This window comes from Arcobacter sp. LA11, from assembly GCF_001895145.1.
In the GTDB taxonomy this organism is placed as follows: domain Bacteria; phylum Campylobacterota; class Campylobacteria; order Campylobacterales; family Arcobacteraceae; genus Halarcobacter.
The window spans coordinates 288,358-403,700 of record NZ_BDIR01000005.1 but is presented as its reverse complement, the minus strand read 5'-3'; the positions used below and the strand labels follow the sequence as shown (position 1 = coordinate 403,700).

116 protein-coding genes (2 of these 116 only partly in view) are annotated in these 115,343 nt (G+C 27.6%); 54 read left to right on the top strand and 62 right to left on the bottom strand.

Translation table 11 applies throughout. From position 1 onward, the window contains the following. The 4 genes in view from BT997_RS07975 to BT997_RS07960 are tightly spaced (at most 52 nt apart) and all read right to left on the bottom strand, a layout consistent with a single transcriptional unit that may run on beyond the window. Positions 1 to 27 carry the start of an MBL fold metallo-hydrolase gene (locus BT997_RS07975; RefSeq protein ID WP_083568576.1) on the bottom strand. 879 nt of this gene lie to the left of the window's left edge, so the window shows 27 of its 906 coding nt (coding positions 1-27); the start codon lies at positions 25 to 27; its stop codon lies off the left edge, out of view. A gap of 52 nt (positions 28 to 79) precedes the next feature. Continuing rightward, the gene (locus BT997_RS07970; RefSeq protein ID WP_072680935.1) at positions 80 to 3,118 is read right to left on the bottom strand and encodes an efflux RND transporter permease subunit; all 3,039 of its coding nucleotides are present in this window, start codon (positions 3,116 to 3,118) and stop codon (positions 80 to 82) included. A 3-nt stretch (positions 3,119 to 3,121) separates the two neighbouring features. Beyond that, positions 3,122 to 3,823 (bottom strand): efflux RND transporter periplasmic adaptor subunit, encoded by a 702-nt coding sequence (locus BT997_RS07965; protein WP_072680933.1) that lies wholly within the window; start codon positions 3,821 to 3,823, stop codon positions 3,122 to 3,124. After that, a complete protein-coding gene (locus BT997_RS07960) occupies positions 3,820 to 5,046 on the bottom strand; it encodes a TolC family protein (RefSeq protein WP_072680931.1) in 1,227 nt (408 codons plus the stop codon). The genes BT997_RS07965 and BT997_RS07960 overlap by 4 nt, the downstream gene beginning before the upstream one ends. 126 nt (positions 5,047 to 5,172) lie before the next feature. Between BT997_RS07960 and BT997_RS07955 the strand changes: the two genes are divergently transcribed. Beyond that, positions 5,173 to 5,646 (top strand): MarR family winged helix-turn-helix transcriptional regulator, encoded by a 474-nt coding sequence (locus BT997_RS07955; protein ID WP_174247213.1) that lies wholly within the window; start codon positions 5,173 to 5,175, stop codon positions 5,644 to 5,646. A gap of 70 nt (positions 5,647 to 5,716) precedes the next feature. Here BT997_RS07955 and BT997_RS07950 read toward each other — a convergent pair whose 3' ends face one another. From BT997_RS07950 to BT997_RS07940, 4 genes are all read right to left on the bottom strand, one after another. After that, complete coding sequence (locus BT997_RS07950) at positions 5,717 to 6,142, bottom strand: hypothetical protein (protein WP_072680927.1); 426 nt, start codon at positions 6,140 to 6,142, stop codon at positions 5,717 to 5,719. Further along, positions 6,142 to 6,696 carry a YceI family protein gene (locus BT997_RS07945; RefSeq protein WP_072680925.1) on the bottom strand — a complete coding sequence of 185 codons (555 nt, stop codon included), beginning with the start codon at positions 6,694 to 6,696 and terminating at the stop codon, positions 6,142 to 6,144. The genes BT997_RS07950 and BT997_RS07945 overlap by 1 nt, the downstream gene beginning before the upstream one ends. A 2-nt stretch (positions 6,697 to 6,698) precedes the next feature. Continuing rightward, positions 6,699 to 6,863, bottom strand: coding sequence for a hypothetical protein (locus tag BT997_RS15550; RefSeq protein WP_174247212.1), 165 nt, complete (start codon positions 6,861 to 6,863; stop codon positions 6,699 to 6,701). A 108-nt stretch (positions 6,864 to 6,971) separates the two neighbouring features. Beyond that, positions 6,972 to 7,391 (bottom strand): MarR family winged helix-turn-helix transcriptional regulator, encoded by a 420-nt coding sequence (locus tag BT997_RS07940; RefSeq protein WP_072680923.1) that lies wholly within the window; start codon positions 7,389 to 7,391, stop codon positions 6,972 to 6,974. Positions 7,392 to 7,563: 172 nt separating this feature from the next. Here BT997_RS07940 and BT997_RS07935 point away from each other — a divergent pair, with 172 nt between their 5' ends. The 10 genes from BT997_RS07935 to BT997_RS07890 all read left to right on the top strand — a co-directional run bounded on the left by BT997_RS07935 (position 7,564) and on the right by BT997_RS07890 (position 15,278). Beyond that, positions 7,564 to 8,325: an SDR family oxidoreductase gene (locus tag BT997_RS07935; RefSeq protein WP_072680921.1), complete on the top strand. Its 762-nt coding sequence runs from the start codon at positions 7,564 to 7,566 to the stop codon at positions 8,323 to 8,325. Continuing rightward, the gene (locus BT997_RS07930) at positions 8,322 to 8,741 is read left to right on the top strand and encodes a nuclear transport factor 2 family protein (RefSeq protein WP_072680919.1); all 420 of its coding nucleotides are present in this window, start codon (positions 8,322 to 8,324) and stop codon (positions 8,739 to 8,741) included. The genes BT997_RS07935 and BT997_RS07930 overlap by 4 nt, the downstream gene beginning before the upstream one ends. 2 nt (positions 8,742 to 8,743) lie before the next feature. Then, the gene (locus BT997_RS07925; RefSeq protein ID WP_072680917.1) at positions 8,744 to 10,015 is read left to right on the top strand and encodes an MFS transporter; all 1,272 of its coding nucleotides are present in this window, start codon (positions 8,744 to 8,746) and stop codon (positions 10,013 to 10,015) included. 84 nt (positions 10,016 to 10,099) lie between these two features. After that, a complete protein-coding gene (locus tag BT997_RS07920; RefSeq protein ID WP_072680915.1) occupies positions 10,100 to 10,639 on the top strand; it encodes a lipocalin family protein in 540 nt (179 codons plus the stop codon). Next, positions 10,636 to 11,886 (top strand): NAD(P)/FAD-dependent oxidoreductase, encoded by a 1,251-nt coding sequence (locus tag BT997_RS07915; protein ID WP_258239454.1) that lies wholly within the window; start codon positions 10,636 to 10,638, stop codon positions 11,884 to 11,886. The genes BT997_RS07920 and BT997_RS07915 overlap by 4 nt, the downstream gene beginning before the upstream one ends. Next, positions 11,883 to 12,623 carry a DUF1365 domain-containing protein gene (locus BT997_RS07910; RefSeq protein ID WP_072680913.1) on the top strand — a complete coding sequence of 247 codons (741 nt, stop codon included), beginning with the start codon at positions 11,883 to 11,885 and terminating at the stop codon, positions 12,621 to 12,623. Before BT997_RS07915 ends, BT997_RS07910 begins: the two co-directional genes overlap by 4 nt. A gap of 2 nt (positions 12,624 to 12,625) precedes the next feature. Further along, positions 12,626 to 13,855, top strand: coding sequence for a cyclopropane-fatty-acyl-phospholipid synthase family protein (locus BT997_RS07905; protein WP_072680911.1), 1,230 nt, complete (start codon positions 12,626 to 12,628; stop codon positions 13,853 to 13,855). Next, the gene (locus tag BT997_RS07900; protein WP_072680909.1) at positions 13,852 to 14,382 is read left to right on the top strand and encodes a DUF3833 domain-containing protein; all 531 of its coding nucleotides are present in this window, start codon (positions 13,852 to 13,854) and stop codon (positions 14,380 to 14,382) included. The genes BT997_RS07905 and BT997_RS07900 overlap by 4 nt, the downstream gene beginning before the upstream one ends. Before the next feature lies 1 nt (position 14,383). After that, on the top strand, positions 14,384 to 14,749 hold the full coding sequence (locus tag BT997_RS07895) for a sirohydrochlorin chelatase (RefSeq protein ID WP_072680907.1): 366 nt from the start codon (positions 14,384 to 14,386) through the stop codon (positions 14,747 to 14,749). 16 nt (positions 14,750 to 14,765) lie between these two features. Continuing rightward, positions 14,766 to 15,278 carry a lipocalin family protein gene (locus BT997_RS07890; protein WP_072680905.1) on the top strand — a complete coding sequence of 171 codons (513 nt, stop codon included), beginning with the start codon at positions 14,766 to 14,768 and terminating at the stop codon, positions 15,276 to 15,278. 16 nt (positions 15,279 to 15,294) lie between these two features. Here the strand turns inward: BT997_RS07890 and BT997_RS07885 are convergent, their stop codons facing one another. The 20 genes from BT997_RS07885 to BT997_RS07790 form a co-directional block, all read right to left on the bottom strand. Beyond that, a complete protein-coding gene (locus tag BT997_RS07885) occupies positions 15,295 to 15,738 on the bottom strand; it encodes an SRPBCC family protein (RefSeq protein ID WP_072680903.1) in 444 nt (147 codons plus the stop codon). Positions 15,739 to 15,747: 9 nt separating this feature from the next. Continuing rightward, positions 15,748 to 16,602, bottom strand: coding sequence for a TIGR01777 family oxidoreductase (locus tag BT997_RS07880; protein WP_072680901.1), 855 nt, complete (start codon positions 16,600 to 16,602; stop codon positions 15,748 to 15,750). 87 nt (positions 16,603 to 16,689) lie between these two features. Continuing rightward, a complete protein-coding gene (locus BT997_RS07875; RefSeq protein WP_072680899.1) occupies positions 16,690 to 18,231 on the bottom strand; it encodes an AarF/ABC1/UbiB kinase family protein in 1,542 nt (513 codons plus the stop codon). Positions 18,232 to 18,249: 18 nt separating this feature from the next. Further along, positions 18,250 to 18,516, bottom strand: a complete 267-nt coding sequence (locus BT997_RS07870) for a hypothetical protein (RefSeq protein ID WP_072680898.1) — start codon at positions 18,514 to 18,516, stop codon at positions 18,250 to 18,252. Between the two features lie 97 nt (positions 18,517 to 18,613). Continuing rightward, positions 18,614 to 19,336, bottom strand: a complete 723-nt coding sequence (locus BT997_RS07865) for a LytTR family DNA-binding domain-containing protein (protein WP_072680896.1) — start codon at positions 19,334 to 19,336, stop codon at positions 18,614 to 18,616. A gap of 1 nt (position 19,337) precedes the next feature. Next, positions 19,338 to 20,327: a sensor histidine kinase gene (locus BT997_RS07860; protein ID WP_072680895.1), complete on the bottom strand. Its 990-nt coding sequence runs from the start codon at positions 20,325 to 20,327 to the stop codon at positions 19,338 to 19,340. Beyond that, complete coding sequence (locus BT997_RS07855) at positions 20,320 to 21,735, bottom strand: NAD(P)/FAD-dependent oxidoreductase (RefSeq protein WP_072680893.1); 1,416 nt, start codon at positions 21,733 to 21,735, stop codon at positions 20,320 to 20,322. Before BT997_RS07855 ends, BT997_RS07860 begins: the two co-directional genes overlap by 8 nt. Then, positions 21,722 to 23,068, bottom strand: a complete 1,347-nt coding sequence (locus tag BT997_RS07850; RefSeq protein WP_072680892.1) for a deoxyribodipyrimidine photo-lyase — start codon at positions 23,066 to 23,068, stop codon at positions 21,722 to 21,724. The genes BT997_RS07855 and BT997_RS07850 overlap by 14 nt, the downstream gene beginning before the upstream one ends. After that, entirely contained in the window at positions 23,065 to 24,018 is a 954-nt protein-coding gene (locus tag BT997_RS07845) for a DUF523 and DUF1722 domain-containing protein (RefSeq protein ID WP_083568570.1), read from the bottom strand. The genes BT997_RS07850 and BT997_RS07845 overlap by 4 nt, the downstream gene beginning before the upstream one ends. A 77-nt stretch (positions 24,019 to 24,095) precedes the next feature. Next, on the bottom strand, positions 24,096 to 25,175 hold the full coding sequence (locus tag BT997_RS07840) for a glycoside hydrolase family 3 N-terminal domain-containing protein (RefSeq protein ID WP_072680889.1): 1,080 nt from the start codon (positions 25,173 to 25,175) through the stop codon (positions 24,096 to 24,098). 3 nt (positions 25,176 to 25,178) lie between these two features. Beyond that, on the bottom strand, positions 25,179 to 25,754 hold the full coding sequence (locus BT997_RS07835) for an OmpA family protein (RefSeq protein WP_072680887.1): 576 nt from the start codon (positions 25,752 to 25,754) through the stop codon (positions 25,179 to 25,181). 12 nt (positions 25,755 to 25,766) lie between these two features. Then, positions 25,767 to 26,195, bottom strand: a complete 429-nt coding sequence (locus BT997_RS07830; RefSeq protein ID WP_072680884.1) for a FecR domain-containing protein — start codon at positions 26,193 to 26,195, stop codon at positions 25,767 to 25,769. Positions 26,196 to 26,213: 18 nt separating this feature from the next. Further along, positions 26,214 to 27,473, bottom strand: coding sequence for a GGDEF domain-containing protein (locus BT997_RS07825; RefSeq protein ID WP_083568566.1), 1,260 nt, complete (start codon positions 27,471 to 27,473; stop codon positions 26,214 to 26,216). Between the two features lie 19 nt (positions 27,474 to 27,492). After that, entirely contained in the window at positions 27,493 to 27,936 is a 444-nt protein-coding gene (locus BT997_RS07820) for a GatB/YqeY domain-containing protein (RefSeq protein WP_072680882.1), read from the bottom strand. A gap of 43 nt (positions 27,937 to 27,979) precedes the next feature. Continuing rightward, positions 27,980 to 29,938, bottom strand: coding sequence for a ribosomal protection-like ABC-F family protein (gene abc-f, locus BT997_RS07815; RefSeq protein WP_072680880.1), 1,959 nt, complete (start codon positions 29,936 to 29,938; stop codon positions 27,980 to 27,982). Positions 29,939 to 30,045: 107 nt separating this feature from the next. After that, complete coding sequence (locus BT997_RS07810; protein WP_072680878.1) at positions 30,046 to 32,223, bottom strand: CHASE2 domain-containing protein; 2,178 nt, start codon at positions 32,221 to 32,223, stop codon at positions 30,046 to 30,048. Beyond that, positions 32,223 to 34,571: an HD domain-containing phosphohydrolase gene (locus tag BT997_RS07805; RefSeq protein ID WP_072680876.1), complete on the bottom strand. Its 2,349-nt coding sequence runs from the start codon at positions 34,569 to 34,571 to the stop codon at positions 32,223 to 32,225. Before BT997_RS07805 ends, BT997_RS07810 begins: the two co-directional genes overlap by 1 nt. Positions 34,572 to 34,579: 8 nt before the next feature. Beyond that, positions 34,580 to 35,014 (bottom strand): rhodanese-like domain-containing protein, encoded by a 435-nt coding sequence (locus BT997_RS07800; RefSeq protein ID WP_072680874.1) that lies wholly within the window; start codon positions 35,012 to 35,014, stop codon positions 34,580 to 34,582. After that, entirely contained in the window at positions 34,999 to 35,901 is a 903-nt protein-coding gene (locus BT997_RS07795) for a cation diffusion facilitator family transporter (protein WP_072680872.1), read from the bottom strand. Before BT997_RS07795 ends, BT997_RS07800 begins: the two co-directional genes overlap by 16 nt. 6 nt (positions 35,902 to 35,907) lie before the next feature. Beyond that, a complete protein-coding gene (locus BT997_RS07790; RefSeq protein ID WP_072680870.1) occupies positions 35,908 to 37,080 on the bottom strand; it encodes a pyridoxal phosphate-dependent aminotransferase in 1,173 nt (390 codons plus the stop codon). 63 nt (positions 37,081 to 37,143) lie between these two features. On the opposite strand from BT997_RS07790, the gene BT997_RS07785 reads away from it, so the two are divergent. After that, positions 37,144 to 37,734, top strand: a complete 591-nt coding sequence (locus BT997_RS07785) for a M48 family metallopeptidase (protein WP_072680868.1) — start codon at positions 37,144 to 37,146, stop codon at positions 37,732 to 37,734. Here the strand turns inward: BT997_RS07785 and BT997_RS07780 are convergent. Further along, positions 37,718 to 38,125 (bottom strand): DUF721 domain-containing protein, encoded by a 408-nt coding sequence (locus BT997_RS07780; protein WP_258239453.1) that lies wholly within the window; start codon positions 38,123 to 38,125, stop codon positions 37,718 to 37,720. The two genes, BT997_RS07785 and BT997_RS07780, sit on opposite strands and share 17 nt — an antisense overlap. Here BT997_RS07780 and BT997_RS15695 point away from each other — a divergent pair. The 5 genes from BT997_RS15695 (at position 38,105) to BT997_RS07760 (ending at position 43,916) form a co-directional block, all read left to right on the top strand. Continuing rightward, complete coding sequence (locus BT997_RS15695; RefSeq protein WP_258239452.1) at positions 38,105 to 38,230, top strand: lipoprotein; 126 nt, start codon at positions 38,105 to 38,107, stop codon at positions 38,228 to 38,230. The genes BT997_RS07780 and BT997_RS15695 overlap by 21 nt on opposite strands. Then, positions 38,230 to 39,681, top strand: coding sequence for an L-aspartate oxidase (gene nadB, locus BT997_RS07775; protein ID WP_072680866.1), 1,452 nt, complete (start codon positions 38,230 to 38,232; stop codon positions 39,679 to 39,681). The genes BT997_RS15695 and nadB overlap by 1 nt, the downstream gene beginning before the upstream one ends. Positions 39,682 to 39,830: 149 nt before the next feature. After that, on the top strand, positions 39,831 to 41,219 hold the full coding sequence (gene nhaD, locus BT997_RS07770; RefSeq protein WP_072680865.1) for a sodium:proton antiporter NhaD: 1,389 nt from the start codon (positions 39,831 to 39,833) through the stop codon (positions 41,217 to 41,219). Between the two features lie 250 nt (positions 41,220 to 41,469). Then, complete coding sequence (gene guaA, locus BT997_RS07765; protein WP_072680864.1) at positions 41,470 to 43,005, top strand: glutamine-hydrolyzing GMP synthase; 1,536 nt, start codon at positions 41,470 to 41,472, stop codon at positions 43,003 to 43,005. Positions 43,006 to 43,193: 188 nt separating this feature from the next. After that, positions 43,194 to 43,916, top strand: coding sequence for an abortive infection system antitoxin AbiGi family protein (locus tag BT997_RS07760; RefSeq protein WP_072680863.1), 723 nt, complete (start codon positions 43,194 to 43,196; stop codon positions 43,914 to 43,916). 642 nt (positions 43,917 to 44,558) lie between these two features. On the opposite strand, the gene BT997_RS07755 is transcribed toward BT997_RS07760, so the two are convergent. Continuing rightward, a complete protein-coding gene (locus BT997_RS07755; RefSeq protein ID WP_072680862.1) occupies positions 44,559 to 45,113 on the bottom strand; it encodes a C40 family peptidase in 555 nt (184 codons plus the stop codon). A gap of 218 nt (positions 45,114 to 45,331) precedes the next feature. Between BT997_RS07755 and BT997_RS07750 the strand changes: the two genes are divergently transcribed. Both BT997_RS07750 and BT997_RS07745 read left to right on the top strand, forming a co-directional pair. Next, on the top strand, positions 45,332 to 45,835 hold the full coding sequence (locus tag BT997_RS07750; RefSeq protein ID WP_072680861.1) for a hypothetical protein: 504 nt from the start codon (positions 45,332 to 45,334) through the stop codon (positions 45,833 to 45,835). Positions 45,836 to 46,010: 175 nt separating this feature from the next. After that, positions 46,011 to 46,391, top strand: a complete 381-nt coding sequence (locus BT997_RS07745) for a hypothetical protein (protein WP_072680860.1) — start codon at positions 46,011 to 46,013, stop codon at positions 46,389 to 46,391. A 179-nt stretch (positions 46,392 to 46,570) separates the two neighbouring features. Here BT997_RS07745 and BT997_RS07740 read toward each other — a convergent pair whose 3' ends face one another. Next, on the bottom strand, positions 46,571 to 48,112 hold the full coding sequence (locus BT997_RS07740; protein ID WP_258239451.1) for a phospholipase D family protein: 1,542 nt from the start codon (positions 48,110 to 48,112) through the stop codon (positions 46,571 to 46,573). Between the two features lie 240 nt (positions 48,113 to 48,352). Here BT997_RS07740 and BT997_RS07735 point away from each other — a divergent pair, with 240 nt between their 5' ends. The 9 genes from BT997_RS07735 (at position 48,353) to BT997_RS07695 (ending at position 55,265) form a co-directional block, all read left to right on the top strand. After that, positions 48,353 to 48,895: a hypothetical protein gene (locus BT997_RS07735; protein WP_072680858.1), complete on the top strand. Its 543-nt coding sequence runs from the start codon at positions 48,353 to 48,355 to the stop codon at positions 48,893 to 48,895. A gap of 9 nt (positions 48,896 to 48,904) precedes the next feature. Next, on the top strand, positions 48,905 to 49,798 hold the full coding sequence (locus BT997_RS07730; RefSeq protein ID WP_258239450.1) for a DMT family transporter: 894 nt from the start codon (positions 48,905 to 48,907) through the stop codon (positions 49,796 to 49,798). 9 nt (positions 49,799 to 49,807) lie between these two features. Next, positions 49,808 to 52,324, top strand: coding sequence for an ATP-dependent helicase HrpB (gene hrpB / locus BT997_RS07725; RefSeq protein WP_072680857.1), 2,517 nt, complete (start codon positions 49,808 to 49,810; stop codon positions 52,322 to 52,324). An 11-nt stretch (positions 52,325 to 52,335) separates the two neighbouring features. Continuing rightward, the gene (locus BT997_RS07720; RefSeq protein WP_072680856.1) at positions 52,336 to 52,902 is read left to right on the top strand and encodes a pentapeptide repeat-containing protein; all 567 of its coding nucleotides are present in this window, start codon (positions 52,336 to 52,338) and stop codon (positions 52,900 to 52,902) included. Positions 52,903 to 53,070: 168 nt separating this feature from the next. Further along, on the top strand, positions 53,071 to 53,406 hold the full coding sequence (locus tag BT997_RS07715) for a hypothetical protein (protein ID WP_072680855.1): 336 nt from the start codon (positions 53,071 to 53,073) through the stop codon (positions 53,404 to 53,406). Between the two features lie 405 nt (positions 53,407 to 53,811). Beyond that, positions 53,812 to 54,180 carry a hypothetical protein gene (locus BT997_RS07710; RefSeq protein WP_072680854.1) on the top strand — a complete coding sequence of 123 codons (369 nt, stop codon included), beginning with the start codon at positions 53,812 to 53,814 and terminating at the stop codon, positions 54,178 to 54,180. 22 nt (positions 54,181 to 54,202) lie between these two features. After that, a complete protein-coding gene (locus tag BT997_RS07705) occupies positions 54,203 to 54,556 on the top strand; it encodes a hypothetical protein (RefSeq protein ID WP_072680853.1) in 354 nt (117 codons plus the stop codon). 20 nt (positions 54,557 to 54,576) lie between these two features. Continuing rightward, entirely contained in the window at positions 54,577 to 54,906 is a 330-nt protein-coding gene (locus BT997_RS07700; protein ID WP_072680852.1) for a hypothetical protein, read from the top strand. A 14-nt stretch (positions 54,907 to 54,920) separates the two neighbouring features. Beyond that, positions 54,921 to 55,265 carry a hypothetical protein gene (locus tag BT997_RS07695; protein WP_143145170.1) on the top strand — a complete coding sequence of 115 codons (345 nt, stop codon included), beginning with the start codon at positions 54,921 to 54,923 and terminating at the stop codon, positions 55,263 to 55,265. A 35-nt stretch (positions 55,266 to 55,300) separates the two neighbouring features. Here the strand turns inward: BT997_RS07695 and BT997_RS07690 are convergent, their stop codons facing one another. Both BT997_RS07690 and BT997_RS07685 read right to left on the bottom strand, forming a co-directional pair. Beyond that, positions 55,301 to 55,576, bottom strand: coding sequence for a DUF3144 domain-containing protein (locus tag BT997_RS07690; protein WP_072680850.1), 276 nt, complete (start codon positions 55,574 to 55,576; stop codon positions 55,301 to 55,303). Positions 55,577 to 55,684: 108 nt separating this feature from the next. Beyond that, positions 55,685 to 57,262 (bottom strand): SagB family peptide dehydrogenase, encoded by a 1,578-nt coding sequence (locus BT997_RS07685; protein ID WP_072680849.1) that lies wholly within the window; start codon positions 57,260 to 57,262, stop codon positions 55,685 to 55,687. A gap of 145 nt (positions 57,263 to 57,407) precedes the next feature. Here BT997_RS07685 and BT997_RS07680 point away from each other — a divergent pair, with 145 nt between their 5' ends. Both BT997_RS07680 and BT997_RS07675 read left to right on the top strand, forming a co-directional pair. Then, positions 57,408 to 58,124, top strand: coding sequence for an NYN domain-containing protein (locus tag BT997_RS07680; RefSeq protein WP_072680848.1), 717 nt, complete (start codon positions 57,408 to 57,410; stop codon positions 58,122 to 58,124). 51 nt (positions 58,125 to 58,175) lie between these two features. Next, complete coding sequence (locus BT997_RS07675) at positions 58,176 to 58,871, top strand: alpha/beta fold hydrolase (RefSeq protein WP_072680847.1); 696 nt, start codon at positions 58,176 to 58,178, stop codon at positions 58,869 to 58,871. 27 nt (positions 58,872 to 58,898) lie between these two features. Here the strand turns inward: BT997_RS07675 and BT997_RS07670 are convergent, their stop codons facing one another. Together BT997_RS07670 and BT997_RS07665 are read right to left on the bottom strand one after the other, a co-directional pair. After that, the gene (locus BT997_RS07670) at positions 58,899 to 63,233 is read right to left on the bottom strand and encodes a transporter substrate-binding domain-containing protein (protein WP_072680846.1); all 4,335 of its coding nucleotides are present in this window, start codon (positions 63,231 to 63,233) and stop codon (positions 58,899 to 58,901) included. 8 nt (positions 63,234 to 63,241) lie between these two features. Next, positions 63,242 to 63,940, bottom strand: coding sequence for a response regulator (locus BT997_RS07665; RefSeq protein WP_072680845.1), 699 nt, complete (start codon positions 63,938 to 63,940; stop codon positions 63,242 to 63,244). 152 nt (positions 63,941 to 64,092) lie between these two features. On the opposite strand from BT997_RS07665, the gene BT997_RS07660 reads away from it, so the two are divergent. Both BT997_RS07660 and BT997_RS07655 read left to right on the top strand, forming a co-directional pair. After that, positions 64,093 to 66,099 carry an autotransporter domain-containing protein gene (locus BT997_RS07660; RefSeq protein WP_072680844.1) on the top strand — a complete coding sequence of 669 codons (2,007 nt, stop codon included), beginning with the start codon at positions 64,093 to 64,095 and terminating at the stop codon, positions 66,097 to 66,099. Between the two features lie 48 nt (positions 66,100 to 66,147). Beyond that, complete coding sequence (locus BT997_RS07655; protein WP_072680843.1) at positions 66,148 to 67,059, top strand: diguanylate cyclase; 912 nt, start codon at positions 66,148 to 66,150, stop codon at positions 67,057 to 67,059. A 57-nt stretch (positions 67,060 to 67,116) separates the two neighbouring features. Here BT997_RS07655 and BT997_RS07650 read toward each other — a convergent pair whose 3' ends face one another. The 3 genes from BT997_RS07650 to BT997_RS07640 form a co-directional block, all read right to left on the bottom strand. After that, entirely contained in the window at positions 67,117 to 68,355 is a 1,239-nt protein-coding gene (locus BT997_RS07650) for a dicarboxylate/amino acid:cation symporter (RefSeq protein ID WP_072680842.1), read from the bottom strand. 135 nt (positions 68,356 to 68,490) lie between these two features. Further along, positions 68,491 to 68,868 carry a group III truncated hemoglobin gene (locus BT997_RS07645; protein ID WP_072680841.1) on the bottom strand — a complete coding sequence of 126 codons (378 nt, stop codon included), beginning with the start codon at positions 68,866 to 68,868 and terminating at the stop codon, positions 68,491 to 68,493. A gap of 9 nt (positions 68,869 to 68,877) precedes the next feature. After that, complete coding sequence (locus BT997_RS07640; RefSeq protein ID WP_258239449.1) at positions 68,878 to 69,213, bottom strand: hypothetical protein; 336 nt, start codon at positions 69,211 to 69,213, stop codon at positions 68,878 to 68,880. Between the two features lie 310 nt (positions 69,214 to 69,523). Between BT997_RS07640 and BT997_RS07635 the strand changes: the two genes are divergently transcribed. The 4 genes from BT997_RS07635 (at position 69,524) to BT997_RS07620 (ending at position 74,552) form a co-directional block, all read left to right on the top strand. Then, positions 69,524 to 71,200 (top strand): alkaline phosphatase D family protein, encoded by a 1,677-nt coding sequence (locus BT997_RS07635; RefSeq protein ID WP_072680840.1) that lies wholly within the window; start codon positions 69,524 to 69,526, stop codon positions 71,198 to 71,200. A 12-nt stretch (positions 71,201 to 71,212) separates the two neighbouring features. Then, positions 71,213 to 72,979, top strand: a complete 1,767-nt coding sequence (locus BT997_RS07630; protein ID WP_072680839.1) for a hypothetical protein — start codon at positions 71,213 to 71,215, stop codon at positions 72,977 to 72,979. Between the two features lie 54 nt (positions 72,980 to 73,033). Next, positions 73,034 to 73,792, top strand: a complete 759-nt coding sequence (locus tag BT997_RS07625; protein WP_072680838.1) for an alpha/beta fold hydrolase — start codon at positions 73,034 to 73,036, stop codon at positions 73,790 to 73,792. Between the two features lie 70 nt (positions 73,793 to 73,862). Then, positions 73,863 to 74,552 carry a hypothetical protein gene (locus BT997_RS07620; protein ID WP_072680837.1) on the top strand — a complete coding sequence of 230 codons (690 nt, stop codon included), beginning with the start codon at positions 73,863 to 73,865 and terminating at the stop codon, positions 74,550 to 74,552. Positions 74,553 to 74,554: 2 nt separating this feature from the next. On the opposite strand, the gene BT997_RS07615 is transcribed toward BT997_RS07620, so the two are convergent. Together BT997_RS07615 and BT997_RS07610 are read right to left on the bottom strand one after the other, a co-directional pair. Then, complete coding sequence (locus BT997_RS07615; protein WP_072680836.1) at positions 74,555 to 74,842, bottom strand: peptidylprolyl isomerase; 288 nt, start codon at positions 74,840 to 74,842, stop codon at positions 74,555 to 74,557. A gap of 9 nt (positions 74,843 to 74,851) precedes the next feature. Continuing rightward, the gene (locus BT997_RS07610) at positions 74,852 to 76,225 is read right to left on the bottom strand and encodes an NAD(P)/FAD-dependent oxidoreductase (RefSeq protein ID WP_072680835.1); all 1,374 of its coding nucleotides are present in this window, start codon (positions 76,223 to 76,225) and stop codon (positions 74,852 to 74,854) included. A 494-nt stretch (positions 76,226 to 76,719) separates the two neighbouring features. On the opposite strand from BT997_RS07610, the gene BT997_RS07605 reads away from it, so the two are divergent. After that, complete coding sequence (locus BT997_RS07605) at positions 76,720 to 77,274, top strand: DUF922 domain-containing protein (RefSeq protein WP_072680834.1); 555 nt, start codon at positions 76,720 to 76,722, stop codon at positions 77,272 to 77,274. A 21-nt stretch (positions 77,275 to 77,295) separates the two neighbouring features. Further along, complete coding sequence (locus BT997_RS07600) at positions 77,296 to 78,414, top strand: PQQ-dependent sugar dehydrogenase (protein WP_258239448.1); 1,119 nt, start codon at positions 77,296 to 77,298, stop codon at positions 78,412 to 78,414. Between the two features lies 1 nt (position 78,415). Here the strand turns inward: BT997_RS07600 and BT997_RS07595 are convergent, their stop codons facing one another. Then, positions 78,416 to 78,619: a YgaP-like transmembrane domain gene (locus BT997_RS07595; RefSeq protein WP_072680833.1), complete on the bottom strand. Its 204-nt coding sequence runs from the start codon at positions 78,617 to 78,619 to the stop codon at positions 78,416 to 78,418. Between the two features lie 174 nt (positions 78,620 to 78,793). Between BT997_RS07595 and BT997_RS07590 the strand changes: the two genes are divergently transcribed. Continuing rightward, positions 78,794 to 79,081, top strand: a complete 288-nt coding sequence (locus tag BT997_RS07590; protein WP_072680832.1) for a hypothetical protein — start codon at positions 78,794 to 78,796, stop codon at positions 79,079 to 79,081. Here BT997_RS07590 and sfsA read toward each other — a convergent pair. The 3 genes from sfsA to BT997_RS07575 form a co-directional block, all read right to left on the bottom strand. Then, entirely contained in the window at positions 79,073 to 79,768 is a 696-nt protein-coding gene (sfsA, locus tag BT997_RS07585; protein ID WP_072680831.1) for a DNA/RNA nuclease SfsA, read from the bottom strand. The two genes, BT997_RS07590 and sfsA, sit on opposite strands and share 9 nt — an antisense overlap. A gap of 115 nt (positions 79,769 to 79,883) precedes the next feature. Then, positions 79,884 to 81,044, bottom strand: coding sequence for a multiheme c-type cytochrome (locus BT997_RS07580; protein ID WP_072680830.1), 1,161 nt, complete (start codon positions 81,042 to 81,044; stop codon positions 79,884 to 79,886). 64 nt (positions 81,045 to 81,108) lie between these two features. Beyond that, complete coding sequence (locus BT997_RS07575; protein ID WP_072680829.1) at positions 81,109 to 81,855, bottom strand: 4Fe-4S dicluster domain-containing protein; 747 nt, start codon at positions 81,853 to 81,855, stop codon at positions 81,109 to 81,111. A gap of 214 nt (positions 81,856 to 82,069) precedes the next feature. Here BT997_RS07575 and BT997_RS07570 point away from each other — a divergent pair, with 214 nt between their 5' ends. Together BT997_RS07570 and greA are read left to right on the top strand one after the other, a co-directional pair. After that, positions 82,070 to 83,629 (top strand): FMN-binding glutamate synthase family protein, encoded by a 1,560-nt coding sequence (locus BT997_RS07570; protein WP_072680828.1) that lies wholly within the window; start codon positions 82,070 to 82,072, stop codon positions 83,627 to 83,629. A 4-nt stretch (positions 83,630 to 83,633) separates the two neighbouring features. Further along, on the top strand, positions 83,634 to 84,122 hold the full coding sequence (gene greA, locus BT997_RS07565; RefSeq protein WP_072680827.1) for a transcription elongation factor GreA: 489 nt from the start codon (positions 83,634 to 83,636) through the stop codon (positions 84,120 to 84,122). Here the strand turns inward: greA and BT997_RS07560 are convergent. Next, positions 84,119 to 84,886, bottom strand: coding sequence for a TSUP family transporter (locus BT997_RS07560; protein WP_072680826.1), 768 nt, complete (start codon positions 84,884 to 84,886; stop codon positions 84,119 to 84,121). The two genes, greA and BT997_RS07560, sit on opposite strands and share 4 nt — an antisense overlap. Positions 84,887 to 85,014: 128 nt before the next feature. On the opposite strand from BT997_RS07560, the gene BT997_RS07555 reads away from it, so the two are divergent. Together BT997_RS07555 and BT997_RS07550 are read left to right on the top strand one after the other, a co-directional pair. Then, positions 85,015 to 85,932 (top strand): class I SAM-dependent methyltransferase, encoded by a 918-nt coding sequence (locus BT997_RS07555; RefSeq protein WP_072680825.1) that lies wholly within the window; start codon positions 85,015 to 85,017, stop codon positions 85,930 to 85,932. Further along, entirely contained in the window at positions 85,925 to 86,137 is a 213-nt protein-coding gene (locus BT997_RS07550; RefSeq protein ID WP_072680824.1) for a cysteine-rich CWC family protein, read from the top strand. Before BT997_RS07555 ends, BT997_RS07550 begins: the two co-directional genes overlap by 8 nt. Here the strand turns inward: BT997_RS07550 and BT997_RS07545 are convergent. Then, entirely contained in the window at positions 86,134 to 86,658 is a 525-nt protein-coding gene (locus BT997_RS07545; RefSeq protein WP_072680823.1) for a PAS domain-containing protein, read from the bottom strand. The genes BT997_RS07550 and BT997_RS07545 overlap by 4 nt on opposite strands. A 146-nt stretch (positions 86,659 to 86,804) precedes the next feature. Between BT997_RS07545 and BT997_RS07540 the strand changes: the two genes are divergently transcribed. Further along, positions 86,805 to 88,052 (top strand): OFA family MFS transporter, encoded by a 1,248-nt coding sequence (locus tag BT997_RS07540; RefSeq protein WP_072680822.1) that lies wholly within the window; start codon positions 86,805 to 86,807, stop codon positions 88,050 to 88,052. Between the two features lie 118 nt (positions 88,053 to 88,170). Beyond that, the gene (gene sstT, locus BT997_RS07535; protein ID WP_072680821.1) at positions 88,171 to 89,379 is read left to right on the top strand and encodes a serine/threonine transporter SstT; all 1,209 of its coding nucleotides are present in this window, start codon (positions 88,171 to 88,173) and stop codon (positions 89,377 to 89,379) included. A 20-nt stretch (positions 89,380 to 89,399) separates the two neighbouring features. Here the strand turns inward: sstT and BT997_RS07530 are convergent, their stop codons facing one another. Beyond that, positions 89,400 to 90,089 (bottom strand): SDR family NAD(P)-dependent oxidoreductase, encoded by a 690-nt coding sequence (locus BT997_RS07530; protein ID WP_072680820.1) that lies wholly within the window; start codon positions 90,087 to 90,089, stop codon positions 89,400 to 89,402. Next, a complete protein-coding gene (locus BT997_RS07525) occupies positions 90,090 to 90,611 on the bottom strand; it encodes a hypothetical protein (RefSeq protein ID WP_083568562.1) in 522 nt (173 codons plus the stop codon). Positions 90,612 to 90,747: 136 nt separating this feature from the next. Between BT997_RS07525 and BT997_RS07520 the strand changes: the two genes are divergently transcribed. Beyond that, on the top strand, positions 90,748 to 91,872 hold the full coding sequence (locus BT997_RS07520; RefSeq protein WP_072680819.1) for a hypothetical protein: 1,125 nt from the start codon (positions 90,748 to 90,750) through the stop codon (positions 91,870 to 91,872). Between the two features lie 2 nt (positions 91,873 to 91,874). On the opposite strand, the gene BT997_RS07515 is transcribed toward BT997_RS07520, so the two are convergent. Beyond that, positions 91,875 to 93,773, bottom strand: a complete 1,899-nt coding sequence (locus BT997_RS07515; protein ID WP_072680818.1) for a murein L,D-transpeptidase — start codon at positions 93,771 to 93,773, stop codon at positions 91,875 to 91,877. A 109-nt stretch (positions 93,774 to 93,882) separates the two neighbouring features. Here BT997_RS07515 and BT997_RS07510 point away from each other — a divergent pair, with 109 nt between their 5' ends. Both BT997_RS07510 and BT997_RS07505 read left to right on the top strand, forming a co-directional pair. After that, positions 93,883 to 94,398, top strand: coding sequence for a hypothetical protein (locus tag BT997_RS07510; RefSeq protein WP_072680817.1), 516 nt, complete (start codon positions 93,883 to 93,885; stop codon positions 94,396 to 94,398). An 85-nt stretch (positions 94,399 to 94,483) separates the two neighbouring features. Then, the gene (locus tag BT997_RS07505) at positions 94,484 to 95,128 is read left to right on the top strand and encodes a hypothetical protein (RefSeq protein WP_083568559.1); all 645 of its coding nucleotides are present in this window, start codon (positions 94,484 to 94,486) and stop codon (positions 95,126 to 95,128) included. A gap of 11 nt (positions 95,129 to 95,139) precedes the next feature. Here BT997_RS07505 and BT997_RS07500 read toward each other — a convergent pair whose 3' ends face one another. Then, complete coding sequence (locus BT997_RS07500) at positions 95,140 to 95,766, bottom strand: tRNA-uridine aminocarboxypropyltransferase (RefSeq protein ID WP_258239447.1); 627 nt, start codon at positions 95,764 to 95,766, stop codon at positions 95,140 to 95,142. A gap of 75 nt (positions 95,767 to 95,841) precedes the next feature. On the opposite strand from BT997_RS07500, the gene pdxH reads away from it, so the two are divergent. Continuing rightward, positions 95,842 to 96,483 (top strand): pyridoxamine 5'-phosphate oxidase, encoded by a 642-nt coding sequence (gene pdxH / locus BT997_RS07495; RefSeq protein ID WP_258239446.1) that lies wholly within the window; start codon positions 95,842 to 95,844, stop codon positions 96,481 to 96,483. 17 nt (positions 96,484 to 96,500) lie between these two features. On the opposite strand, the gene BT997_RS07490 is transcribed toward pdxH, so the two are convergent. Next, complete coding sequence (locus tag BT997_RS07490) at positions 96,501 to 98,057, bottom strand: BCCT family transporter (protein WP_072680815.1); 1,557 nt, start codon at positions 98,055 to 98,057, stop codon at positions 96,501 to 96,503. 186 nt (positions 98,058 to 98,243) lie between these two features. On the opposite strand from BT997_RS07490, the gene BT997_RS07485 reads away from it, so the two are divergent. After that, on the top strand, positions 98,244 to 98,582 hold the full coding sequence (locus BT997_RS07485; protein ID WP_072680814.1) for a MerR family transcriptional regulator: 339 nt from the start codon (positions 98,244 to 98,246) through the stop codon (positions 98,580 to 98,582). 9 nt (positions 98,583 to 98,591) lie between these two features. Here BT997_RS07485 and BT997_RS07480 read toward each other — a convergent pair whose 3' ends face one another. The 6 genes from BT997_RS07480 to BT997_RS07455 all read right to left on the bottom strand — a co-directional run bounded on the left by BT997_RS07480 (position 98,592) and on the right by BT997_RS07455 (position 104,078). After that, positions 98,592 to 99,065 carry a HugZ family protein gene (locus BT997_RS07480; RefSeq protein ID WP_072680813.1) on the bottom strand — a complete coding sequence of 158 codons (474 nt, stop codon included), beginning with the start codon at positions 99,063 to 99,065 and terminating at the stop codon, positions 98,592 to 98,594. Further along, the gene (locus tag BT997_RS07475) at positions 99,065 to 101,440 is read right to left on the bottom strand and encodes an ATP-binding protein (RefSeq protein ID WP_072680812.1); all 2,376 of its coding nucleotides are present in this window, start codon (positions 101,438 to 101,440) and stop codon (positions 99,065 to 99,067) included. The genes BT997_RS07480 and BT997_RS07475 overlap by 1 nt, the downstream gene beginning before the upstream one ends. A 103-nt stretch (positions 101,441 to 101,543) precedes the next feature. Continuing rightward, positions 101,544 to 101,867, bottom strand: a complete 324-nt coding sequence (locus BT997_RS07470; RefSeq protein ID WP_072680811.1) for a YegP family protein — start codon at positions 101,865 to 101,867, stop codon at positions 101,544 to 101,546. Positions 101,868 to 101,929: 62 nt separating this feature from the next. Then, positions 101,930 to 102,460: a DUF937 domain-containing protein gene (locus BT997_RS07465; RefSeq protein WP_072680810.1), complete on the bottom strand. Its 531-nt coding sequence runs from the start codon at positions 102,458 to 102,460 to the stop codon at positions 101,930 to 101,932. A gap of 9 nt (positions 102,461 to 102,469) precedes the next feature. Beyond that, positions 102,470 to 102,895 carry a peptidoglycan-binding protein LysM gene (gene lysM, locus BT997_RS07460; protein WP_072680809.1) on the bottom strand — a complete coding sequence of 142 codons (426 nt, stop codon included), beginning with the start codon at positions 102,893 to 102,895 and terminating at the stop codon, positions 102,470 to 102,472. Between the two features lie 133 nt (positions 102,896 to 103,028). Next, complete coding sequence (locus tag BT997_RS07455; RefSeq protein WP_072680808.1) at positions 103,029 to 104,078, bottom strand: CNNM domain-containing protein; 1,050 nt, start codon at positions 104,076 to 104,078, stop codon at positions 103,029 to 103,031. Between the two features lie 178 nt (positions 104,079 to 104,256). Here BT997_RS07455 and BT997_RS07450 point away from each other — a divergent pair, with 178 nt between their 5' ends. Continuing rightward, positions 104,257 to 104,652: a hypothetical protein gene (locus BT997_RS07450; protein WP_072680807.1), complete on the top strand. Its 396-nt coding sequence runs from the start codon at positions 104,257 to 104,259 to the stop codon at positions 104,650 to 104,652. Here the strand turns inward: BT997_RS07450 and BT997_RS07445 are convergent. Genes BT997_RS07445 through uvrA form a run of 3 tightly spaced genes read right to left on the bottom strand, consistent with a single transcriptional unit; the run spans position 104,649 to position 109,236 of the window. Beyond that, a complete protein-coding gene (locus tag BT997_RS07445) occupies positions 104,649 to 106,028 on the bottom strand; it encodes a diguanylate cyclase (protein WP_083568555.1) in 1,380 nt (459 codons plus the stop codon). The two genes, BT997_RS07450 and BT997_RS07445, sit on opposite strands and share 4 nt — an antisense overlap. A gap of 53 nt (positions 106,029 to 106,081) precedes the next feature. Then, positions 106,082 to 106,426: a DUF309 domain-containing protein gene (locus BT997_RS07440; protein WP_072680806.1), complete on the bottom strand. Its 345-nt coding sequence runs from the start codon at positions 106,424 to 106,426 to the stop codon at positions 106,082 to 106,084. After that, positions 106,426 to 109,236: an excinuclease ABC subunit UvrA gene (uvrA, locus tag BT997_RS07435; protein WP_072680805.1), complete on the bottom strand. Its 2,811-nt coding sequence runs from the start codon at positions 109,234 to 109,236 to the stop codon at positions 106,426 to 106,428. Before uvrA ends, BT997_RS07440 begins: the two co-directional genes overlap by 1 nt. A 176-nt stretch (positions 109,237 to 109,412) precedes the next feature. Between uvrA and BT997_RS07430 the strand changes: the two genes are divergently transcribed. From BT997_RS07430 to acnA, 3 genes are all read left to right on the top strand, one after another. Beyond that, complete coding sequence (locus tag BT997_RS07430; RefSeq protein ID WP_072680804.1) at positions 109,413 to 110,840, top strand: catalase; 1,428 nt, start codon at positions 109,413 to 109,415, stop codon at positions 110,838 to 110,840. Positions 110,841 to 110,849: 9 nt separating this feature from the next. Further along, positions 110,850 to 111,323 carry an ankyrin repeat domain-containing protein gene (locus BT997_RS07425; protein WP_072680803.1) on the top strand — a complete coding sequence of 158 codons (474 nt, stop codon included), beginning with the start codon at positions 110,850 to 110,852 and terminating at the stop codon, positions 111,321 to 111,323. Between the two features lie 87 nt (positions 111,324 to 111,410). Then, entirely contained in the window at positions 111,411 to 113,939 is a 2,529-nt protein-coding gene (acnA, locus tag BT997_RS07420) for an aconitate hydratase AcnA (protein ID WP_072680802.1), read from the top strand. Here the strand turns inward: acnA and BT997_RS07415 are convergent. Then, positions 113,936 to 114,673, bottom strand: coding sequence for a sulfite exporter TauE/SafE family protein (locus BT997_RS07415; protein WP_072680801.1), 738 nt, complete (start codon positions 114,671 to 114,673; stop codon positions 113,936 to 113,938). The two genes, acnA and BT997_RS07415, sit on opposite strands and share 4 nt — an antisense overlap. A 7-nt stretch (positions 114,674 to 114,680) precedes the next feature. Further along, a protein-coding gene (gene cysE, locus BT997_RS07410) for a serine O-acetyltransferase (protein ID WP_083568549.1) crosses the window boundary here: on the bottom strand, positions 114,681 to 115,343 show its 3' portion. It continues 120 nt past the right edge of the window; only the last 663 of its 783 coding nucleotides appear in the window; the start codon falls outside the window, past its right edge — the gene reads right to left on this strand; its stop codon occupies positions 114,681 to 114,683.

The following is a 115,343-nucleotide window of genomic DNA, read 5'->3' as shown; positions in this document are numbered from 1 at the left end:
TAGAAAGTAAACTATCATCTTATGCATATCTTCTCCTTTTTTTTTAATATTAAGTATCTAGCTTAATACACCAAATTTTTTATACAATTTGCTCTTTCTCATAAAATTTTCTAAGCCAAGCATCAACTGGATATAAAATTCTATAAATTGCTGGAACAACCAATAATGTAAGTATTGTTGAACTTATAAGTCCACCAATAACAGCTATTGACATTGGGGCATTACTTTCATGTCCTGCTCCAGTTCCTAGTGCTAGAGGAAGCATCGCTCCTATCATTGCAAAAGTTGTCATTAAAATTGGTCTTAGTCTTTTTTCTCCTGCTTCTAAAAGAGCTTCTTCAACTTTTTTACCATCTTTAATTGCTTGATTTGCAAAATCTACAACCAATACCGCATTTTTACCAACCATTCCAAGAAGTAAAATCATTCCAATCATTACGTATAAAGAAAAATTCATTCCTGTTAAACCTAAAGCCATAAGAACACCTACAATAGATAATGGCATTGAAACCATTATAATAATAGGTTGAATAACTGATTCATAAAGTGCAGCTAAAATAAGGTAGATTAAAATTACTGCTAAAGTTATAGCTGCACCAAAGCTTACCATAGTATCTTGCATTCTTTCAATTTCACCTGTATACCTATATGTATATCCAGGAGGTAAAATCTCAGGCAGTTTCTCATCAAGTTTAGCAACTATTGAATCTAAGGCAACATCTTCAGTTTTATATGCTGTTACCATAACTTTTCTTTCTCTATCAAACCTATTTACAGTTGCAACGCCTACTTGTTTTTCAATATTTACTAAACCATCAAGAGATACTAAATCCCCATTTATAGCTCTTACATAAATCTTTTTAATATCATTCAAGTCTCTTCTTGAAGAATCTTCAAGTCTTATTGTTACATCATATTGTTTACCTCTATCTTCAAAGGTACTAATGCTAATATCACTTGAAAAAGCTGCCGATAAAAGGCTTGCAATTTGTTGTGTTGTTACACCTTTTTGTTTTGCGTTCTCTCTTAAAATAGTAATCTTATATTCTGGTTTATTATCATCAAAGTCACTATCTATGTCAACTGTTCCATCAATAGTTTTTAGAAGTGCCTTAATATCTTTAGATGTTTTATTTAATCCTTCTAAAGTATCACCTTTTACTACAACTTGAACATTAGCATTACTTTCTCCTGTTGATATGGCAGGTACTGGTTCAATAGTAATAATCATATCTTTTATAGATGAAAACTCTTTTCTTAGCTTTTTAATAATAGAAGACTGATTAACAGTTCTCTCTTTTAAAGGTTTTATTCTTACATAAATCTTCGCTTTATGAGACTCTTTAGAGTCTGTATAACCAATAGATAATACGCTATCTACTGTATTTTCCTCTTTATTTACCACTTCAACAATTGGAGCTACTTTTCTTTTCATTTCATCTAAAGAAATTCCAATATCACCTTTTATTAATATTTGGTATTCACTCGTATCTTCAATAGGTAAAAAGTCCATACCTACATTTTTTGAAGCCATAATTCCTAGAAAAAGGAATCCAACAACAGATAAAATTGTAAGATACTTAAATTTAACAAGATACCTTAAAATAAAAACATACCCTCTATCTAATTTTTGAAAAATTGGTTCAGTTGCATAAAAGAACTTACTCTCTTTATGACTAAGCATTCTAGAACCAAAAGCAGGTATAAACATAATTGCTACAAAATATGAAATAACAACACCACAAGCAACAGTCATTGCAAAAGAGTTAAAGAACTTTCCAACTAAACCATCCATAAAAGCAATAGGAATAAATACAGCTAAAAGCATTGCAGAAATTCCTAAAACTGAAAAAGCAATCTCTTTTGTACCAACTAATGTGGCTTCAAACCTAGGTAGTCCTTCTTCCATCTTTTTCATAATATTTTCAATAACAACAATTGCATCATCTATAAATATACCAATAGCAAGAGTTAGTCCAATAAGAGATAGTTTATTTAAGTCATATCCTAAGTAATCCATCACAGCAAAAGTACCTATAATAGAAATAGGTACTGCAAAAGCTGAAAGAATAGTTGCTGTTACATTTCGTAAAAATAAAAAGACAATAACTACTGCTAAAAGAGCTCCAAATACAAGGTCAAATTTCACTTGATTTAAACTTACTAATATTTTCTTACTCTCATCTTGAATAAGTTTTAATTTATAATTTTCACCTGCAAGGCTTTCAAGTTCTGGAAAAATGTCTTTAACCCCATCAATAATATCTAAAGCATTTGTTCCAGAAATTTTTTCAACGGTAAGCATTACACCTTTTAAACCATTAAGTTCTGAAAAACTATCTTCATCACTAAGTCCATCAAAAACTGTTGCAATATCACTAAGCTTTACACCTTCTTTAATATTTATATTTTTAAGTTCTGAAATTTTAAGAGCATCACCACGAGATTTAATAATCACTTCTTGTTTATCATTAATTACTTTTCCGGCACTTGCTCTATAGTTTTCATTTGTAATAGTATTTTGAAGTTCTAATGCACTAATATCATATTTATTTAATAAATCAGGATTTACAAAAATTCTAATCTCTCTATCTTGAAAACCAATAATATCAACATCACCAACATTTCTTACTCTTTGAAGTTTTGGTTTCATCTTTTCATCGGCAAGTAACATCAGTTTTTGTGTGTCACCTGCTTTATCTGAAATAAAAAGATTTATAACACTTCCACTAGCACTTACTTTTGAAACTATAGGATTATCTACACCTTGAGGTAAATCTATAGTACCAATCTTATCCCTTACATCATTAGATGCTTCAGCAATATCACGTTCAAGTTCAAAGGTAATAGCTACAGTACTAAATCCTTCAAAACTACTAGAAGTAATTTGCTCAATACCATCAATACCACTTACAGATTCTTCTATTAAATCTGTAACTTTTGATTCAACAGTTAAAGCATCTGCTCCTTTATACGTTGTTTGAATAGTAACAATTGGAAAATCAATATTAGGAAAAAGATTTACGGGCATTGTTCTATACGACATAATTCCAAAAACAATAAATGTTAAAACACCCATTAACACAGTTATGGGTCTATTTAATGCAAATTGATACATCTTTTACTCCGTTATAATAAAACCCGTACCAAAAAGACCTGTAGGGATGTTTTTTGTTAGAACTTCAGCACTTAATGTTCTAGAATCTGAATCAATTGAAGGGTAAACTTTAGAAATTTTCTCTTCATATTTTTTACTATCACCATCAAGTTGATATTTAAATATTTGACCAACCTTTACATCATTCCAATATTTTGAATCAAACTTTAAAACTAATTTTACATTTGATAATGATTCAATTTGAAAAAGAGTTTTAGAAGACTGTTGAGATACCATATCTCCAACCTCTACATCTTTTGAGATAATAATGCCATCAAAAGGTGCATTTAAATAAGTTTTATCTAATACAGCTTTTTGATAAATTACCTCTGCATTTGCATTTTTATACGCATATTCATAGTTACCAAACTTCTCTTTATCAATAATATTTCTAATTTTCTTTTGTCTTTTATAATCAGCAAGTTTGTACTTTAAAGCTACTTGATTTACACTAAGTCTTGCTTTTACATCTTCATTTTCTAAACTTGAAAGTTTTTGACCTTTTTTTACAACACTTCCAATATCAACTAACACTTCCTTTACAATACCACTATTATCAAAAGCTAAGTTTGCACTTTTTGTTGCCTTTACATCAAATGTTGCATAAATCTCTTTTGCTTCTAAATTTAAAATAAGTGCCAAGGCTACTAATATTAATTTTCTCATTTTACATACTCCCATAAATTTTTACCACTATAAAAAACAACATTTGCTTTTTTTACTTCTAAATCGTATTTTGCACTTTCTAATAAAGAAATGGCATCATATTTTTCACTTAATGCTTCTAAGAAAGTTACATTATCTACTATTCCATTTTCATATTTTTTTAAAGTAAAATCATATGTACTAGTTGCAGCTTTTAATCCAGCTTCTGCTGATTTAATTTTTAGCTTTGCAATGTCATATGACTTATGTGCTAGTTTTAAATCAACTTCAGCTCTATTTTTTTCATATTCATATGTTGATTTTGAACTAAGATATGATTTATAAGCTGACTCATAAGCTTTTTTAGTAGAGTCAAAATCAAAAACTTTCCAAGAAACATTTAAACTTAAAACATTTTGATTGTCTAAATTACTATCATAATTATCATTGTCATACATGTTTTCATAATATGTATATGTATTATCTAAGGTTACATTTGGATTTATTGCCGTTTTTTCTTGTTTTGCCAATATTAATTTATTTTGCATATTAAGCTCTAAAGCTTTAATATCAGCTCTAATATTTTTTTCATCCTTTACTAATTTGATTTTTGAACCATTAGCAATAAGAACGCTTTTCCCTAAAATATATTCTAGATTGTGAATAATTGTTTGTAGGTTTAATTCAATTTCGTGCAATTCAACATTTGCACTTTCAACTCTTGAAACAATTTTGTCAAGTTCATCAACAGTAGTTACTCCTGCATCTAAAAATCTTTCTAATCTTACATATTGAGCGTTTAACTGTTCAATTTCTTTTTGTTTTGCATCTTTTTTAGCAAGATATGATAGATAATTATAATAATAAGAAGTAACTTCCAAGGAAATTTGATTTTTTTGATAAATTATACTTTCTTTAGAACTTCCAATTTGTGTCTCAAAAGATTTATAAATTAAATCTTTCTTTCCTCCATCATAAGCATTATATGAAATTGAAGCAGATGCAGAGATAGAATTTTTAGGATTAGAAATTGTCTCTTCGCTTACATTTGAATATCTTCCATTTATACTTAAGCTAGGTAAATAGGCTTTTTTTGTGCTATTATAGTTTTCTTCAATAGAGTTTAGATTTTGGACTGAAGAATCTATGAGTCTATTTTTTATTGATATATTTATTAACTCATCTAAGTTTTCTGAAAAAAGAAAAATTGGAAAGAAAAGTATTGTAATCATTTTTTTATACATTTAGAATCCTTAAGTTTGACTTCCTAGGAAGCTTTATTTGTGAAAATGTAACATCTATTAACTTATAATTAGCTTACTAAGAAGTTAGTTTTGAAAGAATTTAATATTATTATGTTAAAGTTTCTTATGGAAAATAAATTTTTAGATACATTTCTTAGTGAAATAGAAAAAAAACAGATTAATGAAAGAACTCCGATTATAGGCTTACCAATGAATAGAGTTAATGACATGATACAAGCTTCTATGAAGCATATATATGAAGAACATGGTCTTACAAGGGCTGAAATGGATATGTTAGCTACATTACATGTTTTTAATAATGGACTAACTGCAAAAGAAGTTTCAGAAAGACTTTTGTTTACTTCAGGTGGAATGAGTAAAGTGGTAAAAAAACTAGAGTTTAAAAATTTAATTTATAAAAAAGCATCCTCAGAAGACAAGAGAAGTTCTTTAATCTATCTTACAGAAGCAGGAGCAGAAATTGTAGAGGACTGCATTCCTAAGTTTAGGGCAGAAGAAGGTAAATTTTTTGAAATATTAAATGAAACAGAAATAGAAATATTAGAAAAGGCATTTAAAAAAATTTTGAATAATGTTTAAAGGATTGAAAATTAAATACTTATAAAAAACTCTATATAAAATGACACTTATATAGAGTTTTAGATTTTAATTATGCTTTTCTACTATCTCTAATATTCATAAACATCAAAGTCATATTTGTAGCACCAGCAAATAGCTCTAAGAGTTGAACAGAATAGAATACGGTATCAAAAGTTCCACTTGAAGCTAAGATATTTAAATAAATTGCACAAGGTATTAATATTACAACACCATTAAAAGCAATAATAGGCATTCTTTTTTTCTTAACTTTTATTAATTCTACTTTTTTACTTTTTTTAGCAATAATATTTCCACTAATTGCAGTAATTATAATTGATGGAACTAATATAAAAAGTCCTGGACAAACTATTTTATCTTTAACAAATGCAATTTGCTCAAAACCAAAGAATAATTCAACAATTAATGTTGAAGTAAAAAATAGTGTTATTGATAAAAATGATATAAAAGCAAATACTTTATGTAATTTATAAGCCATTATTTACTCCTTAAAAATGCTATTCTTGCACCAATTTCTATTTCATCTTTTGCTTTTTTTATAACTCCCCCTGCAACAGTTGGTGGTTCAATATTAAAGTCACTATATTTAACAATAATTTTTCCTGTATAAATAATATTATTGTTTTCTTGTTTCTTTTTAACTGGAATAGTTACTTTTTTATCTACTCCATTAACAAAGAGATTTCCTTTTAAAAATAGTTTATTATCTATTTTTACTTCTTCTTGAATTGTAATAATGATGTTATTGAAGTTTTGATAGTTTAAAATTTCACTTATATGTGAATTCCTTGTTTCATTATCACTATCAAAAGAACTACTATCAATAAAAATCTTACCTTTTACAATGCCTTCTTCCGTGTCTAACTTTCCCCTTAAGTTGTAATTAACACCAATAATTTCATCATCTATAAAAAGTAGCATATCTGCTTGAGATTTAAAATAAGCATTTGAATTGTTATTATCTATTACATAACTTTCTTTTGCAAATGCACTTGAAACTAATACCATTAAAATCAATATAAATTTTTTCATAATTATTCTCCTATATATGCTTTTTTCTTTGTTTGATTTCTATCTTCTATTTTTAAACTTTTATTTTTAAAACATTTTTTGTCTTTTAAGTCACAATCTCTTTTTAATCCACAACCTACGAATAGCAGTGCTAATACAATGCTAGAACCTAAAACTATTTTACTCATGATTAACTCCTTTGTTGCTGTAGCAACTATACTTTTTGTTAAATATGCTTTCAAAGCATAAAATCAATTATATTGGTTGCTGTAGCAACTAATATAATTAAAAAAAAATTACTCTAAATTTAAGTAAATTTTTTTCAATACATTTAGACACATTGTATGTTCTTCTTCAGAAATACTTTTTGTAGATTTTTTTAATACATCTAGTGTAACTTGTGTCAATTCCTCTTTTAAACTTTTTCCTTCATTAGTAAGATATAATCTAAAAGCTCTTTTATCAACATCATCTCTAAGTTTCTCAATAAGATTCTTTTTTTCAAGTTTCTCTATTATCCTTGCGATATTAGTCTTATCTTTTTTACTTAGTTCCGATAGTTTATTTTGTGTGATACTATTATTCTCATAAATAATACTAAGTACCATCCACTGTAAAGCAGTAATATCATGACCAGTTTTTGCAAATGTGTTTTCAAGTTCTGCTTTCATTCTATTTGCTACGATATTCACTACATGACCAATAGAATTTGACAAAATAAAGTCGTTTTTAAATATATCCATGTTGAAAGTTTATATTAACTAATATTAATATTTGCTTAATTGGTTGCTGTAGCAACTAAATTTATTTTAAAAGAATTATAAATTAACATCCAAGCACTACCAAAAATACACAAAACAACTATAATAAAATAAAAAAGGCTTCATTATGGAACCTAAAAAAAGAATTTGGATAGTTGGTGGTAGTAGTGGTATTGGCTTAGAGTTAGTAAAACTATGTGTAAATAGTGACTATCTTGTAGTTGCTAGTTCTAGAAATGCTTCTAATAGCGAGGTTTTGATTAAACTAAAAGAAGAATACCCTGATAAAATAAACCTACTTGATATTGATGTTTCCTCAAAAGATGATATTAGTAGTAAGGTAGAAGAAGCTTGGAATACTTATGATGGTATTGATATCTGGTTTTACAACGCAGGTGCTTACGATGTTATGAGTATTGATTCTTGGGATACTAAGAAGTTTGAACAGATGAATGAGGTAAATTACCTTGGTGTTGTAAGACTTATGACAAATCTTTATCCTTATTTTAAAGATTCTAATAAAGGCCATTGGGTATGGAATTGTAGTCTTTCTTCTTATTTTGGTCTTCCTCAAGGAGGAGGGTATTCTGCTCCAAAGGCTGCTTTAGTTAATCTTGCAGAATCTATTAATCCTGAGTTAGAATTATCAAGTATAAAACTTCAAATAGTAAATCATGGTTTTGTAAAAACAAGACTTACTGCAAAAAACAAGTTTGAAATGCCACAACTAATGGAACCAAAATATACAGCCCAAAAAATACTTGAAGGCATTGAAAAACCATCATCTTTTGAGATTAGATTTCCTTTTGGTTTATCTTCTTTTTTAAGATTATTAAGATTTCTTCCATATAAAATCTCTTTATCACTTACAAAAAAGATGTTGCCATGAGAGCTGTAAACTATGCTTCTTTTTTTGAAAATATAAGTAGTGATACTCACATAGAAGAGTATAAAAAAATATTTGATAAAGATGTGAGGTTTAAAGACCCTTTTCATGAGGTTCAAGGAGTTGAAAAGATATATTCTATTTTTGAGGATATGTATTTAAAACTTGATGACCCAAGGTTCAAAGTTAGAGAAATAGTTGAACAAAAAGATATAGTATATATAAGATGGGATTTTATATTTAGTTTTAAAAACAGTGATAAAGAAGAGTCTTTTGAAGGAGTTAGTAGAATAGAGTTTAATCAAAATGATAAAGTGATATCACATACAGACTATTGGGATTCTTCAAGTAATTTATATGAAAAAATTCCTATTGTTTCTTCTTTTATAAAATTTATCAAAAGTAGAATTAAGAGTTAACTATGGAAACTCAAAAACTATCAAAGAGTTTGATAATTTACTACAGTCTTATAGCTATTCCTTTAGCTATAGTAGGACTTCCTTTATACATATATTTGCCTACTTTTTATGCAACAGATGTTGGTATTGATATTGCAGTTGTTGGATTGATACTTTTTATTGCAAGATTAACTGATGTTTTTACAGATCCTTTTTTTGGATATTTAAGTGACAAGAGTGTGGAGTATTTCAATAGTAGAAAGCCTATCATGATTTTAGGTTCTTTAGTATTGATTTTTAGTTTTTATTCTCTTATAAATCCAAGTTTGGATTATCCAGAATTTTGGCTTTTAGTTTTTTCTATTTTGATATATATTGGTTGGAGTATGATAAATATTCCATATTTGACTTGGAGTTCGGAGATAAGTCAAAGATATGAGGATAAAACTGTATTAAATAGTTCAAGAGAGTTTTTTACTATTATTGGAGTTCTTATAGCTTTGATAGTTCCTTATATTTATAAAGTATCTCAAAACTCGCAAGAAACTTTAGAGATATTGTATTTGTCATTTTTAGTTCTTTTTATTCCTCTTTTTTTAGTAAGTTTAAAAGCGATAAAAATCAAACTAAATAGTATAAATGATAAGTTTTCTATTAAAAGTGTTAAGACTATATATCAAAATCTAAATGATTTAAAATACTTACAAATAGGCTACTTTTTTAACAACTTAGCAAATGCACTTCCGGCAACACTTTTTTTGCTTTTTATAGAATTAATTATAGAAGAAAAGGATTCTAGTGGGATTATTTTGATTTTATATTTCTTTGCTGGAATTCTTGCTCTTCCTTTTTGGAATATGTTGTCAAATAAAATTGGTAAAAAGAATACTTGGCTTAGTTCTATTTTACTTGCTTGTAGTGCTTTTATTTTTGTACCATTTTTAGAAGCTGGAGATTTGACTGCTTTTATTATTATTAGTTTAGTTTCTGGTTTATCTTTAGGTGCTGATATGGCTTTGCCTACTGCAATTCAAAGTGATATGGTACAAGAGTCAAAGAGGTTTGAAACAAATATCTCTGGTTTGCTTTTTGGTATTTGGACTATGATTACAAAACTCTCACTTGCTCTTGCTGTTGCTGCAAGTTTTATTATTCTTGGTATTTTTGATTTTGAAGCATCAAATCCAAGTGTGACTTCTTTGTTGGTATTATCTTTTTTATATGGTCTTTTTCCTGTGTGTATAAAATTAATAGCTATATTTTTTATCAATAAATATACTGATAAAAAATCATAACATTTTAAAGACTCTACCAATAAACATTTTTTTCCTACAAAAAAACTTCTTATAAATATAGAATAACAGTACAAGGAGTTTGAGATGAAGTTATTTTTTACAGTATTATTTATTTTTTCCCTGGTTATAGCTCAAACTCCTGATGTCTACGTGAAAGCACCTAAACCTGTTGATTATGTAAATGCTAAAAAATTTAGTGGTTTATGGTACGAAGTTGCAAGAACATATAATAGTTTTGAAAAAGACTGTGTTGCTGCAACCGTAGAGTATAAACTTATAGAAGATTTGAAATACGAAGTAAAAAATAGATGTTTTGATACAAAAATTGGTGGCAACCTTATTGAATACAATGGAACAGCAGTTCCATCAAATGGAAATATCATGTCTCAAATAGATATGACATATTTTTGGATATTTACAAAAGAGTACAGAATTATTTATTTAGATGAAGATTATTCAAGTGCTGTAATGGTTGATAAAGATATGGAGTATGTGTGGATTATGAACAGAAAGCCAGTTATGGAAAAAGAAGAGCTAGATAGTATAGTTGCTTCTTTATCAAAATATATGGATACTTCAGAGTTAATTTACACTCCTCAAGATTCTAAAGGACGATACAAATGAGTACTAAAAAATTGAAAATAGCAGTCTTAGGAGCAGGGATAAGTGGATTAGGTTCTGCGTATTTACTAAGTAAAAAACATGATGTTGACCTTTATGAAAAAGATAGTAGATTAGGTGGTCATGCTAGAACTACTCAAGTTAGTGAAAAAGATAAAACTTTTGGAGTAGATACTGGTTTTTTAGTATTTAATCATGCCACATATCCTTTACTTACAAAACTATTTGAAGAGTTAGATGTAAAGATAGAAAATAGTGATATGAGTTTTGCTTTTTGGGATCAAAAGAGTAACTTAGCTTACAATGGGGAATCTCTAAAAGGTATGTATTTTCAAAAGAAAAATATATTTTCTTACTCTCACAATAAAATGATTTTTGATATTGTAAAGTTCAATAAAAAAGCAAATGAAGATTTAGAGATAAGTAGTCCTGATTTGGATTTATCTTTGGGTGAGTATTTAAAAGATTATTCACAATATTTTAAAGAAAGATATATTATTCCTATGGGTTCATCGATTTGGTCAACACCAAGTGATAAGATGAATGACTTTCCAGCAAGAACTTTTTTACAGTTTTTTAAAAATCATGGATTGTTAGGTGTCGATACTCATCATCAATGGTTAACTGTTAGTGGTGGTTCTATTAATTATGTCACAAAAATATCTAAATATATATCTGGAAAAATCATAAAAAACAGTGATGTAATAAGTGTAAAAAGAGAAGAGGGTAAAGTTATTTTAATACATGAAAATAATACCCAGTCAATATATGACAAAGTTATTTTTGCTATGCATGCTCCTGATGCTCTTAAGCTAATAGATGAGCCAAGTTTAGATGAGCTTAGAATCTTATCAGCTTTTGAATATAAACAAAACCGTGCAGTATTGCATAACGATACTAAAGCTTTATATCCTGACAAAAAAGTTTATGCGGCATGGAACTATAAGACAAATGGAAAAGAAGAGAATGTAACTCTTTCTTATTGGATCAACCGTTTACAAAATCTAAAATCTAATAAAGAGTATTTTGTTTCATTAAATGAAACAAAACAGTTAGATGAGGTAATTGAAGAGATTAGTTATGAACATCCTCAATTTGATGCAAAAGCAATAGAAGCTCAAAGTAAAAGAAGTATGATAAATGGTAAAAATAACACTTATTTTGCAGGAGCTTACTGGAGATATGGTTTCCATGAAGATGGTTTATATAGTGCAAATACAATTGCACAAGAATTTGGATGTGCGTTATGAGTCATAAATTTTTTGAAGGTTCTATTTATCATAAAAGAGTAAGTCCTAAGAGACATCAATTTAAATATAAATTTTTTATGGTTGATATAGATATGAGCTCTTTTGATAAGTTAGATAATAATCTATTTTCACAAAATAGTTTTAATCTATTTTCTTTTAATACTAAAGATCATTTTGGAAAAAGTGATGATTTTAAAGAGAATATAAAATATTTACTAAATAAATATAATATTCCACTTACTCAAAAAATGAGGTTTATTACACTTCCTAGTATCTTAGGATATGTTTTCAATCCTATTAGTGTATTAATTCTATTTGATAAAAATAGACCTGTAAATATGATTGCTGAGGTGCATAATTATAATGGAGGTAGAGTTATCTATCCAATTTCTTTAGAAACAAAAGATAATAAACACTATAAAGGTGTAAGTACTAAAGATATGTATGTTTCTCCTTTTTTTAATAGAGATGGAAGATATGAGTTTGACTTGACTTATATGGATAATCAACTCTCACTTAGCGTTGTTCTATTTGAGAATGACAAAAAAATGTTGACTTCTACTTTTGTAGGGAAAAGTCTTGTTTTTAATGAAAGGACGATAACTTCCCTTTTCTTTAGACATACGCTTCTTACATTTTGGGTAGTAACAAGAACAGTCTGGCAAAGTTTAAAACTTAAAATAAAAGGTCTAAAATGGAATAGACCAGAAGCTTATGATCAAGTTAGGAGGGCATAAAAATGAAATCTTTTTGGAATAAACTAGGTGATGAATATTTATCAAAAATCACTCAAGGTGATTTGGAAGTAACTTTTTGCGATGGGAAAATTAAAACATATGGAAATAACCAAGAACCTAGAGCTAAACTTATTTTGAATAATGCAGATTTATTTAGAAGACTGACTCTATTTGGTGATATAGGTTTTGCAGAGAGTTATATGGATAAAGATTTTGAATGTGATGATTTAACTTCACTTATAAAGATAGCTATTATAAATTCAGACTCATTGCAAACAAAGAGTGAAGATGAGAAGAGTTTTAGCCTTTATAATCTTTTTCCTATAGTAAATAAAATAAGACATGTATTAAGAAAAAACTCTAAAACTCGTTCACAAAAAAATATTTCTGAACACTATGATTTATCAAATCAGTTTTTCAAACTTTTCTTAGATGATACGATGATGTACTCTTCTGCTGTATTTGAAAAACCTGATGAACCATTATTTGAAGCACAAAAAAGAAAGATAGATTTACTTGCAAAGAAACTAAATCTTAAAAAAGGTTCTAAAGTTTTAGAAATAGGTTCAGGTTGGGGTGCTATGGCTATGCACTTAGTAAGAGAATATGGTTGTGAAGTAACAACTTTAACACTTTCAAAAGAACAAAAAAAGCTTTGTGAAGATAGATTTAAAGAGAATGAAATAGAAGAGTTTGTAGATGTTATGTTAAAAGATTATAGGGATATGGAAGGGGAGTTTGATGCAGTTATTGCTGTTGAGATGTTTGAGGCAGTAGGGCGTGAGTATTTTGATGTGTTCTTTAAAAAATGTGAATCTTTACTAAAGCCTAGTGGAATACTTGTAATGCAAATAATCACAATGCCAGATCAAAGATATGATTCGTATTGTAAAGGTACTGATTTTATTCAGAAGTATATATTCCCAGGTGGTCATCTTCCAAGTGTTGGTAAAATCTTAGAAGTAACTACAAGAAATACAAAATTGAATCTATTGCATATGGAAGAGTATACAGAACATTATGCAAAAACATTAAATATTTGGCATGAAAATTTTAATCAAAAACTTGATGATGTAAAAGATTTAGGTTTTGACGAATACTTTATTAGAATGTGGAAAATGTATCTTTGTTATTGTGAAGCAGCTTTTTTAACTAGAAATATAAACTTAGTTCAAATTGCCTTTACAAGATATCAAAATATGTCTTTAAATGAAGGATTGGTTGCATCATGAGACTAAAAATTCTTTTTTTAACAGTACTATTTTTAATTTTTACAGGATGTTCAAAAATGCAAATAGAAGATTTTAAAGGTAAAACTCCTGAATTTATTCCTCAAGAATATTTCAACGGCAATATGACAGCTTATGGAATGGTAAAAGATAGAAGTGGAAAAATCATAAGAACTTTTAAAGGTAAGCTTGTTGGTTCTTGGGATAAAGATGGAATTGGGACATTGGATGAAAAGTTTGTGTATGATGATGGTGAAGAATTAACTAGAGTTTGGAAGTTAAAACCTACAGGTAAAAAAACTTTTGATGCAACTGCAGGGGATATAGTTGGTACTGCAAAAATGATTGCAAATGGAAATACAGTTATGATTGATTATGTTATGAAAGTTCCTTATAATGACTCAACAATTGACATAAGTGTCAAAGATTGGCTACATCTTCAAGAAGATGGTGTTATACTAAACCATTCAAAAATGAAAAAGTTTGGTTTTACAGTTGGAGAACTGGTTATAACAATTATAAAGGAATAGAATGAATGGCTTAGTTTTAATAGCCCATGGTAGTAAAAAAGATTTATCAAATAATGAGTTTCGTAAGTTAGTTGATGAAATAAAAGAAAAAGATGATAAGTTTTCCCAAATTGAAGCTGCGTTTTTAGAGTTTGCAAGTCCTGAGATTGCTACTGTAGTTGAAAAGTTTATAAAAGATGGTATTTCAAAAATATATTTTTATCCATATTTTTTAAACTCTGGAAAACATGTAAGTGTTGATTTACCTGATATTATTAGTGAACTAGAGAGTAATAATACTTCAGTAGAGTTTATGCTTCTAACGCACTTTGGTAAGTCAGAAAAAATAAGTGATATTATATTAGAAGATATTTCGGCTTCTATTTAAAAAGAGAGATTTTATTATGAAGAATTATTTTTTGTCATTTTTTTGTCTAATTTTTTTACTTGGATGTTCTGCTAAAAATCCCACATTAAATACAGTAAAAAATGTAGATATTAAAAAATACCTTGGAACTTGGTATGAAATAGCAAGATATGAGCACTCTTTTGAAAAAGATTGCAAAAATGTTACTGCAACATATAGTTTAAAAGAAAATGATGAAATAAAAGTTGTAAATAAGTGTACAAATATTAATACAAATAGTTCAAAAGAAGCTGTAGGAAGTGCCTATAGTATTGATGAAACAAATACAAAATTGAAAGTTAGTTTCTTCTGGCCTTTTTATGGGGATTATTGGATTTTAGATCTTGATGAGAATTATACTTATGCAGTAATTGGAGAACCTTCTAGAAAGTATTTTTGGATTTTATCAAGAGATAAAAAACTGGATGAAAACAGGAAGAATGAGATACTTAAAAAACTTCCACAATATGGTTATAGTGAAGAGCCTTTGATTTGGACAATTCAAGAATAAAAAAAGGGATGTAAAATTATTCTTCTAAAAGACCTTTTGTAATTTTATGTCTAAATTCGAACATATCTTTTAACTCTTTTTGTATAAAAAAATCAAATAACTCCCCAAACTTTCCTAAAGGGAGTTCATATTTTACAACATCTTTTAACTCACAAAGAGTTCCTTTTTTTGTAAAAACATGAGAATGTTCCCAATATTTAAATGGTGATTTTAGTGCAATATCTACTAAAAGATTTGGTCTTTGTAGTTTTTCAATTTTTACTTCCCATGTTGTAGGAATAAAATGTTTGATTGTTTTGATTTTTAATATTCCACCTTCATGTGGATTGAAATCTTTATTTAATAATTCAACACTGGTATCAAGCGGAGTAATCACTTTAAGATTTTTTACATTAAGATGAAAATCAAATAATTCTTCAATATTACATTTTAACAAAGAAGTTTTTTCAAAAGTTTTCATGTTAATCTCCTAGTTTACTAAATCTGCAAGTGCATGTTCTATAGTTTTAAAGTTAAATTTAAAACCACTGTCCAATAATCTTTTTGGTTTTACACATTGACCGTCTGTAATTACCTTAGCACCTTCACTAAATATAAGATTTAATACAAATTCTGGAACTGGTAAGATAGTTGGTCTATGTAATACTTTTCCAAGTGCTTTTGTAAAAGAATAGTTTGTTGTAGGTGTTGGAGCAGTTAAGTTATAAATACCTTCACAATAAGATTTTTCATAAACAAACTTATAAGCGTTTATTAAATCATCTATATGAATAAATGAAAAGTCTTGACTTCCATCTCCTATAATACCTCCAAGTCCAAGTTTAAAAGGTGGTAACATCTTTTTTAATGCTCCTCCTTTGCCTAAAACTATTCCAAATCTAAATATCACAGTTCTTACTTCAAAGTCTTTAACTTTTAGTGCTTCATTTTCCCATGTTTTACAAAGTTTTGCTAAAAAATCATCTTCATAATCATAATACTCTTCATCATAACAATTAAGATTTTTATAGATTCCAACCGCAGAAGTAGAAACAAAAAGCTCAGGTTTAGTTTTAGCTCTAGAAATAGCTTGAATCAATGCTTTTGTAGTATTTATTCTACTATCTACTAATAGCTTTTTATACTTAGTAGTCCATCTATTAATAATATTTGCACCAGCTAGATTTATAAGTAAGTTAGTCTTTTCAATTATAGAAGTTAATTTATCATGGTTTTTTAGTTCTTCTCTTTTTATACCAATTACTTTGAAACCTTTTGCTTCAAATGCATTTTTAAGGTTAGTTCCTACAAATCCACTTGAACCTGTTATTGCTACAGTTTTCATGGAATCCTCCTTTGAAATTTGTATATATATGTAATATTATAATGGATGTATGGATTACTAGTAGGGTATTTATGTTAGTTGAAAAGTTTAACTTTTATATATTAATCTTAGAAAGCCTATTGAAAATAATGCGATTGAAAGTTCTTTAGGCTCAAAACCGTAAAGCAAATAAAAAAATCCTGCAAGTATAAATCCAAAAGATAAGCTATAAGATTTTACTTGTTTTTTTAAACTCTCTTGCATATATTCGAGTTGATTTTTGGAAACCTCTACTTCAAGGCTTCCTTCACTTGCTTTTTTTACCATTGTTTTAAAATCTTTTGTTATAAAAGGTAAGTCTTTAATTTCATCTATGATAGTTTCAAAAACAGATTCTTTTGCACCAAGTGCTTTTGGTAGATTATTCTGAAGTATTGGTAATATATCTTTTACTCCATTGAAGTTTTCAATATAAGTAGTTCCTAATCCCTCGATAATAGCACTAACTCTTAAAATATATATTGCATCACTTGGAAGTTTAAAAGGTAAATCTCTTGTACTTTCAAGTACTTCAAAAGCAAGTTTTTGCATAGATTCACTACTCAGGTTATCATTTGAAAAAATTTCAAACATTTTTGTAGTAAATTCTGTAAGTTCACCAACAGGAGCCTCATAAGCGATTGTTCCCAATCTTTTACTAGCACTAATATATGTTTCATAGTCTTGTTCATTTGCAGCTTTTATTAGTTCTATTATTGAGATTCTTTTATCATTTGGTACTGTTTTAACCATTCCAAAATCTAGTAAGATTAATTCACCTTTTTTATTTACAAGTAAATTTCCTGGATGTGGATCTGCATGGAAATATCCGTTTATTAGCATTTGAGTAGTATAGAAATCTACTAAATTTTTGATGATTTTTTTGAAGTTTATTTTATGTTTAAATATATTTTCTTTATCATCAAATCTAAAGCCTTCTTCAAAACTCATAACAAGGGCATCATCACACGAATATTTTTTATATGCTTTAGGAAATTTGACATCTTGATTTTTATATACTTTTCTAAAATTTTTCAAGTTTCTTAGTTCTTGATTTAAGCTTACTTCTTCAACAATCATTTTAGAAAACTCTTTTATTACAGCTTCTATAGAATTTTTTGTATATGTAGAAAAAAGAGGCTTAAAAATATAATTAAAAAAATTAATGATTTTTATATCAGCTAGAACTTGTTGTTTAATTCCTTTTCTTCTTAGTTTAACCGCGACTTTTTTAGCATTTTTTAATCTTGCTGTATGAACTTGTCCTATTGAAGCAGAGGCAATTGGTGTTTTATTAAAACTTTCAAAAATATCTTGATTTTTAAAAGAGATTGAATATATTTCATCAAAATCTTTTTGCTTCATAGCTGGAATTTGGTCATGGAGATTTTTAAGTTCATTTAAATAGTCTTCACTAAAAAAGTCAGACCTAGTAGCTAATACTTGAGCAAGCTTAATAAAACTAGCTCCTAGCTTAATAATAGTATGTTTTAATTTTTTTGGTTTAAGAGGTTTAATTAATAAAAAACTTTTTTTTCTTTTAATAACTAAATATATAGTTAGTAGAAAAATAAAAACTCTATAAACTCTTAATGGTGAATAAAATGAGATTTTAGCTCCTTTAGAAATCTATTTTTTTAATTCTTTTTTTAGATTTTTAAGATCTTCTTTTGTAACTAAATCTAACTCTTTTATTATATCTTTTACTAAAGATTTTATAAATTTTTTTGTTTTCTTTTTTTCTTCTTTCCCTTTTGTTTCTAATGCTTTCATAAACTCTTTTGCATCAGTTTTTTTTATTTTTCCTTTTTTTTCAAAAACCTTTATCTCTTCTTCTACTTTTTCTCTTACTAACACAGCAGCGCCAATTCCTGAATAAATAAACTCTTTTAACATGATATACTCCTTATTTTTTGATATTTTATATCATTATGATTTTAACTTTTTCTAATAAAGCTTAGTAGTTAAAAAATGTAGTTTTATACTATTTTTATTATAAACTTCTTTGCTCTATATATTCTCTAAATTCTTTTGCACCATCTTTTGAACTAGTTACAATATCATCTATATCTTTAAATGAAATTTCTAGTTTTGATTGTTCAACACTTTGCATTGATTTTATTTTATCGACATTTACAATATATGAACGATGTATTCTAAAGAAGTTTTTACCTTTTAGGAGTTCATTCATATCTTGCATTTTTTTTCTAACATATGCATCAGTCTCTTTTATTTTTATAATTACTTCATCTAAGTCTGCTTTTACATAATATATATCATCAATATCTATCATGTATATTTTAGAACCTCTTTTGGCAATAATCTTCTTTGAAGTCTCTTTTTTATCATTATTTATATTTTGAATATATTTTTCTATTTTTTGTAAAGCATTTTTTACAGACTCATTGGATATTGGTTTTAAAAGATAGTCTATTCCTCCACTTTTAAAGGCTTCTAATGCATATTCTTCAAAAGCAGTTTGAAAGATGATAAAGGTATTAGGATTTACATCTAAGATAGTATTTGCTAATTCTAGGCCAGTCATTGTTGGCATAGAAATATCTAGAAAAGCTATGTCAAATTTTGTTTTAGATAACTCTTTTATGGCATCTATTGGGTTGTTGCACTCTACAATATTAGAGATGCCTTCTTCTGTTAATATTCTATTTAATCTAGAAAGAGCTAATTTCTCATCATCAACTATAAGTACTTTCATTTTAATCCTTTAAATTGATAATAAAGACCATTTTATTATCTTCTATTTTATAATCTAATTTTCCTATATTTAATAGTCTTAATCTATTGCTTAAGTTACTTAATCCTGTTCCAAATGATATGTTATTGCTTACTAAACCGTCATTTGAGACTTCTATATTACTATCTTTAACTTTTATATTTATATTTAATTCTTTTTGAGTATATCCATGTTTTATCGCATTTTCAACAAGTAATTGAATTGAAAATTTTGGAACTAAAACTTCATAGTCATTATTATTTATATCTATTGTTACTTTTATATTATCTTCAAATCTAATATTTTCTATTGTTAGATACGTTTGTACCATTTTAATTTCACTTTCTAATGAAATCAAAGTATCTTTAGTAATTGCATTTCTTAAAAAGGTTGATAAATCAAGCGTGGCTTTTTCTGCTTTTTTTTGATCTTGATAAATAAGTTCGGAGATAGAGTTTAGAGCATTAAACAAAAAATGTGGGTTTAATTCATTTTCTAAAGCTTTTATTTTTGCTTCTAAGACTTCATTTTTTATTGATTCATTTTTATATTTCATTGAAACAAATTGATGTAAAATTAGACCTATTAAAAAGGTGAAAAATCCAATAATAGTACTAATATAAAACCAAAAAGGAGATATAAATTCTATAACTGCAAAATCTCCAAGTGAGAATAGGGCAAAACTTATTAAAAAGCCAAAAAAACCAGAAAGAAAAGAGAATACAAAGCTAATTAGATACCAAAATTTTTCATCTACTTTTGGCAGAATATAATCATTTGAAAGTGTAATTAATAAAAAGGAGCAAAGTGAAATAGAAACTGCACTAAGAACACCAAAAAGTATGGTTTCAAACTCTTTTAAATTTACATTTATAAAAAAGAAAAATAGAGAAATAAAGAAGCCAAACAAAGCTCCTATTAGAATGATATATAACCAATCTTTTAGTGATATTTTTAGCTTTACGCTAGTCATTTAATTCCTTATTTAAAACTTGTACGCCTATTGCAATACCAGGCCAACCTTGTCCTGCAAAAACTGTATCTCCTATATTGTACAAACCTTTAAAAGGAGTGTTACAACTTGGTGTTTGAAGAATGTTTTTAAGTGTTATTGCTCGACCTCCACAATTATACCTATTTATATATCTTTTAAAGGTTTTAGAAGTTGCACTAAATTTATTAATTATATCTTCTTTTGTTATTGTTTCAAAATTATCCAAAAAGTGATTTATAATAAAATCTTCAGTGATTTTTTTCTGTTTTTCATACTCTTCTTTTGAAAGATCTTTCCAAAAAGAGGCTTTTGTATGAGTTGATATTGTTAAACTATATCCATTTTTTGATAGTTTTTCATCATCTTTTGAAGAAAAAGAGATAAAAAATGAATTTGAAATAGAGTTTGGAATCTTATCCTTTAATATAATTTGATAATGATGTAAAAAATCTTCTTTTGTATCTAAAGTTAAGTATGTTACAAAGGCACTTTGGTCAGAAAATGAAAAGTTATTATAATACTTTTTTATTTTTTCATCTTCAAAAAGTGATGCACTATTATATATTGAACTGTTTAGAATAACTTGTTTTGTTAGGTATTCATCTTTATTTGAAATTATTCTGTAAAAGTTTTTTTCTTTTTTTATTTTTAAAATCTCTTCTTTGTTATGTACATCAATATCTTTTAACAAACCATCAAATAAACTTCCCATCCCATTATTTACATAAAAAACATCATGAAAAGGGTATGAAAGACCTAATGCAAGGGAAATTAAAGATATATCTTTTGATGTAGTTTGTAATGTAATTAATAGTTGTGAGTCTATAAAAGCTTTGTATTCTTTTGATATATTTGGTAGAGTTTGGTTTATATAGTCATCTGCATTTTTTAATAAATCGAAACCAAATACTCTTAGAAGTCTAAAATTTGAGCTTATAGTTTTAAGATATGAGTTTAAATTATGTCTAGCAAAGTAAATATCTTTGAAGTTCCAAAACTTTTCATCGATTTCTTTTATAGTTTGCCAAAAAAGTCTATTATTTTTATGTGGATAAACTTCTTCTAGATTTTCTAAAAAAGTATCAAAATCTTTTATTCTATCAACTATTTTTTTATTTTGGATTGTTCTTATGGCAACTTCACTTTTTTTAATATTTGGTGTAAAACCTGCTTTATCAAAAATATTTTTGATTGGGTGATTATCTTCATATCCTACAAATGTTGTTGCGCCTATATTGTAATGGTTACCAAATCTTTTAAAAGTCCCTGCACATCCACCTAGATTTTTATCTCTCTCAAATAAAATTAAATTTTTATCTTTGTTAAGAGCGGAGATTAATGAACCTCCCATCCCTGAGCCAATTACAGCTATATCAGAAGTTTTCATTTTTAGCTCTTTTAAATTTTTCGATTGCTTGTTTTCTAGAATATGAAATATCAACAATACTTTTAGGATAATTAATAAATAAATTTGATGAAGCACCATTTTCTATATGTAAAAGTTTTGAGTCTAAGTTTTTCAATTCTGGTATTATACTTTTTATAAATATTCCTTCTTTATCAAATTTTTTTGATTGGATATATGGATTGAAAACTCTAAAATAAGGACTTGCATCAGCTCCTGTACTTGCGCTCCACTGCCAAGAGCCTATATTTGAACTAGCTTCATAATCTAGAAGTTTTAGTGCAAAATATTGTTCTCCTTTTTTCCAATCTATAAATAGATTCTTTGTTAAAAATGATGCAACTATCATACGAAGTCTATTATGCATCATTCCAGTTTTGTTTAGATGTCTCATTGCTGCATCTATTATAGGAACTCCTGTTTGACCATCACACCATTTTTGAAAAAGTTTTTCATCTTCATTCCATTTGATTTTTAGATTATTGAAGTTTTCATTTTCAGAATCTGGAAAATGAAATAGTATATAGTTATAAAACTCTCTCCAAAATAGTTCTCTTATAAAAAACTGGCTATCTAAATTTTCTATTGATTTAAAATAGTTAAATACTTCTTTTGGTGATATCAATCCAAATCTTAGATGAATAGATATTTTTGATGTGGCATCTTTATAAAAAAAGTCTCTATCGTATTTATAATCTTTTATTTTTTCTTTAAACTCTTCTAATAGTTCATAAGCACTTTTATTTAAAAAAGATGGCAGTTCTTGTGCTTCAAAGTTCATATCTTTTAGTGTTGGAATATAGTTATATTCAAATTTGATTTTTTCTAAATTCTCATTTCTTTTAAAATTTTCAATACTATTTGCTTGAGTAATAATATTTAGAGATTTATAAAAAGGAGTAAATACTTTGTATGGAGTTTTATCAGCTTTTAGATGCTCATTTGGGTTTAAAATAAAAGAGTCTAAAAGTCTACTAATAGGCAATACCTTTTCAATCTCTTTATCTCTTTGTTTTGCATAATCATCAAAATCACAAGAGCATAGTATCTCTTTTAATCCAAAATTTTTAAGAGCTTTAAATACATTTATTGGTTTATCATAAAAGATTGCTAGATCTAAATTTATAGCTTTTAATTCTTTTTTTAAATTTAAAACTGATTTATATAAAAAGCTAACTCTTTTGTCATCTTTAGGAAATTTATTTAAAATATTTTTATCAAATATAAAAATAGGTAACACTTTGTCTTTTGCATTTGACAATATGGCATTATCAGTGATTCTTAAATCTCTTCTAAACCAAAGGATTTGACTCATTTATATGCCTTTATAGTTGAACGAAGAGCCAACTCCTTGGGATATGGATTTAAAAACTTTTGTGATTTTAAATACTCTATATCAAATCTTCTTGTATATAAATTTAAAAGTTTTATAACAGCAATTAATGGAATAATTTCATTTTTAAAATCATCAATTGACTCTAAAATTTCTTCCTTTTCTTCTTTTGTAATTAATTTTTTAAAATAGCCGAAGATGTGTAGTAATACATTGTATGTATTTGAAATTGTTCCTTTTTGAGATATTGTTTCTAAAAAGGTATATTTGTATTCTTCTAAAACTATATTTAAAGGTTTTTTACCATGGTTTGCAACTATATTTCCAAGGTATTTATATGAGTTATGAGATTTAGCATATATAAGATATTTATAAGTAGTATGAAATTCAACTAAATCTTTAAAAGAGGGACTTGATTTTAAAAACTCAAATATATGTTTGTATGAGAATATTTGCATAAGAAAATTTTCTCTAAGCCATGCATCGGCTAATCTTCCTTCTTCTTCAGTGGGTAAAAGTGGATATTTTTGTTTTACTTCATTTGCAAAAATTCCTACTCCTGTATTTTCACTTTGTCCACTTTTATTTTCAGGATAAATTTTTACTCTTTCCATACCACAGGTTGGTGATTTTGATTTAAATATAAATCCACATAATTCATCTTCTTGAATTTGGTTTGCTAACTCTTTCGAGATATCACTTACTTTTTTTGTGACATCAACATTTGTGCTAGATGTTTTTACTTTTAATTCACCATCTTTTTTTGTAAGCCTAATGGCTTCTCTAGGAGTTGTGAAAATCATTTTCTCTGGACAAAAGGGTATAAAGTCAAAATAAGTACTAAGCTGTTCTAAAATGAACTTATCTCTTGAATGACCACCGTCGTATCTACACATAGTACCTAGAAGGCAAGAAGATATTCCTATTTTCATTATATATCCTTTGATTATTAATCAAATTATAATAGAACTGTATACTTTTTGTATAGGTTTAATGTTAGTTTATATTTTTATAAAATTTCTTTAATGAGTTTATTAGAATCTATAATTTTTGATAGTTTGATTTTGTCCTCTAAAATTTGCTCATAAATTGTATCTACAATTGTTTTTAGTTTTATACTTTTATTGTTGATATGGTTACCAAAAAGTAAGATGTTTACTCCAGAGTTAATTGCTAAGGTTAATGTCTCTTTTAAAGAATAATGTTTACTAATAGCATTCATTTGTAAATCATCACTTATTACAAGCCCTTTAAAATTCATTTGCTTTCTAAGTAACTTGGTATTTATATTATATGAAAGAGTTGCAGGATAGTTTTTATCAAGATTTTTATTATATACATGTGCAGTCATAATTATGTTTGCATAATTATTGTTTATAAGCTCTTTATATGGTTTTAACTCTTTTTCTTTCCAAGTATTAGTTATATCAACAAAACCTTCATGGGAGTCACCTAAAGATGAACCATGTCCTGGAAAATGTTTAATAACACTTGAGACATTTTTTTTATTCATCTCTTCTATAAAAACTTTTGAATATTTTACTACTTTATTTGGGTCTTTTGAAAAAGAACGACCTTGGTAAACAATGACTTTGTTCTTTTTATTTATTGCTAAATCTACAACTGGAGCAAAATTTAGATTTATGCCTAAACTTGATAATTCATAAGCAAGTTTTTCATATGTATTTTTTGCAAAAGTTAGATTTTTTTTAGATACTGATGATGCTTTTGGAGTTTGTATAAAACCATTATTTTTATTTAATCTACTTACCCAACCACCTTCTTGGTCAATTGATATAAGCATTTTGTATTTAGAAAAGTTTTGTATATCTGTGATGAGTTCTTTTAATTGTTTAGGGTTTTTTATATTTTTCTTTTTTTTACTTTTGTAGTATTTATCAAAGAGAATGATACCGCCTAAATTATATTTTTTGATATCATTTTTTAGTGTTTCATTTTTATTAAAAGTATGACCATTAAATCCTAAGATAACCATTTTACCAATCATCTTTTTTATTTCGGATTGAGTAAAATGATTACTAGCAAAAAGAGAAGTACATAAAAATAAAAAAGAAAGTATTTTTATCATCTATTATTTTATAGTTACTTCAACTCTTCTATTAACTTTTTTTGCTACGCCATCTCTTGTTTTTACAATTGGGTTAGCTTCTCCATAGTATTGGATATTGATTTTTTCTTTTTTTATACCATTTTTTTGTAAAGTTTTTGATACAGAGTTAGCTCTTCTTAAAGAAAGTTTTTTATTGTATTTTTCTTCTCCTGCTCTATCTGTATATCCAATAACATCAATATATAAGGTACTCTCTTTTTTTGCTTCTTTAATAATCTCTTTAAATGTTTTTAAAGATTTTGAAACAACTTTTGGTGAATCCCATTTAAAATATAGTAAATAGTTTTTCGGTTTATTAGGTAAGGTAGCAATTGATTCTTCAAACTTGCTATATACTTCTTTTTTTGTAAGAATATCAGACTTACCATCAATCGCTTCTACTTGCTGATATGGTTTATCCATAGTTATTGTTTTATTATTGTTTTTTATTTCAATTTTTCCAGTTTTATTATTTTCTTCTGGTAATAAAACAACATTTACTTTTGAACAGGCACTAAATAATAAAGCTATTATAGCTATTGCAAATATATTTTTCATTAGAATCCTTTTTTAATCTACACTTATAGCAAAATGAGTACCACGAATACCTATTGAAGCTGTTTTTGCTTTGATTTTCATAGCTTCTGGGTTTAACTTAGACATTAATCCTGTAAGGCATGTCAATGTTCCTTTTGATAATCTTGAAATAAAAGATTGTTTATTCTCAGCAGGTTTAAATATGTATTCTTCAATTATAAAATCAGTATTTGGTCCTAAAGAAACAAGTGTGTTATCATTAAAAATGATTCCTATAGAACTTTTATTTTGTGTTTTTACAATATCTTTTTCAAAGACTTTGTCACCAATTTTTAGTTCAATTACTTTACTGTCTCGTAAGACTGATACTTTACCATTAAGTTTTTTTATAAAACCTGATGACTCTGAAGCAAGTAAAAGAGATAAAAATCCAATTAATATATTTATAGCTAAAAATTTCATTTTTAATCCTTTATATTTTTATATTACTGTTCCGTCTTCCATTACAATTTTGTTTCTTCCACCTTCTTTAGCTTCGTATAAAAGTACATCTGCTTTTTGAATTGTACTTTCGTAACTATTGTGGTCATTTCTTACTGCAACTCCAGCTGAAAAAGTGACACGTATTTTTTGTTTTTTATATAAAAATTCATTTTCATTTATAATTGATTTGATTCTTTTAAGATATTTAAGAAGTTCTCTTTTTAGATTAAAGTGTATTATTGCAACAAACTCTTCTCCCCCATATCTTCCTACAATATCTAAATCTCTTGTATTTTTATCAAGAACTTTTGCAAATGTTGAAAGAATAATATCTCCTGCATGATGACCATAATCATCATTGATTTTTTTGAAGTGGTCTAAATCAAAAAATACTACAGCATACTGGGTATTATTTCTTATAAATTGATTTTCAATAGCTTTAACAGATTCATCATAAGCTCTTCTTGTTAGAAGACCAGTTAAGTGGTCTTTTAAACTCTCTTCTTTTGTTTTATCTAATTCTTTTTCAAGTTTTTTTATCTTTTCTTCTAATGATTCTACTTCTGATCTTCCATTAGTTAATTTTTCACCTACAGAAGACATTTCATTTTCAATTGATAAGGCTGCATCAATTAACTGACTTTGAAGTTCAGATAAGTCTTTTACCCCTGTATCGTCCATATTAATAGATTGGATTTGTGATTTAATATTAGAAACTTCTTGTGAACCCATTCCACTACTGTGAATTGCATCACTAAAGTATTGTCCCATAAGAGTTAATAGTTTTGCAATATCTGAAGTCTTTTGTTTAACAACACTTTTGTCAGCTTCAAATCTTTTTGTAATAAAATTTTGCATCTCTTTTTGAATATCATCTTCAAACAATAAAGCAGGAGAATTACCAATTTTTACTGAAAATTTTTGTAAATCTTCATCTATATCTATACTAATTGAAGGAGTAATAGATTTTTTAAATAATTGTGCTAAAGTATTTACATTATCTTTTGATACTCTGTTTAATAATACAGGAATCATCTCTTCAATAGTAGAAATATTTTTTGATTCTATTTCTAATTGTTCATTTTTACTTAATTTACTAACGAGTCTTTTAAATTGCTCACACTCTTTAACCGTTAAGTTATATGTTTTTGAAACTTTACAAAACTCTTTATGATATTCATTTGGAGTTGCAGGCAAACCCTTGTCTTTTAAATTAATAAGCGTATTCTTTACGATATCATGCAGTCTTGATTCCATAATTTATCCTAATTAAAAATTATCCTAACAGTTTTTTTGTCATTTCGTTTATTCTTTTTCCATCAGCTACACCAGCAAACTTCTTTGTTGCTTGTCCCATAACTTTACCCATATCTTTCATTGAAGTTGCTCCTACTTCAGATATAAGTTCTTTCATACCAGATTCTAAATCTTCATCAGAAATTTGTTGTGGTAAATACTCTTTAAATACATCAATTTGTTCTTGCTCTTTTTGTACTAAATCATCTCTTGAAGCATCTTTATATTGCACAACTGCTTCTTCTCTTTGTTTAATACCTTTTTGAATAAGTTTTAAAATATCTTCATCAGTTAATTCTTTTCTCTCATCAACTTCAATTTGTTTAATCATAGTATTAATAGCTCTGATACAATCTCTTTTTAGAATTTCTTTTGCTCTCATAGCTGTTTTTAAATCATCTTTTAATTGTTGTTTTAAACTCATTTCAAATTGTCCTTATAAAAATTATTATTTTGATTATATCAAATTAACTGTTAAAGCTTTCAATTAATTCTTCAAGTTCTAAAAATCTATCAACTTTAAGTTCATACTCTTTTTCAAACTCTTCTAGCTCTTTAGATACTGCAACTATACCTTTTTGTTCATAACATGCTGGGTCTGATAGGCACTTGTTTACTTCTTCAATTTTTATTTCAAGTTCTTCTATCTCTTTTGGTAAATTGTCGTATTCTCTTTGGTCTTTGTATGATAATTTATTTTGCTTTTTTACTACTTGAGTTTGTTTGATTTGATTATTATTTTCATTTGATATCTCTTTTTCAAGCTCATTTAATTCTCTTAATTCTTTATCAATTTCCAAATATTCTGTATATGGTTGATAGCTTTCAATTATTTCACCATTTGAACCTTTAAAAACATAAAGTTTTTTAGCAATTTTATCTACAAAATATCTATCATGTGATACAAAAATCAAAGCACCCTGAAAATGTTGAAGATACTCTTCTAAAATATTTATTGTTGGGATATCTAAATCATTTGTTGGTTCATCAAGTACTAAACAATCTATGTCTTTGGTAAATAAAAGAGCAAGTGCAACTCTGTTTTTTTCTCCACCACTTAATACTCCAATTTTTTTATCTAAATATTCTCTTGGAAATAAAAAGTTTTTAAGATACCCATAAACATGCATATCTCTTCCATCATTTAACTGAACTCTATCTCCACCTAAAGGACAGAAAATATCCATGATAGTTGCATCATCTCTTAACATTTCTCTATGTTGGTCAAAATATCCAACTTTAAATTCACCTTTTTTAAATTTTCCTGAGTCTATATTAAGTTTTTCCATAAAGATTTTTAACATAGTTGATTTTCCTGTTCCATTTGGACCAACTATGGCGATAGTATCTTTTTGAAGTATTCTTGCACTAAAGTCTTTGATAAGAAGTTTATCTCCTAGACTAAGTGTTATTTTTTCTAGTTCAAAAAGCATTTTTTTCTTATTTTGTATTTTTTTATCTTCACTGTTAAAAGACTTTTGTTCTCTTTGTAGTTCTACAGACATTTTTCTTATTTGTGAAGGGTTTGATTTTACTTTTTTCTTTAAGTCTAAATATTCTGACTTTCTTCTTTCATTTCTTTTTCTTCTTGCTGTAACACCTCTTTGCATCCAGTGAGCTTCTCTTTTAAAAAGTCTAATTAGGTTGTGATGGTCTTTTTGCATATTTTCTAAAATTTGTTGTTTTTGTTCTAAATAAGATGAATATCCACCATTGAATTTACGTAAGTTTCCACCTTCTACTTCTATTACTGAAGTTGCTAAATTATCGATAAAATACCTATCATGAGATATAAAAAGAAGAGTAAAGTTGTTTTTCTTTAATAATGTTTCTAAAAACTCAACCATATAAACATCAAGGTGGTTTGTAGGTTCATCTAAAAGTAATATATCTGGTTTTTTAAGAAGTAATCCTGCAAGGCTAACTCTTCTTTGTTCTCCTCCACTTAAAAGGTTTACATCTTTATTTTCATACTCTTTTAGTTTGAACTCTTTTAACACTCTTTCAATCATGTTATCCAAATCCCAAGCATCATGGAAGTCGATAAATGTTGCAAGTTCACTTTGTTGTTTTATTAACTCATTATTTTCATAGTCTGTTGATAATTTTAAAGTAATTTCTTCATAACTTTTTTTAGCTTCTTTTATTTCTGTTAGCTGATTTTCAATTGCTTCTCGAACTGATAGATTTGATGAAAATTTTGGTTGCTGGTCTAGCATTTCAATTTTAATTGATTTGTCAATTGATAATATACCTGCATCTGGTTCTATTTGTTTCATAATTATTTTAAATAGAGTAGATTTTCCCTGTCCATTTTGTCCAATAACAGCAATTTTTTGTCCCTGTAAAAGTGTAAAATTTGCTTCTTTTAGAATAATTTTTGTGTCATATTGTTTTGAAATGTTTTGTAAGTCTATTAGTGCCATGAGTGCTTATAAGTCCTATAATTGTATATTAGTTAGATAGTCTAACATACTATGACTTAAGATGTAGGATTTGTTTTTTATAGTACTTGTACTATATTTAATATCTTTTAGTTTTTTGTATGGTGTTCATAAATTCCATTGAAATTTTCGGGTGGAGAACTTATAAACTCTTCACATCGTTCACAGTATATTTTATATATGTTTTGATTTGTTTTTTCTTTATATTCCTCAAGTTCTTTAAAAATATTAAGTGCTTCTTCAAATTTAGAGTTTTTGTATAAGTCTATTGCTTGATGGTATTTACTTAACTCTTCTTTTAATTTCTTTTGGGCTTTTCCTTTTCCATGAACTTGCCAGATTTCAGCTGGCTCACTTTTCCCTTTTACTTTTACAAGATCTAAAAATCTAAAAATATATTCATCTTTTAAAGCATCTTTTGTAAAATTAGAGATATTAATTTTTGAGTCATAATATTTACATAATGATTCTAGTCTTGCCCCAAGATTGATTGAGTCTCCTATAACTGTATAATCACTTCTTCCAATACTTCCCATTTCTCCTACAATTGCGGTTCCTGTATTTAAACCAATTCCTATATCAATAAGTGGTTTGTTTTCATTTTTTAGTTTTTTATTTAAACCTTTTAATTTATTAATTTGTTTTATCGATGCATTTAGAGCTTTATCTGCATGATTTTCTACATTTGCAGGAGCATTCCAATATGCCATAATAGAGTCACCAATATACTTGTCTATAGTTCCTTCATATTTTATAATGATATTACTCATAGGTTCCATATATTGATTTAGATATGTGATTAGATTTTTTGCACTATCCATTTGCTCTGATATATTAGTGAAATTTCTAATATCACTAAAAAATACTGTTACTTCTTTTTCAATAGCTTGAAATTTACTATTATCTAAGTCCTTAAGAAGGTCATTCATAACTTCTTTTGAAACTTTGGATGCAAACTTATCTTTTATAGCCTCTTTTTTCTTGATTTCATAAAAATAATCAAATAAGATTGTTAAAACAGAAGCTACAAAAATAGCAAGTATTGGGAAGAATATATTTAAAACAATCCCCACTGTAAATAGTATTTTATAAATAATAAAAGACGTTCCAGTTAGGAAAAATATTACTATAAATGGATTTAACCAAAATGGAGTATATGTAAGTATTAGAGTAACAAGAATTGTTAATACAAATATCATAACTATATTTATACCTTCAATTAGAGGTGTTTTATATATATAATCACCTTTAATTACATTGTCTATAACATTTGCATGTACTTCAACTCCAGGGTAAATAGATTCAAAAGGAGTTGACCTTAAATCTAAAAGTCCTGCGGCAGAGGTTCCTATAAGTACAATTTTATTTTCTAATTCTTTTTTATCTATTTTATTTTTGTATATATCTACAGCTGAATAGTATTTGAAGCTTCTTTCTTTTCCCCTATAGTTTACTAATATTCTTCCATGTCTATCTGTTGGTATTTCTAAATCTTTTAGAACAATCTTTTCTACACCATATTTATTATATTGGATATAAACCTGATTTGTATTTGATAAAACTCTCAACATCTCTAATGACAAAGAAGAGTAAATAATATCATCGTAGGAGATTATTAAAGGTACACTTCTAACAACTCCTGAATCGTCTGGTACATTGTTAAAGAAACCACTTGAATAAGAGCTTTTTTGTAGTAAAGGAAGATTTAAAATAGTTCCTTTAGCTTCCAATAAATATTGGGAATCTTCTTCTTTATCTTTTTCAATAAAAATTGCTGGAATTTCAGGAAAGGTTTTATTAATAAACTCTGAATCTTTTTCTAATTCAAATTGGTATCCAAGTATAGTAGGGGTACTAGCTATTGTTTGTGCAAATTCTAAATCATAGTTTGGTATATTTTCTTTTTTGATATTATAATAATCAAATACTCTATGAGGAGAACTACTATCTTCTTCTGGAAAAACTATATCAAAGCCTACAAGAAGCACTCCTGAATCAGTTAAATTTTTTACTATTTTTGATATTTTATTTCTAGACCAAGGCCATTGTCCAAGTTCTTTTAAAGATACTTCATCTATATCAACGATTATTACATTTTCAGTAGTTGGTATTTCACCTCTTATTAGAAATAAGTAGTCTCTTAATTTGTTATCAAATGAGTTTGGTATACCTGGAAAAGAAATATAAAAAAATGATAGAAATGTTGAAATAGTTAAGGCTAAAATAAAATATATAAAGAATTTTTGTTTAGCTTTAGTATCTTTCATTATATATCTACGCTACTTTCATCTATTTGAATAGGATTTAATTCTTTTCTTGCATAATCTTGCAATGCTTTGCTTTTATGAAAAAATGTTAATAATTTAGAGTCAATTTCATTATTCTTAGCCATAGAAGACAAAATATTAAATACTTCTGATAACTTTTTACCTTCTTTATATGGTCTATCTTTTGCAGTTAAGGCTTCAAAAATATCTGCTAAAATCATGATTCTATCTTCTAAAGTTAAATCTTTTTCATTTAATCCTCTTGGGTAACCTTTTCCATTTAGTTTTTCATGATGATTTGCTGCGATGTCAAGAATTTTCCCATATTTTTTAGGGAAAGGAAGAGTAGAAAGCATATCTAAAGATAATTTTGCATGACTGTTCATAATATCTTTTTCTTCTTCTGTTAAGGTTCCTTTTTTTACTGATAAGTTATAAACTTCTTCTTCATTAAGTAAAGAGACTTTTTTACCATCTAAAATATAAGAATATTCAGAAATCAATTTGATTCTATTTATTTTTTCTTCATCTAAAAATTCACTACCTATATTTATCTCTTTTATAAATTCTAAGTCATCTTTAATTTGTTCTATAGCTTCATTATAAAATTTTTCATCAATTTTTTCTTTTAATAACAAAATTTCTAAATCTCTTTTTATAATCTCAAATCGTTCTTTTATTAGGTCTAGTCTATCAAAAATTGTTTCAAGTTTTGTAGATTTATCTATAATTGATTCTGGCATAGATATTTTACCTACATCATGCAACATTGCTGCTAGTTCTATTTGCTTGTACATATCTTTTGAATATGTTATATCTTTATAAATTGTATTATCATTATCAATGTCTTTTGCAATTAGTACTGCAAGTTTAGTTACATTTGATACGTGATTCATTGTATGTTTAGATTTTGTATCAATTGCATGTCCAATTGTTTTAACTAAAGCATTTAAAAATATTTCTAAATTTTCTATTAATTGTGTGTTTGTTAAAGCCATAGCAATATGTCCTGCTAAGGCTTTTGTTATAGTTTCATCTGAATCATTGAAAGCTACAATTTCGTTTAGTACTTTTGTTTTATTTATAAGTTGTAATACTCCTATTACATCTCCCTCATGATTTATTAGAGGAATTACTAACATTGATTTTGATTTGTAGCCAGTTGTTTTATCAAACCTTTTTGTCCCTTCAAAGTCATAGCTTTTATTGTTGTATACGTCAGGGATATTAATGATTTTGTTTTTTAGTGCAGAAACAACTGCAACCATGTTTTCATTTTCATAACCATTTTCTAAATATAAAGGAAGAGGTTTCCATGTTAAATTTTCTTTTGTTCCTCCCATATGAATATTCATAGGGTCATTTTGAACAACTTTAAACTCTAGGCTTTTTTTGTCTTTTGACATGATATATAAAGTACCAGCTTCTGAGTGAGTAAGCTCTCTAGTTAGTGTTAGTATCATCTCAAAAAGTTTATCTTTTTCAAGTTGTGAAGAAAGTTCTAAATTTATTTCCATGATTCTTTGAAATCTATTATGACTTATCATATCTATTTCAATTTCACCAGTATCAATATGAATAACATCACCTTCTTCTAAAATTTTACCGCCATTTGAAAGTATTTTATATTTTTCTATCTCTTCTACCATCTGTTTATGATATAGTGCTTTTATATGATAAATAAATATTTGTACATCATCTCTTTTTAAATTTTTTAATTCTTCATGTAATATTTCTGGTGTTAAATGTTTACTATCATGCGCAAGTTTTTTCATCCTTGAAGGGAAAGAACACTCTATTATTAGAGATTTTATTTTTTTATTTTCGTTAATGATTTTCCATAAGTTTTCATTTTTATAAGTGTCTCCACTTATAAGATATCCATTTAGATTATCTTTAATAATTATAAACCCGTAAGAGCCTTCAATATGGTTTGCAACTATAGGAGTAATACTATAAAATCCAATGTGCAGTGTTTCATCAGGTTCTATAATTTTAAATTCTAATGCTTTTTTATCTGAATTTAAAAGATTTATATTTGAAAAATCAGGCCATATTTTATTATTGAAAGTATGATCTTTTAGGGATTCAATAGTCTCTTTTGAGCCATAAATTGTTAAAGGTTCTGTTCTCTTTTCAAAAAAACCTTCAACAACAAATGGTAAATCAATAATATGGTCAGAATGGGAATGAGTTAGAAAAATATGATTGATATATAAGGCTTCATCACCTAAAGTATTTATTATATTTCCAGCATCAATTAAAATATCTTTAAATATCTGAAAAGAGGTTGTTCCTGTAAATTTGGTTTTACTTCCACTTGCCCCTAATATCTTTAGGTAATTCATTAATATTCCTATTTTTCAGTTGGTAAATTAACCTTTATCCAATCATATTGGAAACCATCTTTTACGTTATATACGTTTTTAAAACCTTGGTATGCTAAAAGGTTTGAAGCTAGTTTTGTTCTTGAACCACTTCTACAGATAAGTATAACATTTTTATTTAAATCACCATCAAGTGTTGTATAAATTTCTTTTGGAAAATTTCTATTAAACTCTCTTTTCCCATTTTTTTCATAAAAAACTGGAATATTAATAGAATCTTTTGCTCTAAGTGTGTTAAATTCTCTTTTTGTTCTTATATCTATAATTAAAGTTCCATTTTTTTGCATATCATATGCTGTTTTAGAATTTATATCACCTTTATATATCATTGCTTTTTGAAAATCAATTTCTGCAAAAAGTGTTGATACTAATAAGAGTAAAGATATTATCAATTTATTGAACATGGTTTTCCTTCATCATTTATTTCAAAATCATCATATGGATCCATATGAATATTTATAACCCAATTTCTATTTGAATCTAGGGTTTTTATTTTTTCTTCAATTCTATCGGTTACTCTATGAGCATCCATAAGTGTAATAATACAGTCAAAAACTAGATGAACCTCTACAAAAGTTTGGCTTCCTGCATCTCTTGTTTTTAATAGATGATGAGCATTAACTTTTTCTTCTGCTTTGATTATTTCAACAATACTTTCAACTATTTCTTCATCAACAGCTCTATCAAGTAGGACTAAAATCCCTTCTTGAATAAGTTCATAAGCAGAATAGATAATAAAAATTGAAATTCCACCACCAACGATTACATCAATTAATTCAATTCCTGTAAAGTTTACTAAAACTAAAGAAACTAAAACAGCAATATTAGTATAAACATCCGTTTTATAATGAAGAGCATCTGCTTTGATAACCATACTGTTTGTTTGTTTTGCTATTTTATTTAAATATAAAACAAGTGCAATAGTGATTATTAAAGAGATAATCATAACTGTTAATGAAATACCTAGATAATGAGATACTTCACCATTTATAGCTTTTTTAATAGCTTGGTATAATAAAAATAGTCCAGAAACTGTAATAATGGTACCTTCTATTACAGAAGCTAGTGCTTCAATTTTTCCTCTTCCATAATTAAATGTTTTATCAGCAGGCTTTTCAGAGTTATTAATAGCAAAGTAGTTAAATACAGATACAAACATATCTAAAACTGAGTCAATTGCAGATGCTAAAACTGCAACTGACCCACTTGCAATACCAACTACAAGCTTGATAAGTGTAAGTAGTGCCGCAACACTACTTGATACTACGGTAGCTTTTTTTTGTGGAGTCATATTTTATTAGTAATTTTCACTAACAAATTTTTTGATTCTTCTAATTCCTTCTTCAATTGATTCTAAATCTGTTGCAAAAGAAAATCTAAAATAACCTTCTGTTCCAAATGCAAGTCCTGGAACAACTGCTACACCTTCTTTTTCTAATAGTTTTGCACAAAAGTCCATAGAGTCATTAGTGATATCTTTAATATTTACAAAAAGATAAAATGCACCATCTGGTTTTACACAAGAAAGCCCAGAAATTGCGTTGAATTGTTCCATTGCAATATTTCTTCTTTTTTCAAATTCTACTCTCATTATTTCCATATCTTCATCAGCTTTACCTTCTAATGCAGCAATTGCAGCATATTGAGTAATTGAGTTAACATTTGAAGTAACTTGACCTTGGAATTTGATCATTGCTTTTACTAAATCTTTATGAGGAGTTGCAAGATATCCATATCTCCAACCAGTCATAGCTACTGATTTACTAATACCATTGATAGTGATTGTTCTTTGATACATATCTTCACTAACTTGGGCAGCTGCTGTGAATTTTGTTCCATCATACATGATTTTTTCATACATTTCATCAGAAAATACTAAAATATCAGTCCCTTTTAATACTTCTCCAAGTGCTAAAAGTTCTTCTTCTGAATAAACTCCACCTGTAGGGTTTGAAGGTGTATTTAAAAGTAATACTTTTGTTTTAGGTGTAATTGCAGCTTTTAATTGTTCAGCTGTAATTTTAAAGTTTGTTGAATCATCTGTGTCAATAAATACTGGTACACCATCTGAGAATTTAACTTGTTCAGGGTATGTAACCCAATAAGGTGCTGGAATAATTACTTCATCACCTTCTTCGATTAGACATTGAAAAAGATTAAACAGTGAGTGTTTTGCACCATTACTAATTACAATGTGTCCTAATTCATAATCTAAGCCATGATCTCTTTTTAATTTATCGATAATTGCTTGTTTTGTTTCTGTGATACCCTCTACCGCGGTATATTTTGTATGACCAGCTTTAATTGCTTCAATAGCAGCTTGTTTAATAATTTCTGGTGTGTTAAAATCAGGTTCCCCTGCACTAAAACTTAAAATGTCTCTACCTTGAGCTTTTAGCTCTCTTCCTAAAGCAGTAATTGCCATAGTTACTGATGGCGAAAGGTTATCCATTCTGTTTGCAATTTTCATTTTTTTATCATCCCTTTAATAAATTTAGATATGATTTTAGCTAAAATTTGCTTAAGAGTTGAGATGATTTTTGATACTAAAATATTAAATAAAATGGTTACTGTAAAACTAATAAAAAAAATAAGAAATAGACATACTTATTTAAGAATTAAAAACAGTGAGTTAATAGAAATTTCTTCAAATCCTTTTTTTACTATAAATGATGCAAAAAAGTTAATAGAAAAGAAAAAAGAATGGATAGAAAAAAGAATTAATTTTGTAAAAAAAGATTTTCTATCTTCTGATGAGTACCTATTTTTAGGCGAAAAATATAAACTAGATGAGTCTATAAAAAATATAGATGAGTTTTATAGAAAAAAAGCTAAAGAGATTATTCCTTTGATTGTTGAAAAGTATTCAAAAGAGATGAAACTTCATTCAACTTCACTAAAATTTAGAAAAAACAAAAATACTTGGGGTTCATGCAACTATAAAAATGGATTAAACTTTAATATATTATTAGTAAAATATCCTATAGAAATCGTTGAATATGTGGTAATTCATGAATTAGCCCATATAAAACATAAAAATCATTCAAAAAGATTTTGGAATTTAGTTGAAGTTTATTGTCCTGATTATAAAAACAGGATGAAGCTTTTTAAGACTTTTTTATAATATTTCTTATCTCTTCTGTAATTTTATGTAATTTTTCATCTTTTATGCTATTTTGAAAAATTCCATATGAACGTTCATCAAAAGTGTCAATTTTTTCTATCTTCTCTTCTCTTTTTTCGATTTTATTTGTTACAAAAAACTTAACTTCTTCCACGTTAGCAATGTTAGATTTTTTTAATAGTGCATTTATTAAACTCTTGTTATACTCAAACTCCATTTTATAAACAGGATGAGTTAGTACAAAGTATAGTATTTGTCGCTTTATATAGGCAAATTTTATACCTTTTTTAAGTTTCAATGGCAATAGTTCTATAAACTTTTGGATTGTCTCTTGTGTATTAATCTTTCTGAATTCAGGATTATTTTTAAGATGACAAAGAATTTCATTCATTTTTTTCATGCTATTATTATAGCAGGAGTTTTATTATCTTTTGGCGGTTGTGGTTATAAAGGACCACCTGTTTACGAAGGTGATAAAAAGGAAGTAGTTAAATAATGATATATGATTATATTATTATAGGTTCTGGAATTGCAGGTTTAAATGCAGCAAGGTTAATCCCTAAATCAAAAAAAGTTTTGATTTTATGTAAAAAATCTCCTTGGGAATGTAACACATTCTATGCACAAGGTGGTATTGCAACTGCTGTTGATGATACTGACATATCAAATCATATACAAGATACTTTGACTGCTGGTGCAAATTATAACAATAAAGAAGCTGTTGAAGTATTAAGTAAAAACTCTTTAGAGTGCATTGAAGACTTAATTGATAATGGATTAGAATTTGACTTAAATAGTGAAGGTGAGTTAGCTTTTACAAAAGAAGCTGCACACAGTAGAAGCCGAATTTTACATGCAGATGGTGATGCAACAGGAAGAATGATGCATTTATTTTTATTAAGTCAATGTAAGCATGATATAGAAACTAATGCTGTAGTTAATGATTTACTTATTCATGATGGTATTTGTTATGGAGTTCAATATTTTGTAAGTGAAACAGAAGAAAAAACTGTATATGCACATAATACAATCATAGCTAGTGGTGGAATAGGGTCTATTTATAAGTATCATACAAACTCAACTGCAATTGCAGGGGAAGTTCAAGGTATTTGTGTTGAAAAAGGTCTTGCTTTAAAAGATATGGAAATGATGCAATTTCATCCAACTGTATTTAAAGGTACATCTTTTGCTAGAAAAGCACTACTTAGTGAAGCTTTAAGAGGTGAGGGTGCTTATATTGTAGATGAAAATGACTATAGATTTTTATTTGATTATCATATAGATGGAGAACTTGCTCCAAGAGATGTAGTTTCAAGAGCTATATTTGATTATTTTCATAAAACTAAATTACAGATTTATTTATCTTTTGATAATTTTGAGAAGAATTTTTTCAGAAAAAGATTCCCAAATATTTATGCAAATTTAAATGATTTGGGTTATGATTTACCTTTTGAAAAAGTTCCAATTTCTCCTGCTTTTCATTATGCAATGGGTGGAATCGAAACAGATATAAATGCAAAAGTTTTAGATGTGAAAAATCTTTATGCAATAGGTGAAGCAGCTTGTTCAGGAGTACATGGAGCTAATAGATTAGCTTCAAATTCTCTACTTGAAGGTGTTGTTTTCTCTAAGGTTGCAGTTGAAGATTCTTTGAAAAAAAATTTTAAGATTTCATGCGAAAACTATACTAATATTATAAAATCTTATGTTCGTAATCAAGAAATAGACAAATCTATAAAAGATAGATTACGAGTACTAATGTGGGAAAATGCTGCAATAGTAAGAAATAGTTCATCTTTAGAAAAAACAATTAAAGAAGTTGACAATTTCTTGAATGAAAAAGTAGGTAGGTTATTATTTTTAAGATTACTTACTGCAAGATCTATATTAGAAGCTGCAATGAATAGAAAAGAATCTCTTGGGGCACACTTTATTAGTAAAAAGTGATAATTGTTACACTTGAAAAAAGTTGACATTTTCTTGACAAAAACTTTACAAAAACAATTATTTTTAAGCTTTCTTACGGCAAAATCAATTTTAACAGCTGCGATTGATAGGAAAAAATCACTCGTAGCACACTTTATTAAGGAGAAACAATGTTAAAGATTCTGATGACACTATTGTTATCATCTATAGCGTTATTTGCTGCAGGCGGGGGAGCCGCAGCTGGAGCAGTTGCACCTGATTTAACTATGACTTGGGTTGGATTTGCGTGTTTATTTATTTTTGTAGTAGGGTACTATTTTGTAGCTGCTGAAGAAAAATATGAGATTGATAAGGCTAAACCAGCGTTATTTATAGGTACATTCATGTTTATTTTAGTTGCACTTTACTATGCATTAAATGGTTTAGATTTAGGATTAGTTCATACTGAAGCAAACCACTTAATTTTAGAGATTGCTGGAATTTTCTTCTTCTTATTTGTTGCTATGACATATATAGAATCTCTAATTCATATGGGTGTATTTGATAGATTAAAATATAATCTTGTTTCAAAGGGATATACATATAGAAAGCTTTTCTGGGTAACTGGATTTATTGCATTCTTCTTATCTCCAATTGCGGATAACTTAACAACAGCTCTTATTTTATCAACTGTATTAATTACAATTGAAAAAACAAGAAAAGATTTCTTAGTACCTGGTGCTATTAATATCGTTGTTGCTGCAAATGCCGGTGGTGCATGGTCACCATTTGGTGATATCACAACTCTTATGGCTTGGACAGCAGGAAAAGGAACATTTGTTGATTTCTTATTCTTATTCCCAGCTTCTATTGTAGGATACTTAGTAACAGCAGTTATTTTAGCTAGATTTGTGCCAGATGAAAAACCTCCATTTGATGCTTCAAAAGAAGAGAAGCCTAAAATGTCTGAGGGGGCTAAAGTAGTAATGTTCTTAGGTGTATTTACAATTTTTTGTGCAGTAATGTCTCACCAAGTGTTACATTTACCAGCAATGTGGGGTATGATGTTTGGTCTTTCTCTACTTAAAGTTTATTCTTATGGACTTAAAAAGAAATATGGTGTTGACCACTTTAATATTTTCCATTCAATGGCAAAAATTGAAAACAATACTTTAATGTTCTTCTTCGGTATTTTAGCAGCAGTTGGTGCTTTATACTTTATTGGATGGTTAGCATTAGCAATCGTTGTATATGACCCATCAGTATTAGGACCAACGTGGTCAAATATTGGTGTAGGATTCTTATCAGCAATTGTTGATAATGTTCCAGTTATGTCAGCAGTACTTAAAGCAAGTCCAACAATGGGACTTGACCAATGGATGCTTGTAACACTTACAGCAGGTGTTGGTGGTTCTATGATTTCATTTGGTTCAGCAGCAGGTGTTGGTGTTATGGGTAAACTACATGGAATTTATACATTTGGTTCACACATGAAATATGCTTGGACAATTGTAATTGGTTACTTTGTTTCTGTAGCTATCTGGTATGTTCAGTATCAAATGCTAGGAATTGGACACTAATAAAAAAGAGTCTATAGCCGATATAAAAAGCTTCTCAGGGGAAACCTTGAGAAGCTTTTTTTTTGCTTCAAAATGTCACTTTATCAAATTTAAATCACTTTTTAGATATAATCCGACCTTATATAAGAAAAAGCAATTCTTTGCTTTCTTTAGAGTTTGCTTCTTTAAAGATGGTTTATCCATCTTGTTAAAAGAAGACAAATAATCTAAGTCCCCTTTAAAATGGGACATTTTCAAAGGAAACTATTTAATGAAACATGTACCAATAGTTGTATTAGATTTTGGTAGTCAATATACACAAATTATTGCAAGAAAATTAAGAGAAGCTGGTGTTTATTCTGAGATTGTACCTTACAATGAAAGAATTGAAGATATTTTAGCTAGAACTCCAAGAGGTATTATCCTTTCAGGTGGTCCTGCATCAGTATATGCACAAGATGCTTATCATCCAGATGATCAAATCTTTAATTTAGGTCTTCCTATTTTAGGAATTTGTTATGGTATGCAACTTATTTCTCAGTTTTATGGAGGTTCTGTAATTCCAGCAGACCATCATGAATATGGAAAAGCAAGATTACAATTTGAAAAAGACAATGCAATTTTTAAAGATACAGATGATGGTCAAATTGTTTGGATGTCTCATGGTGATAAAGTTGATGAGTTAGCAGATGGTTTTGAAGTAATAGGAACATCAGAAAACTCTCCATATGCAGCTATTGCAAATGAAGATGAAAATATTTACGCTTTTCAATTTCACCCAGAAGTTTACCACTCAGAGCAGGGTTCTAAAATTCTTAAAAACTTTGCAAAATATATCTGTGGATGTGATTCAACATGGAATATGGGTGGATTTGCAAAAGAACAAATCAAAAAGATTCAAGAGCAAGTAGGTGATAAAAAAGTACTTTGTGGTGTATCTGGTGGAGTTGATTCTTCTGTAGTTGCTACACTTTTAGCTGAAGCTATTGGAAATCAAGTAATACCAGTGTTTGTTGATAATGGACTTTTAAGAGCAAATGAAAGAGAACAAGTTGAAGCTATGTTCAAAGCAAGAGGTGTTAACTTAATTACTGTTGATGCATCAGAGCAATTCTTATCAAAATTAGCAGGTGTTACAGACCCTGAAACAAAAAGAAAAATCATTGGTGAAACTTTCATTGAGGTATTTGATAAAGAAGCTAAAAAGCATGATGATATTGAGTTTTTAGCACAAGGTACACTTTATACAGATGTTATAGAATCTGTATCTGTAAAAGGTCCTTCAAAAACTATTAAATCACATCACAATGTTGGTGGATTACCAGACTGGATGACTTTTGAGTTAATTGAGCCACTAAGAGAAATCTTCAAAGATGAAGTAAGACTTTTAGGACTTGAACTTGGACTTCCTAGAGATATGATAGGTCGTCATCCTTTCCCTGGACCAGGACTTGCTATTAGAGTTATGGGTGATGTAAATAAGCCTGATTTAGAACTTCTAAGAAAAGCTGACACAATAATGTTAGACGTTCTTCATGCAACAGGTTTATATGACAAGACATGGCAAGCATTTACAGTTTTATTAAACGTAAAATCAGTAGGTGTAATGGGTGATAACAGAACTTATGACAACACAGTATGTGTTAGAATAGTAGAAGCAACAGATGGTATGACAGCAACATTTGCACATATCCCTCATGATGTCTTAGAAACTATTTCAAGAAGAATCATCAACGAAGTTGATGGAATCAACAGAGTAGTATATGATATATCTTCAAAACCACCAGCAACAATAGAGTGGGAATAATCTTTTTGCCGTAATTTCGGCGCATCTTTCACCGAATTCTAGCTTTGATGTACGAGTAGTACACCTTCGCTAGACTTCGGCAAAATCTACACCAAACTTACGACAAAATTTTAATTAGTTTTATTTTTTATTAATCTATATTTTTATTATTTTTTAATATAATTAATTGAAATTTCAAAGGTGAGTTAATGGGTATAAGTCCAAGTTCAATAATACATTTTACAGATAAAAAAGAAGCTTTAATTGGTATTCTTAATAATAATTTTAAACTTTCATATTGCAAAGAGAAAATTATATTGAAAAATAATGAATATAATTTAGGTATTCCAATGGTTAGTTTTTGTGATATACCTTTGTCCCAAATTAAAGAACATATTTCAAAGTATGGTTCATATGGAATAGGACTTTCTAAAAATTGGGCGATTAAAAAAAGATTAAATCCTGTTTTATATGTTGATACAGATTCACATTTATCAGAAAGCTATGAAAAATTATTTTATAAATATTTAACAGAACCAGATATAAGTACAGAGACTGCAACTGATAGTCAAAGAGCAATCATTGATATATTTAGATATACAAAAAACTATCAATCTAATTTAGAAAGAGGGGAAGCCTTAATAAAAAATTACAGGTTCTCAGATGAAAGAGAATGGAGGTATGTACTTGATTTAAATGAGTCTGAAAAATATATATGCAAACATGATGAATGTAGTGAAATTGACTTAAATAAGTATTCTTTAGATTTTGAACCTAATGATATCCAGTATATAATTATACGTGATGAAAATGAAATTGGAGACTTTTTGAATGTTCTTAGAAGTGCAAAAGGTAAAAATTATTCTTTTCATGATGTAGAGAGGTTGATGACAAGAATTATTACTACCGAACAGATAAAAAATGATTTTTAACTAATTCTCATCGCCTGGATGGGAATGCATACTTCACTATAAATAATTATATAGTTATAAAATAAAATATAAAAGACACACTTTTTTTCATAAAAGTTTAGATTGGTAATAATCCCAGCCTTTGTTAAAGCCGAAAGTTTTTAATTTATTTTCGAAAAAGCCTGAGAATGTTTGAGGAGAGAAAAGTGATTAAAGATCACTTTTTCGACGAGTTTCGCAAGGCAGAAAAGAAATTATAAACTGTAGGGAAGCTTTGCCTTTAGCAATTTGGCTGGTGGCTTTTTGTCTTACTTTTTGCCATCAAAAAGTCAAGAAGAAACTTTTCTTCTATATAAGTATAAAATTATTCAGACTATTTTATATATAATCTGTTTCGAATAAATATTTAAAAATAGAAAAGGGATAAATCTTGATAGAAAAAATAAAAGAAAGTAAAATTGCACAAATTTTACTTGTAAAGTTATTTGTAGTTGTAACTCTTATAGGAAACTTATATTTTTCATAAAAACTATAGTCATGAGCTTGAATCTTCACTTTATATTATTTAGACTAGCATACTAAACGTACAATCTTAAAACCCAATTCTTAGGCTTTATAAATACTTTTTCTTTATTTAAAGAAAATAAGACTTAAAGTTTTTTGTTACTTGGTGCTAATAGTTAAATCATGATAGGGCAAGGTATCTTTTCTAATTCCCCATTTAAACTTATCTTTGTACCATCCATTCATATCTGAAATAGTCACTCCATTGGCTTTTCCTGAACTTGCATGGATAAATTTATCATCTCCTAAATATATGCCACTATGATTTACCTGACCTTTTAAACTTGTATCAAAAAAAACTAAATCTCCTTTTTTAAGTCTGTCTACACTAACTTTAGTACCTATTTCTGATTGAGCTATGGATGTTCTTGGTAGATTTATATTGTTTTCTTTAAAAATATAATATACAAATCCAGAACAGTCAAAACTGCTTGGACCATTTTTAGAATATAAATAAGGGCTTCCTATTTTTGATTTTGCTAATGATATTATATTTTTAGTAGAAGTATTAGAATTTTTTTGCAGCACTTTATTTACTGTATTTATTTTTGAATTTTCTTCTTTTTCATTTGTAAGAGCTGGTTTTCCATATAAGTATAAATAGGATGCTCCAAAAGCTATGAATATATAAATAAAAGGTTTTAATATTTTCATAATATTTTGTTCCCTTTTTCGATATTTAATAAATCAGTACTTCTACTTGTATCAATAATTTTAGTATATATTTTATTAAAAATCACATCTTTACGGTTATGGTGATTTTTCTATTGTTTTTTTCTACTCAAAAATAATCAAAATACACTTCTAACCTTTAATTAAGAGTCAAAATAAATATTCTGCTATAATCTTAAGAAAAAAGCGAGAATACCTATATGAAATATATCTTATTACTATTATTATGTCTTAATATTATGTCACATGCACAGAATAAAAAACCAAAAATGGGTTGTATTTTATCTCAAAAGGGAGAAGTAACTTTTAACTGGGCTGAATATACAAGTAATAAGTATGCTATCGAGGGTAAAAGTAAAACTGTAAAATACAAAGCTGTTAAAAAAGAAGGTGCAGTTTTTAAAGAGATACTTATTGGTTCTACCATAAAAGCTGATTTTAAAAATAAAGATATTCTTGCAAAAATAGTGCATATTCAAGCTAAAAAAAGAGTTGGTAGAGGTCCTAGACATGGTATGATTGAACTTCAAATAACAATGAACAATATTACTAAAACTTTGCCTTTTATTTATTTTTATGATGCTGGAAATATGATTATAAAAAGCAATGTAAATTTAAAAGATTTTAACTTAGTAACTAAAAAATTATATAGTGAATTTAGTTTTGGTATTCATTTTGACTTTGCACTATGTGAAATAAAATAAAAATTATATTCTCTCAGAGTGAATCTTCATTTTATAAAAATATAGAACTGGCAATTTAATATTTAATAGTCAAGGATTAGACTTACTAAAATTAGTCTTCTAATCTAAGAGTTTAAAAAACTTAGGATATAATATTTTTTTTAGTAAAAAGAAAGATATTATGTGAAGGAAATTAATGAAAGAATTTTTTATACTAGAGGCGGGATTATTGACTGTATCCGCTTTATTATTAGCTATAATAGCATTTACAACTACTCGTTCATTTGTGCGTAAAGGCATGTTTAAAAAATCTTTTTTCGGAGCATTTATATTTTTTGCTCTTGTTATTACTTGGCATTATAACCAAACAGTAGATCGAATGGATATAGTAAAAAAAGAATTTAAAAATGGAAAAACCATAGTTTGTGATAACAAAGGTGACTTGACATTAGGGCGTAATGTTTTAGTTCAAAAAGATAGATACGGATGGCGTATTGATGATTTTTTCTTTATTTCTGATGAATACCCAAGAAATTTCCATATATCTAGATGTGTAGTTAGTTTACTACATAAATAGGATTCGTAATAATAAGAATGAGAATATCTTAAAATAAGATCTAAAGGCTTGAAACTGCATTTTTTATAAAGCTAGATTAAGAGGATAGTCCTCTTTTTTCAGGTTTTCTTAGAAATTATAGAAAAGTTTCACTTTTACTTTTTAATATCAAAAGGTAATAAAATTTTTTAAAACTTCAATTACAAAATACTCTTAGGAACAATTCTACGAATTTTCACCCTAATTCTCTTTTTTAAATCTACCAAACTATCTGGATTCCAATCAAGAGATATTTTCCATGCATTTTCCTCTTTCATTTCCTCTATCATACCTTCTTTGATTTCTTTTGCAATTTTACTAGATGGGATAATCACAAAATTTTCTGTATTTAAGTTAGCACTTCTTGGGTCAACATTGTATGTCCCAATAATACTTGTCTTATTATCTACAACCATAGATTTTGCATGTAGCCCAAATATTGGGGCTTTTTTTAGTTGCTTTTGCATGACTTCTGACATGATTTTTTGTCTTATTTTTGCATTTGGTTTGAATTCATATACTTCAATACCAGTTTTAAGTAAGGCTTGTCTATCACGTTGGTAGCCATTAAATGCTTCAAGATTATCTGTTGATGCTAAGCTATTTGTTAAAATTTTAATATCAACACCTTTTGCTACAAGTTCTTTTAGAATTTTTCTAGTTTTTTTAGTGGTAATTAAATATGGAGTTTGAATAATAACAGACTCTTTACTATTTTTTAGCAATGAAATCAATTTATCAGTAGATGCTCCTCCACCTGCTAAAAATTTATTAGCATTGTTTTTCCCAGGAATATCAGAGATATACTGAACATTTTCTATCCATTGAAGCTTTTTTTGTTCTTGAATCTCTTTTATAGCTAAGGGTATTTCATTTATTTTATTTCTAACTGATGGTACAAAGTTTTTTGGATTAGAAGCATACTCATGTAGTTTTGTAAAAATAGGTGTGTCACTATCTAGTTTTTTATTTTTAAGTAAATCTTTTATGTCTACACTTAATTTATTTTCCCAAAATTCATTAAAAGATTTTTGTACTTTACTAACGACACCACCAACTAATAATACATCCCTATCACGGAAATTATATTCATGGTCATATCCAAAGTACTCATCGGCAACATTTCTTCCTCCTGTAATAGTAACTTTTCCATCAATAGTAAAGGTTTTATTATGCATACGTTGATTTAATTTATGAAAATCTGTACTTAAGTTAATGATTTTTTGAAAAATATTTTTACCAATATTTGCCATAGGATTATATATTTTAATCTCAATATTTTTATGTGATGCAATTTTAAGTAAATCTTCACCACTAGCTTCAACCATAATATCATCAACTAAAACTCTAACTTTGACGCCTCTTTTTGCTGCTTCTATCAAATAATTTGTTGCTATTAATCCTATATTGTCAGTTGAGAAAATAAAATATTGCACATCTATTGTAGTTTGGGCATGTTGTGTTAGCCATGCACGAGACAACATAGCTTCTATTCCTTGTTCTAGTACGTAAACACCTGTTTTATTTTGCATTTTATTTTTAACATCTTTTAAATAATCTGATAACATCAAATCACTTTTATATGAAGAATAAATACCTGTGCTAGATGCGAAAAGTCTTGTACTATTTGAAATATAAATAGAAAGAGTAAATAGTAATAGTATCTTTGATAATATTTTGAAGGTTTTATTAAAATTTTGCAATGAGTAATCCATTTTTTGTAAATTATAACATGAATAAGGTTTAATATTTTGGAAATTTCAATTTACTATAATTTATCTCCAAGAATCTATTAATAAGATATATAAGTTTGCACCTCTATTTTTATTTCAACTATGATAAACTCCAAATACGAAGAGAGTATTAATTAGAAATCTAAACTAACATAAATATCTATTTTTTATTTTTCAAAATAAATCAATATTAAACAAAGGAAATTTTTATTGCCATTTTACTTAACTAACGAAAATATAGAAGCCACAATAGAAAGAAATCCTGATGATATATTAAATCCTTCAGATATAAATTATAAACCTTCATCTAGAAATACAAAAATTAGGGAACTCATATTACAAGTGATTAGTAATACTTTTGATAGGATTATATTAAAAACTGTAATTAAAAATGATTTATTTCATAGTGTAAACTCATTACAAGAGGATAAATATTCAAGCTATTTATTTGCATTTGAAAGTGAAGATGAAGAGTATGAAATAATATATCATCTTCCAATAGAACTTGCGTCAGTTTTAGGGCAATATACTCAAAATGAAAAAGAAGTATTTTTGAGTTTATCAAATTCAATTGTTATATGTCTAAATGAACAAGACTTTACTTTTTTACAAGATATCAAATTTAAAGATTTATCTGATGAACCTGTCGATTATAAAAATGTAAAAAATTTATATTTTCTAAGAATTTCAATCGATAAAAAAGATTATAAGTTTTATCTTCAACTTGATAATCAATTTAACAAAATATTTTAAAGGCTATATTTGTCAGAGAAATTAGACTCACTATCAAAACTAAAATCAATAGATAAAGGTGTCGTATTTATGCTTTTAAGTGCTTTAATCTCGGCACTTAATGGAGCAGTAACAAAAATACTTTCAGAATCAATGGATCCTATTGAGATAGTATTTTATAGAAATTTTTTAGGAGTTTTGATTATCTTATATAGTTTAAAAAGAGTTTCTGTCTCTTTTGATAGTTCTAAAGTACATTTACTTTTTTTAAGAGGCGTGTTTGGAGCATCAGCTATGTTACTATTTTTTTATACAATTGCAACTATACCTTTAGGGGAAGCTGTGATACTAAATAAAACATCACCATTTTTTGTAACAATACTTGCCTATTATTTGATGAAAGAGACTATTAATACTCAAACTTTTTTTGCTCTTATTATTGGATTTTTAGGAATTATATTTATTATGAAACCTTTTGGTATTGAAATATCTTTTGAGCATATATTAGGAGTGTTAGGTGGCTTTTTTGCAGCAGCTGCATATGCAACTATAAAGAAAATCAAAGATATTTATGATGCAAGAGTAATTATGCTTTCATTTATGACAACTGGTATGATTATTCCAATAGTACTTTTTCTTTTTACTCCATATGTCACTTTTCAAATACATACAGAACCTTTTGTCTGGGGTCTTATTGTTATCATGGCTTTTATCTCAACAGCATCTCAGTGGTTTCTTACTCGTGCTTATAGTTTAAGTAAGGCTAGTATTATAGGAGTTGTAAGTTATACAAATATTCCTTTTGCTATTGGTTTTGGTGTTATGTTAGGTGATTTATTTCCTGATATATATACTTTTATAGGAATTGTTCTTATTGTAGTTGGTGGTATTTTAGTTAGTAAAAAATCAACAAAAAAAAGTTAATATAAGATAATGAAAAACTTACCCATTTATGAAGTCTTAGATGATATAAAAACTACACTAAAAAGAGAGTCTACTCTTATTTTAGAAGCACCACCAGGGGCTGGAAAAAGTACTGTAGTTCCTATTTCTTTACTAAATGAATCTTGGCTTGAAGATAAGATGATTATTATGCTTGAACCTAGAAGAGTAGCTGCACGAATGGTTGCACAACAAATGGCTAAACTTTTAGGAGAAGAAGTAGGTCAAAGTATTGGATATCAAGTAAAGATGGAGAGCTGTTACTCTAAAAATACAAAATTATTAGTTGTAACTGAAGCTATACTAGTACGAAAACTTCAAAGTGATCAAGCTTTAGAAGATGTTGCTTTAGTGATTTTTGATGAATTCCATGAAAGAAGTATACATACTGATTTATCTCTTGCTTTATCTTTGCAAGTACAAGAACTTTTAAGGGATGATTTAAAACTGTTAATCATGTCTGCAACGCTAAACTCAAAGGAGTTGATAAATCTTTTAGGTGATGTTCCTATTATAAGTTCAAAAGGTAAGTCTTATAGTGTTGAAAATATATATCTTGAAGCAAATATAAAACAACCAGATATCAAGAGTATACATCTTCTTCTTTTAGATACTACGCTAAAAGCTATAAAAGAAGATGAAGGAGATATTTTAGTTTTTTTAGCTGGTGCAAAAGAGATTAAAAAACTTCAATCTTTATTAGAAGATAAATTAAAAGGTAAAGATATAGAAATTCTTCCCTTGTATTCCGCTCTTAACAAACAAAAGCAAGATAAAGCTATATCTAAATCAAAAAAAAGAAAAATAATCCTTTCAACTAATATTGCCCAAACATCTTTGACTATTGAAGGAGTAAAAGTTGTGGTTGATTCTGGCTTAGAAAAGCAATCAATATATAACTATTCAAATGGAATGAATCACTTAGAATTATCTTTTATTTCAGATGATTCAGCTGTTCAAAGAGCAGGACGTGCTGGAAGACTAAGCGATGGGAAGTGTTATAAACTTTGGCATAAAAGTAAGATATTACAAAACTCAACAAAACCTGAAATACTAAGATCTGATTTAACTTCATTTTTCTTAGATTTAGCTCTTTGGGGTATTAAAGATATTAAAGAGTTGAAGTTTTTAGATTATCCATTAGAGCAAGCTCAAAACGGTACAAAAACAATACTTCAAGAACTAAAGATGATAGATGAAAGTTTTGAGATAACACCTTTTGGTAAGAAATCTTTTTCTCTTGGAATTCATCCAAGGTTTGCTTTTATGATATTAGGTGCAAACAATTTTGGTTTTGCCTATGAAGCTTGCCTTTTATCAGCAATGTTAATTGAAAAAGATATATTTACAAATAGGAATTTTAATTGTGATATATACTCAAGGTTTGTACATTTATATGAAAAGGATTTTGATAGTTTTTTTATAAATTCTTTTCATGCAAAAAATGTTTTAAAACAAGCAGATTTTTTTTATTCAAAATTAAAAACTATTGAAAAAGTTAAAAAAAATAAAACCCCAATAAGTGAAGATATTTTAAGTATCTTACTTCTTTTAGCATATCCTGATAGACTTGCCCGTAAAAGAGCAGAAAATGACAATAGATATAAACTAAGTAATGGTAAAGGTGCTATTTTAAATATAGAAGATGCTTTGTTCAACGAAGAGTTTCTAGTAGTATCAAATATAAATGCACATAATAAAAACTCATATATAAACTTAGCTCTTAGAATATCTTTAGAAACAATAGAAAAAGAGTTTAAAACATATATTAAAAAAGAAGAGAGCATAACTTATAACAAAGAGAATAAAAAATTTGATATAAGAAAAAAATGCTATTTTTATGAACTTGAATTATATTCAACACCAATACCAACTGAATCAAAACATGATTTTTCAAAACTTCTTTTAGAGTTAATTAAAAAAGAGGGTTTAGAGCTTTTAACTTGGGATAAAAAAACAATTGATTTAAAAAATAGGGTTAATTTTATAAGAGAAAATATGGATATCGATTTAGAAGAATTTACTACAGAGTCTTTATTAGAAAGAGTAGAAGATTGGCTTGAACCTTATTTACATAATATTAAAACAGTAAAAGAACTGGAATCGTTGGATTTGTATTCTATTTTGTTTGGCTCAATCTCTTGGGAGAATCAACAACGCTTAGATATTCTTGCACCAAGTTATATAAAGGTGCCAAGTGGTTCAAATATAAAGATTGATTATAGCAATAGTAAAACTCCTATTTTAGCTGTTAAGATACAAGAGATGTTTGGTATGAGTGATACTCCAAAGATATTGAATAATACGGTTTCTTTGCAAATACATCTTTTAAGTCCTGCACGAAGACCTATACAAATAACTTATGATTTAAAAAGTTTCTGGAACAATTCCTACGATGAGGTTAGAAAAGAGTTGTTTTCAAAGTATAAAAAACATTATTGGCCTGATAATCCTTTTGAAGCAATTGCTACAAATAAAACAAAGAAAAATATGTTAAAATCCAAATAAAAAAGAATAAAATGTTTAAGACAAATGATTATTGGGAAGAAGAATTTATAGAATACTCTGATAAAAATCTAGATGGTATTTATTTTGATAATTGTACTTTCATAAAATGTGATTTTTCAAAAGCTATTTTTTATAGTTGTAAATTCACAGAGTGTACTTTTATAAAATGTGATTTGTCTTTATCTTCTTTGAATTCTTGTACTTTCAATGATGTTATATTTGAAAACTCAAAGCTTTTAGGACTATCTTGGAGTAAGTGTGATGAACCATTTGATGTGAAATTTGATTCTTGCAATTTATCCCAAAACTCTTTTCATATGTTAGATTTAAGAGGAATGAAATTTATTAATTCACTTATAAAAGATACTGGCTTTGAAGAGTGTAATCTAGAACGTGCAGTTTTTGATAACTGTGATTTAGAACTAACATCTTTTATAAATAATAATCTAAAAAAATCAAACTTTGAAACTTCAAAAAATTATCTAATAGACCCAAAACAAAATGACATTGAAAAAGCCCAATTTTCTCTCCCTGAGGCTTTGAGTTTTTTAAGTTTGCTTCCTATTCAAATAAAGTAATTAATATAGTTATAAAAATTAATATTAATTTAGATATTATTCAAATAATTAAATTTGAGTTCTTTAATAAGATGTAAAGATGTTCTATTTTTTATATGTTTATTGAATTTTCATTTTATTGATATACTAACTAATTATATAATTTTAAAATACTTAAGGAATAATCAAATGAAGAAGATAAAATTTATTTTTCTATTACAATTGCTGCTAATTAATATAAGTGTATATGCAGCTACTGGTACAGCTACTGGAAAAGTTAAAAGAATTTATATATATAATAATGGTCAAGTTTTAGTTGCAGGTTTTAACTTTCCCGAAGCTAACTGTCAGAATAATAGTGGTTTTTATATTCCTGGAGACCATCCTCATTTAGAAAAATATATGAGTTTACTTTTATCATCAAAAGCTATGAATTTAACAGTAACTGTTGTTGCAAAAACTGATAATTGTTGGTATCCTCAAATTAATGAAAGTGGTGAATTAACATATCTATATATAGAATAATAGAGACGTAAAATTAGAGTAATTGGTGATTATTCAGGTACAACGTTTAATCATTGTATTGTCCTTTGGTTCATAAAGCCAATCGTTTGGTCTAAAAAGCTTCTGGAATAATTTCTATGACGAAGTTAAAAAAAAACTAACATCTTTTATAAATAATAATCTAAAAAAATCAAACTTTGAAACTTCAAAAAATTATCTAATAGACCCAAAACAAAATGATATAGAAAAAGCCCAATTTTCTCTCCTTGAGGCTTTGAGTTTTTTAAGTTTGCTTCCTATTCAAATAAAGTAATTAATATAGTTATAAAAATTAATATTAATTTAGATATTATTCAAATAATTAAATATTGTAATTAATACATTTTAATTACAAATGAGATTTAACTTATAAAATTGGGATTATTTATGAATATAAAAAAAATAATTGTTGTATCAATCGTATTTTTTCATTCTTTGGTTGCAGTAGCTGGTACAGTTGTTTGTTCAGGAAAAGTTGAAGTTTTGGCTTACCATGCTAATGATAAACTAATGATAAAGTTGGATAGTATGAATCATAATGTTTTCTTTTGTAGTCCAGATTCTAAGTGGTCAGTTCTTGGGACATCTCATACTACCAGCCCAAATACATGCAAAACAATGTATTCTACTTTTTTAGCAGCAAAAATATCTGGAAAAACTATTAAAGATATGTATTTTGATGGTGATGATGTTCCTTCTTCATGCAATAAATGGGAAGCATGGAAAAAAGCAAATATTAGATATTATTCTTTTTAATAATAGTGACTAGGATCTTTTAATGAAATATAAATATATATTAATTATGTTATTAGTGTTTTTTTCTGGTTCTCTTTTTTCTGCATCTACTATTATAAGTAATATGGAAATAAATAAAATTAGAGTAGTTGGTGATTATTCAGGTACAACGTTTGATAATAGTATTGAACTTTGGTTTACAAAGCCAATTGTTTGGCCAGAAAATATCAATTGTACTACGACTTTTCGTGTTTATATTGATGCTAAACATAATCATTTGGTTAGTGCTGCTTATATGGCTTTTACATCTGGGAAAAGAATAACCTTTTACGTTGATGATCAGTTGCCAATACGTAGCGGCAGTTGTGAAGTATCTTATTTAGATGTATTAAAATAATTTTATATTAAGGAGTTATATTGAAAATAATCTTTAGTTTTATAGTTATATGTATGTCTTTTAACGCATTAGCATATGATGGTTGGTCTGATACTTATCCTATTTCAAGTATTCGTGTTTATTCAAATAGTATGGTATTAATTACAATGCCAGGGGCAAATAATCCTAAAGGATGTAGTGATACATCATATTTAGTGCTTAAAAATGCAGATACAGAAGCTGGAAAACGACAATATTCAGCTTTATTAACTGCTTATGCTTCTGGAAAAAAATTAAATTTAGCCTTAACAGGTTGTTCTGGTGGTGGAACAAATGGATTGCCAATAATAGAACAAGTTTGGTTAAAGTAAATAATGGAAAATATATGAAAAAGCTTATAAGTTTTTTATTTTTGTTTTTAATAGGCTCTGAAGTTTATGCAATTGGAAGTATTCCTAATGCAAAAGTTAAATCTATACGTGTTGATAAAGATGGAAGAGGAATGATTTTTTTTAATCAACCAGTTGCTGGGACTCCTCCTTCTTGTGTTCATGATGCGTATAAAAGTGCTTTAGGTATTGATACTAATACTGAAGCGGGGAAAGCTATTCTTAGTTTAGCTCTCACTGCTAAATCAGGAGGTTTTCTTTTATCTGTTTATGGTACGGGTACTTGTGAAATATATGGAGGAAGAATAGTAGAAACATGGAATTATGGTGTAATGTATTAATAAGTTCCCTATATAAAATCTAGGGAATTTATTAATTAGCTATTAAAATCAAATTTTTCAATATGTTCATCTAAATGTTGTTCTAACATTTGTTTATATTCTTTAAGGAAGTATTCTATTGCTTCTTCTTTTCCCTCTATCATATCTTCTTTTGTTTCGAATGAACGTGCTGCTATCCATGCATTGAACCTTGTAAGACCATACATAAATGAAGAACTTACTTCTCCTGGACTTACTTCTTCACTCATTTGATCGTTTGCTAAAAAAATATGTGCGTCAGCTCTTTTTACAAATGCTTCTTTATCTTTCATTGTTTATATCCTTAGTTTTTTGAATTATATTTAAATATTACTTCTATGTAAATGTTTATGATTAAAAAAACTAAAAATCTTTTAGTATTTAGTTTATCTTTCTATTTTCTAATTATCTAAGTTTTTATAAGGTAGCTTAGTTGATAGCCTATTATCAATTAATCCACGTCCTACTGTAAAATGATATAGTGATTGAAAGTGATTTGTTTTTAATCCTATTATATCATGAAGTATATCATCTAAGAAACAGCCAATACCTGTAGCTGATAGTTGCAATGATGTTGTTTCTAAATACAACTGCTGTCCAATAGCCCCACAGTCCCAATATAGTTGTTTATATTTTGATGCACCATATTTTTCTATTTGGTTTGTGAATTCTGCTAGCATTCCTAAAGTAAATGCACCATGACTTGCGATATCTTGACTACATGAAATTGCTTTTGATATAGCTTTAAAATCTCCTGTTTCTAGTCTATATAGTTCTCCTGCCTCTGTATCAACTTTTTGCCATAGGAAATTTTCTTTAAATAAATCTTGTAGTTGGGTTCTATGTTTACTATTACGAACTAATATATAAAGTCCAGACTCAATACCTTCTACGCTATGTACAAAAATTACCAAATGAATAGCAGAATTATTTGATTTAACAGAAGCTATTATAGTTTCGAACTCTTTTTTTGTAATTGTACAATCATCTTTGTTCATAATTTGTGCAGAACGTCTTTTTAAAACTATATCTTTTGCCAAAAAAGAAGTTTCTCTATATGGATTTGTTTCATACTTGTCATTTGTATATTTTTTAATATCTAAATCATCACTTAGTGTTGCATCTTCAATTTTTTCTAAGATATCCCACTTGTGCCAGTTATGACTTAGTTGATTTGCCTTTCCCTCAAAAAATTCTTCTAAAGATGCTCTAACATCTTGAATATTGATTAAATCATTATTTAGTTTATTTGCTAATGAAACTTTTATTAGCATATCTGGAAGTTCTCTTTCTTCTGGAACATATCTAGAAACTTGGTTAAATCCTATTAAGTTTTGAAGTTCGGAATCTTTTGTATTAATAATCTTTATTTCCCATCCTAAGATTAAAGCAGATATTTCTAAAGCTTTTAATGCATGCCCACAATCAAGTTGTGTATATCTCCATGACCTTTCTCCATATTTCCATGCTTCTCTCCAAACTATAGATGATAAACAGACTAAAAAACTATCTGTTGGTAAAGATAACTTTTCATCTGCACTTGAAAGTAATTCTAGCTCATGCTCTTGTGGAGAATAGTGATGAAGTCCATTTTCAATACCCTGTATATCGTTTGAAACAATATAAGCTTCACTTGGTTGTAAGTTCCCACTTGAGGCATTACATCTTAGTGCCCATGATTGTTCACCGTGTTCTTTGATAGCTGCTAGTCCAAGAGAAAATTGAAAGAATTGTGATATTGCTTCTATACATAAAGGAGCAGAAAGTATATCTTCTTTTTTTTGATTAAATATTTGACTGTATTCTAAAGTTTTATTTTCAAAAGACAATGGCAATTGTGTCTTTTTTGTATTTGAGTAGGTTCTATATGGATTTGGTTGATTTGCCCAATCTAAATAACCTAAAGACCTAGCATATCTATGTTGTGAGTGTTTTGTGTCATTGTGGTAAGTATAAACCATCTGTAAATTTTTATTCATGAGGTATGTTAACAAATGAGATTTAATAAATTATTAAACATATAAATTAATAATTATAAGGCTTTTTTATCTAAAGTATCTTTAGAAGTATAAACTAATATTTATATGCTAATATATAAAAAGTGTATAGAATATAAGGAAAAATATGTCAGATAACAAAACAGTGAAACTTGCTGTATTAATAGATGCAGATAATGCACAAGCTTCACTTGTAGCTGAATTACTTGCAGAAGTTGCAAAATTTGGAGTTGCTAGTATTAAAAGAGCTTATGGTGATTGGACTACAACAAATTTAAAACAGTGGAAAGAGCATCTGAATAAACATGCTATTCAACCAATACAACAGTTTTCTTATACTACAGGAAAAAATGCTACAGATGCATCTTTAATTATAGATGCGATGGATATTTTACATGAAAATAGTTTAGATGGTTTTTGTTTGATTTCTTCAGATAGTGATTTTACAAGACTTGCAACAAGAATTAGAGAATCAGGATTAATTGTATATGGTTTTGGAGAGAAGAAAACACCTGAGGCTTTCATTGCTGCTTGTGATAAGTTTGTTTTTACAGAAATTTTAAGAGAGAAAAAAGATCCTGAAAATAAAGATGAATCTGATAATACTCAACTTAGACCTATAGTAATATCAGCTATTAATGCAGTTTCAAAAGATGATGGATGGGCTAGACTTTCCACAGTAGGAGGTTATATTAATAAAAATAATCCTTCTTTTGATTCGCGAAATTATGGGTATGATAAATTAGGTAAATTAATAAGAAATTTAAATTATATTGTTATTGATGAACGAAAGTTTAATGATGACTCTAATAATGTTCATATTTATATTAGAATAAGAGATTAATCAAACTTCTGGTAAAACATTATTTCAAATATTTAATAGGGCAATTATAAAATGAAAGAAAAAATATACTTACTTCCTGGTCTTATGACAGATGAAAGATTATGGGAAAGATTGATACCTTTTTTAGAAGATGAATATGAATTGATACATCTTCCTATTCCATTAACTGATGATTTTGATGAAGCAACTTTACAGTTAGAAAGTATTATAAAAGATGAAAAGATAAACCTTTTAGGTTTTTCTCTTGGCGCATATGTGGCAATACATTTTACTATCAAAAATCCAAGTAGAGTAAATAGACTTTTTCTAGTTGCAGGAACTCCAAGTAAGATGAAAGAATCAGAAGTAGAAAAAAGAAAGCAAACTTTAAAACAGATGAATAATATGGGCTTTAAAGGATTATCTAGACATAAAGTAATATCTTTACTAGAAGAATCAAATCAAAATGATGAAGAGTTAATAAGTATAGTCAAAAATATGTTTTCAGACTTAGGTGAAAAAGTTTATAATATTCAGATGAATAGTACCTTTAAAAGAAAAGCCCTACATAACGAACTGATTTCTTTAGATTTGCCAATTAAATTTTTCTATAGCACAGAAGATAGGCTTTTTACCCATAGGTCATTGGATAATTTTACCGATGAACATAAACATATTACAAAAGTATCTAGAAAAGGAACAAGTCATATGATACCGTTAGAAGTTCCTGAAAAACTTAGTTTTGAAATTAGAGATTGGATGAAATAAAAGAGAGAATAGTTTTAATTTATAGCTTTAGTTTTTAATAAATTTATGTAAATTTTTATTAAAAATTTTAATGTCAATTAACAGTTTATCATATAATATTGGTATATCAATTAGTTGTTCATTTTTAGCTGCTTTTTCTAGTTTTGAAGCAGTTTGATATGCAGTAATACTACCAATCATACTTAAAGAACCTTTTAATGTATGTGATATTATTTGTACTTCTTTTATATTATCTTCTTTTATTGCTTTTTTTAATTCTATTAGTTGTTCTTCTGCAAATATAAAATAAACTTCTGCCATTTCTTTTAAAATTTCCATACTGTTGTCAGCTCTAGATAAAGCATCTTTTTTATTTATAATTTCAATATCATCTTTTTCTATCCTTCTCTTTGCGAATATCTCTGTAATAGCTTTTGTTAGGTCTTTCTCATAAAATGGTTTTGATATATAAGCATCCATTCCTGCTTCAAGGCATTTTAATTTATCCTCATTAAATACAAGAGCAGTTAAGGCAATTATTGGAATATGTGTAGATAACTTTTTTTCTTTTTGTCTGATTATTTTTGTGGCTTCATATCCATCCATTTCTCTCATAGTAATATCCATAAATATAAGATCATAATGATTTGTTTCAAATGCTTTAACTGCTTCTATTCCATTAAGAACTGGGGTTACTTTGTGATTATTTTTCTCCAACATTAATGTTGCTACTTTTATATTTATTGGATCATCTTCTGCAAGTAATATATTCAAAGATTCTATTTTTTCTTGGAGTACATCTTTTTTATTTGAATTATTTCTTGTTTTAATTAATTTATATTCATCAAGTATTATATTTTCTATAGCTTCTCTAAGAGAAGGCCTTTTTACTGGTTTTAAAATATATTCTTTTATTCCAAGAGTTTTTAGTTCAGATATTTGCTCATTAATATTATTTGAGGTGAGCATAAGTATTATCTTAGAAATTGTATTAGAATCATTTTGTAAAGATTTTACGACTTCAAAGCCATTTTTATTTGGCATATTAGAATCTAATAGTATTAAATCATATTCATTTTTATGTACACATGATTTTTCAATTAGTTCTAAGGCTGTAAAACCATTATCTGATTCTTGTACATATATTCCCCAATTTATAAGAGTAGTCTTTATTGTTTGACGATTAGTTTTATTGTCATCAATAAGGAGTATTTTTATTTTATCACCATTTTCTTTTAATAAAATCTCTTGATTTTGATTTTGTATTTCTAATTTTACTTCAGTTTTTATTGTAAAACAAAAGATACTTCCACCTTTAGGGTTATCTTTTATATAGATATCTCCTCCCATTTTTTTAATTAAGTTTTTACATATTGGTAAACCAAGCCCTGTTCCTCCAAAGTTACGTGTTGTTGAAGAGTCAGCTTGTGAAAAGTATTCAAATATTATCTCTTTTTTATTTTCTGGGATACCAATTCCTGTATCAAAGATACAAAACTCTAAAATAAGTCCATCTATGTCGTTATTATTAGTTTTTACATCTAAAAAAACTTCTCCACTTTTTGTAAATTTTATTGCATTTGCTAGTAAGTTATTTAGTACTTGTCTTAATCTCATAGAATCACCAGTTATAAATACTGGAACAGAGTCTGCTATTTGATATATTAGTTCCAAATTGCTTTCATGTGCTTTTACTGCCATTAAGGAGCAAGTTTCTTCTACTAACTCATAAAAATTAAAAGAATTCATTTCTAGATTAAAATGTTTAGATTCTATTTTTGATAAATCAAGTATATCATTGATGATATTAAGTAGGTTATTAGATGCATTTTGAAAAATATTTACATATTCATGTTGTTCTTTAGATAGTTTGGTTTTTGATAAAATATCTGCCATACCAATAATTGCATTCATTGGTGTACGTATTTCATGACTCATTGAAGCTAAAAATTCGCTTTTTGCTTTATCTGCATATTCAGCTTTTGCTTGCGCAATATCTGCTTTTTTTCTCAGTTGTTCTGAGATACGTATATTTTCATTTAATTCTTCTGTTCTTTGTATTACTTTTTTTCTAAGTATTCTATTCCAAATAATAATTGCAAAAATAAATAAGATAACAATAAATGCAATGAAAGCTATAATCTGTTCTTTTGAGGGTTTCCAAGGATCTTTTTTTAGTAATATCCATTTTGAGAAAATCTTATGTCTCTCTTCTTTTGTTATAGATTTAAGAGCTTTTGAAAGAATATTATTTAATATGGGTAAACTTTTTGGTGTAGATAATGATAAATTATAACTGTATCCTGCATCTCCTGCTATATGGATATTAGGTCTAACATCTTTTTCAATAATATGTGAAACCGTAGCTATACTACCAATAAATGCATACACTCCTTCATAAGATACTTTTTGTAAACCTTCTTCTGTACTTGAAACAAGTTCTAAGTTTATTTCTGGATATTCTCTTTCTATATATTCTTGTACAGCGTATCCTGATACTACAGCAACGGTTTTGTTTTTTAAATCATTCATATTTAGTTCACGAGCTTCTTTATTATTGACTACTATAACTGAAGGTAAAGTCAAATATGAATCTGTAAAAGATAGTTTCTCCGCTCTTCTTGGTGTTTTTGCGATGGCAGTTACAATATCTATCTCTTTATTATATGCTTTTTTTAGAATACTATCCCAATTTTCCATTCTTAAAATATGAAATTTAATACCTAGCTTTTTTTCAATTATTGCTATATATTCAGCAGCCATACCTGAATATTTTCCATCTTTATTAAAAAATTCTACAGGTGCCCAATTTGAATCTGGTGCAGCTGTTATAATAGGATGTTTTTTAAGCCATATTTTTTCTTCATCCGTAAGTGATACAGAAGCACTTTCAGCTTTTATAGGTTCATATGTAACAGAAATCCATTTACGAAGTAGTTCTTTTCTCTCTTGTACACTAATAGAAGATAATGCCTTTTCTAGTAAGGTATTTAATATTGGCCAATCATTTCTTGATGCAAAGGACAATTCATATGTAAATCCCGTATCTCCATCCATTCTAAGATTTGTGATATTTGATTTTTCTATGGCATGACTTGCTGTTGCTACATTAATAACTGTTGCATATACTTCTCCTGTTGAAACACTTTGTAGTAAAGACTCAATATTTGTTTTAAATACTAGTTTAATATTTGGATAATATTTTCTAATATAATCATTTATAGCAAACCCTTCAATTGTTCCAAGTGTTCGGTCATATAGTTGTACAATAGATTCTATTTTTGGATTATTCTTACGAGTAATAATTAAATCAGAAAACTTCGAATACGGAGATGTATATGACATATATTTTTGACGTTCTTTTGTTTTTGCCGCAACGACTACCATATCTGCAGTTTTATTTTTTACTGAGTCAAGGGATTCATTCCAGCTTTTACTTAATGTAAATTCAAATTTAATACCTAGCTTTTTTTCAATAATTGATAAATAGTCATTTGCAAGACCTTGTGATTGTTCATTTCTATCTGTATATTGGAATGGAGCATAATCAGGATCCGGAGCAACACGTATAATAGGATGTTTATCTATCCAATCTCGTTCTTCTTTATTTAAAACTATTTTATTTGGTTTTAAATCTTGAGAGTAAGAAAACATAATCCAATTACTAAAGATTTGAGTGTATGTTCCATCTACTTTAATATTATCAAGGGTATTTTGCCATTTTATTATTGTTTCATCAGGAGTATTTTTATTAAAAGCTAGATACATATAGTATCTTTTTACATCAAGAACTTTTTCTATTTCATTAGAGAGACCAGTTTCTCTAATCATATGCTCCCCTGTTACTTCATTTATAATCCATAAATCAATCTCTCCACGGGATAACTTTTGTAGGTTTAGTTTATTGTCTAATACTGAATCAAGATTAGTAAATCCTTCTTTACTTAGTATCTGTTCTCCTGAATCATCTTTATATACACCAATTTTTTGAACTTTTTTTGCATCCATTAATGTTTTTATGGCTCTATTAGTTCCTTTTTTAGCAAATAAAACTATGTTATTTGGAACAAGAGGTCCCACCCATTTAAATAATTCTTCTCTCTCTTTTGTTCTTGTAGTAGAAAAAAGCATTGTATTTTTATTTTTTAAAACATGATTATATGCTTTTGTCCATGGAACTATTTTTATAGTGTGGTTTTGTTTTAATCTTTTTAGAATTTCTTGAGTGATCTCTGTTGATATTCCTACTGGTTTATCATTGTAATTATAGTTATAAGGAGGGAACTCTTCTGTTAGTATTTCAATCTCTTGTGCAGAAGATAATATAGGTATTAAAAACCAAAATATAAAGAAAAATTTGATTAAGAAGTTGAAGTAAAACATCTTTCGTTTTAGTTTACAACCAATGTATACCCTCTACCAAAATTAGTTTGGATAGGGAGTAACGGGTTCTTTTTACGTAAATTACTTATATGATCTCTAATCGTAGAATCTGAGACTTTTTTATCTTTCCATGTGTCATCTCTAATCATATCAATAGATAAATTAATATTTTTATTTCTTATGAAAATATCAAGCATCTTTTTTTCTGTCATAGATAGTGCAACAGGAGTCTTTTTTAAGAACAATTCTTTTAAATCATAATCATAATATAACTCTTCTGAAAAAATAAGATGTTTTTTTTCTATATTTTTTTTTGGTTTATAATTTTGTTTTTGAAATTTTTGTTTTGCAAGTGTGATTGCTATTTTTACATCTTCTTCTTTTATAGGTTTTATAAGATAGTTTGTAGGGTTAGTTGATAGTGCTTCATCTAAAATATCTTGCTCACTGTATGAACTTACATATATAACTGATAAATCTTGATTAGAGTTTTTTTTAATAACACTAATACCATCAAGTGGGCCTTTAATATTTATATCCATAAATACAATATTAGGCTTTTCTTTATTGATAGTGCTTAAAGCACTCTCTCCATCTTTACAAATACCTACAACTATATGACCCATGTTTTCAATAACACGTTTGATAAACATAGTAATAAGAGGTTCGTCATCTACAATAAGAATTCTAAGGTTTTTGTTATTCAAAATCATCCCATAAAGTTTGTTTTTTACTATTATATTCTTACTTATCTTATCAAAAATCTTCTTTAATTTATATACTAATACACGATAGCCGACAACTTTCCGATAAGCCTAGGTTACTATCTTATTATAAAAAGATAGACAAAGGTCATATTATGAAAACAATAAAAAATAGAAGATTACTATTAAGTATTGTAACAAGTTCCCTGCTTATAGTAAACTCTGCATATGCAGCTAATGGGGAAATAGAAGTACTGGACGCTATAAGTAGTGGAACTACAGTTAGTCATGCATATGGAGTAAGTGCTGATGGGAGTATTGTTGTTGGTGATTCATATGATGGGGGTTATAAAGCTGTTACTTGGACAGATGCTAGTGGTATTGTAAGTTTGGGCACTTTAGGTGGAAACACAAGTCATGGAAATGGGATTAGTGATGATGGAAGTGTAATTGTTGGACAAAGTAATTTATTAAGTGGAGAATATCGTGCATTTCGCTGGACACAAGCTGGTGGTATGGTAGATTTAGGAGTATTAACTGGTGGGAATTATAGTGATGCAAATGCAGTAAGTGGAGATGGTTTAACTGTAGTTGGAAGTAGTGAAAGTAGTGATAGTGGTGCTTATACTGAATCTTTTCGTTGGACAGCAGGTACTGGAATGGTCTCATTAGGAACACTTCCAGGGGGTATTAATCAAGGTGAAGCATGGGGAGTGAATAGTGATGGTACGGTTATTGTAGGACAGTCATTAAATGCAAGTAATAATAAGGAAGCTTATCGATGGACAGCAGGTTCAGGAATGGTTGGTTTGGGTTATTTATCGGGTGGTTCAAACTATAGTGAAGCTTATGATGTAAGTGCTGATGGTTCTATAGTTATTGGAGAATCAGATAACGGGAGTGTAACTGAAGCCTTTCGTTGGGAAGGGGGTACTATGACTGGTTTAGGTTTTTTAAGTGGTTCCTTTGCTAGTTCCGCAAGGGGAACAAATAGTGATGGAACAGTTATTGTAGGCTATCTTGAAGATAGTGATGGTGATACAAATGGAGCTTTTAGATGGACAGCTTCTACTGGTATGCAATCACTTTCAGATTGGTTAAAAATAGATTTATCTTCTTGGAGTGAAATGTCTGCTTCTGATGTGAGTGATGATGGAACTATTATTGTTGGAGATGGAGTAATTTCTGGGAAAAAAGAGGCCTTTATTGCAAGAGAAGTAAGCGGAATAATAGGAACAACATCCTTTAGTGAGTCTTTACAAAGTGCAGGCTCAATAGGTTCACAAGGAGTATCTTTATCAAATACAATAATGCATGGGGCTCATGGACACCCAGGTTCACAGCGAGCAGTGGACTCAAAAAGAATTTTATGGATTGCAGGTGATTTAGCTTATGATAACCGTGATGATAGTAATGATGATTCACATATTGCAGAAGTAGGACTTGGGTACAAATATAATGATGATGTGTCATTTAGTGTAGCCTTGGGAAAAACATGGACTAAAAACTCTCTTCTTTATAATGGGAGAAGTAAAGGTCATGGTAAATATATTGCAGTTGATATGGATGTAAAATTACCAACAACTTTACCTCTTTATACAACGGTGACTTTGTTACATGGAACAAGTGATGTAGAGGTAAAACGTGGTTATGATAATGGTGGAATAAATGATGCTTCATATGGTGATACAGAACAAACTATCAATGCTTTGCGTGCACGTTTACAATTACAAAATGCTAATACAATAGTAGATATTGCTATTCATCCTTATATAGAATATAACATAGTAAAAGTAAAAACAGATGGTTATACAGAAACAGGAGGAGGTTTCCCTGTTAGCTATGATAAAAATAAAGAGAGTATTCAAGATTGGCGAATAGGTATAGATGGAGATTATAATATAAATAAAAATAACCGTATTATAGGAACACTCGAAGGAGTTCATCGTATAGAGGAGTCAGGAAGTTCTTCAACTGGTCAAATTATAGGACTTTCATCATTTGATGTTGAAGGGAAAAGTTATGATCAAAATTGGTTACGTGGAACAATAGGTTTAGAACACACTTTAGAAAGTGGAAAGTTTACAGTAACTTTAAATGGTTCAACTGAAGGAGAAGACCCTCAGTATTGGGTTGGACTTAATTATACAATAGCATTTTAATATAAAGAAATAATATTAGGGCATATTTGAAAGTTTTAAGGAAGTATAATGAAAATTTTAATAGCAGATGATGATCCTGTAATAAGAAAGCAATTAGAACTATCCTTATCTAAAAATGGATATGAGGTTATTCAATGTAAAAATGGTTTAGAAGGTTTAGAAATAGCCAAATCTATTGATTCTCCAAGCCTAATGTTATTTGATTGGTCAATGCCTGGATTAACAGGATTAGAATTATGTAAACAAATTAGAACTTTTAAAAGAGAACCTGAGCCTTATATTCTTCTTTTGACATCTAAAAATGATACAAATGATGTTATTGAAGGATTAGATTCTGGAGCTAATGATTATATTACTAAACCTTTTTATCCACATGAATTACAAGCAAGGTTAAAAATAGGACTAAAATCCATAAAACTTCAATTAGAATTAATAAAAGCGAGAAATATGCTTGCAATTGAAGCAAATCATGATTATTTAACTGGTATTTTAAACCGTAGAGCGGTTATGAAAGCATTTGAACTTGAAATAGAACGTTATAAAAGAGATGATAAGAGTTCTTCTCTTGCTCTTTTTGATTTAGACTTTTTTAAAAAAGTAAATGATACTTACGGTCATGTAGTAGGGGATGAAGTGCTATGTGAAATAACAAAAAAAACTAGCTCAGTATTAAGACCATATGATAGTTTTGGTAGATATGGAGGAGAAGAGTTTTTATTAATTTTGCCTGATTGTAATGAAGAAGAAACATATATCATATGTGAAAGAATACGTAAACTTATATATGATTCAAAAATAAATACAAGTGTAGGATTAATATCTGTATCTATTTCTGTTGGAGCATGTGTATTTTCCTCAAATAAAAATTGTTCTATAGAAGAGCTTGTAAAAATTGCTGATGATAATTTGTATGAAGCTAAAGAACAAGGACGTAACTGTGTGAGGTTTAGTAAATTTTAGTTTTATACAGTAGCGTTTTAGACGCTACTGTAATAGGTTGATTTAATAATTATATTATTATGAAACAGTTTCTAACTTATCTTGCTTTTCATTAAAGTTATCAATAATAACAGCACAAGCTGCATCACCTGTAATATTTAAAGCAGTTCTTGCCATATCAAAAATTCTATCAAGAGCAAAAAGTAATGGTAATCCTTCAATAGGAATTCCAGCTGCAAGTAATACTGCTACAACTAAGAAAGAAGGACCAGGAACTCCTGCTTGTCCAATTGCACCAATTGTTGCAGTGAAAATAATAGCCATATATCCTGCAAATCCTAAGTCTATATTATAAACTTGTGCAAAGAAAACAGCTACTAGACCATAATAGATTGCATTTCCACTCATGTTAATTGTAGCACCAAGTGGTAATACAAATGAAGATGTAGATTTTGAAACATTTAAATCTTCTTCACAAGTTTTCATTGTAACTGGTAGTGTTGCCATAGATGAAGCAGTTGAGAGAGCTACAACTTGAGGTTTTTTCATTGCAGAGATAAAATCACTAATAGTAGTTTTTGAGAATAATTTGATTAGAGTAGGATAAAAAACAAAACCATAAACTAATAAAGCTCCCATATATACAAAGAAAAGTTTTGTAACTAGTCCTAACATATCAAAACCATAAGTTCCAACTGAATCTGCCATAAGACCAAATACACCAATTGGAGCTAATTTCATTACAACCATTACCATCCAGATAAGTGCTTGGATTAGACCTTCTAATCCATTAATTAGTGGAGCACTTTTTTCTTTTGGAATTTTAGAAATAGCAATACCAAGGAATAGACAGAAAACTAAAATTTGTAAAATATTTGCATTCATTAGTGACTGGAAGATATTTGTTGGAATCATTCCTATGATAGTTTCCATAGCTCCTGGCAATGCACCTTTATCTGCATATTGATTAGAGAACATATGTGTAACACTACTTAAGTCAAGACCAACACCTGGTTTAAATATTTCACCAGCTAATAATGCAAGTGCAACTGCAACAGCAGATGTACCTAGGAAAAAGATTATAGTTCCAATTCCAACTTTTCCTGCACTTGGGCTATCACTTAAGTTTGCAGCTCCAGAGATGATAGATATAACAATTAATGGAATCACTAACATTTTAATTAAGTGAATAAAAATTGTACCTAAAGGTGCAAATATAGCCGCGTCTTTCCCCATAAAAAAACCTGCAGCTGTACCTAGAATCATTGCAATAATGATTTGAACACCTACATTTTTTAATAATGATTTTTCTTTCATTTATTATCCTTTCATATTTTTTTATTCTAATATTTCAAAGTGGCTTAAAAGTGTATATTTATTTTAAAATTTAAGAAATATTTAAATATTGAAGAGAATTTGTATAAAAAATTAAGAAGTTTTGTTATGAGAAATTTATAATTTTAAATTTCTCATAAAATTTTGTGCCATAATTGAACCAGTTTCTTTAAACACCATTGATGTTTCATTTTCATAAGTTTCATCAAGAGTTTTAAAAAATATTTCAAGCCATTTATAAAAAGTTTCTCTTTTTAAACCTTGTAGTTGTCTATGTGGTGCAAATGGCGAACCTATGTAAGAATGATGTCCTAAAGTAACAGAAGCCCAAAAATCAGATAGAAGTTCTATATGTTCTTGCCATTTTTTATTATTTATATCATTACCTAATATATCTATAAAAAATGGACCAACTTCATTATCTTTCATAATTTTTGTATAAAAGTTTATTACAAATTTGTGTATATTTTCTTCAGTAATATTTTTTTCTAACAAGAATAACCTTTATCCATACATAATTTGAGATAAAAATATAATAAGGATTACAGATAAAAATGGAAAAAGATGACTTGTAAATAAGAATGGATTTATTTTAAAGAATTTTTGATTAAATCCTCTAATTCCTAACCATAGACCAAAAAAGGCTTTAATACTTAATATAATTTGAAAACTACTTAACCCATCTTCAGATATTGGTCCAAAAACTTTACCTATAAGATAGATACCAGATGCAACTGCAACTAAAAGTGCCCAAGGAACAACTTTTCTAACATGCATCATAATAGCTTCTCTAGCTTTTGCAGTCTCTTCTGTTGTCAAAGTTTGTGACATTTTTGACATGAACATATTATCAACAAATAAAAACCCACCATAAATAAATACTGCGAAAAAATGAATTAAATGAACAATTGTAAATGTAATAGGAAATCCTTTTTAATTTTTTTGAAATATATAAAAATTTTGAAATAAATACCTTGATAAGGGTCAATATATATTTTATTATTCATTTCTTAAGATTTATTTTATATTTATAATTTATATTGGTGCTTAAATCATATTGAAATATTATTATAATAAATTTGAATATAAATTATTAAGTAATAATTATCGTCCTTTTGTTATTGAATTTAAATGTTAAAAGGAGTTTCTTATGTCAGATGAAAAAGATTTATCTTTCTATAATTTAAAAGAAAGAAAATGGTTGACAAGATTAGATAGAGGTTCTATTGTTGGGCATACAACATCAACTAACACAAAACTTTGGTTTAGGTTTAAAAAGAAAGGAAGATATCTTCTTATAATTTCAAAAATACCTTTAAAAGATGATGTGCTAAGAAAACCTAAAGAAACAGAAAATAAGTATAAAATTTTTAGTGAGAGCTTAAAAAAAGAAGTTTCTTTAGTCTATTCAGAAGAAGTTTTAGTAGATGGCAATACTGATTTTACTTATACTTTAGATACTTTTGAAAATGAATTAGTTGAATTGTCTGAAAATACAATCTATTATTATGGTGCATATAATCTAGTTGACAATTGTTGGGAAATAGGTATTGAAAATTCTCATTTTTTTAAAACAATGCCTAAAAATAAATCTACTAAATCTTGGGATATTACTTTTGGTCTTTATAGCTGTCATATGCCATTTGATCCTAAAGATGAATCTAAAGCAGATGCAAGTATGTGGGATTTAATGGAAAAAGAATTGAGATTCTCAGATGCGAAGTTTGTAATAGGTGGTGGAGATCAAGTATATTGCGATGGAGTTGATTATCTAAATATATGGAAATGGTTAAAAAAGATAAAAAAAGATAATCCTACCCTTGAACATATGTATTCTTGGTATAGAGATATATACAGAGGATATTGGGGTTTTCCTGGTGTAAAAGCTATCCATAGACAGTTTCCAAACTATATGACATGGGATGACCATGAAATAATGGATGGCTGGGGTTCTTATACAAAAAAAGAATTGTCAAATGAATTAGATACTATTTTTGAATGGGAAAATCAGAAAAAGAATTTAAAGCTTGCAAATAATATGTTTAAAGCTGCTTCTCATATTTATAAAGAGTATCAACATATTCATAATCCTAAGAGAAAAGATATACATGATTGTTATGATTATGATTTTACCTCTTGTGGTAGTGATTTTTTTGTTTTAGATATGAGAAGTAAAAGAGATTTTGAAGATGATTACACTATTTTGGGAAAGAAGCAACTAAAAAGATTTGAGAATTGGGCCAAAAATCTTAAAGATAGTACAAATAAAACACCAATCTTTGTTGTCTCTACTGTACCTATGGTACATTTAAAAGACTTTGTTAGTGATATTTTAGATTGGGTCTCAATTTTTGGTGCAAGAGATGATGTGAGAGATCATTGGGCTCATAAAAAGCATGGTAAAGAATTCTTGAAAATCTTAAATATTATCTTTGAACTTTCTAATAGTACGAAAAGACCCTTAGTTATTTTAAGTGGAGATGTTCATATTGGAGGAATTTTTAAACTTTTTAATGACAATAAAAAATATGCTAATGCAAAAGTTTTTCAATTAACTTCAAGTGCTATTACATATGCTGCCGTTGGACCACTCAAGATGAGCTTATTGGCAAAAGCAACAGCATCTTCTGGAAAAATAGGTAAAACAACTAAAAATAAACCTGATTTTAGATTTAAAAGACATTTGGTTTTCCCTCAACATAATTTTTCTTTAATAAATTATAAGTCTGATGAAGAACAGACATTAGAAATAAATGTTGAATTAGTTGGAAAATCTGATGATAATAGAGTTAAAGAGAGTATACGTGTAAATTTATTAGACATTTGAAAAGGATATTTTATGAAAAAAATTGTTTTACTATTTGTATTATTTTTTAGTTTAGTTGAGGCTTCAAATAATAATACATATAAGATAGAGTGGGAATTTGAAAACCCTTTTAGATTCTTTCAAAAAGTAGAAGATTATGAAAAAGTTAAAAGTGCATATGTAGATGTTTTAAAAGGTGTTGAATCTGGAAAATATGAAAATATTGGACTTGCTTTGGAGAAAGAACTTCAAAAATCAAATGATCAAGGTATAAATAGCTGGGCATCAACTTTTGCTACTAATTATAACTATAACAGTACTTGTTGGAATAGTAAAAGTATGCTTTATAATCATCCAGAATGTCAGGATTATATTAACCCTATAATTTATAAAATAAAATTTTGGGTAAAAAATGCTCCTATAAAATCTAAATGTGACTGGGAATATAATGGAAAAGTTTATAATGGACTATGTTCAAAAACTTTAATAGATATTGTTCCTAATCAGAATGAACATATAGTTAATGTAAAAATGAAAGTTAAAAATTTTGATTCAACTATTAAAATTGGAAAAATTAAGGATATTTTGGTTGTAGGATTAGGTGATTCATTTGGCTCAGGAGAAGGTAATCCAGATAAAACAGCAACAGTCACCGGTATAAAATCAAATAAAGATAAAATATTTGTAGATAAAAAATATTTACCTAGAAAAGATACAAAAGAGAGTTATGCTAAGTGGTTAGATAGAAGATGTCATAGGTCTTTATATTCTTATCAATTTAAAACGGCTTTACAACTAGCTTTAAAAAACCCTAAACAAGCTGTAACCTTTGTAAGTTTTTCTTGTACAGGTGCTACTACGGATAATATAATTGATAAAGTTAAATCTGCAAAAGAAAACCTTTCTTATGTTTATCCTAAAGATTTTGATAATGTTGAGTGGGCAGATGTTCTTGATAATAAAAAAAAGTTTAATAAAAGAATTTATAGTGTTGCTCCACAATTAGAATTATTAGATAAAACGTTAAAAGATAAAAGAAAAATAGATTTGATTCTTTTAAGTACTGGTGGAAATGATGTTGGTTTTGCAAAATATGTAATGAATGTATTAATTAATTATAAAATTGCAGATATTGTAGTTAATCATGCAAATCCACAAACAGAATATGAGGTGAAAAATAAGTTAGGGAAAAACTATAATAAGTTAGATAGAGTGATTAAGAAAAAATCTCTACTTGTTGATGATAATAAAAAAAGAATTATTTTAACAGGATATCCTAATATTTTAAATGATGAAAATGGAAATTTATGTAAAGAAGTAGAAAATAGTGTCTTTACAATTCCTTTTGGTGAGTCAAAAGGAATAAATCGTGCTTTAAAGCTTCAAAATATTGAACAATATTTACTAAAACCATTGTATTTTACACAAAAGGAATTGACTGAAATGCTTGGTTGGGGATTTATTGATAGTCATATTAAATTATATGATAAGCATGGTTTTTGTGCAAAAAAAGATGGAGACAAATATATTATTCCTTTTAAAGAGACTAAAGATGGTAAATGGAAAGGATTTCATCCTTCAGAATACTTAAAATATAATGAAAAACAAAGATGGGTAAATATTCCTTTAGATTCTATTTTAAAAATAAATATGACTAAAAAAACTATTTTTGGCGATGTAGATTTTGGATTTAGTGATGAAACAAGTGGTATCATGCATCCAACTGCTGAAGGTTTAGCTGCAACTGCAAATGAAAATGTAGATTTTATTTGTAAAAATGAATTAGTAAGTTGTAAATAATACTTTAATATTTAAAAAATTTGATATACTCACAAAAAAATTTGTGAGTATATTATGGCTGAATTAAATTATAAAAAAATTGGAAATGGTTCTCAAACTGTGATTATTATGCATGAATGGATGGGTGATCATACAAATTATGATGCTACAGTTCCATATTTGGATACAGAAAAACATACCTTTATTTTTGTTGATTTCAGAGGTTATGGGTTATCAAAAGATATAGAGGGTAAATTTGATTTATTTGAAGCTTGTAATGATATTAAAAATCTTATATTAAAACTTAGATTAAATAAATTTCATTTACTTGGTCACTCAATGTCTTCTTTAATAGCTCAAAGAATAGCTTTAGATTTACAAGAACAAGTAAAGACCTTGATTCTTATTACTCCTATACCTCCTATTGGTATAAAAATGACTCCTAGTGCAAAAGAGAAACTTCTTACAAATGTAAAAGAAGAAAATGGTGTAATAGAACAAGTAGTTGAGGGTGCTTCAAAAAGATACAATAAAATATGGAAAGATTATAGAAAAGAGCTTGCTCATAATTGTTCAACTTTAGAAGCAAAACTTGGTTACATGAATATGTATCTTTCAAATGATTTTTCAGAAGAAATTGAAGGTCTTGAAACAAAAGTTTGTATCATAGTTGGAAAGTATGACTTACCAGCTTTTCATAAAAATACAGTACAAAAACAGTTTGTAAAGTATTATCCAAATTTAGTGTTAGTAGAGTGTATGGAAGCTGGGCATTATCCTATGATAGAGTGTCCAGTGTTTTTTGCTAATCAATTAGAAAAATTTATAGGCTAATTTCACTTTAAATCTACGAAATTATTATAGGCTTTTTAAAATATTTTAGGAAATAACATAGGAAATAACAATGGAAGAAAAAAGTAGTTTTTTTAAATTTATATGGAGATTAAATTCTATAATTATATTAGCTATTGGAGTTTTAGGCTTAATAGTTTTGATATATGGTAGTTATGAGATTATTAAAAATAACACTTCAAAAAGAGCTGTATCTGGTATTGTAAATATAGAAAAAGATTCTAATTTAGATGAACATTATAAATTAGGGCAAAATAATAGAGTTTTTAATTCAAAGTATATAGTTATACCTTTGGTTTCTGTTCAAAACTATGAACAGTCATATTACTCTAAAAGTGCAAGTTCTATAAAAAATTATCTATTTACAAATATTGATAATACTAATTCCTCATGGTTATTTGATTCGAATAAAAACTTGATTTTAAATCTTTATCCTATTTCTAAAAAAAGATTAGAAGATAAAATTAAAGACACAAAAGCTTTAATGTATAAAATAGTTAGTAAAGACTCAAATAGTGATGGAAGATTAACTTATAAAGATAGGTTTACAATGGCATTTTCTGATATTGGTGGTAAAAATTATAGAGAAGTTTTAAGTGATATACAGAGCTTATCTTCTTGGAGTTTTGTCAATGATGATGAGGTGATAGTTTTATATCAGAAAAACAATACTATTTATAGTTCAAATATAGATTTAAAAGAGTTTAAAATATTAAATACTAAAACTATTCCAGAGATATAGTTTTAGTATTTTGCTTGTATTTCAATCAAGTGAAAACCAAATTGAGTATTAATAGGTCCAATGATTTTATTAAGTTGGCCATCTTTAGAAAAAATTACATTATCAAACTCTTTTACCATTTCACCTTTTGCAAAAGTTCCTAAACTGCCACCTCTTTTTCCAGATGGACATTTAGAGAACTTTTTTGCAGCTTTTTCAAATGTTATATCTTTTTTTATAAGCTCTTTTTTTAATTTTCTAGCTAATTTTTCATTATTTAATAATATATGTCTTGCTGTTGCTTTTGCCATTTAAATCCTTTACGAACCTGTATTATATCTTTCTATTTCTTTCACAGCCTCAACAGCAGCAGGAAGCAATGCTTCACTAAGTGCAGGATGAATGTATAACATCTCTTTTATATGCCTTATATCATTGTTTATATGCATTACAGCTAATACTTGATGCATCATAGTAGAACTTTCAGGTCCAATCATATGACATCCAAGTATTTCATAAGTATTTGGATTTACTATAAACTTTGTAACTGGATATTTAAGCCTTGTTGACATTGCTTTTGCACTTGCCAACCAGTTTGTAGTTGTTGTTACATATTCTATATTTTGTTCTTCTGCTTTTTGTTCAGTTATTCCTACACTTGCAATTTCTGGTTCTGTAAAAACAGCATGTGGCATATATTTAAAGTTTAGTGGTTCTTTACAATCTTCAAGTAATATTCTACCTAAATGGTTTACTTCGTAAGCAGCTGCATGTTGTAACATATGTTCTCCTGCTGCATCTCCAACTACATAAACTCCTTTTGCAGAAGTTTCAAAAAATTCATCTCTTTGTATAAATCCTCTTTCATTTATATCTATTGTTGTATTTTCTAAATGAAGACTTCCCGAGTTTGATTTTCTTCCCGTTGCATAAAGTAAGGCTTCACTTGTATATTCTATAAGACCTTTTGATTTACTATCTAAAGTTAATTCAAATTTATTATCTTTATATTCTACATTTTGAATAGTTGTATCAAATTCAATATCAACACTTTTTGTAAACTCTTCTTTAAAAATTGCTGATATATCTTTATCTTCATTTCCTAAAATTCTTTGACTTCTTGATAAGAGTTTTGTTTCAATTCCAAGTGCTGAAAAAAAGTTTGCAAGTTCACAGGCTATAAACCCTGAACCTACTATTGTTATTGATTTAGGAATATTTCCTTTTAATGGAAAAATGTCATCACTTGTCCAAGCTTTTTCATGTCCAGCTTTAATTGGTTTTGTACCAGTTGCAATGACAATTTTAGGTGCGGTTAATTCATCATCATTTACTTTTACAATATTATTAGAAAGAAATGAACCCGTTCCTCTAAATATTTCTACATTTTCATTAAATCTACTCTCATATCTTGAATCTATTTTTGAAACATAGTTATTAGTCTCTTCAAATATTTTTTCTACATCTATATTATTTATTGAAGAATCTATAAAATGTCTGTCAGATTCTTTTATAGCTCTTGCTACATGGGCATAACCAATAAGTAGTTTAGAAGGAACACAACCTCTATTTGGACAAGTTCCACCTAAAGTAGATTTTTCAACAAGTGCAACTTTTAAACCTTTTTTGCCAGCTGTTACCGCAAGATTACTTGCTCTTCCCCCACCAATGATTATTAAATCGAATTTTTTCATTTTATAGCCTTTTTAAATTGATTGAATAGTATATACTATAAATATTTATTGTTTGTGTATAAATATTTGGAAGTTACAAATTTGAATATTTTTTAGATTATGTAACTTTGGAAAAGAAAAATAGTTGCGAAGCTAGTAATATAAAAACAATAGCAAAGATAGTAATAGTTTTATTAAGATATCAAAAAAACAAAAAGTGAGTTATAATAGAAGGAGTAGTTTTAAAAGATTTTATAATAAAGTGAAAAACATGAATATTATATAATAAAAGCTATGAAAGAGATTAACAAAAAACTTGGAGTATTAAACTTTAAAGAAATTGTAAAAAATTTAAAAATAAATTTGATAATGAAATACAAAAAATTATAAAAAAATATAATAAAAATACGAAGCATAAATATAATCTTAATGCAAATATTGACAGTTACCTGTAATATTAAGAAAGATTAGATAAGTTTTGTTATAATTATTAAAATTATAAAATAAGGAATACAATGAAAAAAGTAATTGTTTTATGTTTTTTACTTTTGATACCTTTTAGTGTATCTGCAAAAGTAAAAGTTGAAAAAAGAATTAAGTATTATGATATTTATCCTAAATCGAAGAAAGATATTAAAACTCAGTTATTAAGTAAAAGTCCGATAAAGAAATCAGGTGAAAAACTTTATGCTGATACAGTATGGGAAGTTAATACAAGTTATGAATATAAAGGAAAATGTAGAGTTACAAAAGTTTATGTTGATTTAAATATTAAGACAATATTACCTAGGTTAACTCCTAAGAAGAGTGTAAAGTTTAGTGTAAAAAATCCTTTTTCAAAGTTTGAAAGAAAACTTATCTCATATCAAAAAAAGCATGAAAAATTTGCAGTACAAGCAGCGAAAGAAATTGAAAAGAAATTACTATCTTATGGCTCTCCTCGTGATTGTGATAAATTTAGAAAGCAAATAAGAGTAGACAAAAAGAAAATTATAAAAAAGTATAGAAAGAAAAGTAAAGAATATGATAAAAAAACAGATTATGGTCGAAAAAAGGGCGTAAAAATATAATAAAAAACCAGGAGTTTTATTATGATGAAATATATATTTACTTTTTTTGTATTCAAATCTTTTCTTTTTGCGCAAACAATTTTTACTTTTCAAAGTGAAGGTATGAATGTTAATTTAGAAAAGCTTGCTTCAAATTTGAATGTTCCTTGGGGTATGACTTTTATTTCAAATTCTGAACTTCTAATTACCCAAAAGAGTGGTAAGATTGTTGTTTTAAATACTGATACTAAGAAACTACAAAATATAATTAATACACCAAATATTTTGTATGATGGGCAAGGTGGGCTTTTAGATGTTCAAGCTTCGCCTTTTTTTATAAGTGATTCCATTTTATATTTTACTTATGTTAAAGAGATAAAAGGTGAGGGTGTAACGACACTTGCAAAAGCAAAGTTAAAAGATAATAGTTTGATTGAATGGAGAGATTTATTAATTACAAAATCAGCTACAGATACAACTAGGCACTTTGGAAGTAGAATTGCCTTTGATGAAGAGGATCATATCTATTTTTCTATTGGGGATAGAGGAGTAAGAAAAAACTCTCAAGATTTATCTAATCATGCTGGGTCTATTATAAGATTAAATTTAGATGGAACAATTCCTAAAGATAATCCTTTTATAAATCAAAAAGAAAAACTAGCTGAAATCTACAGTTATGGACATAGAAATCCTCAAGGGCTTTTTTATGATAAAGAAAGCAAAAAGCTTTGGAGTATTGAGCATGGACCAAGAGGTGGGGATGAGATAAATCTTATTGAAAAAGGCTTAAATTATGGTTGGCCTGTTATTTCTTATGGAAAAGAGTATTGGAATCCTCTTCCTGTTGGTGAAGGTACTCATAAAAAAGGGATGATTCAACCAAAAAAAGTGTATATACCTTCTATAGCTCCTAGTTCTTTGATAGTTTATAGTGGTGATACTTTTCCTAAATGGAAAGGTGATATTTTTTCTGGTGCATTAAAACTAAGACATCTAAATCGTGTAGTTTTTGATAAATACAATAAAGAAATAAAAGAAGAAAGACTTCTTGAAGAGTTAGGAGAAAGAATAAGAAATGTTATCCAATCTCCAAAGGGGAATTTAGTTATTTCAACTGATAGTGGAAATATCTATAAGCTTGTACCTTCAAGCAGAAACTAAACTATACAGATCCTTCTAGATTTTTAGGAGTACATTTTTTACTTATCATACAAGTAGGACAAAAGTCAGCTAGTCCAGCAAGTAAGGGTAAAACACCTAAATAAAACCATGCGTTTCCAGTATAAATACCAACTGCAATAAGTACAAGTCCAAGTACAATTCTAAAAGGTCTACAAAAAGCTCTAATCTTATCAAAAATATTCATTTATAAGTTTCCTTTATAATTTTTCATAATTATATCTTATAAAACTTAGCTTTTTTTTAATAAAAAAAACTAGCTCTTTCATAGTAAATTATAAAATTTTTAATAACTTGCATTCTTATTGCTACAGTTACTTGGTATAATCTTTTTAAATTATCAATTATGTTAAGGATTTAAATGAGTAATAGGAATATAAAAGAAGAATTTGCCAAAGTTATATTAAATGCAAAAATAGCTGCTGGTATCTTTTTTATACTTTTAACGCCAAGTATTGTAATGATTATAAAAGATAGGACTGAAGTATTTGGACAAGACCAAGATTTTTGGTTTAGAGCAGGTATTGCTGGATTTGTGCTATATATGGGATTTACTATTTTTATGTGGAAGTGTCCTAAGTGCGGAAAGTTTCCTGGACGAGGATGGTTTAGAAAAGAGTGTCAAAGTTGTGGAGTGGAATTAAGTTAATTCCATCTTCACTTTTGTTTTGACATTTATTTCTTTATGATTTATATCTGATTGATAGACTAAAACTTCAACTCCTAAATCCATAACTTCTTTAAATGTTTCAGCATACTTTTTATCTATTTCATGTGCTAATCTAAAAGATGCTTTATCAGTTCTTTGAATAACGTATAACATCACAGCCCTATGTCCTTGTTGAACCATATCTCTTAATTCATTTAGATGTTTTGTTCCTCTACTTGTAACAGCATCTGGAAAGGCTAGTTTATCATCTATTTTTAAACTTACACTTTTAATTTCAACATAACATTTTTCATCTTCTTTTTCTAGTAGTATATCGATTCTACTGTTTTGTCCATATTTTTGTTCAGGTTTTAAAGATGTGTAACCTTGAAGTTCTTCTATCGTACCATTTTCAACTGCTTCTATTGCAATTTTATTTGCAACTCCTGTATTTGTACAGATTAGATTTTCACCTATTTTAGTTAGCTCTAGAGTATATTTTAATTTTCGTTTTGGATTGTCATGAAAAGTTACCCATACTGGACAATTCTCTTCTATACATGAAGTCATAGCTCCACTATTTGGTACATGAGCAGTAATTTCTTCGCCATTTTCTAATATAATATCTGCTAAAAATCTTTTATATCTTTTTACTAATTTCCCAGCAATAAGTTCTTGAAATTTCATTTATAACCTTAAAATAATAATAGCAGTATGATACTATGCTTAACTTTTAAATATATAAAGAGTTTGAGTTAAAGCAGAATAGAGTAATACTTTTAAAGTACTACTCTATATGAAGTTATTTACTGTGAAAGAATTCACTTTTTAGGATATTGAAATCTGTTGATTCTTTATGGTTCTCAAGTTTTAATTTTTTTACCATTTTGGGATTAACTTTGTAGTATCCAAAAACAACCTCTATTTTGTCATTTTCTTGAAGTTTAAAGTCATATTTTATAACTCTTCTTTCATTTGCTTTTATCATATTGTTTTTAATTTCACTGTCTGCAAGCCATGGCATAGTTGGTTTCCCATCTTTTCCTATAACTCTCATAAATGATTTTGTCTCTTGTTTAATCGTTTTATTACCTCTTAAAACATTTACTTTTAACTGAGCAACTCTTAGAGGTTGTAAAAACATATTATGACTAGCTTCATTTTTTATTGATATTTCAAAGAAATCTTTTTTCTGTTTAAATTTTATTTTTATATATTTAGCTAAAAGGTCTTTGTTTTTTGATGCTGAGGCAAAACCATGAAATCTATGTGTTTTTGTGATTTTAATAGTTGTTGCAGTACCTTTTACTTTTGGCATATGACATGAAATACAGTTTGTTTCTTCATCTTTGGCACCTTTACTATCTACTCTACATAAATCAAAGTTGTTATCATTTTGTAAGTGAGAGTGACATCCCATACACATTTTTCCTGTATAGAAGTTTGTATTTGAGTAATCTATTTTATGATAAGGAGAACCAGTTTTTTTCTTCATCATCCCAAAAAGTGTAATTTCATCTTTGAACCCTTTATTTTTTTCATTTCTAAGATTTTCATTTGCAGAATAAAATACTTTATCTTTTAAAGTCACAATATTTTCATTCATTTTTGCATGTTCTTCTATATCTTTGATTCCATGACAATATGCACAAGAAATTGCTTCTTGAGTTTGTACATGGTTTTGTTTTGGTAAGGCTTTTTTCTCTTCTTTTAGATTATTTAAAAGTTCTAAATCAGTTGGGGTATGACACTTTGCACAAGTGTATGATTCTTTTTCTTTATCTGGATGTAAATCCCAAACAGCCTTATGAATAGGGTTTTCAAAAGTTGAAGATTTTCTATGTGATGATTCGTAAAACTCTGCATAAATTGTTGGATGGCAACCTTTACATGTATTACTTTTTACAAATTCATTTGCAAATAAATTTATAAAGATAAAAACTATAGATAGTAGTATTTTCATTATTTTTCCTTGTTTTTTTTGAAGTATATAGAAAATCAAATTATCAAAAAATGATATATATCAATTATAAGATTTTCTTATTTCTCTTTCCTCTAATATAATAATCTTCGTATGTTAATCTTGATTCAATTTCAATGGCAGCTGTAGGACATAGCTCTGCACAAACTCCACATCCTACACATGATGAATTTATTTTTGGACGTTTACCGTTGTTTGCTTTATCCTCAATCATTTCAATTGCTTGCGCAGAGTTTGGATAAGGACATAAATCTGCACAGATTGTACATTGTTCATCCTCATACTCTTCTAGTCTTTTTAATACGTCTTTTTCCAATTTATTTGTATGCGGGTGAGTATATATTCTATCAATATCTTTTCTCGTAACTTCTTCTGTACTTATTCCTATACATTTGTTTGAAAATTTAAATACGGCAATACCCATATGGACATCTTCTGGCTTTTCTGTATTATGATCTAAAGCATTTGTTGGACAAGCAAGTACACATGGAACTGCAGTACAAAGATAACAAGCTCTTTGCATCGGATCTATATATGGTGTTCCTACTCCATGACCTTTTGTAATATCTGCTAGTTCTATACTATGGTAGGGACATACTTGGGCGCATTGACCACATTTGATACATAAAGATAAAAAGTCTTTTTCTTCTTGAGCTCCTGGAGGTCTTAGTCTAAACTCTTGTGCATTTAAGTGTGGAGATATTGCTATTCCACCCATTGCAAAAAGTCCTAAAATACCAAGAGTTGATTTTTGAATAAAGTCTCTTCTTTCTAATTTTAATTTTTCAGGCATTTATTTTCTCTTCTTTTTATTATTTCTAAAATATAATTTTTTAAGAGAAAATAAAATGAGATATATCAAGTTTAATATTTTTTCACAATTTAAATATACGACTGTTTAAGATAGTAACTATTCCTAGACTATTTTAGAAGTTTAAAGAAAAACAATATCATGAAAAATTATTTAAAGATATAAATAATATAATATCCCTAAAAAAAGAGTCTAAATGCCGAAACTATTTAAAAACTATATAATCTTTGGTACTATTGTTATAATAATATTATCCATAGTAAATCTATCTTTTCTTTGGTTAGGAGTTATATTTTTAATTACTATTGCTTTAGGTTTGTATGATATAAAACAAACTAAACACTCTTTATGGAGAAACTTTCCTATTGTTGGAAGAATGAGATGGGTTTTAGAAGAACTTAGACCTCCTTTTAGACAATATTTTATTGAATCAGATATTGATGGAGTACCAATTAGTAGGCAGATGAGAACGGTTGTTTATAGACGTTCAAAAAAACTTGCAGGTACAATTCCTTTTGGTACAAAAATTGATGTTTACAAAGCAGGATATGAGTGGATAGGACACTCTTTAAAAGCTTTAAAAGCACATGATTTAGAACAAAGTCCAAGGGTAACTATAGGTGGAATTGATTGTAAAAAACCTTATTCTGCTTCAATTTTAAATGTATCTGCTATGAGTTTTGGAGCATTAAGTGCAAATGCAGTTATGTCTTTAGGTCATGGTGCAAAGATTGGTAATTTTGCCCTTAACACAGGTGAAGGTGGATTAAGTAGATATCATTTAAATACAGCTTGTGATTTGATTTGGCAAGTTGGAACGGGATATTTTGGTTGTAGAAATGATGATGGTACCTTTAATGAAGAAAAGTTTGCAGAAAAATCTAAAACCCAAAATGTAAAAATGATAGAGATAAAACTATCACAAGGTGCAAAACCCGGTCATGGAGGAATTTTACCTGCTTATAAAAACACAGCAGAAATTGCAGAGATTAGGGGAGTTAAAGCAAATACAAGAGTTGATTCTCCTCCCACACATAGTGCATTTTCCTCTGTAGAAGGACTTTTAAAATTTGTAAAGAAATTAAGAGATTTAAGTGATGGGAAACCAATTGGTTTTAAACTATGTATTGGAAGAAAAGAAGAGTTTATTGAGATTTGTAAAGCTATGATTGAGCTAGATATTAAACCTGATTTTATTTCAGTAGATGGAGGGGAAGGTGGAACTGGAGCAGCTCCACTTGAATATACAAACTCAGTAGGAATGCCTTTACGTGAAGCTTTAGTTTTTGTAGTTGATTCTTTAAGAGGGTTTGATTTAAAAGATGATATTAAAATTATAGCTTCTGGAAAAGTATTAAATGGTATGCATATTACAAAAGCTTTAGCTTTAGGAGCAGATCTTTGTGCAAGTGCAAGAGGTATGATGTTAAGTCTTGGTTGTATTCAAGCTTTACAGTGTCATAAAAATACTTGTCCTACAGGTGTTGCAACACAAGATGCTAGGTTTACAAAAGGTTTAGTTGTAGAAGATAAAAAACAAAGGGTTGCAAACTTTCATAGTGGAACAGTAGAGAGTTTTGTTGAGATATTAGCTTCTGCAGGACTTGATGATTATAGTAAACTTAATAGAACACATATCTTTAGAAGATTAGATCAAACAAGTTATAAAAGATATGATGAATTATTTTCTCCTATGAGAAAAGGTGACTTGCTTAATAGTCCATATCCTGAAGATTTTGAAAGATTTATGAAGTAATTTTATGCAAAATGAATTAATTACAGAGTTTGGATATAAAAAAATAGTAAAAGAGTTTAAAATACTTGTAGAAGTAGAAAAACCGTATTGGGTAAAAGAGAAAGAAATTGCAGCTGCTCATGGTGATAGAAGTGAAAATGCAGAGTATATCTCTGCAAAAGAGATGATACGAAATATTGACAAAAGATTAAGGTTTTTAGAAAAGATTATTAATAATTCAGATGTGATAGAGACTTCAAAAATACCCCATGAGAAGGTAAATTTTGGCTCTTGTGTTAAGCTTCTAGATTTAAATAATAAGGAAGAGAAAATATATATAATTGTAGGAACTTATGAAACTAATCCTAATGAAAATAAAATTTCTAATAAATCTCCATTAGGTAAAGTTTTATTGGGAAAAACTTTACATGAAGAGTTTGAATTTAAAATAAATGATAGTTTTTATGAATATGAAGTTTTAGAAGTAAATTTATATAAACCAGAGGGAATTTAACCTACAATTATTTTTATAATATTTGCTAAAAGCATAAAAACTAAAACAAATATCAGTACTTTTTTAATAAAAGCTTCTCCACCTTTTATTGCATAATGACTTCCTGTCCAAGACCCTGCCATATTTGCTATTGCCATAGGAATTGCAATCATCCAAAGTACTTTTCCTGCAAGTAAAAAAGCAATTGCTGAACCTACGTTTGTAGCTAGATTTAAGGGTTTAGTTGATGCAGTTGAAATAATATAATCTAGGTGTAAAAATTTTTTCATAGAAATTGTCATATATGTTCCCGTACCAGGCCCTAATAAACCATCATAAAAACCAATTGGAGCTGTTGCTAAGACTATATTTTTATTTGTAAGTTTTGTATTTTCTTCTTTTATCTCTTTACTTTTTTTTAATAAAAAAATTAAAGCAATAGGAATAGAGATTAAAATTGCCCATTGGATTATATGGTCAGGTAAAAACATAACAAGTTCACTTCCAATATAAGAAGCTACTAAACATGGGATTATAGCTATGCTTACAACTTTTAGTGATATTTTTTTTGATAAGAAATATTTGATTGTTGCCATAAGCGTACCAAAAAGACTTGCCATTTTATTTGTTGCTAAAACAAAAACTGGAGGTATTCCACTATATAAAAGTACTGGGACTTGAATCATCCCACCACCACCAGCAATAGAGTCAATATATCCAGCAACAAAGCCAGTTATAATAAATATAATAATCCACGTAGTTGATATATCTTGAAGGAATTCCATAAAGTACTTTCTAGTTTTTTTGAAGTGTATCTAAAAATTGTATAATAGTTTCTAAAAAGTTACAATTAATACGTGATTCTTTATATTATATATTATTTTAGTAAAATACAAAAAAATATGGATGATATATGAATATTAACGAATTGGAAGAGTTGATTTTAGAAAATCTAAAAGATAAAAATCAAGAGTTTAAAAGAGTTTTTCATGGACGTGGAAATTTTTATGATAATTTTAGTTTTTTAACAGTTGATAGTATAGATAAGATTCTTTTTGCATCTTTTTTTGATGAAGTTGTATTGGAAGATGAATTAATATCTCTTTTAGAAAATATAGCAAAACAGAATGATTTTAAAACTTTTATTGTACAAAGAAGATATTTGTCAAAAGCACCTAGTGAAATTGTTTTTGGTGAAATTGATGAAGAGTGCATTACTATAGAAAATGCTTTAAAATATAGTATTAATTTTTCAAATAGGAATATTGGAATTTTTCCTGATATGAAAATAGGGCGAGAGTATATAAAAAGTATCTCAAAAGAGAAAAATGTTCTAAATCTATTTTCTTATACTTGTGCTTTTTCTGTAAGTGCTATTGAAGGTGAGGCTAGGCAAGTTGTTAATGTAGATATGGCTAAAGGTGCATTAAGTACAGGAAGAAAAAATCATCACCTAAATAATCATGATACAAAGAAAGTAAAGTTTCTGCCATATAATATATTAAAATCGTGGAGTAGGATAAAAAAAGATGCTCCATATGATGTGATAATAATTGACCCACCTTCTTTTCAAAAAGGAAGTTTTGCAGCTACTACTGATTATGTAAAGATTGTAAAAAGACTTGAACAATTAGCTTCAAAAGAGTGTATAATTTTATCTTGTTTAAATGCCCCAGAGCTTAGTAGTTCTTTTATGAAAGAGTTATTTGAAGAAAATACTCTAGAGTTTAAATATGTAAAAAGACTTGAAAATTTAGATACTTTTCCCACAAACAATGAAGAAAAAACTCTTAAAAATTTGATATTTAAAAGGGGTGAAAAAGTTGATTAATCCAAAGGTTTGTCCTTTTTGTAAAAAAGATAATAATTGTATGGCACATATTCCAAATAATAATTGCTGGTGTAATGAGATAAAAGTACCTGAGGATTTAAGAGAGTTTATTCCTAATGAGCTTAAATTGAAAGCATGCATCTGTAAAGAGTGCATACTTTTATTTAAAAAAAATAAAAAAGAGTTTATTAAAAGATTTGTTTAATAGAATTTGTGAATATGGTCTAATAGATTAACAAAGTTTATTTTTTTGTCTTTTGTTTGCAAATATTCATTCAAATATTTTTCTGCTGCGTCCATATCTTCTTTTTCTTCTATTTCTTTTAATTTTGCATATAGTTCTGAAATAACTTCTACTGCATCATGAGAAATTGTTTTTCTATGAGCTGTATAACCAATAATATCATTTGTGTCTAAATCTACTCTAGTTTTAAACTCTGTAAAAATCCAATAATATCTTCCATCTTTTGCAAGGTTTTTTACAATTGCATTTATATTTTTCCCTGATTGGATTCTTTCCCATAACAATTTAAATATAACTTTTGGCATATCAGGATGTCTAATAATATTATGTTGTTGCCCTAATAGCTCTTCTCTAGTATATCCAGAGATTTGTGTAAAGTAATCATTACAATAAGTGATAACCCCATTTGCATCAGTTTCACTTACTAAATATCTATTGTTTTCTAATTTTATTTCATCATCTTTTGCTACGACATTGCTCATTTAAAGTCCTTTAAAAAAGTATATCTTTTATTTTTTAGGAGAATGCTTAATTAATGTTAAAAGAAAGGTAAATATTACTTTACCTTTTTAACTAATATATTAATATTTTTTGTTAAAATTTTGCTAATTTTATTTTAGGAATATATATGATTGAAAAAAATCGTTGGTTGATGGCTTTATCCGCTGTTGGTGTGCATCTTTGTATTGGTTCAGTTTATGCATGGAGCGTCTATGTAAAACCTATTCAAGAAGAACTCTCTTGGACTTTGACAGATGTAACTATTTCTTTTAGTATTGCTATATTCTTTTTAGGATTATCAGCTGCACTTATGGGAAAATTTGTAGAAAAGAATGGTCCTAGAGTTTCAGCTTTAATTGCAGCTTCTCTTTTTGGATTAGGGACTATTGGTTCTGGTTTAGCAATAATGATGGAATCAAAAATGCTCTTGTACTTTTTTTATGGAGTATTAGGTGGTTGTGGTTTAGGAATAGGGTATATTTCTCCTGTATCAACACTTGTAAAATGGTTCCCTGATAAAAGAGGAATGGCTACAGGGCTTGCAATTATGGGCTTTGGATTTGCTTCTGCAATTTGGGGACCTACGATAAAGATATTGATTGAAGCTGTAGGAATTGCAAGTACTTTTTTTATTCTTGGAGCAATTTATTTTATAGTAATGTTTTTATCTGCACTTTATTTAGAAGCTCCCGAAGAAAATTATATGCCTAAACAGTTCAAGAAAAAACTTGAAGAAGGTAAAAAGAAGCTAAAAAAAGATTTATCTATTTTAGGTGTAAATGAAGCGATTAAAACTCCACGATTTTATGGTCTTTGGTTAATGTTATTTATTAATGTAACTTGTGGAATTGCTATTATTGGAGTAGCATCTCCTTTACTTCAAGAAGTTGTTGGAATATCTGCAATAGCTGCCGCTGCTGCTGTAGGGCTTATGGGAATATTTAATGGCGCAGGGAGAATATTCTGGGCTTCATTATCTGATTATTTAACAAGACCAGTGGTTTATATAATATTTTTTGCTACACAAGCTGTTGCTTTTTATATTTTACCATCAATTACAGAAATAGTTTTATTTCAATTTATTTTATATTTTATTATGTCTTGTTATGGAGGTGGCTTTGCTTCTATCCCTGCGTATATTGGTGATATATTTGGAACAAAAGAACTAGGAGCTATACATGGATACATATTAACAGCTTGGGCTGCTGCTGGACTTGTAGGACCTTTGATTATTTCTATTGTAAAAGATGTTACCGGTAGTTATTCTCAAACACTATATGTATTTGCAGGTTTTTTTATAATTGCATTTATAATCTCAATCCTCATGCTTATAAATATTAAAACTATTCAAAAACAAAATGAAATTAATAAGTAACTAAAAAGAAATTAATATATAATCTAAATTAAAAAGTTTCTTAGTTATAATCTTAAAAATAAAAATTAGCTCTCTTTTTTAAGAGAGCTTTATTTATTGAAAATTTTTAGGATGGATTATGCAAGAAGGTAATGGACTAGTTTCAAAGTATGCCAATGGAAACTTAGTTTTACAGATTTTAATTGGTATTGTTTTAGGTGTTGTTGTGGCTTTAATTTCAAAGGAATTAGCCATGTCATTTTCTATTTTGGGTACGCTTTTTGTAGGAGCTTTAAAAGCTATTGCTCCTATTTTAGTTTTTGTTTTAGTTGCTACAGCTATTGCTACTAAAGAAGTAGGTGTTCAAACAGGTATGAAGCCTATTGTGGTTTTATATTTAATAGGTACATTTTTGGCTGCTCTTATTGCAGTATTAGCAAGTTTTTTATTTCCTGTTGAACTTGTACTTTTAGATGCTGCACAAAAAGTAACAACTCCTCCTGATAGTGTGATAACAGTACTTAAAACAGTATTATTTAATATGGTTGATAACCCAGTAAATGCCTTGCAAACAGGTAATTTTATTGGTATTTTAGTTTGGGCTATTGCAATAGGTTTTGCTATGCACTATAGTTCAGAAGATACAAAAAATGTCTTTTTTGATGTTTCTACTGGTATTACTAAAATCGTAAAGTTTATAATTAAGCTTGCTCCTTTTGGTATTTTTGGTTTAGTTGCTAATACTTTTGCACAAACTGGTTTTGCAGCACTTTTAAGTTATTCAAAACTTCTTCTTGTTTTAGTGGGAACTATGCTATTTATTGCTTTTGTTGTTAATCCAATCATTGTATTTATTAAGACAAGAAAGAATCCTTATCCATTGATTTTTACTTGTGTTAGAGAGAGTGGTATTACGGCATTTTTTACAAGAAGTAGTGCTGCAAACATCCCTGTAAATTTAAATCTTTGTAAGAAGTTAAATTTAAATGAGGATACGTATTCTATTTCTATTCCTTTAGGAGCTACGACTAATATGGCTGGTGCTGCTGTTACTATTACTGTTTTAACATTAGCAACTGTACATACTTTAGGAATGACCATTGATTTAGGAACAGCATTATTACTTAGTATTATTTCTGCACTTGCAGCTTGTGGGGCTTCTGGAGTTGCAGGAGGATCATTACTTTTAATTCCTTTAGCTTGTTCTTTATTTGGTATTTCAAATGATATTGCACTTCAAGTAGTAGCAATTGGTTTTGTAATTGGTGTAGTTCAAGATTCTATGGAAACTGCACTAAACTCGTCTACAGATGTAGTTTTTACAGCAGCTTGTCATAAAGATAACTAAGCTTTTAAGCTTGGTTATCTTTAGATATCTCTTACATCAATAAATGAACCACTTTCAAAGTTATCTATTTTTTTAATAACTTCATTTAATCTTTTAGCTGCAATATCTGGCTTTTGTATATCTCCACTTTTTAGTATTTTTGCAGAAGTATAAATAGTATCATCAACTTCAAATCTAATATAATCAGTCATTGGTGTTTCAATTACTCCAGGTGCAACAGCAAGTAGTTTTGTATTTGGCATTTCTTTTGAGTATAAATTGATTAACATATTTAATGATGACTTTGATAAAGAGTATGCTCCCCATCCTTTTGAGCCATTTTTTGAAGCTCCTGAAGATATTCCTATTATATTATTTACATTAATCGTTGTAAGTATGTCTAGAAGCTCTTTATTAGCAAAAACATTTAAATCTAATACTTCTTTAATCTCTTCATATGAAAGTTTTGTCATCTCTTTTATTTCACCTAGTGTACCAGCATTTAAATATACTATTTCAATATTTTCGATTTGTGTAATAAAACTTGTAAGAGAAGTTTTTATCTCTTTTAATTTTGATAAATCAAATTCTTTAAAATAAAAGTTGCTATTTTTAATATTTGGATTTTTTCTACTGATTCCAAATACTTTATAGTCTTGTTCTAGATAATAATTAGTAAGAGCTAGTCCCAAACCAGAACTACATCCTGTTATTAAAATATTTTTACTCATCTATTTCTTCTCCCATTTATATTTAACGTCATCTTTTACTTTACTCCAAAATAGTTCACCTGAATCTCTCCATGCATCTAAAATTATACTATTTTCAAAGGATACATCATCTCTAGTTAGAACTAGACTACTATGCTCAAAATATTCCCCTCTATTTGCCACTGCACGTATAAAGTTAAAAGTTTTAAACTTCTTTGTCTTTAGATATAATTGTAATTCATTTGCGTAATGGTAACAAAAACCTTTTTCTTTTAAATTTAAATTTATTAAAGTATTATGAAATAATGCAGGCTTTACTACTTGAAATTTGTTTGCTAAGTATTTTGAATAAGTTATTGCATCATATGAGACTTTAAGTGCTTCTTTTTTATCAATTTCTTTTGATAAAGATAAAATATCTCTTGCTAATTTTTTTATTTTTTTATTTTCATATGATCTATCTTTTAATTTAATATTATCATGTTTGATACTACATGCTGTGAAGCTTAAAATAATTGTAATTAATATAAAAAATTGTTTCATTAAAATCTTTTTCTTTTCTTTTGTACATTATAATTATATTTATTTTAATTATACTTTACAAAATTCTATACTTTAGATATAATCCGCTAAATTATAGAGTATGGAGAGAAAAAAGTAAATAACTTTTTTTAGTAAATTGCAGCAATTAAAAATTACAAATGAAATTAAAAATTTAGATATTACAAAAATAGAAGACAACCTTTTCTACTACAAATACGATTCAAGAAATGTAAAACCACTTTTAAAATCAAATGAACAAGATATTTCACTTGAAAATATTGCTACGTATAATAGTTTTAAAGGTGAAGTTTATGAAAATATAATTTATGAACTTTTATTGGACTATGCTTTAAGTAAAGATATCATCACAAAGTTTATATTAAAAGGGCCTCATCAAAATAGAATTGATAAATTCTATAAAACTGGACTTATGATTGATAGAAGTCTTCAAATTGTTTATAAATCAAATTATAAAGATATTAGTGAGTTTGATGCACTATTTTTTACAGAAGATGCTTTGTATTTTGTAGAAATGAGTACTTCAAAAAAAACAGTAAGTTTAAATAAAAGATTAGATAAAAAATATGCTTTATTAAAAGTTTTATTCCCTAATTTGCATATTAGAGCTTTGATAGTATTAACAGAAGGTACAGTTGGATTAAACCGTTTTCCTTCATATTGTACAATTTGGATTACAAAAGATTTAAGAGATAATGAACTTTTAAAGAAACTTGTTTTTACAAAGAAAAAAAGAAATCTAGATTCTCAATATAAACAGAATAAATTTATGGAAGCATATTCTATTAGGACAAATAAGTTTATATATTTTCAAACTTTAGAATGGATACTAAAAAAATCAAGAGAAAAAAATGAAATACCTTTAAATTTAGAATTTTTCAAATCTAAAAGATTGTCTCTATATTTTGATATTTTTACTAAACTATATATAGGTTTTGTAGATGTAGATGATTTTTTAAATATTGTTCCTTCGTATAATGAAACAATAGTAAATATTTATGTAACGATTGAAAAAATAAATAGTAAAGATTTTGATATTGTATATTATGTCAAAAATAAAAATGGAAAATTAAAACGTGTTAGAATTCATAATAAAGAAACTTCTGTAAAAGAGAAAGAATTAGATGGTTTTACAAATGCAGAAGTTAGATTTATGAAATATATAGTAGAAGACAAATATTTCTTTACAAATAGAGAAGTTGATGACATAAAAAAGAAGTTAAAAAACTTCTCTTTCAATTAAAGTTAAAGGGCCTTTTTATATAAAAGGTTACCTTGCATTCTATCATATCTATAAATATCATCTCTAAATTGTACTTTTCCATTATCATCAATCCATGATGTTAAATATACAATATGTACAGGAATCTTCTTAGTTAAATCTAAATCAGTTTTTTCTATATCATTTAAAATTTCTTTAGCTTTTGTGTAATCAACTCTTGAATCCTCTTCTGCAATTGTTTTTAATAAGTCATGAGGTCTTGATAGTCTAATACAACCATGAGAATAAGCTCTTTTATTGTTTTTAAAGAGTCTTTTGTATGGAGTATCATGTAAATAAACAGAGTATCTATTTGGAAACATAAACTTCATTCTTCCTAAAGGATTTTGGTTACTAGGTATTTGAATAAATCTCATTGGTGCTTGTTGTGTGTTTCCTATTAAATCATTATCTAAATACATACTCCAATCAACATTTTGCATATCAAATTCCATTGATTTATGACTCCAATTTTCAAATACTTTGATATCTCTGTCTGTTAGATAATTTGGATCTTCAACAAGTTTAGGAATAATTTCTCTTTTTACAATTCTTTGAGGTATTCTCCAATATGGATTTAAAACAATTGATGACATTTTATGACTAAAAATAGGTGTAGGATTTTTATATTCACCTACAACAACAGCCATATCTAGTTTTTTTTCTCCATTATTATACATTTTTAATTTATAATCAGGAATATTTACAATTAAATATTTTTCTCCCAAAGTTCTAGGCATCCATCTCATTCTCTCAAGATTGATTCTCATTTTTTTAATCTTTTTCTCTATAGAGATATTTAATCTAGAAACAGTATTTCTTCCAACAACCCCATCTTGAACTAGACCATGATTTTTTTGAAAAGATTTTACTGCTTGAAAAACATTTTCATCATATAACTCTAAACAATCCTTTATTGGAGTGTCAGGCTCTTTTTTAATTTCTACTGTTGCTGTTTCTTTATCAAGTTGAGTAGTAACAATTTGAGGTTCTTTTTTAAATAAATTTTCTTCTATAAGATTAATTTTTTTTTCTTCTTTTTCTATACAATTTGTAGTTTCTAAATCTTTACTTTGAAGTAATCTTTGTCTTAAAATTTTAATTTCAGGATAATAATTTCCTTTTTTTAAAGATTTTTTAATCTTTGGTATTTTTACATAACCACCATCTTGTGCAATTTTTTCATATTCTTTAATTAAATTTGATAGTTCTTTTGCTTTTGGGAAAGTATAATTTACTTGATCTATTGCAGTAAAAATATTGTCATTTTTTACTGCTTCATATAGTAGCTTTCTAATATTCTTTTTAACACTATATTTTTTCCAGTTTGCAATTATTTCTTTTTTTTCATTTAAGCTTTTTAATTTTGTTTGGAACTTTTTCCAATCAATAAATCCTCTTGATAGATATCTCATATATTCATGGTAAGTACTAGTTAACATAATATCTAGAGTTAATAATTTTTTTAAGTCAATATTTTCATCTGTTTGAATAGAATTAATTGTTTCATTAATTTTATTTAATTTAAAAAGTTTTTGATTATATGGTTTTAATACTTCATCTTCTTCTATTGATTTTATTAAAGAAAAAGCCATTGGCTTAATACCTTCTTTATTAACCCAAAAAGTAGAATAATCAAAGTTTCTATAGTATTTCTTGGTAAGGTTTCTACTTAGAGTAGATGGTATTTTCTTAGCTTTAAGTAGTTTTTTTAAAATAATAGAAGTATTATTTTTAAACTCTTTTTCTAAATCAATAATCTCTTCAACTATTTTATCATTTGTATTTTCTTCAAATACTTTTACTTCTTTTTCAACATTTATATCTGCGTATGAAAATGTAAGAATCCCTAATAAAACTAAAATAATGTTAAATCTTTTCATTTAATAACCTAAATAATTTTTTGAATTATAGTTAAATTTAGCTAATATTATCAGAAAATTATAAAACTATTTTATAATTTTTTAGTTTTTTTTATAAAAGGTACAAAATTTGTTAAAAAAATCAGTCTTATTAGCATTTATAACAGTTTTTTTTGTTTCTTGTAGTGCAGAAAAATCTGAGCAAATGAATCTTTCAAATGAAATCTTAGATTTAGAGAAGAGTTTTTTAATTTGGAAAGAAATTAAAATAAATAATAATTCTACATATACTTTTACTTCAGAATTTATAAGTTGGATAGGATTTGGAAATAGAAGTAAAATCTATGTAAAAAATGATGAAATAATAAAAAAAGAGTATTCTTCTTGGAATTCAAATGGAAAGATTTTAGAAAAATTTACAGAAAGAAAAAACAATTTAGGTAATAGTAAAAAAGGTATAATACCTCAAAAAATAGATGATTTATATGAAATTTGTAAAGTTACTATTTTAAGAAAAGATAAAAAAACAAATAATATTTACATAGGATATGATAAGAAAAAGATATTGAAATATTGTTTGTATAGTCCTAAAAACTGTGCAGATGACTGTTCTAAAGGAGTAAGGATAGATAGAATAGAATTTTAAAATTATAATTATGAGTATTATGTTTAATCTAATTTTAAGAATTGTATTAATATAATTAGTTATAAATTGGGAAAAGGAGCTTGATATGGAAGCTGTAAGTTTAAATGTTGACAATCAATACTTTGGTACTTTTCAAGCTGAAGATACAAAGGTTGAACAAAAGTCTCATTCTGAAAATAGTTCAATTCATAAATCAAATGAAAGTAAGATTCATAACTCTGCTGTTAATGTTTCTATTTCTATGGAGAGTATAAAGGTATTCTTAAATATAAAAAGTGTTGAGTTATCACAAAAAAATACATCAGCACAAAATTCTTTGATGAATATTATTAATAATACTGAGGTTTATGATTTTTTATCAGGAAAAGAGATTGATGGTGGTTTTAGTTTAAAATCAATTGGTTATGATGGTAAACCAATAACTGAGTTATCTTCAGATGAAGCAAAAAGTTTAGTATCAGATGGTGGTTTTTTTAGTGTTGAGCAAACATCTTTTAGAGTTAGTTCTTTTGTAATGAATATTGCAGGAGATAGTTTTGAAGCTTTAGAAGAAGCTAAAAAAGGTATTATTCGAGGTTTTGAAGAAGCTGAGAAAATGTGGGGTGGAACATTACCTGAAATATCTTATCAAACACAAGAACAAACATTAAAAATAATAGATGAAAAAATTGCAGAATTACTTAAAACAGATGCACAGTTAGAGGCTGAGAATCCAGATACAAATGAATAATAAATTTATCTTTATTCTTTGTATCTAATTTTTTTTAAGTCTTTTGCACACTCTATTTGATATTCGACCATTTTTTCAAATGGTTTAGTAAATTCTAACAGCTTTTTATTGTCTATACTTTCTATATTTTGTTTATTTAGTAGTTGAAGAATATATTGTGTTGTTTCTATTGTGGATAAACAATAACTATTTGGTTGAGTTTTTATTTTAAAATCTGATATTTTTCTACTATGAAAACTCACTCTTTTCAATTTTTTTAAATTTTTACTTACTCTTAGCATTTTTTTTGAACATGGCCAAGTCGAATCAATAAGAAAAAGAACTATGTTTTTTCCAGTTTTAATTGATTGATTATTTAACTTTATACTTTTTTCTCCAGGGTATAAAATGTATGATTCGTTGTTTGGATTATTTATTATCGAATTTATTTTATCATGGTCAGTAAAATCTATACCTATGAATATTTCAGAGTTATGAAGTGATTTATTAGTGAAATGCCCTGTGCCATTTTTTGTTTTTCTATACTCTTTTGGATGCATAAGTATGATAAACTTTGTATTTGTTTTTATAGGATTTATATATTCGCACATACATGAACTTTTTGGTCTATAACATTTATAACAAGTATTTCTTTGCAATATTCTTCACTTTTTTTTTGATGTGATTATATAAAAAAAGATGTTAGAATACAAGATTAAAAAATAGGAATTTTTGTGATAGATATTACTCAGATGAGAAAACAATATATGGATAAAGGTTTAAATAAAGAAGATTTAGATGAAAATCCAATAAAACAGTTTGAAACTTGGTTTAATCAAGCTATTGAAGTAGGTTTACGAGAGCCTAATGCAATGGTTTTAGCAACAACAGGAAAAGACATGATGCCAAGTGTTCGTACAGTTTTATTAAAAATATTTGATGAAACTGGTTTTGTATTTTTTTCAAACTATAAAAGTAAAAAAGCACAAGATATTATAGAAAATCCAAAAGCAGCAGTTTTATTTCCTTGGTTAGATTTAGATAGACAAGTTAAGATTGAAGGAAGTATTGAAAAAATATCTTCAAAAGAGTCTTTAAAGTATTTTTTATCACGTCCTAAAGGTAGTCAAATTGGAGCGTGGGTATCTCATCAAAGTGAAGTTATAAGTTCACGGTCAATTCTTGAAGCAAAATTTAATGAAATTAAAAATAAATTTGTAAAAGGTGAAATTCCTTTTCCTGATTTTTGGGGTGGTTATATTTTAAAGCCAGAGAGAATAGAATTCTGGCAAGCTGGTACAGATAGATTACATGATAGATTCGTTTATATTTTAGATAGTAAATCTAATTGGAAAATAGAGCGTTTATCTCCATAAGTAGTAGTTTTAAACTACTACTTAGAAAGTTCTTCTTTTAAACCTTTATATAATGAATAACACATTAATAAAAGAACAATTGTAAACGGAAGTGCGGTTGTTATCGAACCTGCTTGTAGAGCATTTAATGCATCATTACCACCTACATATAAAAGTGTAACTGCAACTAATCCTTCCATTACAGCCCAAAATACTCTTTGTACAACTGGTGCATCAAGTTTTCCACCTGCTGTTATACTATCAATAACAAGCGAACCTGAATCTGAAGATGTCACAAAAAATACAATAACTAATATTATAGCTATAAACGAAGTAATTGAAGAAAATGGAATATTTTCCAACATTTGAAACATTGCAAGTGATTTATCTGTAATTCCATTTGTTAAAGCTCCAATATTTCCAATAACTTGATCAAGTGCTGTTAATCCAAAAGTACTCATCCAAATTGTTGTTACTATCATAGGAACTAAAAGTACAGCAATGACAAACTCTCTTACAGTTCTTCCTTTTGAAACTCTTGCAATAAACATTCCTACAAAAGGAGACCAGGCAATCCACCAAGCCCAATAGAATACTGTCCAACCATGGAACCATTCAGTATCTTCTCTTCCAATAAAGTTACTAAGTTCAAAAATATTTGAAGCATAAGCATTTAATGTTGTTACTGTTCCTAATAAAATATCGCTAGTAGGTCCTAGTATTATAATAGATAAAACTAGCAAAATTGCAATAATAATATTTATTTTACTTAAAACTTTTACTCCACCTTCTAATCCTCTTATTACAGAAATAACAGCAATTGAAGTGATTCCTAAAATAATTATAATTTGAGTATTTACATCTTTACTAATATCAAATAAAAAGTTTAACCCTGAAGCTACTTGTTGTGCTCCCAATCCTAAAGATGTAGCAAGTCCAAAAATAGTTGCAAAAACTGCAAGTACATCGATAATATGACCTGGCCATCCCCAAACTTTTTCTTTTAAGATTGGATAAAAAGCAGATCTCATAGTTAAGGGAAGTTTTTTGCTGTATGCAAAAAATGCTAATGATAAACCAACTACACAATAAATAGCCCAAGGATGTAATCCCCAGTGAAACATTGTTGCACCCATAGCAAGTTCTTTTGCTTCAGGCGTATTTGGTAGAACATTTAGTGGAGTATGCCACCAAGCAGTATAATATGCAACTGGTTCTGCTACAGACCAGTACATAAGACCAATTCCCATTCCTGCTGCAAATAACATTGAAAACCATGCAAAAGTTGTGAACTCAGGTTTTGCATCATCTCCTCCAAGACGTATTTTTCCAATTGGTAAAAAAATTAATAGTAAACAAAATATTACGAAAATATTACCAGATAACATAAATAGCCAATCAAAATTGTTTATTGACCACCATTTCGCCCCATCTAAAACTTCTTTTGCCTCTTTTGGTGAGATTAAGGTACCTATTACAAAAACCAATATTAGCATGGCACTTATAATAAACACCGGATTGTGTATATCTAGACCAAATTTTTGTAAATTATTTTGACCTAGTATGTGTTTATTTTCAGAATTCTTTGAATCCAAATAACATCCTTTAGTATAAAATTTTACATATATAGTGTAAAATAATTACATTATATATGTAATTAAAATAACTAAAATTGACTTAAATTATAGTTATTAAGTGTATAAAATCAACATCTTTTTGGATTAATTATAATTTATTTATTTCTAGGATATAATTTTTTTAAATAATTAAGAAGGATTTTTTTGGCTTTACTTGATAATGATAAAGATGTATTACCTTTAAGTAGTATTGCAGAGCTTTTAACTGCAAAAGTAAGAACACTTAAGATGTATGAAGAGAAAGGGCTTTTACCTTTAAAAAAAGAGGCTAAAAAACTATATTCAATTAATGATGTAAAAAAAATCTCATTTGTACACTATTTGGCAAGTATGAAGAAAATAAATGCAAATGGTATTAAATATATAAATGAAATTTTAGAAAATAATATGGATGAAAAGAATAAAACAGAATTTTTAGACTTAGTTGAACAAAAATTAGAAAAAGTTTCAGGTAAAGATATTACAGATGTAGAAATTATTTAATAACTTCTACTATTTGTGTCCTGTTTGACCTTGTCTTTGTATTAACTCATCAAAGTTTTCTCCACCTATATTATAAGCTTCTCCAAAACCAAATATAGCTTCTCCACCATGTGGTTTGAATTCATATATCGAAAAGTCTTTCATACTTTTAAGCATATTCATTGTTGCTCCATGCTCTTTTTCAAACATACTAATTAGAGTTTCGAATTCTTTTGTATCTCTTGGAAGCTTTTTTGAATTAGCTTGAATAACTACTCTTTTTCTTCCAAAAATATTTGCACAAGAGATTTCATCTTCTATAAAAAATAGTGAAACATTATTGTTATTATCCAGGTTTTGTGTATGTCTTGCCATTGAACTTAGATAAACATAATATTTTGCATCTTTTTTTACATATGGTGCATAACTTGTAAATGGATTATTATTCTTATCAATTGTAGATAATACTATACTTTTAAATTCTTTTAAAAAATCTGTTAACATTAAATTTCCTCCCAAAGAAGTGATAGTTTTACATTATAAATGTCTTTTCTTCTTGGTTTTATATATGTTTCTTCAATATCATAATTTGATATATTATACTCTTCATTTATCTTTTCAATTTCATTTTCAAGTTTTTCTTTTAAATTTTCAATGTCAGATGAAAGTTCTTCAATTTCAGCTTCTACAAACTTAACATCTTTTTTCTCTTTTAAAACTTTTGAAACATTTTTTACACTAGAGGCTGCTTTGCCTACATTTGTTTTACTTAGCATTGATTTACCAAAAAATGCTCCTAAAATAGAAGAGCCTATAGAAATAAGAGTATCTGTTGTCTTTGCATTTGCTTGGTCTTTTTCTTTTTCTAGTTTTATGTAAAGTTTTTCTAACTTTGTTTCTAGTCTATTCTCTTCTTTTTCATACTTTGTTTGTAGTTTATCAATATTTTCATCAATAGCTTCATTTAATCTATCTTGTACTCTAATTTTGAAATCAATTAAACTCTCATTTTGTTTTGATGTAAGTTTTAGAGAAGAGATAGTGTGTAGTGTTAATTTATCATTTTGATAAATAAGATTTGTAAATTCTCTTTGAAGAGATTTAAATCTTCTTGCATTTTGCATAAATGTAGGAACATTATAAAAGGAACAGTTTGCTCTTTGTTTTTTTGAAAATTGATTATCTTCTAAATCTTCTTTATCTTCCCAATTTACATTTGAATCTGTTTCATCTAAATAAATTTTTTGAATAATTGATTTTTTTATATCAATTTTTTTTGATGCATTGAAGAAATTTAGTTCACAAGATGCTAATAAGTATGGTTGCATCTGATAATTGTCTCTTTGTGAAATGTAATTAAAACTCTCTTCTAAACCATTTGGTAAAATGGGTTTAGATGAAGAGTTTTCAATAGGTTGTGTTACTCTTGTTTGAGTATTTGTACTTTCATTTGTTGTATCTTTATTTAAAGCTTTTGCAATTTTATCAGACATAAGTTTTTTTATATCATCTTTTGAAATAGGACCTTTTAAATATGATAAAACCCATCTTGTTTTGAATACTTTAATTGCATCTTCGTGGATATTTTTCATGATAAAGTTTCTTTTATCTAAATTTGAAAGTAAGTTCATTAATTCTTTTTTATCAAATTTAACGTTTCCACTAGTTGCTAATCCATCTATTACTTTTTCTTTATCTTGCTTAGTTTGTAGACGTCCTATAAACCAAGTTCCAATATTTGCTAATCCTTTATAATCTAAATCAACAGGATTTTGAGTAGAAAGTATAACTCCTATACCAAATGAACGAGCTTGTTTTAATAGTGTCAACATAGGTTGTTTTGATGGTGGATTCTTTGATGGTGGGAAATATCCAAATATTTCATCCATATAAAGTAGGGCTTTAAGTGATGATGTACCTTCTTGTCTTCTCATCCATGCAAGCATTTGGTTTAGTAAAAGTGAAACAAAAAACATTCTTTGAGAATCATTTAAATGCGAAATAGAAAAAACTGATACTCTTGCTTTTCCATTCTCATCATATAATAGATTTGATATATCTAAAGGCTCACCTTCTATCCAAGATTTAAAAGATGGATTTGCAATAATTGTATTTAGTTTTAGTGCTAGTTTTAATCTATCATCTTGAGCAAAGAAAGTTTCTAAATCAAATACTCCAATTTTTTTAAAAGGAGGTGTAACAATGCAAGAAATTAATTCTTCAATATTTAAATCTTTTCCTTGAGAGTAATAGTTCATAAAAATTGATGAGATTAATATATGTTCTTTTGATGAACTATTATCTTTAATATCAACTAAAGATAATAATGATGATACCGTAGAACTAACTAATTGATTTAAAATATCGCTATCTTCTAAAACTTCTTGTGCAGGAGCTTTAAAAGTTTGCAATATAGAAATAGGAACACCTGCTGTACTTCCTGGAGTATATATTGTAAAATCAGCACTATTTTTTAGTTTTGCAATTCTTTCTTTACTTTGAAAATCTCCTGTAATTCCTTTTTCCCATAGTGAAGCAGTTTTTTGTGCTAGTTCACTTTTTGTCATATTATTATTAATAGCATCTTGCTCTTCAACCCAAGGTTCAAAGTCACTTCCTTTTAGTTCTGGAAATGTCAGTAAGAGGTTTCCCATATCACCTTTTGGATCAATAATAATAGAAGGAATATTATCAATAGCAGCTTCTTCTAGAAGTGAAATCCCAAGTCCAGTTTTACCACTTCCTGTCATACCAATAATTGCAGCATGCGTAGTTAGGTGTTTATTTTTGTATATAACTGGAATAGATTTTTCTTCATTGATTTTTTCTTTTCCTATAAAGAAAAGTTTTAATTTTTCATAATCAAATGTGCTACTCATAATAGACCTTTTGTTTTATTAAATTTGATGGATATTATAGCAAAAAAAAAGTGAATGCCTAAATCTAGACATCCACTTTTTATATAATTAAAAACTAATTTTATTATTCAGAAACTTCTGCCTCTGCACTATCAGCTTTAAGTTCTGCAATAGCTGCACTTCTTTCTGCTTCATCTGCAAATAATGCACTTGTTCCAACAATTTGACCATTAGTTGATTTAATGTTGAAGAAAGGTTTTCCATTTGATGATTCTTTTAATTCATATCTATCATCATCTTGACAATTTTTCTTTACAGATTCAATTCCATTTTTTGCACTAGCTTTTTGAGCATAGTTTTCACTTTTTACAATTGTTTTACCTTCAGCATTTACAAATACGAATGTAAATGGCTCTTTAGCGTCACTTTTTCTTAAGTTAATTGTCATATTTCTTTCCTTGTAATAAATTTGTATCTATTCTATAGCAAAATAATTTAAAAAATTCTTATCTAGAAGAATTTTTTAGCCATTCCCATTAAATCATCTACAACTGAACCATCATTATCTTGATCAATAAAATCACTTAGCATACTTGTAATACTATTTGTATCTGAAGTATCAGTCGAACTTAGATTTGTTTGTTTATTTAATGCTCCCATTATTAAAGGTGCAACCATTGGTAAAAGAGAAGCGATTGAAGATGTATCAATACCACTTTTTGCACTAAGTGCATTTGTAATATCACTTTCATTTTCATTTAATGAAGAAAAAAGTTGACCTAACATATTTGAATTATCCATACTATCTATAGCATCTGGATTTTGACTAATTTCATCTAAGTTTGTATTTGAAATCATATTAATTAAATCTGATGAATCATTATCGCTTGTTAAGTTTTGTTTAGCTCCATTTAATAATTGTGGAGCTAATTGAGAAACTAAAGATTGAACAGAATTTGTATCAATACCTGTTTTATTAGAAATAGCACCTAAAATATTTTCATCTAAACCATTTTCTAGTATCGTATTTAAAATATTCATTTTTAATTCCTAGCCATTTTTAGGAATTCTAATTTTTTGTCCAGGATAGATTAAATTCATATCTTTGATAACTTCTCTGTTTGCTTCAAAAATTTTATTGTATAAATTTGCATTTCCATAAAATTTTTTAGAAATTTTTGATAGGTTATCTCCTGATTTTATTTCATAGTAGTTTTCTTCTGAATCTTCTGTAATTCCGTCAAATTCTACACTTTTGATTCCTTTTATATTTCCAGCAATTAAAGCAGCTTTTTCTTTTGCTTCGTCATCTGCTTCTCCTGTTAATATAATTTTGTCACCTTCAACTTTTACGTCAAGGTTTTCTATTGGCATACTTGAACTATTTGATTCGATTTCACTTTTTACATTAGCTTCATCATTACCTAAACCTAATAATTTTTTACCTGCATCAATTGCAAATGATAAAAATCCCATATTTTCTCCTTTTTAAATAAAAAAAAGTGTAGCAGTTTTTTATTAATTAATAATTTAATATCTTATCAAATTTGTTTTATTACAGAATAGTTACAGATTTTAGTTTAAATATATAGAAAAGTAGAAAGAAGACTTAAGCTTCTTTACTACCTTTTTCTTTTCTTTTTGCTTTCATTTTATTAAGAGCTAATCTTCTCATATCAGCTGTAGTGTCAGATTCGTCCATTATTTCAAGACCTAAAAGTGTTTCAATACAATCTTCTAGAGTAACTAAACCTTCAGTTTGGTCATAATTATCTAAAACAATAAACATGTGTTCTTTTTTCTGGATAAATTTATTTAGTGCTTTTGCAACTGGTATATTTTCATTTAATGTGAAAACCGGAGTCATAATAGATTCCATAGTTGCACTTTTATCTCTAACTGCTTGTTTAAAAAGTTTTTTTGTAAGTACTATACCTACAATATTATCGATTGTTTCTTCATAAATTGGAACTCTTGAGAATTTATAAGTTCTTTTATCTTCAAGGATATCTTTTATTGCAGTTTTCTTTTCTACTGCATACATAACAGATCTAGGAGTTAAAATATCTTTTATTTTTATTTCATTAAGTGTTAAAGTATTTTCAATAATATCAGACTCTAAATCTCCAATTACACCTTCTTCTTCACTCAATAATGTAGAATGAATAAGTTCTTCTCTTGAAAGAGAATCTCCACTGTCATTACCTTTTATTTTTTTAGTTACAAATTGAGTTACTAAAATTATAGGATATGTTATAAATACAAAGAAACGAATTATTTTAGCAGCTACAGGTGCTAATTCTTTCCAATATACAGCACCAATTGTTTTTGGAATTATTTCTGCAAAAAATAAAATTGCAAAAGTTAATGCAATAGATACAATCATTACTAATGTTTTATTTCCATCAAAAACGTTTTGTGCTTGAACACCAATTGCTGTTGCACCTAAAGTATTTGCAAAAGTATTTAAAATTAAAATTGAAGATATAGAACTATCAATGTCAGTTTTAAGTTTTTTTAAAAGTTTTCCTGTACTTGGACTTTTATTTTCTAAGACAGATATATAAGTGAAATTTGTTGATAAAATAATAGACTCTAATACTGAACATAAAAATGATATACTGATTACAGCTATAAATAGGATTATTAGAAGTTCCATTTTGAACCTCGTCTTTTTTGTAAATTACGCCTCTGGGAAGTGTCTTCCAAGAATTACTCCTTATTTTGAAAAAAATTAATGGCATATAATAGCAAAACTTATCTTTAAATTAATTTTTTTTGACAAAAATCTAGTTTTTTTTGTATAATGTTAGTATTAAAGCAATAAGGAGGTCGTCATGGAGTATGGACTAATTCCAAAAGTTAATCAATATGCAGATAATAATCTGATTCAAATCCAGCAAGTACAACCTTCATCTGAAATTGCAAACTTAAAAAATGGTGAGGATGCTAGACAAGTTACAGAGGATAAGTTTTTAAAAAAAGTAGATGAAACTTCTGCTAGTAAAACTTCTGAAGTACAAGAGACAAAAAAAATCAAACCTCAAGATGTTGCACAATATCAAGAAGTAGTATTAACAAACCTAAATTTTGGATTTAATGATTCATCAAAAGATTTTTTTGTAAGAGCTGTACGTGGTGAAGCTCAAAATCAATTTCCTACAGATGAAATGATGAAACTTAAAGCATATTTTATAGCACAGGCAAAAGCGGAAGCTGCAGCTGAGATTTAGTTTTTCGTTGATAATATAACTTGATTTCTACCATTTTCTTTTGCTTTATATAAAGCTTTATCTGCATTAGCAAGAATATCTTTTAATTCTAAATTATTGTGTGCTTCACTAACTCCAAATGAAGCAGTGATTTTACGAACTTTAAAATCATAGTTTTCAATTAAATCTTTAATTCTATATGATAATTTTTCAGCTTCAGAGATTGAAGTGTTTTTACATATAATTAAAAATTCTTCTCCTCCCCATCTACCGATTATATCATTTTGATTTACATTATATTTTAGAATATGAGCAACATTTTTTAAAACTTCATCTCCTAAAAGATGTCCAAAATCGTCATTTATTAATTTAAAGTGATCAATATCCATAAGAATCAATGAAAACTTTTTATTTTTTATTTTATTTAATATTTTATCTATTTTTCTTCTATTTTTTAAGCCAGTTAAGGCATCAGTATTTGATAAAAATTCAAGTTGTTCATTATATTTATTTGCACTTCTTTGTCTTATAATATATAACACAAGTAGTGCAATAATAATTATTATGATATTTATCATCATATGTTTATCTATAATTCTTTTATCAAATTTGACTGTTAGCCATTCTCTTATGATTTTATTTTTATCATCTGGTGTCAGCAAAGATATATGACGATTTATAACTTGCACTAATTCAGGATAATCTTTTCTAACCATAAAAGAAATTTCAATATTATTTCTACTTGTTCCTGAAATTTTTAAATTGGAATAACCATTTTTAGAAATCAAATGTGCAACAACTGGTAAAATATCTATAACAGCATCAACTTCACCTGCACTAAGTCGTTTTAAAGCTTCTTCTGTATTTTTAACAGTTATAAAATTAATACTAGGGTATTCATTTTTTAATACTATGTGTGAACTGTAGTTTTCTCCAACTGCTACTTTTAATCCTTGTAAAAAAGAAGCATCAGGAATAAAACGCTTGTCAAATAAAGTTGCAAAAGCTATTGGAAAAGAGATGTAAGGTGTTGAGAATTTTGCATAAGATAATTTTTCTTTATCAAATGAAGTACCTAAAGTAATATCAGCTTCTTTATTTTTTATTTTTGTAAGTACATCATTCCAATCTTTAGAAATAGAGATACTAGAATTAATTTCAGCTCTTGATTTAATCAGTTTCCAGAAGTCTATTGCTATTCCTGAAAGTTCTTCATTATCATTATACATATTAATTGGAGCCCAAGTATTTGAAGTGATTACGTTGATTTTTGTATTTTTAAGAAATATAGCTTCTTCAGGAGTTAGTTTTATATAATCATCTTGAATTAGATTTTTATCGGCATAAAGAATATTTGAAAATAAAACGAAAAGTATAAAAAGAATTCTTTTATGCAAGATGAATTACCTTAAATTTGATTTAGTTATTGTATCTGATAACAACTTTATATTTATAACTTTATATTATTATTTATCTTTATCAATAAATCTTTTGCTTCATAGAATTTTTCTTTTTCTTCAATTTCAATTAGATTCAAAAGATGTTTATATTTTTCAAAAACAGGCCAAACTTTTTTATATCCTTCGGGTCTATTTTTTATATAATATAAAGCTAAAGCAGTTGCACCATTTATCAAACCTTGAAGTGCTTTTGCTTTCTCTTTTTCACCATTTTTTTTATAATTTTTCCAATCATCTTCTAAAAGTTCATGAGCTTCTACAAAAAGTCTGTTTTCTAAAGCGTAAATAAACCTTTTTATAGCTGATGATTGTGTAAAAATTGTTTTATCATACATTAATTTATTTCTTTATCTAAATAATAACCAGTATATGAACCTGTTTTTTTATGATTTTTTGCAAGTGTTTCAGGTGTACCAACTGCTACTATTTGTCCACCTTTACTTCCACCTTCTGGTCCCATATCTATTACCCAATCAGAGTTTTTAACTATATCAAGGTTATGTTCAATTACAAGAACAGAATTACCAACATCAACTAAATGATGAAGTACTTTTGTTAATCTATCAACATCTGCAAAGTGAAGTCCTGTTGTAGGTTCATCTAAGATATAAAGTGTGTTTCCTGTATCTTTTTTACTAAGCTCTTTTGATAGTTTTATTCTTTGTGCTTCTCCTCCTGAAAGTGTGACTGCATTTTGACCAAGTGTAATATATCCGAGTCCAACATCTGAAAGTGTTTGAAGTTTTGCATACAGTTTTGGTACTTTTTTGAAGAACTCTAAAGCTTCGTCTACACTCATATTTAATACATCAGAAATATTTTTACCTTTGTAAAGTATTTCTAGAGTTTGTGCATTATATCTTTGTCCTTGACAATCATCACATTTAACCATAATGTCTGGTAAGAAGTGCATTTCAATTTTGATTTCACCTTCTCCTTGACATTTTTCACATCTTCCACCTTTTACGTTAAATGAGAAACGACCAATTTTATATCCTCTTAAACTTGCTTCCTTAGTTTTAGAAAAAAGTAGTCTTAATTCATCCATTAATCCTGTATATGTTGCGGGGTTCGATCGTGGTGTTCTCCCAATAGGTGATTGGTCAAGATAAATTACTTTATCAAGTTTTTCTAATCCTTCAATTTCAACGCCATCTACTTTTTTTACTTTTCTTGCGTGATTAAGAAGCTCTTTGGCGACTGGAAGTAGGGTTTGTAAAATTAGTGAAGATTTACCACTTCCTGAAACACCAGTAATAGAACATAAGTTTTTCAAAGGAATTTTTACATCTAAGTTTTCAATATTGTTTATCGTAACATTTTTTATTTCTATAAAATCTTCTTGTGGACGATTATGTGCATAATCGATTTTTTTATCACCATTTAAATATTGTGCCGTTAATGTTTTTGCTTTATGCATTTTTGCTAAGGTTCCTGCAAATACAATTTCTCCACCATATTTTCCTGCATTTGGTCCTATATCAACTATATAATCAGCTGCTTCTATAGTCTCTTTGTCATGTTCTACAACTATTACAGAGTTTCCTTTTTCTTGTAAGGCTCTTAGTGTTTTAATAAGCTTACTAGTATCTCTTTCATGTAATCCAATAGATGGTTCATCAAGAACATACATAACTCCTGTAAGTCCTGAACCAATTTGTGAAGCTACTCTAATTCTTTGTGCTTCTCCTCCTGAAATACTTCTAGCATCTCGTCCAAGTGTAATGTATCCAAGTCCTACGTCATTTAAAAAGAAGATTCGTTCACGTATCTCTTTTAAAATAGGAGCCGAAATCATTCTATTTTGCTCACTTAAATATTTAAAGTTTTTTTCATCTTGAAAGAAGGCATGTGCTTCTTCAATAGGTTTATTTATAATTTCAGATATAGTTTTTTGTGCTACAAAAACAGATTGAGAAGAGGGTTTTAATCTATTTCCTCCACAATCTGAACATACTTTTTCTGTCATATATTCAGCCATCTCTTTTTCATCTTTTATCATATCATAGGCTATTTTTACAATACCTTCCCATTTTCTTGTAAGCTTATGTCTTTTCCAAGTGAATTTTGCTTCTTCCACACCACCATGCAAAATACCTTTTTGTTGATGTTGTGGTAACTCTTTAAATGGTATTTTAATATCTATGCTAGCAGCCTCACAGTAAGCCATAAGCATCTTGAAGTAATATCCTTTATTAAATCCATATATTACTTTTATGGCACCTTCTTCAAGTGGTAACTCATCATTGATAACTTTCTTCATGTCTAAGGCATATCTTATACCTAATCCATCACAAGATGAACAAGCACCTTTTGGTGAGTTAAATGAGAAAGAAAGGGGTTCTAAAGGTTCAAATGAAATCTTACAATCAAAACAAGCCATATGCTCTGAATAATGAATATGTTTTTCAGTACCCACTTCTTCATGGTTTAAAATCTCAATTTCAAGCTCTCCAAAACTTTCTTTAAGTCCTTTCTCAACGTCTTGAGCTATTCTATCTTTGTTGTCATTTTTAATAACCACTCTATCGATAACCACTTTGATTGTATGCATTTGTGTTTTTGCAAGCTCAATATCTTCATCAAGTCTTACCATCACACCGTCTATCATAGCTCTTACATAACCTTTTCCTCTTAGACTTTCAAGTAAATCTGCAAAGGTACCTTTTTTTCTATTGATTAAAGGAGCTAATATCACAATCTTAGAATTTTCGGGAAGCTTTAATACTTGATCAATAACGTCAGAAGCGCTCATTTGAGAAATTGGTTCTCCACATTTATGACAATGTTGTTTTCCAATTCTTGCATATAAAAGTCTAAAGTAATCATAAACTTCTGTAATGGTACCCACAGTAGAACGTGGATTTTTTGAAGTTGTTTTCTGATCAATTGCAATTGCAGGAGTTAATCCTTCAATTCTTTCAACATCTGGTTTCCCAACTTTGTCTAAGAATTGCCTTGCATACGCTGAAAGTGATTCTATATATCTTCTTTGACCTTCTGCATACAAGGTGTCAAATGCTAGTGTAGATTTCCCTGAGCCTGATAATCCTGTAAATACAATAAGTTTATTTTTTGGAATTTCTAAATTTATATTTTTTAAGTTGTTTTCTTTAGCGTTAAATATCTTGATTTTATCTTGCATTGTAATATAGCCTTTAAATTTTGAAGCTCATATTATATGATAGATTTTTATAATTATTGATAAAGGCTTATATAAAAGTTTAATCAATTTTAAAAACTAAATTTTTAATAAATTTTATTTTAAAAGATTTAGGAATAAAATTCTCAAAGGATAAAAATTATTATTAAGGAAAAATTATGAAAAAAACAATGACAACAACAGCAGGGAATCCAATTGCAGATAATCAAAATTCAATTACAGCAGGTGAATACGGTCCTGTATTGATGCAAGATTATCAATTAATAGAGAAGCTTGCACATCAAAATAGAGAAAGAATACCTGAACGTGTAGTTCATGCAAAAGGGAGTGGAGCTTTTGGAGAACTTGAAATTACAAATGATATTTCAAAGTATACAAAAGCGAAAGTATTTGAAAAAGGTGAGAAAACTAGAATGCTTTTAAGATTTTCAACAGTTGCTGGTGAAGCTGGTGCTGCTGATGCAGAACGAGATGTTAGAGGTTTTGCTTTGAAATTTTATACAAAAGAGGGAAATTGGGATTTAGTAGGTAATAATACGCCAGTATTTTTTATAAGAGACCCTCAGAAATTTCCTGATTTTATTCATACACAAAAAAGACATCCACAAAGTAATTTACGCTCAAACACTGCTGCATGGGATTTTTGGTCATTAAGTCCAGAATCTTTACATCAAGTTACTATTTTGATGTCAGATAGAGGTATTCCAAAGAGTTATAGACATGTAAATGGTTATGGTTCTCATACTTATAGTTTAATAAATGAAAACAATGAAAGATTTTGGGTTAAATTCCATTTTAAAACAAAACAAGGAATAGAAACTATTACAAATGAAGAAGCTGCAAAAATTGTAGCTAGTGATAGAGAAAGTAATCAAAGAGATTTATTTGAAAATATTGAAAAAGGAAATTTCCCACAATGGGATTTTAAAATTCAGATTATGACAGAAGAGCAAGCTAGAGATTTTGAGTTTAATCCTTTTGATTTAACAAAAGTATGGCCTCATGCTGATTATCCGCTAATTGATGTTGGTGTATTAACTTTAAATGAAAATCCAAAGAATTATTTTAATGAAATAGAACAAGCTTCATTCTCTCCTTCAAATGTCGTTCCAGGTATTAGTTTCTCTCCTGATAAAATGCTTCAAGCTAGAATTTTTTCATATCCTGATGCACATAGATATAGAGTAGGGACTCATTATGAAATGTTACCAGTAAATAGACCAATTGTAGATGTAAATACATATCATACTGCAGGTTCTATGAATTTTGAAGAGAAAGAAGTTACGGATGCATATTATGAACCAAATAGTTTTAATGGAGCAGTAGAAAATAGAGATTTATTAGAACCAGACTTAGTTATAAATGGTGATGCTAATAGATATGATCATAATAAGAACAATGATAATTATGTACAGGCAAGAAATTTATTTAATTTAATGTCAGATTATCAAAAAGAACAATTGTTTAATAATATTGCAGAATCTATGGATGGTGTTCCTTTAGAGATAATAGAAAGGCAATTAAGTCATTTCAAAAAGGTTTCAAGTGAATATGAAGCAGGGGTAAGAACTGCATTAAAAATATAAGGATTTATCATGATAGCAATTACAGCAGATGAAGAAGAAAGATATGCCGAACTTCAAAATATGGCACTAGATTTTGCAAGAAAAGGTAACTTAGATGAATTATCAAGAATGATTTATTCAGGGCTAAATATAAACTTATCAGACCATAAAGGAAATAGCTTATTGATGTTAGCTTCTTATAATAATCAAATAGAGCTTGTAGAGTTTTTGATTAAAAATGGTGCAGAAGTTGATAAAAGAAATGATAGAGGGCAAACACCATTAGCAGGTGTTTGCTTTAAAGGTTATTTTGAAATGGTTAAATTATTAGTAGAAAAAGGAAAAGCAAATATATATGCAAATAATGGAATGGGTACAACACCTGTAACTTTTTCTGCACTTTTTGGACATAAAGAGATTACAGAATATTTAACTAAAGATAAAAAAAGCACAATTTATTCAATCCTTACAAATACTATATCTTACATAAGAAGAGTTTTTTAAACTCTTCTTTGAAATAAATAATTTATCCAGTCTTAATTAATCATTTGTTATTTTTATAACTAAATAACCATAAGAAGGTATTATAGTTTGGATATTATCAACAGTTTTGATATAGAAAATGAAACATTTTATTATCATGATATAAGTAGTGTTTTAAATAGTAGTAAAAAATTAAAAAAACTTCCAATTGTTTTAAAAATATTATTAGAAGCAAATCTTCGTAAATCAAAAGATTTAATAGAATTTAATAAAATAGTAGATATTTTTTCTAATCGAATGAATTCTCAAATCAATTTTCATCCTTCTCGTATAATTATGCAAAACTTTAAAGGTATTACTTCTCTTATTGATTTAGCTTCAATTAGAGATAAAATGAAAGAAAAAGAAGATGATATATCTAAAATAAATCCTCAGATTATGGTTGATATGGTAATTGATAATTCTCTGAGAAATAGTAATGAAAGTAATCTAGATATAAATAAAGAGTATGAGAAAAATTATGAAAAATATGAGTTTGTAAAATGGGCAGAAAATGCATTTTCAAATTTTAGAGTAATACCTCCTGGTTCTGGCATATGTCATGAAGTAAACCTAGAGTATTTATCTACTATATTACATGTAGAAAAAAAAGAAGATAGGTTTTTTTTATATCCAGAGACTATATGTATAACTGATTCAAATAATAGTATGACAAACTCCCTTGGGGTATTAGGTTTAGGTTGTGATGGTATGCAACTTGAATCTACTATTTTAGGTTTTCCACTCTCTTTAGATTTTCCTAAAGTAGTTGGTGTAAATATTCATAAAGAACTTAAATCAGGGATTACTTCTTCTGATTTAGTATTAGCTTTGATTAAACTATTAAAAGAATATGAAGTAGAAGGTAAGTTTATTGAGTTTTATGGTGAGGGATTAAAACATCTTACTCTTGAAGATAGATCTATTATTTGTAATATGGCGTCAGAGTATAAAGCTTTATGTTCTTTTTTCGCAATTGATGATAAGACAATTTCATATTTTAATAAAACGCGAGGCAATGAAGATTATTCGAAATTAATAAAAACTTATTTAGAAAAGCAAAGTTTTTTTTATTCTAATGAAGAATTAGATTATGACCAAGTAATTGATTTTGATTTATCAGTATTGACTCCAATAATAATAGGACAAAAAAAATCAACTAATATAATTGAATTGGATAGTTTAAAAGAGTTAGTTATTTTAAACAGAGGAAAAGAATTAAAAGATACAGATATAGTTCTAGCTTCTATTAATTCATGTATATCTACTTCAAATCCATATTTACTTATACATGCTGCATTAATAGCAAAAAAGGCTTTAGAGTTTGGTCTTACTGTAAATAAAAATATAAAATGTACTTTTTCACCTGATTCTATCATAGTAAAAGAGTATTTAGAAAAAATTGGTTTATTGCATTATTTAGAAAAAATAGGTTTTAATATTGTTTCTTATGGATGTGGAGATTCAAAAGGTTCTGAAGTAATAGATATAAATTTAGAATCTGATATTAGAAGTAATAATCTTAATGTCTGTGCTATTAGTTCTATAGATAAAGATTATAAATACAATAATAATCCTTTAATAAAATCAAATTACTTAATGTCTCCATCTTTAATAGTAATTTATTCTTTAATAGGAAGTATGAAATTTAATCTCTTTGAGGATATTATTGGTGTAATTGATGATAAAGATATTAAGATGAAAGATTTATGGCCTACAGGTAAGGAAGTAGGGGATTATCTAGAAAAACTTGATAATACTTTATATAAAGATATATACAAAAATATTTTTAAAGGCAATGATTTTTGGCAAAAATTAATTGTAAACAATAGTGATACATATAATTGGAATAGTAATTCAACTTTTATTCAATCAGTTAATTTTTTAGAAGAGATAAAATTAGAAAAAATTGAAATAAAAAATGCAGAAATCTTAGCTATATTTGGTGATTTTATTACTACTGAACATATTTCTCCACTTGGACAAATATCTTTACATTCTCCTGCTTCAAAGTTTTTAGAAACAAAAGGTTTAAAATCCTTTGAGTATGATTCTTTTGAAAATAGAAGAGGAAATGCTGAGGTTATGGTTCGAGGTATTTTTGATAATATCAAAGTTCAAAATCAAATGATATCAAAAGAGGGTGGATATACTATAGATTATGAATCAAATGAGATAATATCTATTTATGATAAATCACAAAAGTTTATGCAAGAAGATAAGATACCTATTATATTTGCAGGTGAAGGTTTTGGTAAAGGAGATTCAAGAGACTGGGCAGTAAAAGGAATTAGACTTCTTGGAGTAAGAACTATTATTGCGAAATCTTTTTCAGAAATTTATAGAAAAAGTTTGATTAGTATGGGAGTTTTACCTTTGGAATTTATTAACGATGATATTCAAAGTTTAAAATTAAAAGGGAATGAAAAAGTATCTATATTAAGTAATGAAATTAAAGCAGATTCGAAAATAAGTGTAATTATTCATAAAATAGATTTTGATATTGAAATTGACTTAAAATGTAGATTAGATAATGATGCTGAGGTAGAATATTATAAAAATGGTGGAATTTTATCTTATTTTTTTAAGAATATTTAATTAAAAAAAGTTTTATAAATCATTGTTGCTAATATTATAAAATTTAGTATTAGTATAAATTGTTTGTATGAACCTGATGAAGTTGCATTCTTAGTTTTTATTCCAAAATAAACACCTATTAAAGAAGCAGCTCCTACTGTAAAACCTTCATTAAATAACATTTGGTCATTTATTGTTAAAGAGCTAAATCCTGCTATAGATGAAAATATTACAAAAAATAAACTAAGACTAGTTGCTGTTTTAATATTATAATGCATAAAACCAACTAGAATTGGTATTAACATAATTGAGCCACCAACTCCAATACTCATTGCAATAATCCCAATAAAGAAACCTATAATAAATAGAGTTAATTTACTGTGTTTTTTTGGCTCACAATCAGGTTCTGCTGGAGATACAAAGATTTTGATAATTGATAGTATGATAATTAAAATAAAAAAGTATTGTAAAGCCTCATTTGAAACTATAGAATGTACAAAGCTATTTTGTAAACCTCCTACAAAACCTCCCATTCCAATAATAAGACCTTCTTTAAAAACACCTTTTGCTTTTTTAGAGTTTAAAAATGAACCATAAATAGAACTAAATACCATTTGCATAATTGAAATTGCAATTGCTTCTTTCATTAAGTATCCGGTCATTACTAGCATTGGAACAAGGACCATTCCTCCTCCAACACCAAAAAAACCAGATATAAATCCAGTTATCATACCAAATAGTATTAGTTCAGTCATTCTATTTTTACTTTTTAATTGAATTCATTGCACTTATGAATTTTTTGTATATACATTCTAAGTCATGGTCTTCTTTACTTAAGTCTATACCATCACATTGTTTAATATGGTGTTCTAAAAGAGCAACTCTTTTTAATAAGTATTCGAACATTTCTTTATTAATATCTGGTAAATCTGCATGGTTTAGTTTTCCATTTTTATCATCTCTTTTAATGATTTTTGCTGGAACTCCTACTGCTGTAGAGTTTTTAGGAACATTACAAACTACAACAGAGTTTGCTCCAATCTTACCATTTTTTCCAATAGTAATATTTCCTAAGACTTTTGCTCCACTTCCTATTACAGAATTTGCTTTTATAGTAGGATGTCTTTTCCCTTTATCTAAACTAACTCCACCTAGAGTTACTCCTTGATAAATAAGTACGTCATCTTCTATAATAGTAGTTTCTCCAATAACGACACCAATCCCATGATCAATAAATACTCGTCTTCCTATAGTAGCAGCTGGGTGAATGTCCATATTACATAAAAATTGAGTTAATCCCATAATCATTCTACCAATTAGCTTAAAACCTTTAGTATATAGCCTATGAGCTACTCTATGATTTATTATTGCCCAAACACCAGGATAGTTAAATATAAGTTCAATATTTGAATTTAATGCAGGGTC

Bases quoted from the DNA above. Each gene is read 5' to 3' on its own strand.
- BT997_RS07970 (WP_072680935.1), bottom strand. From the start codon at position 3,118: ATGTATCAATTTGCATTAAATAGACCCATAACTGTGTTAATGGGTGTT.
- BT997_RS07965 (WP_072680933.1), bottom strand. From the start codon at position 3,823: ATGAGAAAATTAATATTAGTAGCCTTGGCACTTATTTTAAATTTAGAA.
- BT997_RS07960 (WP_072680931.1), bottom strand. From the start codon at position 5,046: ATGTATAAAAAAATGATTACAATACTTTTCTTTCCAATTTTTCTTTTT.
- BT997_RS07955 (WP_174247213.1), top strand. From the start codon at position 5,173: ATGGAAAATAAATTTTTAGATACATTTCTTAGTGAAATAGAAAAAAAA.
- BT997_RS07950 (WP_072680927.1), bottom strand. From the start codon at position 6,142: ATGGCTTATAAATTACATAAAGTATTTGCTTTTATATCATTTTTATCA.
- BT997_RS07945 (WP_072680925.1), bottom strand. From the start codon at position 6,696: ATGAAAAAATTTATATTGATTTTAATGGTATTAGTTTCAAGTGCATTT.
- BT997_RS15550 (WP_174247212.1), bottom strand. From the start codon at position 6,863: ATGAGTAAAATAGTTTTAGGTTCTAGCATTGTATTAGCACTGCTATTC.
- BT997_RS07935 (WP_072680921.1), top strand. From the start codon at position 7,564: ATGGAACCTAAAAAAAGAATTTGGATAGTTGGTGGTAGTAGTGGTATT.
- BT997_RS07930 (WP_072680919.1), top strand. From the start codon at position 8,322: ATGAGAGCTGTAAACTATGCTTCTTTTTTTGAAAATATAAGTAGTGAT.
- BT997_RS07925 (WP_072680917.1), top strand. From the start codon at position 8,744: ATGGAAACTCAAAAACTATCAAAGAGTTTGATAATTTACTACAGTCTT.
- BT997_RS07920 (WP_072680915.1), top strand. From the start codon at position 10,100: ATGAAGTTATTTTTTACAGTATTATTTATTTTTTCCCTGGTTATAGCT.
- BT997_RS07915 (WP_258239454.1), top strand. From the start codon at position 10,636: ATGAGTACTAAAAAATTGAAAATAGCAGTCTTAGGAGCAGGGATAAGT.
- BT997_RS07910 (WP_072680913.1), top strand. From the start codon at position 11,883: ATGAGTCATAAATTTTTTGAAGGTTCTATTTATCATAAAAGAGTAAGT.
- BT997_RS07905 (WP_072680911.1), top strand. From the start codon at position 12,626: ATGAAATCTTTTTGGAATAAACTAGGTGATGAATATTTATCAAAAATC.
- BT997_RS07900 (WP_072680909.1), top strand. From the start codon at position 13,852: ATGAGACTAAAAATTCTTTTTTTAACAGTACTATTTTTAATTTTTACA.
- BT997_RS07895 (WP_072680907.1), top strand. From the start codon at position 14,384: ATGAATGGCTTAGTTTTAATAGCCCATGGTAGTAAAAAAGATTTATCA.
- BT997_RS07890 (WP_072680905.1), top strand. From the start codon at position 14,766: ATGAAGAATTATTTTTTGTCATTTTTTTGTCTAATTTTTTTACTTGGA.
- BT997_RS07885 (WP_072680903.1), bottom strand. From the start codon at position 15,738: ATGAAAACTTTTGAAAAAACTTCTTTGTTAAAATGTAATATTGAAGAA.
- BT997_RS07880 (WP_072680901.1), bottom strand. From the start codon at position 16,602: ATGAAAACTGTAGCAATAACAGGTTCAAGTGGATTTGTAGGAACTAAC.
- BT997_RS07870 (WP_072680898.1), bottom strand. From the start codon at position 18,516: ATGTTAAAAGAGTTTATTTATTCAGGAATTGGCGCTGCTGTGTTAGTA.
- BT997_RS07865 (WP_072680896.1), bottom strand. From the start codon at position 19,336: ATGAAAGTACTTATAGTTGATGATGAGAAATTAGCTCTTTCTAGATTA.
- BT997_RS07860 (WP_072680895.1), bottom strand. From the start codon at position 20,327: ATGACTAGCGTAAAGCTAAAAATATCACTAAAAGATTGGTTATATATC.
- BT997_RS07855 (WP_072680893.1), bottom strand. From the start codon at position 21,735: ATGAAAACTTCTGATATAGCTGTAATTGGCTCAGGGATGGGAGGTTCA.
- BT997_RS07850 (WP_072680892.1), bottom strand. From the start codon at position 23,068: ATGAGTCAAATCCTTTGGTTTAGAAGAGATTTAAGAATCACTGATAAT.
- BT997_RS07845 (WP_083568570.1), bottom strand. From the start codon at position 24,018: ATGAAAATAGGAATATCTTCTTGCCTTCTAGGTACTATGTGTAGATAC.
- BT997_RS07840 (WP_072680889.1), bottom strand. From the start codon at position 25,175: ATGATAAAAATACTTTCTTTTTTATTTTTATGTACTTCTCTTTTTGCT.
- BT997_RS07835 (WP_072680887.1), bottom strand. From the start codon at position 25,754: ATGAAAAATATATTTGCAATAGCTATAATAGCTTTATTATTTAGTGCC.
- BT997_RS07830 (WP_072680884.1), bottom strand. From the start codon at position 26,195: ATGAAATTTTTAGCTATAAATATATTAATTGGATTTTTATCTCTTTTA.
- BT997_RS07825 (WP_083568566.1), bottom strand. From the start codon at position 27,473: ATGGAATCAAGACTGCATGATATCGTAAAGAATACGCTTATTAATTTA.
- BT997_RS07820 (WP_072680882.1), bottom strand. From the start codon at position 27,936: ATGAGTTTAAAACAACAATTAAAAGATGATTTAAAAACAGCTATGAGA.
- abc-f (WP_072680880.1), bottom strand. From the start codon at position 29,938: ATGGCACTAATAGACTTACAAAACATTTCAAAACAATATGACACAAAA.
- BT997_RS07810 (WP_072680878.1), bottom strand. From the start codon at position 32,223: ATGAAAGATACTAAAGCTAAACAAAAATTCTTTATATATTTTATTTTA.
- BT997_RS07805 (WP_072680876.1), bottom strand. From the start codon at position 34,571: ATGAATTACCTAAAGATATTAGGGGCAAGTGGAAGTAAAACCAAATTT.
- BT997_RS07800 (WP_072680874.1), bottom strand. From the start codon at position 35,014: ATGTTCAATAAATTGATAATATCTTTACTCTTATTAGTATCAACACTT.
- BT997_RS07795 (WP_072680872.1), bottom strand. From the start codon at position 35,901: ATGACTCCACAAAAAAAAGCTACCGTAGTATCAAGTAGTGTTGCGGCA.
- BT997_RS07790 (WP_072680870.1), bottom strand. From the start codon at position 37,080: ATGAAAATTGCAAACAGAATGGATAACCTTTCGCCATCAGTAACTATG.
- BT997_RS07785 (WP_072680868.1), top strand. From the start codon at position 37,144: ATGATTTTTGATACTAAAATATTAAATAAAATGGTTACTGTAAAACTA.
- BT997_RS15695 (WP_258239452.1), top strand. From the start codon at position 38,105: ATGACAAAGAATTTCATTCATTTTTTTCATGCTATTATTATAGCAGGA.
- BT997_RS07780 (WP_258239453.1), bottom strand. From the start codon at position 38,125: ATGAATGAAATTCTTTGTCATCTTAAAAATAATCCTGAATTCAGAAAG.
- nadB (WP_072680866.1), top strand. From the start codon at position 38,230: ATGATATATGATTATATTATTATAGGTTCTGGAATTGCAGGTTTAAAT.
- nhaD (WP_072680865.1), top strand. From the start codon at position 39,831: ATGTTAAAGATTCTGATGACACTATTGTTATCATCTATAGCGTTATTT.
- guaA (WP_072680864.1), top strand. From the start codon at position 41,470: ATGAAACATGTACCAATAGTTGTATTAGATTTTGGTAGTCAATATACA.
- BT997_RS07760 (WP_072680863.1), top strand. From the start codon at position 43,194: ATGGGTATAAGTCCAAGTTCAATAATACATTTTACAGATAAAAAAGAA.
- BT997_RS07755 (WP_072680862.1), bottom strand. From the start codon at position 45,113: ATGAAAATATTAAAACCTTTTATTTATATATTCATAGCTTTTGGAGCA.
- BT997_RS07750 (WP_072680861.1), top strand. From the start codon at position 45,332: ATGAAATATATCTTATTACTATTATTATGTCTTAATATTATGTCACAT.
- BT997_RS07745 (WP_072680860.1), top strand. From the start codon at position 46,011: ATGAAAGAATTTTTTATACTAGAGGCGGGATTATTGACTGTATCCGCT.
- hrpB (WP_072680857.1), top strand. From the start codon at position 49,808: ATGAAAAACTTACCCATTTATGAAGTCTTAGATGATATAAAAACTACA.
- BT997_RS07720 (WP_072680856.1), top strand. From the start codon at position 52,336: ATGTTTAAGACAAATGATTATTGGGAAGAAGAATTTATAGAATACTCT.
- BT997_RS07715 (WP_072680855.1), top strand. From the start codon at position 53,071: ATGAAGAAGATAAAATTTATTTTTCTATTACAATTGCTGCTAATTAAT.
- BT997_RS07710 (WP_072680854.1), top strand. From the start codon at position 53,812: ATGAATATAAAAAAAATAATTGTTGTATCAATCGTATTTTTTCATTCT.
- BT997_RS07705 (WP_072680853.1), top strand. From the start codon at position 54,203: ATGAAATATAAATATATATTAATTATGTTATTAGTGTTTTTTTCTGGT.
- BT997_RS07695 (WP_143145170.1), top strand. From the start codon at position 54,921: ATGAAAAAGCTTATAAGTTTTTTATTTTTGTTTTTAATAGGCTCTGAA.
- BT997_RS07690 (WP_072680850.1), bottom strand. From the start codon at position 55,576: ATGAAAGATAAAGAAGCATTTGTAAAAAGAGCTGACGCACATATTTTT.
- BT997_RS07685 (WP_072680849.1), bottom strand. From the start codon at position 57,262: ATGAATAAAAATTTACAGATGGTTTATACTTACCACAATGACACAAAA.
- BT997_RS07680 (WP_072680848.1), top strand. From the start codon at position 57,408: ATGTCAGATAACAAAACAGTGAAACTTGCTGTATTAATAGATGCAGAT.
- BT997_RS07675 (WP_072680847.1), top strand. From the start codon at position 58,176: ATGAAAGAAAAAATATACTTACTTCCTGGTCTTATGACAGATGAAAGA.
- BT997_RS07670 (WP_072680846.1), bottom strand. From the start codon at position 63,233: ATGTTTTACTTCAACTTCTTAATCAAATTTTTCTTTATATTTTGGTTT.
- BT997_RS07660 (WP_072680844.1), top strand. From the start codon at position 64,093: ATGAAAACAATAAAAAATAGAAGATTACTATTAAGTATTGTAACAAGT.
- BT997_RS07655 (WP_072680843.1), top strand. From the start codon at position 66,148: ATGAAAATTTTAATAGCAGATGATGATCCTGTAATAAGAAAGCAATTA.
- BT997_RS07650 (WP_072680842.1), bottom strand. From the start codon at position 68,355: ATGAAAGAAAAATCATTATTAAAAAATGTAGGTGTTCAAATCATTATT.
- BT997_RS07640 (WP_258239449.1), bottom strand. From the start codon at position 69,213: ATGTCAAAAATGTCACAAACTTTGACAACAGAAGAGACTGCAAAAGCT.
- BT997_RS07635 (WP_072680840.1), top strand. From the start codon at position 69,524: ATGTCAGATGAAAAAGATTTATCTTTCTATAATTTAAAAGAAAGAAAA.
- BT997_RS07630 (WP_072680839.1), top strand. From the start codon at position 71,213: ATGAAAAAAATTGTTTTACTATTTGTATTATTTTTTAGTTTAGTTGAG.
- BT997_RS07625 (WP_072680838.1), top strand. From the start codon at position 73,034: ATGGCTGAATTAAATTATAAAAAAATTGGAAATGGTTCTCAAACTGTG.
- BT997_RS07620 (WP_072680837.1), top strand. From the start codon at position 73,863: ATGGAAGAAAAAAGTAGTTTTTTTAAATTTATATGGAGATTAAATTCT.
- BT997_RS07615 (WP_072680836.1), bottom strand. From the start codon at position 74,842: ATGGCAAAAGCAACAGCAAGACATATATTATTAAATAATGAAAAATTA.
- BT997_RS07610 (WP_072680835.1), bottom strand. From the start codon at position 76,225: ATGAAAAAATTCGATTTAATAATCATTGGTGGGGGAAGAGCAAGTAAT.
- BT997_RS07605 (WP_072680834.1), top strand. From the start codon at position 76,720: ATGAAAAAAGTAATTGTTTTATGTTTTTTACTTTTGATACCTTTTAGT.
- BT997_RS07600 (WP_258239448.1), top strand. From the start codon at position 77,296: ATGATGAAATATATATTTACTTTTTTTGTATTCAAATCTTTTCTTTTT.
- BT997_RS07595 (WP_072680833.1), bottom strand. From the start codon at position 78,619: ATGAATATTTTTGATAAGATTAGAGCTTTTTGTAGACCTTTTAGAATT.
- BT997_RS07590 (WP_072680832.1), top strand. From the start codon at position 78,794: ATGAGTAATAGGAATATAAAAGAAGAATTTGCCAAAGTTATATTAAAT.
- sfsA (WP_072680831.1), bottom strand. From the start codon at position 79,768: ATGAAATTTCAAGAACTTATTGCTGGGAAATTAGTAAAAAGATATAAA.
- BT997_RS07580 (WP_072680830.1), bottom strand. From the start codon at position 81,044: ATGAAAATACTACTATCTATAGTTTTTATCTTTATAAATTTATTTGCA.
- BT997_RS07575 (WP_072680829.1), bottom strand. From the start codon at position 81,855: ATGCCTGAAAAATTAAAATTAGAAAGAAGAGACTTTATTCAAAAATCA.
- BT997_RS07570 (WP_072680828.1), top strand. From the start codon at position 82,070: ATGCCGAAACTATTTAAAAACTATATAATCTTTGGTACTATTGTTATA.
- greA (WP_072680827.1), top strand. From the start codon at position 83,634: ATGCAAAATGAATTAATTACAGAGTTTGGATATAAAAAAATAGTAAAA.
- BT997_RS07560 (WP_072680826.1), bottom strand. From the start codon at position 84,886: ATGGAATTCCTTCAAGATATATCAACTACGTGGATTATTATATTTATT.
- BT997_RS07555 (WP_072680825.1), top strand. From the start codon at position 85,015: ATGAATATTAACGAATTGGAAGAGTTGATTTTAGAAAATCTAAAAGAT.
- BT997_RS07545 (WP_072680823.1), bottom strand. From the start codon at position 86,658: ATGAGCAATGTCGTAGCAAAAGATGATGAAATAAAATTAGAAAACAAT.
- BT997_RS07540 (WP_072680822.1), top strand. From the start codon at position 86,805: ATGATTGAAAAAAATCGTTGGTTGATGGCTTTATCCGCTGTTGGTGTG.
- sstT (WP_072680821.1), top strand. From the start codon at position 88,171: ATGCAAGAAGGTAATGGACTAGTTTCAAAGTATGCCAATGGAAACTTA.
- BT997_RS07530 (WP_072680820.1), bottom strand. From the start codon at position 90,089: ATGAGTAAAAATATTTTAATAACAGGATGTAGTTCTGGTTTGGGACTA.
- BT997_RS07525 (WP_083568562.1), bottom strand. From the start codon at position 90,611: ATGAAACAATTTTTTATATTAATTACAATTATTTTAAGCTTCACAGCA.
- BT997_RS07515 (WP_072680818.1), bottom strand. From the start codon at position 93,773: ATGAAAAGATTTAACATTATTTTAGTTTTATTAGGGATTCTTACATTT.
- BT997_RS07505 (WP_083568559.1), top strand. From the start codon at position 94,484: ATGGAAGCTGTAAGTTTAAATGTTGACAATCAATACTTTGGTACTTTT.
- BT997_RS07480 (WP_072680813.1), bottom strand. From the start codon at position 99,065: ATGTTAACAGATTTTTTAAAAGAATTTAAAAGTATAGTATTATCTACA.
- BT997_RS07475 (WP_072680812.1), bottom strand. From the start codon at position 101,440: ATGAGTAGCACATTTGATTATGAAAAATTAAAACTTTTCTTTATAGGA.
- BT997_RS07470 (WP_072680811.1), bottom strand. From the start codon at position 101,867: ATGACAATTAACTTAAGAAAAAGTGACGCTAAAGAGCCATTTACATTC.
- BT997_RS07465 (WP_072680810.1), bottom strand. From the start codon at position 102,460: ATGAATATTTTAAATACGATACTAGAAAATGGTTTAGATGAAAATATT.
- lysM (WP_072680809.1), bottom strand. From the start codon at position 102,895: ATGGGATTTTTATCATTTGCAATTGATGCAGGTAAAAAATTATTAGGT.
- BT997_RS07455 (WP_072680808.1), bottom strand. From the start codon at position 104,078: ATGGAACTTCTAATAATCCTATTTATAGCTGTAATCAGTATATCATTT.
- BT997_RS07450 (WP_072680807.1), top strand. From the start codon at position 104,257: ATGGAGTATGGACTAATTCCAAAAGTTAATCAATATGCAGATAATAAT.
- BT997_RS07440 (WP_072680806.1), bottom strand. From the start codon at position 106,426: ATGTATGATAAAACAATTTTTACACAATCATCAGCTATAAAAAGGTTT.
- uvrA (WP_072680805.1), bottom strand. From the start codon at position 109,236: ATGCAAGATAAAATCAAGATATTTAACGCTAAAGAAAACAACTTAAAA.
- BT997_RS07430 (WP_072680804.1), top strand. From the start codon at position 109,413: ATGAAAAAAACAATGACAACAACAGCAGGGAATCCAATTGCAGATAAT.
- BT997_RS07425 (WP_072680803.1), top strand. From the start codon at position 110,850: ATGATAGCAATTACAGCAGATGAAGAAGAAAGATATGCCGAACTTCAA.
- BT997_RS07415 (WP_072680801.1), bottom strand. From the start codon at position 114,673: ATGACTGAACTAATACTATTTGGTATGATAACTGGATTTATATCTGGT.